The sequence below is a fragment of the Sphingomonas sp. GW821-FHT02B09 genome, assembly GCF_059421875.1.
This window is the reverse complement of sequence record NZ_JBWKVV010000004.1, coordinates 1-113,690: the sequence shown is the minus strand read 5'-3', so window position 1 is coordinate 113,690 and position 113,690 is coordinate 1. Positions and strand designations below refer to the sequence as shown.

The window sequence follows — 113,690 nt, the reverse complement described above, 5'->3', positions numbered from 1 at the left end:
TCATCCGCCTCGTCCGGATCGACGAGCTGCCGCAGACCTGGGCGGTGCTGAAGGGCGAGATGAGTTTCGTCGGGCCGCGGCCCGAACGGCCGCAATTCGTCGACCAGCTCGAACAGCAGCTGCCCTTCTACGCCGAGCGGCACATGGTGAAGCCGGGGATCACCGGCTGGGCGCAGATCAACTATCCCTATGGCGCGTCGATCGAGGATGCCCGCCACAAGCTGGAATACGACCTGTATTACGCGAAGAACTATTCGCCGTTCCTCGACATGCTGATCCTGCTGCAGACGCTGCGGGTGGTGCTGTGGCCGGCGGGGGCGCGCTGAGCCGATGGCGGCACTGATCCTCTGGGGCCATGCGCTGGCGGCACTGGCATTCGGCCTGCTCGCACTCGGCGCGTTGCGCCGGCAGGGCCTGGGGGCTGGCGTGGGGGCGGCGCGCAACGGGCTGACGCTCGCCTGCATCCTGACTGCTCTATGGGCGCTGGCGGTGGCGGGGATCGGTGCGGACGATGTCGCCGCGCGGCTCGGCGAAACGCTGCGCAACCTCGTCTGGCTGGCGGTGCTGCTCGCACTCGTGCGGCGGGGGCGGAGCGGCAGCGTCGCGCTCTACGCCGTCTATCTGGTCGCCGCGACGATCACCGCCGCGGCCGGGCTGCTCGCGATCCTCGACACGCTGCCGCTCGCCCGTGATGCGCTGGCGGCGATCGAGGCGCTGCGGCTGATCGCGGCGATGCTCGCGGCGGTCGCCGGTCTGATGCTCGCGCATCAGGTCGCCGCCGGCAGCGCGTCGCGCGCCACCGCGCCGGCGATACCGGTCGCCATCGCGCTCGGCGGGATGTGGGGTGTCGACCTGCTCGTCGCGATGCTGGGCTACGGCTTCGATGCCGTGCCGCCCGCCGCGCTCGCCCTGCGCGGCTTCGTCGTCACCGGTGTCGCGCTGGTCCTCGTCACCCGCCGCAGCGCGCGCAGCCTCGCGGTGTCGCACGGCATCGTGCTGCGCTTCGTCTCGGTGGCGGCGGTGCTGCTCTATGCGGCCTTCACCATCCTGCTGACCCGGATCGCCGACCATTATGCCGGCAGCACGGTGCGCATCGTGCAGACCGCGATCGTGCTCGGCGCGACCACCGCGCTGATGACATTGCTGTCGACGCCGTGGCTGCGCGCCTGGCTCAAGGTGAAGGTCGCCAAGCATTTCTTCCGCCACCGCTACGATTATCGCGCCGAATGGCAGCGCTTCACCGCGACGCTGGGCACGCCGGGGGCGGGCGCCGATCCGCTCGACCTGCGCATCGTCCGCGCGATCGCCGACCTGACCGGTTCGCCGGCGGGCGTGCTGCTGGAGCCCGACGGCAGCGGCCTCGCCCCCGGCGCCGCATGGCACTGGCGCGAGGCGGGGACCACCGATGCGGCGCTGCGCGACCACCTCGCCGCCAGCGCGCGCATCGTCGAGCTCGATCAGGTCCGTCGCGGCGCGGCGCCGGCCGAAGAGGCGGCGGCGATCCCGCAGTGGATAGGCGACCATGCCGAAGCTTGGGCGCTGGTGCCACTGATCCACGGCACCAGCCTGATCGGCGTCATCCTGCTCGCCCGCCCGCCGTATGAACGGCCGCTCGACTGGGAGGACCTCGACCTGCTCCGCGTCGCCGGGCGGCAGGCGGCAAGCTATCTCGCCGAGGATCGCGCGCATGCCGCGCTCGCCGACGCCGCGCGCTTCGACGAGTTCAACCGCCGCTTCGCCTTCATCATCCACGACATCAAGAATCTGGTCAGCGGCCTCAGCCTCGTCGCGCGCAACGCCGAGCGGCACGCCGACAATCCCGCATTCCGCGCCGACATGGTCGAGACGTTGAAGGACTCCGCCGCCCGCATGAACGCCTTGCTCGCCCGACTGTCGCAACACCATCGCGCGACACCCGAACCGCTCCAGCCGGTCGACCTTGCCGGCCTCGCACTGCGCCTCGCCGCCGGACGCCGCGCCCAGCATCCGGTGCGCGTCGCGGGGCAGGGGACGGCGCTCGCCCAGCCTGGCCGGCTGGAGCAACTGCTCGGCCACCTGCTTCAGAATGCGATCGAGGCGAGCCCGGCCACCGCAACCATCGACCTCGTCGCCGGCACGACCGGCGACGGCGCGTTTATCGACGTGATCGACGCCGGCTGCGGGATGAGCGCCGCCTTCGTCCGCGACCAATTGTTCCGGCCCTTCGCCTCGTCCAAGCCCGCCGGCTTCGGCATCGGTGCCTATGAGGCGCGGCAGCTCGCCGAGGAGATGGGCGGCCGGCTCGACGTGACCAGCCGCGAAGGCGAGGGGAGCCGCTTCCGCCTGACCCTCCCCGCCGCGCCCGCGCTGGAGCATGCCGCATGACCGACAAGCCCGTCCTGCTGATCGTCGAGGACGATCTTGCGCTCCAGCGCCAGCTCCGCTGGGCCTATGAGGGCTATGAGATCGTCGGCGCCGCCACCCGCGCCGAAGCGATCGAGGCACTGCGCAGCCGCGAGCCCGCGGTGGTGACGCTCGACCTCGGCCTGCCGCCCGATCCGGACGGTACCAGCGAAGGGTTCGCGACGCTCGCCGAGATGCTGGCGCTCAAGCCCGCGACCAAGATCATCGTCGCCTCGGGCCACGGCGCCCGCGACAGCGCGTTGCGCGCGATCGCACTCGGCGCCTGGGATTTCTACGCCAAGCCGATCGACATCGACGCGCTGGGCCTGATCGTCGCCCGCGCCTTCCACGTCCATGCGCTGGAGGCGGAGAACCGCCGCCTCGCCGCGCGCGAGACCGCCGCGGCCGGATTCGGCGGATTGATCTACGCCTCGGACGAGATGGCGAAGGTGGTGCGCACGATCGAGCGCGTCGCGCCCGCCGATGTTTCGGTGATGTTGCTCGGTGCGAGCGGGACGGGCAAGGAACTGCTCGCCCGCGGCATCCATGATCATTCGCCGCGCCGCCGTGGCGAGTTCGTCGCGATCAACTGCGCCGCCATTCCCGAGACGTTGCTCGAAAGCGAATTGTTCGGCCACGAAAAGGGCGCGTTCACCGGTGCGGTCAAGACGACGCCGGGCAAGATCGAACAGGCGGCGGGCGGCACCCTGTTCCTTGACGAGATCGGCGACGTGCCGCTGCCGTTGCAGGTCAAGCTGCTGCGCTTCCTGCAGGAGCGCGTCATCGAGCGGATCGGCGGGCGCAAGCCGATCCCGGTCGACACCCGCATCGTCTGCGCGACGCATCAGGACCTCGGCACGATGGTCGCCGACGGACGCTTCCGCGACGATTTGTATTACCGCCTCGCCGAGATCGTCGTGCGTATCCCCGGCCTCGCCGAGCGGCCGGGCGACGCCAGCCTGCTCGCCCGCGCCTTCGTCCGGCGCCACGCCGCGGCGATGAACCCCGCCGTCACCGGCCTCGCGCCCGATGCGCTGGCGGCGATCGACGCCTGGGGCTGGCCGGGCAACGTTCGCGAACTGGAGAACCGGATCAAGCGCGCGGTCATCATGGCCGACGGCAAATCGGTGACCGCCGCCGATCTCGATCTCGATCTCGACGCGACCGCGGCCGATGCGCTGCCGCTCAACCTGCGCAGCGCGCGCGAGACGGCGGACCGCAAGGCGATCCGTCAGGCGCTGGCGCAGGCCGACGGCAATATCTCCGGCGCGTCGCGGCTGCTCGGGGTCAGTCGGCCGACGCTGTACGATCTGCTCAAGAGCTATGATCTGCATGGCTGATCGCCGCTATCCCCTGCTGCCCGGCAAGCGCCGCCGGCGGATCGTCTGGCCGCGCCCGCGCCGTCGGCAGGTGATCGCGCTCGTCGTGCTCGCACTGGTCGCGGCGCTTGTCGCGCTGCTGGTGCTGCGTCCCGCGCCGCGGATCGACCCCGCCGTGGCGCTGCGTGACGCCGGCACCGCTTATCGCATCGGCAATTACAGCGCCGCCCGCAACCATGCGCTCGCCGCGCTCGCCGGCGCGCCCGGATCGCGACCGGCGATGCTGCTGCTCGCCCGCGCCTATCTGCGGCTCGGCGACGGCGTCGCGGCGGAGGGGGCGTTGAGCCGTGCCCGCGCGCTGCGCATCGCGCCCGCCGACATCGCCGGCCTGCGCGCGCAGGCCCGCTTCCTCCAGTCCGACTGGCAAGGGGCGATCGACACCGCCGCGCGCGCGCCGGCCGGCGACGGCGAGGCGATCCGCGCCCGCGCCCGCGCGCTGGCGATGCAGGGCGACAGCGGCACCGCCGCACAGGCGCTCGCCGGTCTGCTCCAACGTACGCCGCGCGACGCCGCCGCCTGGACCGATCTCGGTCGCATCCGCCTCGACGCCGGCGAGATCGTCGCGGCCGCCGATGCCGCGACGCGGGCGCAGCGGCTCGCGCCGGGCGATCCGGTCGCGCTCGCCTTGCAGGCCGAGATCGTCCGCACCCGCTATGGCCCGGTCGCCGCGCTGCCCTGGTTCGAGGCCGCGCTGGAGCGCGACGCTTATTATCACCCGGCGCTGATCGAATATGCCGCGACGCTCGGCGAGGTCGGGCGCAACGCCGATATGCTCGATGCCACCCGCCGCGCGCTCGCCGCGCGGCCGGGCAGTCCGCAGGCCTTCTACCTTCAGGCGGTGCTTGCCGCGCGTGCCGGGCGCGGCGAGCTGGCGCGCGATCTGCTCCAGCGCGCCGGCGACGGCATCGGCGCTTTGCCCGGTGCGGCACTGCTCGGTGGCGGTCTCGATTTCGCGCGCGGCCAGACCGAACGCGCGATCGGCACTTGGCGCCAGCTCGCGGCGGATCAGCCGATGAACGTCGCGGTCCGCCGGTTGCTCGGTGCGGCGCTGCTACGGTCGGGCGATGCGCAGGGCGCCCTCGACCAGTTGCAGCCGATCGCGCTGCGCGACGATGCCGATGGCTATACGCTGACCCTCGTCGCCCGCGCCTTCGAGGCGACCGGGGACCGCGTCGCCGCGGCGCGTTATCTCGACCGTGCCGCGGCCGGTGCGCATGGCGGCCCCGCCGCCTTCGCCAGCGACGACGATCCCGCCGCGCTGCTCGCCGATGCGCGCGAGGACCCGACCGATCCCAATTACCTGCTCGGCGTCATCCGCGCGCAGCTCGGCCGCGGCGATACCGCCGGTGCGATCGCGCGCGCGCGGGGCCTCGCCGCCGCCAGCCCGGGCGCGCCCGCCGCGCAGACCGTCCTGGGCGACGCGCTCGCGATCGGCGGCCGCTTCGCCGAGGCGGCGCAGGTCTATGCGCGCGCCGCCAGCCTCGCCTTCGACGAACCGACGATGCTGCGGCTGGTCGATGCCTGGGGCCGGGCGGGTCGCCCGCGCGAGGCGGCGGCGGCGCTGTCGCTCTACCTCGGCCAGAACCCGCAAAGCCTGTCCGGCCGCCGCATCCTCGGCCATTGGCAGGTCCGCAACGGCGAGACGGACGCGGCGATCGAGACGCTGGAGAGCGTCCGCCGCATGGGCGGCAATCGCGACGCCGCGCTGCTCGCCGATCTCGCTTTGGCCTATGCCGGCGGCGGGGCGGATGCGGACGCGGCGGTGGCGCGCAGCTATGGCCGTGCCGCCTATCGGCTCGCCCCGATGAACGCCGGCGTATGCGACGCTTATGCGGTGGCGCTCGCCGCGGCGGGCGATCTGGCGGCGGCACGGCAGCTCGCCGCCAAGGCGGTCGCGCTCGCCCCCGGCGACCCGGTGATCGCCACGCATGCCCGCCGGATCGCCGCCTGATCGCCCCCTTGATCGCTTGCGCCGACGGAGTGGCGCGGTCATCACCGCGGCATGACCGATCCCCTGGACCGTATCGCCGCGGCGCTCGACCGCCTCGCTCCGCCGCCGCCCGCCAGCGACGATCCGCAGGCGCACCCCGCTTACGTCTGGCGCGACGGCGCGCTGGTCGCCGCGCGTGCCTTCACGCCGCTGCCGCTCGACCTGCTGATCCGCGTCGACCGCCAGCGCGACGCTTTGGTCGAGAATCTGCGCCGCCTCGCCGCCGGTGCCGCGGCGCAGGACGTGCTGCTGTGGGGCGCGCGCGGCACCGGCAAGTCGGCGCTGGTCAAGGCCGCGATCGGCGCGGTGCAGGGCGAGGGCGGCGGGATCGCGCTGGTCGAGGTCGCCGCGCTCGACACGCTGCCGCAGCTGTTCACGCTGCTCGCGCCGATCCCGCGTGCGTTCGCCTTGTTCCTCGACGACCTCGGCATCGACTTGCCCGCCGAGGCGCGCATGTTGCGCTCCCTGCTGGAAGGCGGTGCGGAGGCGCGTCCGGACAACGTGCGGCTGCTGGTCACCGCCAACCGCCGCCATCTCGTGGTGCGTGACATCGCGGAACAAGATGGTGCGATCAACCCGCGCGACAGTATCGACGACCAGCTCGCCCTTGCCGACCGGTTCGGCCTCAGCCTCGGCTTCCACGCGCTCGATCAGGACGATTATTGCGCGATCGTCGCGGCTTATGCGGCGCGATACGAATTGCCGTTCGACGCGGCGGAAGCGATCAACTGGGCGACGCGTCGCGGCAGCCGGTCGGGCCGGGTCGCGTGGCAATATGTTACCGAGCTTGCCGGCCGGGCAGGGCGAAGCTTGCGCGAGATCAGGTAAAAGCTTTGTCAATCATGGGGCAAAGTGCTTGACAGCATAGAGCCGTAACGGCTCAGTCCGCGTGTGTCGCGGCTGAGTGAACTCGATCTGACTATACGCCTCGCGCCTGCGGTGCCGCGGGCCGTGACGCAGGTGTCGGTCGGGCTGTTCACCGCGGCGACCGCGATCTTGTTCTACACCGCGCTCGATCGATTGACCGTCGGGGATGGCGCGCCCTTCGCCTTGTGCTTTCCGGCGATGATGCTCGCGACCTTGTTCGCGCGCTGGCCAGCCGGCGCGCTCTCCGGATTGGTCGGCATCTTCTACGCCTGGGCCTATGCGTTTCCCGCCACCGCGGGGTTCCGCATCCCAGATCGCAATGCCGCGGTGACGCTCGGCTTCATCGTCGTCGCGGCGGTGATCACGGTCGCCACCGCCGAACTGTTCCGCCGTGCGGTTCGGCGCGCGACGATGGAGCGGGATCAGGAGATCGCCGATCGCGACCTGCTGCTGCAGGAGATCGACCATCGCATGAAGAACAATTTCGCGATCGTCACGTCGATCCTCGACATCCAGCGTCGCCGGTCCGACGGCGATGCGGCGGAGGCGCTCGGCGCCGCGCTCAACCGCGTCGAGAGCATCGCACGGGCCCACCGCCACCTGTACCGCGGCGCCGGGCAGGGCGATGCGGTGCAGATGCGCGGCTATCTCGGCGATCTCTGCTCGGCGCTGTCGGACGCGCTGCTGCTGCGCGGCGGCATCTCGCTGGTCTGTTCGAGCGACGAGGTCGAAGTGCCGCGCGACCGCGCGGTGTCGATCGGCCTCGTCGTCAACGAGCTGGTCACCAACGCCGCCAAACATGCCTTCGGCGGCCGGGCCGGCGGCACGATCACCGTCGGCTTCCGGCAGCGGCCCGGCGGCTGCACGCTGATCGTCAGCGACGACGGCGTCGGCATGCCCGCCGCCGCCGCGCCGACCGGCATCGACCACGGCCTGGGCTCGCGCCTCATCCCCGCGTTCGCGCGCCAGGCGGGCGGCACGCTCGCCACCGAGAAAGGCCCGGACGGCACCACGGTGACGATGGACCTGCCGGCCTAGCCGAGCCCCTCGACCTGTTCGGCGAGTTCCAGCCAGCGCATCTCGGCGGCGTCCTTCTCCTCCCGCGCCGCATCGATCGCCGCGGTCAGCGCGGCGAAGCGCTTGGGATCGCGCACGTATAGCGCGGGATCGGCGAGCAGCGCCTCGTCGCGCGCGATCGCCGCATCGATCGCCTCGATCCGCGCCGGCAGTTGGTCGTAGTCGCGCTGGTCCTTGTAGGTCAGCTTGGTCTTCGGCTGCGCCGGGGGAGGGGGGGCGGCCTTGGGTGCGGCGGCTTTCCTCGCCTCGGCGGGCTTCTTGCGCTGCCGCTCCCAATCCTCATAGCCGCCGGCGACGACATCGACCGTCCCGGAACCGTCGAGCCCCAGCGTCACCGTCACCGTCCGGTCGAGGAAGTCGCGATCGTGGCTGACGATCAGCACCGTGCCGCCGTAATCGGCGATCACCTCCTGCAACAGGTCGAGCGTCTCGAGATCAAGGTCGTTGGTCGGCTCGTCGAGCACCAGCAGGTTCGATTCGCGTGCGAACTCGCGCGCCAGCAGCAGCCGCGAGCGCTCGCCGCCCGACAGCGTGCCAACCTTCGCCTCCGCAAGGCTGGGATCGAACAGGAACTCCTTGAGATAGCCGTGGATATGCTTGCGCACGCCCAGCACGTCGATCCAGTCGCCGCCGTCCGCCAGCACCTCGCGCACCGTCTTGGTCGGCGCCATCAGGCTGCGCTGCTGGTCGATGATCACGCCGTCGAGCGTCTTGGCGAGCTTCACCTCGCCGTCGTCGGGCTGCAACTCGCCGGTCAGCAGCTTGAGCAGCGTCGTCTTGCCCGCGCCGTTGCGCCCGACGATGCCGATCCGGTCGCCGCGCGTCACGCGCAGGTTGAGGTCGCGGATGATGGTGCGGTCACCATAGCTCTTGGTGGCGTGCTTGACGTCGATGACCACCTTGGTCTTGCTGTCGTCGGACGCCGTGACGAGGTTCGCCGAGCCCTGCGGCCCCATCATCGCGGCGCGCTCGGCGCGCATGTCCTTGAGCTTGGCGAGCCGCCCCTGATTGCGCCGCCGCCGGCCGGTGACGCCGCGCTGCAACCAATGCTCCTCGATCTTGAGCTTGGCGTCGAGCCGCTGCGCGTTGCGCTCCTCTTCGGCATAGACCTGTTCGGTCCACGCCTCGAACCCGCCGAAGCCGATCTCGGCGCGGCGGATCGAGCCGCGGTCCATCCACAGGGTCTGCTTGGTCAGCCGGGTGAGGAAGGTACGATCGTGGCTGATGACGACGAACGCGCCGCGGAAGCGGCCCAGCCAGTCCTCCAGCCAGTCGATCGCGGCGATGTCGAGATGGTTGGTCGGCTCGTCGAGCAGCAGCACGTCGGGGTCCTGCGCCAGCGCGCGGACGATCGCCGCGCGCCGCCGCTCGCCGCCCGAAGCCGAGGTGGATTCGCGTGACAGGTCGATGCCGAGCTGGTCGGCGATCGCATCGGCCTCGTGCCGCTCGGGCGCATCGGTGCCGCCGAGCACGTAATCGGCGAGCGTTGCGCAGCCGGCGAGGCTCGGCTCCTGTTCGAGCAGCACGACGCGGGTGCCGGGCACGATGACGCGCCGGCCTTCGTCGCTGTCGATCAGCCCGCCGATCAGTTTGAGCAGGGTCGTCTTGCCCGCGCCGTTGCGCCCGATCAGCGCCAGCCGGTCGCGCGCGCCGATGTGGATGTCGAGGTGGCGGAACAGCCAGCCATGGCCCTGGATCACGCCAAGGTCTTCGTACGCAAGGATTGGGGCAGCCATGGCCGGCGCAGGTAGGGGGCCGGAGCGCCCGCGGCAAGCGCGCCCGCGCCCGTCACCGGGAACCAGCATCGCTCCCAATGCTTTGCGACTGCTCCATTCACAGGCTGTTCAATGCCTTCCGCCTATGCCAGTCCTCATGAAGATGGTCGTGCCCCTCATGTTATTCGCGATGGTCGCCGCAATGTCTCCCGCCGTCGCGCAGGCACCGGACCAGCGTCGCAGCGATCAGGCGCGCGCCTATGACGCCCGCCGCAAGGGCGAGGTGCTCTCGCCGCGCGCGATCGAGGCCCGCGTCATCCCGACGATGAAAGGCTATGAATATCTCGGCTTCGACCTCGATTTCAGCACCGCGGTTTACACGCTGAAATTCATGCGCGATGGCGTCGTCGTCTGGGTCGATGTCGATGGCCGCTCGGGCCAGATCATCGGCCGCACCGGAAATTAAGGGGGATCACATGCGCGTTCTGATCGTCGAGGACGAGCCGAATCTCGGCCAGCAGCTCAAGAACACCCTCGAAGGCGCGGGCTATGCCATCGATCTCGCCACCGACGGCGAGGAGGGGCATTTCCTCGGCTCGACCGAAAATTACGACGCGATCGTGCTCGACCTCGGCCTGCCGGAGATCGACGGGCTGACCGTGCTCGACCGCTGGCGCAAGGAGGGCAAGACGATGCCCGTCCTCGTCCTCACCGCGCGCGACAGCTGGTCGGACAAAGTGGCGGGGCTCGACGCCGGCGCCGACGATTACGTCGCCAAGCCGTTCCAGACCGAGGAGCTGATCGCCCGTCTGCGCGCGCTGATCCGCCGCGCCTCGGGTAATGCCTCGTCGGAGCTGACCGCGGGCGACGTCCGCCTCGACACCCGCTCGGGCAAGGTCACCAAGGCCGGCGAGCCGGTCAAGCTGACCGCGCAGGAATACAAGCTGCTCAGCTACCTGCTCCACCACAAGGGCAAGGTGGTCAGCCGCACCGAGCTGATCGAACATATCTACGATCAGGATTTCGATCGCGATTCGAACACGATCGAGGTGTTCGTGACGCGCATCCGCAAGAAGCTTGGACAGGACGTCATCACCACGATCCGCGGTCTCGGCTACAGCCTCGAAGATCCCGACGCCTGATCCGTCGATCGGATCGGGTCTTACCGTCATGGACACGCCACCGCTCGCCGAAGCCCCGCCGCGCCAACGTGCGGCGACGACGGGATCGCTGTCGCGGCGGATGATCCTGATTGCCGCGGCGTGGATCGGGCTGCTGTTGTTCGGAGGGGGTTTCGCGCTCGACCGCGTGCTTAGCAACGCGGTGACGAACAACTTCGATACGCAGATGCAGTACGTGCTGCGCTCGTTGCTGGCCTCTGCGATGATCGACCCGGAAGGCGATGTCTATTTCAGCCGTCAGGCTGCCGCTGATCAACGCTTCATCGAACCCAATTCCGGCCTTTACTGGCAGGTTTCGGCGCCGGGGGTATCGGTCCAGAACGCCTTTACCTCGCGGTCTCTTTGGGACCGCCGACTGGGGTTCGGTGGCAGTCACGATGACCGCAACGTCCACATTTACGACAGCAAGCAATTCCCCGACGAGACTTTGCGGATCGTCGAGCGGGACGCACAGATTCCCGGATCTAAGGTCCATTGGCGGTTCCAGGTCGCGCAGAGCCGCGGTGAACTCGACGCCCAGATCGCCGTTCTCCGCCGCACGCTGATTCGCAGCTTCGCGCTGCTCGGCCTCGGGCTGATCGTGCTCGTCTGGTTGCAGACCTTCTACGGCCTCTGGCCGCTGCGCCGGGTGCGCGACGAGATCGCACGGATGCGCGCCGGCCAGTCGAACCGCATCTCCACCGCGATGCCTGACGAGGTCGCGCCGATGGTCGAGGAATTGAACGCGCTGATCGAGCATAACGAACGCCAGGCGGAGGAGGCGCGGCGCCACGCCGGCAACCTTGCCCACGCGCTCAAGACGCCGCTCACCGTCATCATGAACGCCGCCACCGCGCAATCGGACGATCTCGCCGACACGGTGATCCGCGAGGCGCGGACGATGCGGCGGCAGGTCGACCATCACCTCGCCCGCGCCCGCGCCGTCGGCCGCCGCGGCTCGGCGCACAGCCGCGCCGAGGTGTGGCCGAGTGTCGAATCAGTCGAGCGCGCGGTCGGCCGGCTCTATCGGCACGTCCGCATCGATGTCACCGGACCCCGCGACCTGCAGGTCCATGTCGAGCGGCAGGATCTCGACGAGATGCTCGGCAATTTGATCGAGAATGCCGCCAAATACGGCGGTGGCAGCGTCTTCGTCACCGTTGGCGCCGAGGCCGGTTTCGTCGAACTGCTGATCGAGGACGACGGCTTGGGCATCCCCGAGGAAGACCGGGTGCGCATCTTCGACCGCGGCGTGCGGCTGGACACCGGCAAGCCGGGGACCGGGCTCGGTCTCGCGATCGTCCGCGACGTGGCGGAGATCTACGGCGGCACGGTCAGTCTCGAGGAAAGCGAGGATCTCGGCGGCCTGATGGTCCGCCTGCGCCTGCCCGCGGCGGGGTGAGGGACGCGGTTGATTCGTCCCCCGGACTGGTTCGCGATCGCTTAAAAACCCACCAGTGCCCCTGCTTTCGCAGGAGCACTGCGCTGATTTCCCGACGATGGGGGCTTTCGCATAGGCCCAGACGAGCCGAAGCCAGTCCGAGCCGATTCGGGTTCGTTCTTCCCAAACAGGATAAAGCGTCGGTCTTGCCACGATCGCCGCAGCCGCTACCGCGCGGCGCATGATCTTCCGTCCGATCCTCGCCGGCGCGGTGCTGCGCGACCGGCTGGTCGCCGGCGTCGGGGCGACGTTCGGCATCGCGCTGACCGGCATCCTCGCCGCCGTCCTCGCCGGAGAGGGATCGTTGCCGCTGCTGGTGGCGCCGATCGGGGCAAGTGCCGTGCTGGTCTTCGCCGTACCGGCGAGCCCGCTCGCGCAGCCCTGGCCGGTGATCGGCGGCAATCTGCTGTCGGCGCTATGGGGCCTGCTGGTCGCGCAATGCGTGGCCACGCCCGTCGCCGCGGCGGCCCTCGCGGTCGGCGGCGCGATCGTGGTGATGTCGCTGCTGCGCTGCCTGCATCCGCCGGGCGGCGCGGTCGCGCTCGGTGTCGTGCTCGCCGCCGGCCATCTGCCCGACAGCTGGCTGTACCCCTGGCTGCCGGTCGGGCTGGATTCGGCGCTGCTCATGCTCGCCGGCATGTTCTTCCATCGCCTGTCGCGTCATGCCTATCCGCATCGGCCCGCCGCGCCGGTGCCGACACCATCGCCGTTCGCGGCGGCGGACATCGACGCCGCGCTCGCCGGGATGCACGAGAGCTTCGACATCGCGCGCGAAGACCTCGACGCGCTGCTCGACGCGGCGGCGCGGCACGCCGCGCTCAGGCGGGAACGGTCAGCCCGCTCATCACCTCGGCGGTGATCGCCAGACTGCGCTTGCGCGCCTCGTGATCGTAGATCGCGCTGGCGACCATCACCTCGTCGACCCCGGTTCGTTCGATAAACGCCGCGGTCTGCCGTGCCACCGTCGCCGGCGAGCCCACCGCGGAACATTGCAGCACATGGTCGAGGATCGACGCTCCCTGCGCGCCGAGCCCGGCACGATAGCCGGCGACCGGCGGCGGCAGCTGGCGCGGGTTGCCGGTGCGCAGCGCGACGAACGACTGCTGCTGCGAGCTCGCCAGCAATTCCGCTTCCTCGTCGGTTTCGGCGGCGAAGACGTTGAAGCCCGCCATCGCATGCGGCTTGGCGAGCTGCGCCGAGGGGCGGAAGTCGCGGCGGTAGATCGCCAGCGCCGCATCGAGCGCATCCGGCGCGAAATGCGACGCGAAGGCATAGGGCAGGCCCAGCGCCGCGGCGAGCTGCGCGCCGAAGGTGCTCGATCCCAGGATCCACAGCGGCACGTTCGCGCCCGCGCCCGGCGTCGCGGCGATGCCGGTCCGGCCGTCGTCGGCGAAATAGCTCTGCAGCTCCATCACGTCCTGCGGGAAGGCGTTGGGATCGGTCTCCAGCGTCCGCCGCATCGCGCGCGCGACGCGCTGGTCCGATCCCGGCGCCCGGCCGAGCCCGAGGTCGATCCGGCCGGGGAACAGCGCGTCGAGCGTACCGAACTGCTCGGCGATCACCAGCGGGGCGTGGTTGGGCAGCATGATGCCGCCGGCACCGACGCGGATGCGGCTGGTCGCGGCGGCGATATGGCCGATCACCACCGCGGTGGCGGCGCTGGCGATGCCCCGCATGCCGTGATGCTCGGCCACCCAATAGCGCTGGTAGCCCAGCGTCTCGGCGTGCCGCGCGAGGTCGGCGGCATTGGCCAGCGATTGCGCCACGGTGCCGCCTTCGACGACGGGCACCAGATCGAGCAGGGAGAAGCGTGTCATGCCGCAGCAGATGGGGACGCGCCTCCGTTGCTGCAATCAGAAGCCGATCGTGTAGCGCAGCGCTCCGCCGACGTCCGCGGGCAGGGCGGCGTAATTGCCCGGGTCGCGCCGCCAGAACAGATTGGTCTGGAGATCGCCGCGGCCGAGCAGCACACGATAGCGCGCCTCAACGTCAACTTCGCGGCCCTGCGGCGCCAGGTTGAGCCGCTGCATCGTCCAGTCGGTGACGGTCAGCGTCGCATAATCGTAATTGGTCGGCAGGCGATAATCGATGCCGCCGCGCGCGACGCGCAGCGGCTGCGCGATCCGCAGGCCGAAGCTGTCGCGGCCGAACACGCCGTCCTTGCCGACATCCGCGGCGAAGGCGGCGGTGGTCAGCCGCCCGCTGCCGGCCATGCCGCCGCGCAGCGCCGCGTCGGTCCAGCCGTGCCGCCACGATCCGCCCAGCGTCCAGCCCGCACCCATCGTCCAGCGGGCATCCATATCGACGAACCAGCTCCGTGCCCGCGCCGCGCCGAGCCCGCCGTCGAACCGGGCGCCAAGCAACGTGTCCGCCTCGCGCAGGTTGCTCAGCGACAGCGTCGTCGCCAGCCCGCCCCAGCGTTTGTCCGCCATCACGGTCACCCGGTCGTAGCCGGAGCGGCGATACGGGCTCAGCCCGGCGAGCAGCGCGTCGCGTCGCGCGGTGACGTCGCCGGTCTCGATCGTCGCGGTCAGGCCGACGCCGCCCACCTCCTGGCGCAGCGCGCCGGCGGAGCGGGCGATGCCGTCGAAGCCGAGGCCATTCTGTCCCGCGACGAGGAAGGCGGGCTGCGTCTGCCCGGCGATCTGCGCGCCGATCATGCCGCTGGCCTGTGAAAAGGCGAAGCCGAAGCGCGTCTTCTCGCCAAGCCGCTGCGTCACCGCGCCGGCGATGGCGCGCGCCGTCGTCGCCTGCGTGTCGGTCATCATGCTGCGCTGGAGCGCGATATCGCCGTTCGCCCGCGGCGCCAGCGTCAGCGAGACGGTCATGTCGCCGGTCGCCATCGCGAGGTTGCGCTGGCGGTTCTGCAATACGCCGGCAAGCACCGGCTGCGGCCCGGCGCGGTCGATCGTACCGGCGAGATCGATCGCGAAGGCGCGGTTGTAGCTGTCGAGGATGACGGCGCCGAGAGATCCGACGGTCGCATCGCCCATCGGCGCCGACAGCGTCGCGTTGCTGGCGAGCGATACGCCGATGTGCGAACCGGCGACGCTGGTGGTGCCGACCGGCTGGAACGCCTTAGTGAGGTCGAGCACGCCATTGCCGTAGACGCTGTCGACCCCCGCTGCGCCGACGTCGCGCGCGGTGCGGAACAGCAGGTCGACGATCTGCGCACCGCTGAGGTTCGGAAACGCCTGCGCGAGCAGCGCGATCGCGCCGGAGATCTGCGGCGCGGCGAAGGAGGTGCCCGACCAGAGATAGGCCGCGCCGCTCTGGTTGGGCGCGCGGACCTTCTCGCCGACGGCGGTCAGATAATGCGCGGCGCCCGTCCCGGCCTTGTCGCTGAAGGAGGAGATGACGTCGTTGGTGCCGACCGAGCCGGCGACGATCACCAGATTGCGTGCCGCGGCACTGCTGGCGACCGAGGTGAAGGCGTCGGGATTGTCGCTGCCGTCGTTGCCCGCGGCGATGACGACGATGATGCCGCGTGCGGTGGCGCGGCCGATCGCGTCGATCAGCGATTGCGGCATCGTCGTGCCGCCGAGCGACAAATTGATGACGCGCGCGCCGGCGGCCCGTGCCGCGTCGACGCCCTTGGTGATCGCATCGGTGCCGAACTTGCAGCCGGTATCGCCGCCGGCGTCGCCGCTCGACGCGCAGGAGCCCGGACGATCGGCGCGTAGCACGGTGAGCGTCGCATCGAAGGCGACGCCCTGCGATCCCGTGCCGTTGCGCCGGCCCGCCGCGGCGAAGGCGACCGCGGTCCCATGGCCGCCTTCGTCGGCGATCGACGCATTGCCGGCGACATCCTGCGACGCGCTCGACAGTCGTCCGCTGAATTCCTGGCTTTGCAGGTCGATGCCGCTGTCGATCACCGCAAGGTTGATGCCGGCCCCGGTCGCGCCCTTGTTGTAGGCGGCCAGCGCGTTCATCGACACCGCGCCGACCGCGGCACGATATTCGGGCGTGTCGTTGCTGGTCATCGCGGAGGCGGACGGCGGGGACGACGTGGGCGCCGGAGTCGGTGCCGGGGTCGGCGACGGCGTCGGGGCGGGCGCGGGAGTCGGCGTCACGATCGGCGTCGGTGTCGGCGCCGGCGTCTGCGCGGTCGGCGGTGCCGGAACACTGTTCACCCCGCCGCCACCGCAGGCAGCGAGAAACAGCGGCGCCGCCAGGGCGGCGCCGCCCGTCAACCAAGTCTTTGTCGTCATTACCTGCCCGCCCTGATTCGCTTTGTGTCTATAACGGACATAAGCGGCGAAAGTTAAACGAAAATGTTTGGCTTGCTTGTACCCGTTGCCGCCGCCGCCTAGACGCCGCGGCCATGGACCCCCGGCTCGCCCCGATCGATACGTGGATTTTCGATCTCGACAACACGCTGTATCCGGCGCGCGCCAACCTGTTCGCGCGGATCGATCACCGCATGACCGACTATGTCGCGCGGCTGCTCGATCTGCCGTGGGATGCGGCGCGGGTGGTGCAGAAGGACTATTTCCACCGCCACGGCACGACGCTGACCGGGCTGATGGCGGATCACGACGTCGATCCGCACGACTTCCTCGCCGAGGTCCACGATATCGAGATGGACGTGCTCGAACGGGATGCGCCGCTCGCCGCGGCGATCGCCAGCCTGCCGGGGCGCAAGCTCGTCTTCACCAACGGCGACAAACCCTATGCGCTGAAAGTGCTCGACCGACTCGGCCTCGGCGAGGCGTTCGAGGCGATCCACGACATCCACGCGATGGACCTCGTCCCCAAGCCGCATCCCTCGGCCTATGCGAACCTGTGCGCGCGACTGGCGATCGAGCCGACCCGCGCGGTGTTCTTCGAGGACATGGCGCGCAATCTCGCGCCCGCCAAGGCGATCGGCATGACCACCGTCTGGATCGACAACGGCTCCGAACAGGGACCCGAACAGGGCCGCGATTTCATCGACTTCATCGTCCACGATCTCGCGTCGTGGCTGCAGCATATCATGGAGGCATCATGAGCCAGGATCTGTCCACCGTCATCGACACCGCATGGGAGGATCGCGCGTCGCTCGGCTTCGCCACCACCGGCGAGGTCCGGCTCGCGGTCGATCGCGCGCTGGCGCTGCTCGATGCGGGCGAGGCGCGCGTAGCCGAGCCCGACGGCGCGGGTGGGTGGCGCGTCAATCAGTGGCTCAAGAAGGCGGTGCTGCTCAGCTTCCGCCTCAACGACAATGTGCTGATCGACAACGATCCGGGCGCCGGTCATTGGTTCGACAAGGTGCCGTCCAAGTTCAGCGGCTGGAGCGAGGCCGAATTCCGTGCTGCCGGCTTCCGCGCGGTGCCGGGCAGCGTCGTACGCCGCGGCGCCTATGTCGCCCCCGGCGCGATCCTGATGCCAAGCTTCGTCAACATCGGCGCACACGTCGGCGAGGGGACGATGGTCGACACCTGGGCGACCGTCGGCAGCTGCGCGCAGATCGGCAGGAACGTCCACCTTTCGGGCGGCGCCGGCATCGGCGGCGTGCTCGAGCCGTTGCAGGCCGACCCCGTCATCATCGGCGACGGCGCGTTCATCGGCGCCCGCTCCGAAGTGGCGGAAGGGGTCCGCGTCGGCGAGGGCGCGGTCCTGTCGATGGGCGTCTATCTCGGCGCCTCGACCAAGATCATCGACCGCGCCACCGGCGAAATCTTCAAGGGCGAAGTGCCGCCTTATGCGGTCGTCGTCCCCGGCACGACCGGCGGCAGCGACGGCAAGCCCGGCCTCTATTGTGCGGTGATCGTCAAGCGCGTCGACGCGCAGACCCGCAGCAAGACCAGCATCAACGACCTGCTGCGCGACTGAGGCGGAGCGATCGCCTCCATCCCCGGTCACCCCGGCACAAGGCCGGGGCGACTGAGCGGGGGGCACGCATCGGACGCCAACCCCTTGGAACGGAAGTCGAAGCCCGATCATCGGCACCTATTTTCCTGTTGCGGTGCAACCGACGCGGCTGCGGAACGTTGTCGGTAGGCTTGGGGGTGGATTCGAACGCGAACGCTCTCGCAAAGGGGAACGGGAACGCGTGCGAGTTCTGACCGGACGACAGTATTGGCTGGCCATCGCCTTGGTCGCTGCGGCGCCGACGGCGGCGCAATTCAACCAGCAGCAAGGCACCGCTCCTGCGCGCGGTCCCGATGGCCCGAAGACCGATCCGCAGACCGTCGGTTCCCCGACCGACGCCAATGCGCCGATCGTCCCCGACAGCGAATTCAACGCCAGCCTGCCGCCACTGACCGGCGACATCAACGCCCCGCTTGAACCGATGCCGGCGCAGCAGGCCGGCACGCCGACCGCGAGCACGCCGGCGGTCCCCGCGACGACGCAACCGCTCGTCGCCGCCGACGGCACGTTGCCCCCCGCCGCCGCCGAGAACCCCGAACTCGCGCAGCCGCTCCAGCCGCTCAACACCTTCGATACCGCGCCGTTGCAGACCGCCGCCGACATCAAGGACAAGGACGCGCCCGAGATCCGGTACGATACGGAACTCAAGGGGCTCGAAAAGCTCGATCTCGCCGGCCAGTTCAATAGCCTGTCCGCCCTCAAGGAAGGCAAGGGCAAGGCCGCCAACGCGACGCAGGTGGCCGCCCGCGCCCGCGAGGACGAGGCGCTCGCGGTGCGGCTGATGAAGTCGCTCGGCTATTATGACGCGACCGCGATCTCGCTGATCGAGACGCCGGCCAGCACCGACCCGAACAAGCCCGGCCGTCTGAAGGCGACGGTCACCGGCACGCCCGGTCGCCTCTATCGCCTGTCGTCGGTCAAGGTCGACACGCAGCCGGTCGTCCCGGCGGACCTCGTCACCCGCAACCTGCCGTTGCGCGTCGGCGATCCGATCGAGGCGGCGCGCATCCAGGGCGCCGAGGCGAACGTCAGTCTCGTCCTGCCGCAACAGGGCTATCCCTTCGTCAAGGTCGGCGAGCGCGACATCCTGCTCGACGACCAGGCCGAACAGGCGACCGGTGCCTATACGCTGCCGGTCGATACCGGTCCGCGATCCAGTTTCGGCCAGCTCGTCACCACCGGCGATCCGGTGTTCGGCGTCGATCATCTCAACGTCTTCCCGCGCTTCAAGAGCGGCGACCTCTACGACAGCCGCAAGACCGACGATCTGCGCGACGCGCTGGTCGCCACCGGCCTGTTCCGCAGCGTAGCGGTCGAGCCGCAGCGCACCGGCCGCACCAATGCCGACGGCACCGAGGCGATCGACCTGCTCGTCCGCCAGACCGAAGGGCCGCCGCGCAGCCTCGCCGGCAGCGCCGGTTATTCGACCGGGCAGGGCTTCAAGGCCGAGGGCAGCTGGACGCACCGCAACCTGTTCCCGCCGGAGGGCGCGCTGATCGGCACCGTCGTCGCCGGTACGCAGGAACAGGGCCTGTCGGGCACCTTCCGCCGCTCCAACGCGGGCCAACGCGACAAGACCTTCACCGCGATCGCGAGCGCGGTCCACCAGAGCTACGACGCGTTCGATGCTTTCACGGGTACGCTGTCGGCGCGCTGGAGCCGCGTCTCGACGCCGATCTGGCAGAAGCGCTTCACTTATTACTACGGCGGCGAGCTCGTCGGCACGAACGAGAGTGTCTACGACTTCGCACGCGGCGACACCGTCCGCCGGACCTACGGCATCGTCGCTCTGCCCGGCCAGGTCGAATGGGACACGTCGGACAGCCTGCTCAACCCGACGCGCGGCTATCGCCTGCGCCTCAACCTCAGCCCGGAAGGCTCGGTCAACGGCGGGGTGCGGCCGTATGTGCGCACGATGATCGAAGGCACGGTCTATTATCCGATCTCGTCCAGCCTCGTGATCGCCGGCCGCGCCAAGGCCGGCTCGATTCAGGGCATCGATCGCGACGATCTGGCGCCGTCGCGCCGCTATTATGGCGGCGGCGGCGGTTCGGTGCGCGGTTACGGCTATCAGCGACTCGGGCCGCTCGATCCGCAGGGCAATCCGGTCGGCGGACGTAGCCTCAACGAATTCGCACTGGAAGCGCGCTATCGCTTCGGCAATTTCGGCATCGTGCCGTTCCTCGATGCCGGCAACAGCTATGAATCGAGCCTGCCCAAGGGCTCGGATCTGAAGTTCGGCGCCGGTATCGGCGGCCGCTTCTACACCAATTTCGGGCCGATGCGGATCGACGTGGCGACACCGCTCAATCCGCGGCCGGGCGACGGCAAGGTCGCGCTCTACATCTCGATCGGGCAGGCATTCTGATGGCGCAGCCCGATTACGAAACGACCGACGCCCCGGCCGTGACCAAGCGTCCGCTGTGGCAGAGCGTCCTGAAATGGCTGCTGATCGCCGTGCTCGGCCTCGTCGTGCTCGTCGGCGTGGTGGTGCTCGGCATCAACACCGATCCGGGCCGCCGCTTCGTCGCCAACCGGATCGGCGGCTATACCACCGCCTCGGGCCTCAACATCAAGGTCGGGCGGATCGACGGTTCGCTCTACGGCCAGATGGTGCTGTCCGACGTCCGCGTCGCCGACCCCAAGGGTGTCTTCCTGACCAGTCCGAAGCTCAGCGTCGACTGGCGGCCGTTCGCCTTCGCCAGCAACCATGTCGACGTGCGCAGTCTCTCGATCGACCTCGTCACGCTCGCGCGCAAGCCCGAGCTCAAGCAGACGCCGAGCGACCCCAACGCGCCGCTGCTCCCGGATCTCGACATCGACGTCAACCGGCTGCACGTCGGCCGGCTGGTGATCGCTAAGCCGGTGACCGGTCAGACACATATCGTCCGCCTCGACGGCGCGGTGCATATCGCCGACCGCCGCGCGCAGCTCGTCACCGACGCCGCCGCGCTCAAGGGGGCAGGGGTCGCCGGCGGCGACACGCTGCATCTCAAGCTCGATGCCGTTCCCGACCAGAACAAGCTCGACGTCAATCTGAAGCTCGACGCGCCGGTCGGCGGCGTCGTCGCGACGATGGGCTCGCTCAAGGCGCCGCTGACCGCGACGGTCCACGGCCGTGGCAGCTGGAAGGCGTGGCAGGGCCGTGCGCTCGCCACGCTTGGCGGCGGGCAACTCGCCGATATCAACGTCAACGCGCGCGACGGCCATATCGAGCTGCGCGGCTTCGCCACCCCCGGTCTCTACATGCAGGGCCCGGTCGAGCGACTGACCGCCCCGCGGCTCGATCTGGCGATCGACACCACGCTCAACGATCGCAAGGCCGATACCCGGCTGCGGCTGAAGTCGGCCGCGCTGGCGGTCGACGCCGGCGGCTTGATCGACCTCGCCAACAGCAGGTTCGGCAATTTCGCGGTCGATGCGCGACTGCTCACCCCAGGCGCGATCGCCCCCAACGTCCGCGGCCGCGACGTGATGGCGCGCGTCGTGCTCGACGGCGCTTTCGCGACGCCGACGGTGAACTACAAGATCAACGCCGCCGCTCTGGGCTTCGGCACGACGACGGTCGAGAACGTCTATGCCGAGGGGCTGGCGCGGGTGAACAGCGACCGCATCCTCGTGCCGGTCAATGCCCGCGCGCGCCGCGTCACCGGGCTCAATGCCGCGGTCGGCGGGTTGACGAACAACGTCCGCATCCAGGGCGATTTCGCCATTTCGATGCCCAATATCCTGTCCGACAATCTGCGCATCCGCTCGGACAATATCGACGCCACCGCGATCGTCGTCGCCAATACCGCGACCGGCCGCTACACCGGCGCGCTCAAGGGCCGCGTCAACAATTATCGGCTCCAGAGCATCGGCATCCTCGATCTGTCGACCGATGCCAAGCTCGTCCCCGGCGCGCGCGGCGGCTTCGGCATCACCGGCCGCGTCGTCGCGCAGACCAGGCAGCTGTTCAACAACGGCGTCCGCGACTTCCTTGGCGGCAATGCGGTGGTGCGCAGCGACATCGGCTACAGCCCCGAAGGCATCGTCACCTTCGCCAATCTGCGGATGAACGCGCCGCAATTCCGCATCACCCGCGGCGAGGGCAGGTTCGATCCGGCAAGCGGCGCGGTGGCGGTGTCCGCCGATGCTTATTCGACGCAATATGGTCCGCTCACCGCGCGTGTCACCGGCAGCGCGGATGCGCCCGTCGTCGTGCTGCGCGCATCCAAGCCGGGTGTCGGCGTCGGTCTCGTCGATCTCAACGCCCGCGTCGTCGGCCGCGGCGGCGCCTATGCGGTCACCGCGAGCGGCGGCACCAATTACGGGCCGTTCACCGCCGACGTGCTGGTCCGGCCGAGCCCGCGCCTTACCGTCGACGTCAATCGCCTCGTCTTTGCCGGCATCGTCGGAAGTGGCCGGGTCGCCGCCACGCCGGCGGGCCCGTTTGCCGGCGCGCTGCAATTCGCCGGCCGCGGCATCACCGGCAACGTCCGTCTCGCCGATCAGGGCGGCAGCCAGCGTGCCGACGTCGCCGCACGCGCCTATAACGCCACCATCCCCGGTTATGCCGACTTCACCATCGGCCGCGCGATCGTCAACGCCAGCGTCGTGATGACGCCCAAGGCACCGCAGGTGGTCGCCGACGTCCAGGTCGCCGACACGCGCTACAATGCCTTCGTCATCCAGGCGATGCGCGCCAAGGTGAACTATGTCGGCGGTCGCGGCACCGCGCAGGCGCTGCTCACCGGCTCCAGCGGCGTGCCGCTGCGTGTCGCGCTCAACGCCCGCCTGTCGCCCGACGATTATCTGATCGCCGCGCAGGGGCAGGCGAACAACATCCCGTTCCGCACCGTCAATCCGGCGCACGTCACCAAGGCGGGCGGCAGCTATCGCCTCGCCGCGACGCGGATCGACTTCGGCCAGGGCGCGACCGCCGGCTCGACGCGCATCGCCGGGTCGTTCGGCGGCGGCGTCACCTCGGCGCAGGCGCGGCTCGACCGGCTCAATCTGTCGATGCTGTCGGCGTTCGTCCCCAATCTCGGCGTGTCGGGCGCGGTCACCGGCAGCCTCGACTATCGCCAGCAGGGCGCGTCGATTCCGCAGGCGGACGCCCGCGTCACCATCGCCGGTTTCCAGCGCACCGGCCTCGCCGCGGTATCCGAGCCCGTCGACGTCCAGTTCGTCGGCCGGCTCGTACCCGACGGCGGCGAGGCGCGCGCGCTGGTCAAGCGGGGACCGACCACCGTCGGCCGCTTGCTCGCCACGCTGCGGCCGCTGCCGCCGGGTGCGGGCTCGTGGATGACGCGGCTGATGCAGGCGCCGCTGTCCGGCGGCATCCGCTACAACGGTCCGTCGGGCGTGCTGTTCAGTCTCGCCGCGCTGCCCAACCAGCAGCTTAGCGGACCGATTGCGGTCGCCGCCGATTTCTCCGGCCGGGTCGCCGCGCCGCAGCTCAACGGCCTGATCCGCGCCGACAATCTCACCTACGACAACGAAACCTACGGGACCCGCCTGTCGAAGATGAAGATCGCCGCCCGCTTCACCAACGATCGCCTCGAACTGACCAGCATGTCGGCGCGTGCCGGCAACGGCACCGTCCAGGCACAGGGCAGCGTCGGCCTCGCCGCGGCGAGCGGCTTCCCGATCGACCTGCGTGCCAAGCTCGACAATGCGCAGCTCGCCAAGAGCGATGCCCTGTCGGCGACCACCTCGGGCGACATCCGCTTCACTTACGGACGTGACGGTGGCCTGTTGCAGGGCAACCTCAACATCCCCGAGGCGCGCTACGAGATCATCCGTCAGGGCTCTGCCGAGGTTCCCGAACTCACCGGCATCCGCCGCAAGAGCCAGATCGTGACGCCGCGGCCGACCGACCGGCCCAAGCCGGCGCCGGTCAGCCTGATCAAGCTCGACCTCACCGTCCGCGCCGCCAACCAGTTGTTCGTGTCGGGCATGGGCCTCGAGTCCGAGTGGGAGATGAACCTCAAGGTCGGCGGTACCTCGGTGGCGCCGGTCATCACCGGAGGGCTGGATCTGGTGCGCGGCACCTACTCCTTCGCGGGTAAGCGCTTCGACGTCACGCGCGGCACGATCCGCTTCCGTGGCGGCCAGCTCACCGATCCGGACATCAACATCCAGGCCTCGACGACGGTCAACGGCATCACCGCGGTGATCGCGATCACCGGCACCGGTCAGCGCCCGCAGATCGCCTTCACCTCGACCCCGGCGCTGCCGCAGGACGAAGTGCTCAGCCGCCTGCTGTTCGGCACCAACCCCGAGAACCTCTCGGCGACCGAGGCACTGCAATTGGCCAGCGCGCTCAACTCGCTGCGCGGCTCGGGTGGCGGCGGGCTCAACCCGCTCGGCAAGCTGCGTTCGGCGACCGGGTTCGACCGGCTGCGCGTGCTCGGCGCCGACGAGGCGAGCGGTCGCGGTACCAGCCTGGCGGCGGGCAAATACCTGACCGACAACATCTACGTCGAGATCGTCACCGACGCGCGCGGCTATACCGCGACGCAGCTCGAGATCGCGCTCACCAAGGCGTTGAGCCTGCTCACCTCGACCGGCTCGGCCGGCGGATCGGACGCCCGCCTCAAATATTCGAAGGATTATTGAGGGGGCGATGGCCGAGCATGTCGATGTCCTCGTGGTCGGTGCCGGGATATCCGGCATCGGCCAGGGCTATCACCTGCAACGCCGCTGCCCCGACCGTAGCTATCTGATTCTCGAAGCCCGGCCGACGCTCGGCGGCACCTGGGACCTGTTCCGCTATCCCGGCATCCGCTCGGACAGCGACATGCACACGCTCGGCTTCTCCTTCCATCCCTGGACGGACGACCGGTCGATCGCTGGCGGCGCGACGATCCGCGGCTATGTCGAGGAGGCGGCGCGCACCCATGGTATCGACCGCCACATCCGCTTCGGCCACCGCGTTACCACCGCCGCCTGGTCGACCGACGCGGCACGCTGGACGATCGAGGCGACCGGCCCCGAAGGCGCGCCGCGGGTCTTCACGTGCAATTTTCTATGCATGTGTTCGGGCTATTACGATTACGCCCGCGGCTTCACGCCCGAGTTTGTCGATGCCGAACGGTTCGGCGGAACGATCGTCCACCCGCAATTCTGGCCGGAGGATCTCGATTACGCAGGCAAGCGGATCGTGGTGATCGGCAGCGGCGCGACCGCGATGACGCTGGTGCCCGAACTCGCCCGGCAGGCGGCGCACGTCACCATGCTGCAGCGCTCGCCGACCTATGTGGTGTCGCGGCCGGCGGAGGATCGCCTCGCCAACTGGCTGCGCGCGCGGCTGCCCGGCAAGGCCGCCTATCGCCTCACCCGATGGAAGAACGTGCTGACCAGCATGGTCTATTACCGGCTCGCCAAATCGCGTCCGGCCCAATTCCGCAGCCGTCTGCTGGCGATGGTTCGCGACCATCTCGGCCCCGATTACGATATCGAGCGGCATTTCACGCCGCGGTACGATCCGTGGGACCAGCGGCTCTGCCTCGTACCCGACGCCGATCTGTTCGCCAGCCTCAAACGTGGCGACGCTTCGGTGGTAACCGGGACGATCGACCGTTTCACCGAGACCGGCATCCGCCTGGATTCCGGCGAGGACCTTCCCGCCGACGTGATCGTCACCGCGACCGGCTTGCGGCTGCAATGGCTGAGCGACATCCGCTTCACCCGCGACGGTACGCCGATAGCGTTCAACACGGCCCTTCAATATAAGGGGATGATGTTCTCGGACGTGCCCAATCTCGCGTACACCTTCGGCTATACCAATGCGTCGTGGACGCTGAAGGCGGAGCTGGTGGCGACCTACGTCTGCCGGTTGCTCAATACGATGCGCCAGCGCGGCCTGCGCCAGGCGACGCCGCGGCTGCGCGATCCGGCGATGGCGACCGAGCCCTTCGTCGATTTCACCTCGGGCTATATCCAGCGCGCGGCGCATCTTCTGCCGCAACAGGGCGCGCGCAAGCCGTGGAAGCTCAACCAGAATTATGTGCTGGATGTGGTCGCGCTGCGGTTCGGGTCGGTCGATGACGACATGGTCTTCGACAATCCGGTCCCGGGCCGGCGCGACGCCGCCTGATCGTTCGATGGCGGCATTCGAGGGGAGGGTAATGCCCTCCAAACGGAATGCGGCCCGGACCTGTTCGACCTCACCGACCAGCGGCAGCGATCGTCCCGGCCCGAGCCGAGGCGGCGGTTACCAGGGCTTGATGTTAACCGAAATGGCCGCGAGGACGAGTGCGAAAACTACCGACATGCTAATCTCCCTTATCGTGGCATCTCCAGGATGCTTGATATCCTTAACCTCATGTTAAGCATTTAACAATCCGTTCCGCAGCGGCTTAGATGGCTCATGTGCGATTAATCTTATCTTCAAACCTGATGCTCTACGCCGGGCTCATGACCGTCGCGCATCGCTCGGAAACCGTGGAAATGCTGGCTTCCCGCGTCATGACGGGGGCGCAGCGGACGACCGACCCGGCGTTCCGTTTTCAGCTGATCGCGGAAATCGCCAATTTCACCGAATTGCGCCGACGCCTTGGCTGTGCCCGCGCCGAGCTGCTCGTTGGCCTCGTTGCCGACCGAGTCGCGCGCGTGCTGCCGACCGCTAGCGTCGCCGTGCTGGGCCGGACGCAGATCGCCAGCGGGTTCCGCGACGCAGATCGCGCCGCCGTCGATCGCGCCATCGTCGCGATCGAGAAAGCGTTCGAACAGGCGTTCACCCTCGACGATCAGCAAGTCACCATTCGCCTGACCTTCGGTGCCGCCGCGGCGGCCACCGCCAATCTCGACGAGGTGGCATTGGTCGAGGAGGCGGAAAATGCCCTCGCCGAGGCCCGCACCGCCTACCACACCGTGACCCACGCGGTCGCGCCGCGCGCGACGCTCGACGTGCTGCAGGTGGCGCGCGAGCTCGACCAGGCGATCGATCGCGACGAGCTGGTGCTGCACTATCAGCCCAAGGTGCACGTCCGTCATCAGGAGATCCGCAGCGCCGAAGCGCTGGTGCGCTGGCATCATCCCGAACGTGGGCTGGTGATGCCCAACGATTTCATCTCGGTCGCCGAAGAATGCATGCTGATCGACCGCATGACCTTGTGGACGATCCGCCGCGCGATCGAGGACCAGCGCAACCTCGCCGCCCGCGGTCATGATTTGCGCCTGTTCATCAACATCGCCGGCCAGTTGCTCGCCGACAGCGCTTTCGTCCGCGCCGCATGCGACCTCGTCGGCGGCAGCGATGCCAAGCTCGGGTTCGAGATCACCGAAACCTCGGTGATCCGCGATCCCGCGAGCGCGATCGCCAATCTGCAAATCTTCGCGGACTTCGGCATCACCATCGCGATCGACGATTATGGTGCCGGGCTCTCCTCGCTCGCCTACCTCAAGCAATTGCCGGCGCGTGAGCTCAAGATCGACAAGCTGTTCGTCACCCAGCTCACCAGTTCGAACCGCGACCCGTTGATCGTCCGTTCGACGATCGACCTCGCGCACGCCTTGGAGATGGAAGTGGTCGCCGAGGGGGTGGAGACGCATGCCGCACTGGCGCTGCTCACCGTCATGGGCTGCGACATGGTCCAGGGTTTCCTGATCAGCCGCCCAGTCGTGCTCGAATCGTTGATCCAATATCTCGACGAAGGACGCCACCGCGCGCCCGCACCCAATCCGCTCGCGGGCTTCGGCGGCTTCGCCGCGACCCGACGCGTAGTCTGACGATGCGCCGCTGGCCCTGGCGGTCGTGGCTGGCGGCCGGTCTACTTGCGCTGGCCCCGGTTTCGGCAACGGCGGATGTCTTCGACAGGCTCGTTGCCGACGCCAAGACCGCGATGCTCAGCGATCCGCACCGTACCGCCGACCGCGCGCTTGCCGCGGAACGCGTGGCCGATCAGCAGCCGCCGTCGCGCCAGCGTGCCATTCGGCAGGCAACTGCCAACTGGCTGCGCGGCGAGGCGTTGATGCGGCTCAACGATGTCGGCGCTGCCGAACCGTTGATCGAAAAGGCGGTGGCGCTGTCGTCACGGCTAGCAGCGGGATCGGAATTGCAGGGTGACGCACTGCTCGCCAGCGGCTGGATCCACACCGTTCATGCCGATGTCGCTCGCGCGCTCAGCGACTATCAGCGCGCCCACACCATCTTCCGGACGTTGGGCAATACGCGAAGCCAAGCCAAGGCGTTGCAGTCTATTGGATCGCTCTACGCCGACGCCAACGATCACGCGAACGCGCTTCGCTATTACAGTCAGGCGCTTGCGCTCTACCGTTCGGACCCGATGCTGGCGCTGACGCTTTACAACAACCGCGGCAACTCGCTGAAGTACCTCGGTCGTTACCGCGAGGCGTCGCAGCAGTTCCGCAATGGTCTTGCGCTCACCGAACGGATCAACAGCCCGTTGCTGCGCGTGCTGATCCTCGGCAACATCGCCGAAGCGCGGCTGATGGACAAGGATGTCGTCGGGGCGCAGCGCGCGATCGATCAGGGGCTACGGCTATCGACGCGTGGCGAGGCGGCGGGATTTCGCAAGACGCTGATCGGCCTCGACGCGCAGGCCGCCTATCAGCGCGGCGACATCGCCACGGCGCTGGCGCTGATCGCCGAACGGTTCGACGGCGAGGATATCGACCACACCACGCTGATCGATCGCGAGGCGCATCGTACCGCTTATACCATTTATCGCGCCGCCGGCCGCCCCGAATTGGCCTTGCGCCACCTCGTCGCGTTGAAGCGGCTTGATGACGAATCGACCGCGCTCGCCCGTTCGACCAGCGCGGCGCTGATGGCGGCGCGGTTCGACTTCGCCAATCAGGAACTCAAGATCGCCAGTCTCCAGCGCGACGAAGCCCGCCGCAACGTCGCGTATGAACAGGCACGCACCCGCACGCAGCGCAACATCTTCCTCGGCGTCGTCGCCTCGACGATCCTCGCGATCGGCCTGCTCGGTATGGGGTTGATCACGCTGCGTCGGAGCCGCAACGAAGTCCGCGCCGCCAACGACGACCTCGCCGTCACCAATACCGCGCTCGGCAAGGCACTGGCTGCCAAGACCGAATTCCTCGCCACCACCAGCCACGAAATCCGCACGCCGCTCAACGGCATCCTCGGCATGACGCAGGTGATGCTCGCCGACGCGCGGATCGGCGGCAGCACGCGCGACCGGCTCAGCGTCGTGTATAGCGCGGGCGTGACGATGCGCACCTTGGTCGACGATATCCTCGACGTCGCCAAGATGGAGACCGGCAATCTCACCGTCGAGGCGGCGCCGTTCGACCTGCGCGCGATGGTCACCGAATCGACCCGGTTGTGGCAGGACCAGGCCGAGGCGAAGGGTATTGCGTTCCATCGCGACATCGCGGAATGCCCGGCGATGATCCTGGGCGATGCCGCGCGGGTACGGCAGATCGTGTTCAATCTCATGTCGAACGCGCTCAAATTCACCGCCGAGGGCAGCGTGACGTTGCACGCCGCCGCTTATGGCGACGACCGGCTCCGCATCGTCGTCGCCGATACCGGCATCGGCATCCCGCCCGAGACGTGCGACGCGATCTTCGAATCCTTCCGTCAGGCCGACACCAGCACCACCCGCCGGTTCGGCGGCACCGGGCTCGGCCTGTCGATCTGCCGCAACCTCGCCCGGGCGATGGGTGGCGACGTGACCGTGACCAGCGTCGTGGGGGAGGGGTCGCGGTTCATCGTCGACCTGCCGCTGGTGCGCGCCGAGGCCGCGACGGCGCCGGCCGAAGCCACGCCCGGCACCGCGGGGATGCTGGTGCTCGATCGCAACCCGATCACGCGCAGCATGCTGCGGACGCTGATGACGCCGCACGCCGGCGTGGTGGTGGCCACCGCGACACTGGACGAAGCCGTCGCCGCGCTCGCCACCACGCGATTCGACCGCCTGCTGATCGATGCGGCCGCGTTGGGCGCGGTCGAGGACGCCGCCGACGCGCTGCAAAAGTTGGCCGCCGTCGCGGCTGCGGCGGACGTGACGATCCTGCTGCCGAGCGCCATGGACGCCGATCGTATCGCATCCGCAACGGACGGATCGTTCCGTAGCGTTATCAAACCGGTCAGTGGTTCGGCATTGGTCGCAATACTCTATCCTGCGCGCCATGTGGCGCTTGTGTCGCAGGCGGCATGAAGCGTAGACGCAATAGCATGCCATCGCCGATCCCACCGACCCCGCAGCCCTCCCGATGAACGTCCTGTTCATCGAAGACGATCGGATGAACCGCCGCGTCGTCAGGGACATGCTCGATGTCGCCGGGGTCACGATGATGGAGGCGGAGAGCGCGGAAGACGGGTTACAGGCGATCGACGCGCAGGATTTCGACATGCTGCTGATCGACCTGCGCATGCCCGGCATGGACGGCATCACCGCGATCGGCCACATCCGCGCGCGCGCCGACGGCAAGGCGGCGGTGCCGATCATCGTCATCACCGCCGACACCGCGCTCGACCTGCGCGAGCGGTGCATCGCCGCGGGGGCGGACGAGGTGTTGTTCAAGCCGGTCGCGATGGATGCCCTGTTCGAGGCGATGGGCCGTATCCTCGCGCGCGATGCCGATGGCGGGATGCTCGTCTGACCGATACCGGTTGCGATCGCGCACGACGCGGCCTTCCCATGCCCGTGCCTCTCGTAGTATCGATCTCGTCCCGCCCGCTTTAATTGGTAAGTCCGATGCCCAAGCCGACCATCCGCCGCCCTTCGAAGGTCGATCTCGGCAAGGAGAGCGCCACCAGCGATCGCCTGTACCAGCGCCTTGCCCGCAAGCTGTTCGACCAGCTCGCCTCGGGTGCGTTCGCGATCGGTGACCGCCTGCCCGCCGAACGCGAGCTCGCGATCGAATATGGTGCCAGCCGCCCGGCGGTGCGCGAGGCGCTGATCGCGCTGGAAGTGCAGGGGTTCATCGAGGTTCGCGTCGGCTCCGGGGCCTATGTCTGCCGCCTGCCGGGGCAGGGCGAGGAGCCCGGCTTCGCGATCACCGCCTTCGAACTCACCGAGGTGCGGCTGATGTTCGAAGGCGAGGCGGCGGCACTGGCGGCGCTGCACGTCACCGACGACCAGATCGACCGGCTCGACGCGCTGGTCGCTGCGATGGCGACCGAGAACCTGCTGCCCGAGGTGACCGAGGAGGCCGATCGCGATTTCCACCTGACCATCGCCGCCGCCACCCGCAACGCCGGTGTGCTGCGTACGATCGAGGATCTGTGGCATCTCCGCTCGACCTCGCCCGAATGTGCTTTGCTCCACGCCAAGGCGCGCAATGCCAAGGTCCGGCCGGTGGTCGAGGAACATGCCGCGATTATCGACGCGCTCCGCGCGCGCGACGCCAATGCCGCCCGCGCCGCGATGCGCGCGCATCTGTCGGCAGTGATGGATCATCTGCTGTTCCGTACCGAGGAACTCGCGGTCGAGGAGGTGCGTCGTTCGCTCGCCAGCACCCGCCAGCGCTATGGCGTATCGCCCGTCGCCTGACGCAAAGCGGCAAACCGCTCGCTTCTAGGTTGTCAGACCAATCATTGCGCTGCTAGTCACGCCCTACCAGGAGGGGGATGGCGGCGAGATGATGATGACCCAGACCATGCGGTGGTTTGGCCCGAACGATCCGGTGCCGCTCGCCGCGATCCGGCAGGCCGGCGCGACCGAAGTGGTGACCGCACTGCATGAGATACCGAACGGCGACGCCTGGCCCGACGATGCGATCGCCGCCCGCAAGCGGATGATCGAGGACGCCGGCCTCGCGTGGACGGTGGTCGAGAGCCTGCCCGTCGCCGAGGGGATCAAGACCCGGTCCGCAGACTGGGATCGCCTGATCGAGGCCTATGCGGTCAGCCTTCGCCGCCTCGCTGCGCACGGCATCACCGTCGTGACCTACAATTTCATGCCGCTGCTCGACTGGACGCGGACCGACCTCGCTTGGGAATTGCCCGATGGCGCCCGCGCGTTGCGCTTCGAACTGCATGCGCTCGCCGCCTACGACATCCATCTCCTCCGCCGGCCCCAAGCGGCGGCGGACTATTCCCCCGCCGTCGTCGCTGCGGCGGCGCAGCGTTTCGCCGCGCTCGACGAGGCGGGCCGTCACCGGCTGGAGCGGACGATCATCGCCGGTCTGCCGGGCAGCGAGGAAAGTTTCACCTCGGCCGAATTGTTGCGCCGGATCGGCAGTTACGCCGCGATCGACGCCGACCAGCTGCGCGCCAACCACGTCGCCTTCCTCGCCGCGGTCTGTCCGATCGCCGAGGCCGAGGGGATCCGGCTCGTCGTCCACCCGGACGATCCGCCATTCCCGATCTTCGGCCTGCCCCGCGTCGTCAGCACCGAGGCGGACGTTGCGGCGCTGTTCGCCGCGGTGCCGTCGCCCGCCAATGGCCTGTGCTTCTGCACCGGCTCGCTGGGCGTGCGCGCCGACAACGATTTGCCCGGCATGGTCCGTCGCCTCGGCGAGCGGATCGGCTTCCTCCATCTCCGCTCGGTGCAGCGCGAGGCGGACGGCGCGTTCCACGAGGCCGAGCATCTGCGCGGTGACGCCGACATGGCGGCGATCGTCGCGGCGGTGGTCGATCTGCAACTTCGGACCGGGCGTGCGCTGCCGATGCGCCCCGACCACGGTCACCAGATGGTCGACGACCTGCACAAGCGCACCAACCCCGGCTATTCGCTGATCGGCCGCCTGCGCGGCCTCGCCGAGCTGCGCGGCCTCGAAGCCGGGCTGATCCACGCCCGCGAGGCGGGAGGGGTCTGACAAGCGGCATGTCGGTACAGGCCGTGGAGACTGCCTGCGAACAAGATCGTTAGCTTCCCCAGCGTTGGCCCTGAGCCTGTCGACTCTCACGGTGCTTCGACGACGTTGACACCAAAGGTCGATGACGCCCGCCAGCTAAACGAATGTGAAAGAAAAGATGATGTTCGCGCAGAGGCGCGGAGGCGCGGAGATGCATCGCGTGGGGCTGCATGGCCCTGTCATCGCGTCGCCGATGGGAGGAGCCGCTAGTGCGGCAAGCGCAACATCTCCGCGCCTCCGCGCCTCCGCGTGAACACTGCTCTTCCCTAATCGGCCTTCGGCGGTGGCGAAGACGGTACGCGCAGCGCGGCGGCGAGCGACGAGGTGGCGCTGCCGCGCCGCGCCGGTTTGGGTTGCGAGGCGTCGGGCGCCCAGCCGGTGAGGAACACGATCGAGAAGCGCTCCGTGGTCCGGCCGTCCGGCCCCGCCGCCGCGGGGGACGCCCCGGCGGTTCTGGACNNNACGTCCGCCCCCCCCCCCCCCCCCCCCCCCCCCCCCCCCCCCCCCCCCCGGTCCGGGCCAGCGTGCCGCGCGTCATCGCCGAGCGGCCGATCAGGATGTTGCTCGCCGCCATGCCGCGCAGATCGTCGAGCAGCCGCCCGAAACTCGCATAGCGGACATCGAACGTCTCGATGTCGGCGACCGGCAGCGCGAAGCCGGCGCGCATCAGCAGGTCGCCCGCCGATCGCACGTCGATCTGCGGGTGCAGCCGCGCCGCCGGCCGTTCACCCTCGGCGACGCGCAGCGCCGCGCGCAGCGCGGGCAGGCTGCCGCCGCCGAGGAACGCGCCGAGGAACAGCCCGTCGGGCCGCAACACGCGCCGGATCAGCGTCAGCGCACCGGGCAAATCGTTGACCTGATCGAGGACGCCGGCGCTCAGCACCGCATCGAAACTGCCGTCGGCGAACGGCAGCCGCTCCTCGTCGCCCTGCACGCCGCCCGCGGCCTGCGCGAAGCGGAAGCCGGGATCGACCCGTGCGATCCGGGCGCCGGGCACGACGAGGCTGCGATCGGGCACGCCGATGTCGAGCACGTCGGTGAACGCGCGCTTCACCGCGTCGAGCCGTTCGAGCAGCCCCTCGACCATGACGTCGCGCAGGAAGGCGTGGTCGGGATAGCCGTCGGCGGCGCGGTCGCGGCGCAGGCGGCGGGCAGGGCGGTCGAAGATGGCGTTGGCGTTCACCGCCCGGCTTGTGCCTGTTGCGGCGGTGCGCGACAAGCGGCCATGCGGACGATCGGCGCAAGCGGGCTGGCAGCGATCGCGGCGCACGGTCGCCGTGCGCTGGCGTCGCTGTTCGGCCCGATCGCCGCCGCGGCGCTGCCGCCGCGCTGCCCCGGCTGCGGGACGCCGGTGGCGGCCGATCACCGCTTCTGCGCGCCATGCTGGGGCGGGTTGCGCTGGCTGACCCCGCCGTGGTGCGCCGCGTGCAACCGGCCGTTCGCGCATGACCGCGGCGCCGACGCACGCTGCGCCGCCTGCCTCGCCGATCCGCCGCGCCATGCCGGCATCCGCGCCGCCGTCGCCTACGGACCGGTGGCGCGGCGGCTGGCGCTCAAGCTTAAATATGGCGGCCGGATCGGGATCGCCGCGACGATGGCGGAGCGGATGGCGCCGACGCTGCCACCCGGCATCGACCTGCTCGTGCCGGTGCCGCTGCACCGCTGGCGGCTGTGGAGTCGCGGGTTCAACCAGGCGGCGCTGATCGCCGCCGCGGTCCGCCGTCGTACCGGCATCGCACACGATCCCTTCGCCCTGGTCCGCCGCCGCGCCACCGTGCCGCTGCGCGCGCTCGGTCGCGGCCGGCGACGGCAGGCGGTCGCCGGCGCGTTTGCGGTGCCCGATCCGGCGCGGGTGGCGGGCAGGACGATCGCGCTGGTCGACGACGTCTATACCAGCGGCGCCACCGCCGCCGCCTGTACGCAGGTGCTGCTGCGCGCCGGGGCCGCGGCGGTGGTGGTGCTGTGCTGGGCACGGGTGGTCGGGTCGGGGGCGGCGGGCGATTGACAAGCCGGTCCTCAGCCCACACCTCAAGCCGATGGCAAAGGTCGAAATCTACACCAAGGCATATTGTCCCTATTGCACGCGCGCGATGGCGTTGCTGGCAGCCAAGGGCGTGTCGCCGCAGGAATATGACATCTCGCTCGGCGGGCCGCAGCGGCAGGAGATGATCCAGCGCGCCAACGGCCGCACCACCGTGCCGCAGGTGTTCATCGACGGCACGCATATCGGTGGCTCGGACGATCTTGCCGCGCTCAACGCGCGCGGAGGATTGGACCGGCTGCTCGCGGCATGAGGATCGCGCTGCTGCAGATGACGAGCGGGATCGATCCCGCCGTCAATGCCGCGGACATGCGCCACGGCATCACCGCCGCGGCCGCCAACGGCGCCGGCATGGTGTTCCTGCCCGAGATGGCGGGGCTGATCGATCGCGACCGCGCCCGCGCCGCCGCATCGATCCACGCCGAGGCCGACGATCCGGTGCTCGCCAGCGTCCGCGAGACCGCGGCGGTCGCCGGCCTGTGGGTGCATGTCGGCTCGCTGGCGGTGCGGCGTGCCAATGGCCGCTACGCCAACCGCAGTTTCGTCATCGACGCCGCGGGCGAGATCCGCGCGCGCTACGACAAGCTCCATCTGTTCGACGTCGATCTGCCGACCGGCGAAAGCTGGCGCGAATCCGCGGCGTATGCCCCCGGCGACGCGGCGGTGGTCGTCGATGCGCCGGTCGGGCCGCTCGGCCTGTCGATCTGCTACGACCTGCGCTTTCCCGCGCTCTATGCCGCGCTCGCCGCGGCGGGGGCGGAGGTGCTCGCGATTCCCGCCGCCTTCACCCGCCCGACCGGCGCAGCGCATTGGCATGCGCTGATGCGCGCCCGCGCGATCGAGACCGGCTGTTTCGTCGTCGCCGCCGCGCAGGCCGGCGCGCATGCCGATGGCCGCACCACCTACGGCCATTCGCTGGTCATCGATCCGTGGGGCGACGTGCTGCTCGACATGGGCGAGGCGCGCGGCCTTGGCCTCGCCGAGATCGACCCGGCGCGCGTCGCCGACGTCCGCGCCCGCATCCCGGTGCTCGACCACGCCCGTGCGATCCCGCCGGTCACCCGCGCGTGATCGTCTTCGACCTGCGCTGCGGGCTGGATCATGTCTTCGAGGCGTGGTTCGGGTCGAGCGCGGCCTATGACGCGCAGGCGGCGGCGGGGCTGCTCGCCTGTCCGATGTGCGGCGACACCGCGATCGCCAAGGCGCTGATGGCGCCAAGCATCCCGGCCAAAAGCAATCGCCGCGCCGATCCTCCGCCCGCCGCGGCGATCAAGGCGGCGCTGCGCGAGATCGCCGCCGACCAGGCCAGGACGCTCGCTACCTCGTCCTGGGTCGGCAGCGACTTCGCGACGCGCGCGCGCGCGATGCACGACGGCGACGAGGTCGTCCGCCCGATCCATGGTCAGGCCAGCCTCGCCGAGGCGAAGGCGCTGGTCGCCGACGGCGTGCCGGTGGCGCCGCTGCTCTGCCCGGTGGTGCCGCCCGAAAAGACGAATTGACCCGCTGGACCCGCCCCGCGCCGCCCGGTATCAGGAGCGCAGTGGCCCCGTAGCTCAGCCGGATAGAGCGCCAGATTCCTAATCTGTAGGTCGCGCGTTCGAATCGCGCCGGGGTCACCATCATTGGTCTCACGCCGACCCCGTCGTGTCCCGTGCCATCGGTCCGGATCGGTCCGGCTTGCAACTTTCGGTCGCGCCGCGCATAGCGCGCCTTCAGGGCCGCCGGGGGGCGGTCTGGCGGACTGCAAAATGCCGGCAACAATCCGCTGCTAAACGGGCAGCAGGACCAGCCATTTGGGGGCGACTATGTTCAGCCAGACGATCAGCGCGTCGGTCGACGCCGATTCGCCCGCCCTCGGCGGATCGCGAATCAAGCCGCTCGCCTTCTGGCTCTATGTGCTGGTCGGCGTGGTAATGATCATCGCCTCGGCGATCGCATTGCCGTTCCTGCCGGCTCGCTCACGCTGACCCTGCGCCGCGGCGCACCGCGGCGTATCCCGATCGATCGAGACTATTGACGTCGGGAGCATCGCCGGCCGCAAGTGGCGCGATGCTCCCGATCGAAAGCCGTGTAGGGTTCAGGCCTTCACGTGCTGCGAAATGTACTTGTTCATCTCGAACATTGTGCACTTGTCGCGGCCGAACACCTTCTGCAGTTTGTCGTCTGCAAGGATTTCACGCTTGTTTTCCGGGTTCTGCAGGTTGTTGGACTTGATATATTCCCACACCTTGCTGATCACCTGGCTGCGCGGCAGCTTCTCGTTGCCGACGATCGCGCCGAGCTCCGGGGAGGGCTGCACGGGCGCGTGGATGCCGCCGGTCTTGGTAGTCGTAGCCATCGCATTCCTTCCTGCTCGCACCCGGTCGATCCCGGGTGCTCTAAACGTTACGCTTTCTTCAGCGCGGTCGCCTTGTGCGCTGCCTTTCCACCATTGTCACTCTCTACGATATATTGGGGGTCGTCCTTCGATGCGCGGACGGTATGGCCCTTGATCGCGGTGTCGCTCGTCTGCTTCTTCTCGACCGTGCCGTGCGCGGTGCCGCCGTGGCTCTTCCAGGTCACTTCGTCGCCCTTCTTGAGGTCCGCCATCGTCTCTCTCCGTTCGTTACGCCCACAACAAAGCGCGGATACGGCAAAGGGTTGCACGCGGTGCGGCGGGGCGGTTGGACGCGTTGCCGAAACGAACTTATGACAGGCCGGCACCGCCACCGGCGGCAGGACCAAGGAACGCAGCATGACCGATCAACACCACGCGCCGGACGAGGGCGTCACCGCCGCAACCGGCGACGCGCCGGTCGTCCCCGTTGAGGTCGCCGAGGCGATCCGCACCCTGATCCGCTGGGCCGGCGACGATCCCGGCCGTGAAGGGCTGATCGACACGCCGCGCCGCGTCGCCAAGGCGTGGAAGGAATATTGCGCGGGCTATGCCGACGATCCCGCCCGCCACCTGTCGCGCGTGTTCGAGGAGGTCGGCGGCTATGACGAGATCGTCCTGCTCAAGGACATCCCCTTCCAGTCGCATTGCGAGCATCACATGGCGCCGATCATCGGCAAGGCGCACATCGCCTATCTGCCGCGCGATCACGTCGTCGGGATCAGCAAGCTCGCCCGCGTGCTGCACGGCTTCGCCCGCCGGTTGCAGGTGCAGGAGCGGCTCACCGCCGAGGTCGCCGACTGCATCTGGGACAATCTCAAACCGCAGGGCGTCGCGGTGGTGATCGAGGCGAGCCACGCCTGCATGACCGCGCGCGGCGTCCGCACGCCGGGCGTGTCGATGGTGACCAGCCGGATGATGGGCGTGTTCCGCGAGGACGACCGCAGCCGCAAGGAAGTGCTGGCGCTGATGGGATGTTGACCCGCACCGTCCTCGTCACCGGCGGTGCGAAGCGGCTCGGCGCGACAATCGCGCGTGCCTGCGCGGCCGCCGGCTGGCGCGTAGTGGTGCATTACGGTGCCTCCGCCGACGAAGCGCAGGCGTTGGCGGCGGAACTGGGCGGCGCGGCCGTGCACGGCGATCTCGCCGACCCCGCCGGCGCAGCGGCCTTGTTCGCCCGCGCGCGCGACGCCGCCGGCGGGCCGATCGCCGCGTTGGTCAACAGCGCCTCGCTCTTCGCCTACGACCGGCCCGAGGCGCTCGACCTCGCGCTGGCGGCGCGGCTCCACGCGATCAACGTGGTGACTCCGGCGATTCTCGCCGCCGCGCTTGCCGCGCAGGACGATCTGGCCGACGGCGCGGTGGTCAACCTGCTCGACCAGAAGCTCGCCAACCCCAACCCAGATTTCTTCAGTTATTCGCTGAGCAAATACGCGCTGGCCGGCGCGACCAAGATGCTCGCGCAGGCGCTGGCGCCGAAGGTCCGCGTCAATGCCGTCGCGCCGGGCATCACCTTGCCGAGCGGCGACCAGAGCGAGGCGGAATTCGCCGCCGTCGCCGCCGACAATCTGCTGCGCCGCCCGGTCGGCGCGGCGGCGGTCGCCGAGGCGGTGGTCTATCTGCTCGGCGCGCGCAGCGTCACCGGCCAGTCGCTCTACGTCGACTGCGGCCAGCGCTTCCTGCGCCGCGACGGCGACGTGATGTTCGAGGGACGCGATGGCTGATTATACCACGATCCTCGACGGGCTCGAGGTGGCGATGCGGCTCGGCATCCACCCGCACGAGGCGGCACCGCAGCGCGTCCGCCTGTCGGTGTGGATGACGGTCGATTATGCCGACCCGCCGAGCGCCGACGCGATCGACGAGGTGCTCGACTATGACTTCCTGCGCGACGGCATCCTCGCGATGGCCGCCGGCCCCGGCTTCGCCTTGCAGGAGACGCTGGTCGAGGCGATCGCCGCGCTCTGCCTCGCCGACCCGCGCGTCCGGCAGGTCCGCGTCCGCTCGCTCAAGCCCGACGTCTATCCGGACGCCGCGGTCGGCTGCGAGATCGTCCGCACCCGCTAGGCCCTGCATCTCCCTTGGAAGGAGGGGCAGGGGGGACGGTCCTTCGAGAAACGCCGATGTGCCCGCCGGTGGACGACCGTCGCTCCCGCGACCGCCTTAGTGCCAGACGTCCGCCGCCGCGCTGACGACCGTCTTCGAGCCGAGCGCGTTCAGCGCGATCCGGTGGACGACCTCGATCGGCGCGGTGCAGAGGTCGCCGACCACCTGCACCCGCCATCCGTCGGCCGCCCGCGACAAGGCGGTGAACACGACGCAATTCTGCGTCATCATGCCGCCGACGATCAGCTCGTCGATCCCCGTCAGATGCGCCGCGAGATCGGTGTCCTGAAACGCATCGGCATGCCGCTTCACGACGACCGGCGCGTCCCCCGCGGCGGCGAGGATCGCAGGACGGATCTCGGCCCCGGCGCTGCCCCGCACGAACGGCCCGGCGTCAGCCGGCGACTCGTGCCGGACCAGGATCACGCGATCCCCCTGCGCCTTTGCGCGCCCGATCGCCGCGACGATCCGCGCCTCGACCGCCTCCGCTTCCCACAGCGGCAGGACGCCACCGGGGAAATAGTCGTTCTGGATGTCGATGACGAGAAACGCGCGGGTCATGTGATGCTCCGGACTGTCACGAAAGGAAATTACGGATGAGTAGAACAGGATGAAAGATATCCGGTTGCTGGATATTCCATGATATATCAGCAGTGCTCCTGCGAAAGCAGAAGCCCAGGAGTCCCGAACGCCATGAGGCGTTGTTTTGCTTGGCTCTGGGCTCCTGCGTTCGCAGGAGCACGGCGTTGAGTCACCGGCGACCGAGGTCTTTGCAAAGGTCTCGAACAAGTCCGGGGCGATCCGCCGAGCCTCAAAGCCAGCACCATCGTCATCACGATGCGGTGACGGTCGCGCCACGCCGCTGGAGATACCCGGCACGGATCAGGAACGCCCGCAGCGACTCCGGAAAGTCGCGATATCGCGTCTCATGCCCGGGCTTGCAGGCGTAATGCTGTTCCGCCGAGCCGTGCGAGTCGCAGAATTGCCGAACGTCCTTGCCATGTTCGTAGTGACGCAGCATCGCCGCTCAGGCCGCCGCGAACTGCCCGGCGCGCGCGGCATCCGCGACATAGGCGGCGCAGCTACCGTTGCGATCCGGCTCGTCGGAAAAGCACCTCGGTGCCAATCGCTTCATGTCCGCCGCGAAGACGCTGCGCAGCGCCGGATCGTCGCTCACGTCCGTCGGCACGCCCCCGATCACCGCGAATATCTGCGGCGGGCGCGGCGTGCAGGCGTTGCAGCCGAACGTCGTATCGAACACTGCGTCTTCCAGGATCAGATCGATCCGGCCGTCCCCCGACCGATCAATGGGAAAATCGGCGATCTGCCCTTCCAGAATGCCGCCACCCCGTCGCACCATCGGCACGGTGCGATAGCCATCGCCGACCGGCAGCAACAATTGCACGGTCAACTCGCCGCCGGAGCCTCCAGATTGGCTCTCGACGATCACGCCGGGGCGCGGGTCGTGCGGCTCGAAGCGCACGACTGCGATGCGTGCATATTCACTCTGCCGATCGGTCGTCACCGTCAGCGGGCGGATCCCCGGCGCACTCACCGTTACCGACCCCTGATTGTTAAAGCCGTCCCATCGACATGAGGTATCGCCGACGGGCTTCGCAGGGCAGGGCAAGGGCGCGACGTGCACGGTCACGCCGCCCGAGGTGAAGTCGAGCGACAGCTTCTTGAACGACCGCCACTCGTGGAACTGGCCCACCGGCACGTCGGCCGGTGCGGCGCCCAGCAGAAGAATGGAGAGGATCAGCGGCAGGACGCGCATATCCGCTCTCCCTCAACGCGCGGGCCGGGGCGTGGCTCGCGTCTCCGGCACCTTGTGCGGCCGGCAAATGCGCAGCTTCGGCTGGCAGGCGATGCCGATGTCCGAACACACCGTCTTGCCGTCCTTGGCGGTGCACGCGCGGCAGACCTTCGCCACATCGGTACAGACCTGCGGCGTTGCGAGCGCCAGCGCGACGATCATCAGCATGATGTGTTTCTCCAGCAGCAAGACCTTCGGACCCGCACCAGACTAACGCACCATGCGAGACAAGCAATCTAGGCCTGTCCTACAGGCCGCGCCGCGGCTAATATCCTCCTCGGCTCTTTCTCATCGGCTTGATGTCGAACGATATATTTCGGCGACAGGCGATCCTCCGCCGCAACCGACACGCGACTCGGCGATGCGATGGGTGCAGAAACGGAAACGATCGGGCTGAATCGTTTCCGTTAAGGTGTCCATCTTGTCCATGTCGTCCAACACCGCCCGCGCTGGCTCCACGCGGGCGAGTTCGCGATCAGGCCCGGTTGGCGGCGCTCAGCACCGCACGCACGCTCGCGGTTGCGATGTCGGTGTCCACGCCGACGCCGAACACGGTGCGTCCGTCCGCGGTGCGGCATTCGACATAGGCGGCGGCCTGCGCATCGGCGCCATGGCCGATCGCATGTTCGCTGTAATCGACCACGTCGAGGTCCGGCCCGGTCTCGCCGAGCGCGGCGATCACGCCCGAGATCAGCCCGTTGCCGCGGCCCGAAATCGACCGTTCCTCGCCGTCGACCGCGACGCGGCCGACGAACAGCCGGTCGCCCGCGCTGCCGCTCTCCTCGTAATCGCGCAACACGAACCGGTCGTCGTCGCGCGGCAGATAGGTCGCCTCGAATCGGCCCCAGATGTCGGCGGCACCGAGTTCGCGGCTCGTCTCGTCGGCGAGCGCCTGGACGTGACGGCTGAAATCCGCCTGCAGGCGCTTGGGCAGCTTCAGCCCCTTGTCCTGCTCGATCACCCAGGCGACGCCGCCCTTGCCGCTTTGCGAATTGACGCGGATCACCGCCTCGTAGCTGCGGCCGAGGTCGGCCGGATCGATCGGCAGATAGGGGACTTCCCACAATTCGTCGTTGCGCGCCGATTGCGCCGCGAAGCCCTTCTTGATCGCGTCCTGATGGCTGCCCGAGAAAGCGGTGAACACCAGATCGCCGGCATAGGGCGTGCGCGGATGCACCGGGATATTGGTGCAATAGTTGATCGTGTTGACGATGCCGTCGATGTCCGACAGGTCGAGGCCCGGCGACACGCCCTGCGTGTACATGTTGAGCGCGACGGTCACGAGGTCGCAATTGCCGGTACGCTCGCCATTGCCGAGCAGGCAGCCCTCGACGCGATCGGCGCCCGCCATCAGCCCCAGCTCCGCCGCGGCGACGCCCGTGCCGCGGTCGTTGTGGGTGTGGAGCGAGATCACCACCGCGTCGCGATTGGGGATGTTGCGGCCGAACCATTCGATCTGGTCGGCATAGACGTTGGGCGTCGCGCACTCGACCGTCGCTGGCAGATTGAAGATGATCGGCTTGTCGGCCGTCGGCTGGAGCACGTCCATCACCGCCGCGCAGACTTCGAGCGAGAAATCGAGCTCGGCGGTCGAGAAGGTCTCGGGGCTGTATTCGAACCGCCAGTCGGTGTCGGGGCGTTTCGCCGCCTCGTCGCGCAGCACCTTGACGCCCTCGATCGCGATCCGCTTCACCTCGTTGCGGGTCATGCCGAACACGATCTTGCGCCACGCCGGCGACACCGCATTGTAGAGGTGGACGATCGCCTGTTTTGCGCCGTCGAGGCTGGCGAAACTCGTCTCAATCAGGTCGCGGCGCGACTGGGTGAGCACCTGGACGAACACGTCGTCGGGGATGCGGCCGGTCTTCACCAGCCCGCTGATGAAATCGAACTCCGTCGCCCCCGCCGAGGGAAAGCCGACCTCGATTTCCTTGAGGCCCACCTTGACGAGCAGGTCGAACAACCGCGTCTTCTTCTCGGCGTCCATCGGGTCGATCAGCGCCTGATTGCCGTCGCGCAGGTCGGTCGACAGCCAGCGCGGCGCCTGGGTGATGACGCGCGACGGCCATTGCCGGTCGGGCAGGTCGATGGTCGGGAAAGGGCGGTATTTTGTCGAAGGATCGCGGAGCATGTATCGGTCCCGTCTGTGGCGCCGCGGACGCTGATCGTCGGACGCGGCTGGGTGGCGCTGAAGCGTTATCCGGCCCTTAGGGAGGCGTGCACGAGCAACCGCCGCCCTAAGGGCGGATAAGTCGCAGAAGAGGGGTCGTGCGGTCCATGTCGATGCGGGTCATGGCCGAGGCGGACGGACTTGTCCACCGCCGAGCGGCGCCAAATTGGCGTTGACGCTCCGTTAAGCCTCACCGGTCTAGCCGGCAGAGAGGCGGAAAAGTCTCACATTAACATATGTTTTGAAGGGCTTGGAATGCGTCAGCTCGTCTATATCAGCAGCGTGCGGAAACCGGCGGAGGTCGATCCGGCGGTGATCCTCGCCCAGTCGCGGCGCAACAATGCGCGGGCGCGGGTGACGGGCCTGCTATTCTTCGACGGCAAGCGCTTCCTTCAGGCGCTGGAAGGCGACGACGCCACGGTCGACGCCACGTTCGCGCGTATCCAGGCGGACGGCCGGCATCACGCGCTGGTGGTGCTGTCGAACCGCAGCATCGAGCAGCGCGAGTTCGGCGAATGGGCGATGGCCTATCAGGCGCCGGGCGAGGACGGCGGCGATCCGCTGGAGCGGATTGGCAGGCTCACCGCGAACGCCGACCCGGCGGTGCGGGCGACGTTCGCGGGGTTCGCCAAGGTGCGGCGCGCGGCCTGACCGGTTATTGCGCGGCGAAGGCGGCGTGGATGTGGAGCTTGACCTCGTCCGACACGACCGGGGCATAGGCGCCGACGCCGAAGTCGCTGCGCTTGATCGTCGCGGTGCCGTTGAAGCCGAAGTTGAGCTTCTTGCTCATCGGGTTGGCGCCTGCACCGACGAAGGTCGCGTCGATCGTCACCGGCTTGGTCTGGTCCTTGATCGTCAGATTGCCGGTGATCGTCGCCTTGTTGCCACCGCGCGGGGTCACGCCGGTCGAGACGAAGCGCGCGGTCGGATATTTGGCGGCGTCGAAGAAGTCGGGCGACTGGAGGTGCTTGGCGAACGGCGCGGCGGTGACGGCGAGCTCGGCGATCTGGAAGGTCACGTCGACCTTGGCGGCGGCGGGCTTGGCGGGATCGATCGTGATCGAGCCGGTCGAGGCGCCGAACATGCCCTGGAGCATCGAGAAGCCCATGTGGTTGACCTCCCACGACACCTGCGTGTGGGCGGGATCGACCTGATAGGTGCCGGCGGAGACCTTTGCGCTCGGCTGGCCGGGCTGGCCCGGCGCGGTCGGGATGATCTGGGCGACGGCGGGGACGGCGGCCGTTGCGAGCACGGCGGCGAGGATGAGACGCATGGGGGAAGCTCCGAAGGTTGTTTCGGAGGTTAAACCATGGGTTTGTGACAATCGGAAGAGGCAAAGCCGAAACGGATCGTTGGTGATCTGATCGACACAAACTTTCGTCATCCCGGCGAAAGCCGGGACCCATGGTTGCGGCGCGGTCGAGGTTTCGCACAACGCCGACACCATCGTGACCATGGGTCCCGGCCTCCGCCGGGATGACGATCATGGGTCAGTTCTTGTCCTTGTCGACCAGCTTGTTGGCGCCGATCCACGGCATCATCGCGCGCAGTTCGGTGCCGACCTTCTCGATCGGATGCGCCGCGGCCTGCTTGCGCGCCGCCTTCAGCTCGGGCTGGCCGGCGCGGTTGTCGAGGACGAAGTTCTTGACGAAGCGGCCCGACTGGATGTCAGCGAGCACGCGCTTCATCTCCTTCTTGGTCTCGTCGGTGATGATCCGCGGGCCGGTGGTGATGTCGCCATATTCGGCGGTGTTGCTGATCGAATAGCGCATGTTGGCGATGCCGCCCTCATACAGCAGGTCGACGATCAGCTTGGTCTCGTGCAGGCACTCGAAATAGGCCATCTCGGGCGCGTAGCCCGCCTCGGTGAGCGTCTCGAAGCCCGCCTGGATCAGATGGGTGATGCCGCCGCACAGCACCGCCTGCTCGCCGAACAGGTCGGTCTCGCATTCCTCGCGGAAGTTGGTCTCGATGATCCCCGAACGGCCGCCGCCGACGCCGCTGGCATAAGCGAGCGCGACGTCATGCGCGTTGCCGCTGGCGTCCTGATGGATTGCGATCAGGCAGGGCACGCCGCCGCCGCGGACATATTCGCTGCGGACGGTGTGGCCCGGGCCCTTGGGCGCGATCATGATGACGTCGATGTCCGCGGGCGGTTCGATCAGGCCGAAATGCACGTTGAGGCCGTGCGCGAAGGCGAGCGCCGCACCGGGCTTCATATTGCCCTTCAGGTCCGCATCCCAGATCGCCGCCTGATGCTCGTCGGGGGCGAGGATCATGACGATGTCCGCCCATTGCGCCGCTTCCTTGTTCGACTTCACCGCGAAGCCGGCGTCGATCGCCTTCTTGGCGGTCGCCGAGCCCTCGCGTAGCGCGATGGCTACGTCCTTGACGCCGCTGTCGCGCAGGTTCTGAGCATGCGCATGGCCCTGCGAGCCATAGCCGATGATGGCGATCTTCTTGTCGGTGATCAGGTTCAGATCGGCGTCGCGATCGTAATAGACTTTCATGCTTCTTCCTTTCGTCACCGTGGGTGACGGGTGGGGGGTAAAACTCAGGCCGCCTCGCGGCCGCGGGCGATGGCGACGATGCCGGTGCGGGCGACCTCGATCAGGCCGACCTCGCCCATCAGTTCGACGAACTTGTCGATCTTCTCGATCGCGCCGGTCACCTCGAAGACGAAGCTGGTCGTCGTCGCATCGACCACGCGGGCGCGATAGACATCGGCGAGGCGCAGCGCCTCGATCCGGTGGTCGCCGGTGCCGGCAACCTTGACCAGCGCCAGCTCGCGTTCGACGTGCGCGCCCTGCGCGGTGAGGTCGGTGACCTTGTGGACGGGCACTAGCCGGTCGAGCTGCGCGATGATCTGTTCCATCGTCGCCGGCGAGGCGCTGGTGACGATCGTGATGCGGCTGACCGTCTTGTCGGCGGTGATCTCGCTGACGGTCAGGCTCTCGATATTATAGCCGCGCGCGGTGAACAGGCCGGCGATCCGGGCGAGGATGCCCGGCTCGTTGTCGACGATCACCGCCAGCGTGTGGCGTTCGGCAGCTTCGGTCTTGATGTGCATCCGCATCGTCACCCCAGCGAACGCTGGGGTCTCCCTATGTTATGAGCGCGCGCTTGCAGCGCGAGACCCCGGTTTTCGCCAGGGTGACGGTCTGGTCGGGTCAGACCAGCGCCTTGGCCTCGTCGTCCATGGTGCCGGAGACCTCGTTGGCCTGCAGGATCATGTCGGTATGCGCGGCACCCGACGGGATCATCGGGAAGCAGTTCGCCAGCTTGGCGACGCGGCAGTCGACGATCACCGGCCCGTCATGGTCGAGCATCGCCTGGATGCCGTCGTCCAGTTCGCCCATCGTCTCAATGCGGATGCCCTTCCAGCCATAGGCCTCGCCGAGCCTGACGAAATCGGGCAGCGAATCCGAATAGCTTTCGGCATAGCGGCTCTCGTAGGTCAGCTCCTGCCACTGACGCACCATCCCCATATATTCGTTGTTGAGGATGAAGATCTTGACCGGAAGCCGGTATTGCGAGGCGGTGGCGAGCTCCTGGATGTTCATCTGGATCGAGGCTTCGCCGGCGATGTCGATGACCAGCGCGTTGGGATTGCCGAGCTGCGCGCCGATCGCCGCGGGCAGGCCGTAGCCCATCGTGCCGAGACCGCCGCTGGTCAGCCATTTGTTGGGCTTTTCGAAGCCGAAATGCTGCGCGGCCCACATCTGGTGCTGGCCGACCTCGGTGGTGATGATCGGGTCGCGGCGATGCGTCGCCTCCCACAAGGCGCGGACGGCGCGCTGCGGCATGATCGCCTCGCCCGTCTCGGGGTAGCTCAGGCTCTTCACCGCACGCCAGCCGGCGATCCGGTTCCACCATTCGCGCGTGTCCGGCTTGGGATGCTGGCGCGCCTTCCAGATGCGGACCATGTCCTCCATCGCATGGCCGGCATCGGCGATGATCGCGAGATCGACGCGGACGTTCTTGTTCACGCTCGACCGGTCGATATCGATATGGACCTTGCGGCTGTTCGGGCTGAACGCGTCGAGCCGGCCGGTGACGCGATCGTCGAAGCGGCTGCCGATCGCGACGATCAGGTCGGCCTGGTTCATCGCCATGTTCGCCTCATAGGTCCCGTGCATGCCGAGCATGCCGAGGAACTGGTCGGACGAGGCGGGGAAGCAGCCGAGGCCCATCAGCGTCGAGGTCACCGGCGCACCGGTGATCCGCGCCAGCTCGCGCAGCAATTGCGACGCCGCCGGACCCGAATTGATGATCCCGCCGCCGGTGTAGAGGATCGGCCGCTCCGCGGCGGCCAGCATGTCGACGAGCTGCTCGATCTGCGGCTGCGATGCCTTCACCTGCGGGCGATAGGTCTTGTGCTGGATCGGGCCGGGCTTGCTGTAGCGCGCAGTCGCGACCTGGACGTCCTTGGGAATGTCGACGACGACCGGGCCGGGGCGGCCCGAGGTCGCGATATGGAACGCCTCGTGGATCGTCGCGCCGAGCGTCGCCGGGTCCTTCACCAGATAATTGTGCTTGGAACAGTGGCGCGTGATGCCGACCGTGTCCGCCTCCTGGAAGGCGTCGGTGCCGATCAGCGCGGTCGGCACCTGCCCGGTGATGACGACCATCGGGATCGAGTCGAGCAACGCGTCGGTGATGCCGGTGACCGCATTGGTCGCGCCCGGCCCCGAGGTGACAAGCACGACGCCGGGCTTGCCCGTCGAGCGCGCATAACCCTCCGCGGCATGCGTCGCCGCCTGCTCGTGGCGGACGAGGATGTGCTTGAGCCGCGCGCCGTTCGCATTGGCGCGGAACATCGCGTCGTAGATCGGCAAGACCGCCCCACCGGGGTAGCCGAACACGACCTCCACGCCGAGATCGCACAGCGCCTCGACCAGGATGTCTGCTCCGCTCTTTTCGCCCACGGTCTGTCTCCAAATGTTGGTATACGGAAAATGTTGCGGTGCGGTTAGCGGTGCGGCAGGATGGGGTCAACCCTCTTTGCGCAACAAACTTGCTATCGAATCAATCAAACCGTTAGAAAGTGTCTCGCGTAACCACTCGTCCGGCGGTTGATTACGGAACCAGGTATATTGCCGCTTGGCATAGCGCCGGGTGTCGAGCTGTATGCGGGCAAGCGCCGTATCGCGGTCGGCGGTTCCCGCCAGCAGCGCCGATATCGGCGGCACCCCGATCGCACGGCGGATCGGCGCATCGTCGGGCAGGTCCGCGCGGGCGAGCAGCGTGGCGACCTCGTCGATGGCGCCCTGATCGAACATCGCAACACAACGCGCGTCGATCCGGGCGAACAGCGTCTCGCGATCGGGCAGCAGAATGGCCGCGGCAAGGTCGATCGCATTGCCGATCCCGCCCGCGCGCTCACGCTGCCACGCGGCTAGCGGCCGGCCGGTGGACCGGACCACTTCGAGCGCGCGGGCGACCCGCGTCGTATCGGCAGGGGCGAGGCGCACGGCGGCCTCGGCATCCTCTATCGTCAGCAGCCGATGCGCGTCGGCGACCGGCAGCGCGCGCACGGCGGCGCGGATCGCGGGGTCGATCTCCGGCACCGGCGCGATGCCGTCGAGCAAGGTGCGCAGATACAGGCCCGTGCCGCCGACGAGGATCGGCAATCTGCCCGCGCCATGCGCCGCGGCGATCTCCCTCCGCGCCTCCGCGGCCCAGCGTGCGGCGGAATAGCCGGCGTCGGCGGCGTCGATATGGCCGAACAGGCGATGCGGCGCCGCGGCGGCCTCTTCGACGCTCGGGCGTGCGGTCAGGACGGCGAGATCGGCATAGACCTGGCTCGCATCGGCGTTGATGACGACGCCGTCGTGCGACTGCGCGAGCGCGATCGCGGCGGCGGACTTGCCGCTGGCGGTCGGCCCTGCGATGAGCGCGACCCTTGGTTTGGGGTTGGAGGCTGCGATGTTCACCGCGACGCTCATAGGCGAAACGCTCGGGTCAGGCGACCTGTCGGCGGCGATGGACCGCCTCGCCGCGGCCGGTTGCGCCCCCGGCGACGTCGCATGGCTGGACGAAGGCGTGGCGGCGGACGTGGTCTTCTCGGCCGATCCGGCGGCCGCGCGCACGGCGCTGGAGGGCGCCTTGCCCCGCACCGACGTCATCGTCCAGCCGACCGCGACGCGGCGCAAGGCGCTGATCGTCGCCGACATGGATTCGACGATGATCACCGTCGAGTGCATCGACGAGCTCGCGGATTATGCCGGCATCAAGGCGGACGTCGCCGCGGTGACCGAGGCGGCGATGCGCGGCGAACTGGATTTCGAGGGGGCGCTCGACGCGCGCGTCGCGCTGCTCGCGGGACTGGACGAGGCGGTCATCGCGCAATGTCTCGCCGAGCGGGTGCGGATCATGCCGGGCGCGAAGGCGCTGGTGCGGACGATGCGGGCGAACGGCGCGGTGGCGGTGCTGGTGTCGGGCGGCTTCACCCGCTTCGCCGACCCCGTCGCCGCCGAAATCGGCTTCGATCGCGCGATCGCCAACGTGCTGCTGATCGAGGGCGGCCGGCTGACCGGCATGGTCGCCAAACCGATCGTCGGATCGGCGACCAAGGAGGACACATTGCTCGCCTGGATCGCCGAGCGCGGCATCGATCCCGCGCTGTCGCTCGCGGTGGGCGACGGCGCCAACGACCTTGCGATGATCAAGCGGGCGGGGCTCGGGGTCGCCTATCACGCCAAGCCGATCGTCGCCGCGGCAGCCAGCGCGCGCGTCGATCACGGCGACCTGTCGGCATTGCTTTATGCGCAGGGGTATGCGCGCGCCGACTGGGTCGAGGGATAGCGCCCGCCGCATCGCGCGGGATGCAGGCGGGTCAGGGGGCGACGATTACGCAGGCGACGCCCGTCGCCGCGCATGCTTTCTGTGCCGCTGCCTTCGATGCGAAGCCGCTGGCTTGCAGGCGGATCACATTGCCGGCCTTGGCATAGACCGGCTGCGCGCCGGCGAGCTTGCCGCGCACCCGCGACCATTGCGTCTGCGCGTTCGCCTGCGTGCTGAATGCACCGAGCTGGATCTTCCACGCGCCGCCGGCGGGCGCCGCCGCGGGGCGGGGCGGGGCGGGGCGTTTCTCATGCGCCACGATGCGATCGGCGACCGGGCGGTCGGGCGACAGATCGGCGGGGGCCGGTTTCTGGCGCGGCGGTGCCTTCGACGGGGTGGCGATCGGAACGGTGCCGCGACGCGGGGCGGTCGCCTCTGCCGCCATCATGCCGCCGCGGTCGGCGGCGGGCGGACCGGCGCGCAGGTCGGTCGCGTAGCGCTGCGCCAGCGCCGTGCCGCGCTGACGGTCGGCGGGCGTGATATATTGGTCCATCTGCGCCAGCGTCTCCGAAGCCGACTTCAGCCCCGCCTGTGACGCCATCGTCATCAGCGCATAGGCGCGGGGATAGTCGCGGGGCACGCCGTCGCCGTTGAACAGCATCGTGCCGAGCACCAGCTGGCCGCGCGGCTCGCCGCGCCGCACCGACTTCTCCAGCCACGGCGCGGCCTCCGCCTTGCGACCGGCCTGGAACAGCGCGAAGCCGTAATTGTCCTCGGCCTGCGGATGGCCTTGCAGCGCCGCCTTGCGGAACCAGCTTTCCGCCAGTGCCGGATCGAGCGGCACGCCGCGGCCGAGCTTGTATGCCTGGCCGAGGTTGAACTGCGCATCGGCGTCACCCGCGACCGCCGGGCCGCGCCATTGTGCCACCGCGCCGGCGAAGTCGCCGCGGGTCCAGGCGTCGACGCCGGCCTTGACCACCTGCGCCCCGGCCGGCGCGGCACCGGCGAGGCAGGCCAGCAGCGCGACCGCGATCCAACCGGTATTCCGCATCCTCGTCACCCTCTTCACCATATCGGCCGCATCATGCCCCGGACGCGCGCGCAGGCAAAGCCACATCGCGCAAAGCGCTACATTAACCGCCTGTTAGCGCTGTCCTGTCAGGTTCGCTTACGATTTGGCGGCACAGATTGAAGGGGGCCTATGCGCGTTCTCGCGATGGCATCGCAAAAGGGTGGTTCGGGCAAGACGACATTGTCCGGGCATCTCGCGGTGCAGGCCCAGCTCGCCGGGCACGGCCCGGTGGTCCTCATCGACATCGATCCGCACGGTACGCTGGCCGACTGGTGGGGCGATCGCACCACGGCCTATCCTGCCTTCGCGCAGACCGTCGTCGCGCGGCTTCAGGCGGATCTGGAAATGCTGCGCCAGCAGGGGGTCAAGCTGGTGATGATCGACACGCCGCCGGCGAACATGCTCGCGATCCAGAGCGTCATCGCCGTCGCCGAGCTGGTCGTCGTGCCGACGCGGCCGTCGCCGCACGATCTGCGTGCGGTGGGCGCCACCGTCGACCTGTGCCAGCGCGCGGGCAAGCCGCTGATCTTCGTCCTCAACGCCGCGACGCCCGACGCGCCGATCAACGCCGACGCCGCGGTGGCGCTGGCGCAGCATGGCAGCGTCGCGCCGGTGATCGTCCACCAGCGCCTCGATTACGCCACGGCGATGACCGACGGCCGCACGGTGATGGAAGTCGATCCCGGCGGCCGGTCGGCGGCCGAGATCGCGCAGCTGTGGAGCTACATCTCCGGACGGCTCGAGACCAATTTTCGTCGTACCGTGTTCAGCGTGCCGACGGTGCATGGCGGCGGCTTCGGGCCGCGCCCGGCGACGGGCGGCTTCGGCCGTCGGGTGGTCGGAGCATGAGCGCCGTGATCTCTTCCACCCCGCGGCTGGTCCTGACCTTCGGCCTGTCGGCGCTGGTGCTCGGCGGCTCGGTGGTCGGATGTACCGGCGGCAGCGGGCGGATTGCCGCGGCGAGCGATCGCAACGACCGGATCGTCGCGCGGACCGCGGAGCGGCACGCCGACGGTGCCGCGCGGGCGCTGGCCAAACGCGATCCCGTCAGCGCGATCGAACGCGCCGAGGCGGCGGTGGCGCTGGCGCCGCGCAATGCGGATTATCGGCTGGTGCTGGGGCAGGCGTATCAGCAGGCGGGGCGCTTCGCGTCGGCGCGCGATACCTTCGCCGAGGTGCTGGAACTGACGCCGGGCAACGGCAAGGCGGCGCTGAGCCTCGCGCTGGCCCAGATCGCCACCGGCGACTGGTCGGCGGCGCAGGCGACGCTGGCGCGCAACGCGGCGATCATTCCGGTCGGCGACCTCGGCCTCGCCACCGCGCTCGCCGGCAATCCGGCCGGGGCGATCGCGACGCTCAACGCGGCGGCGCGCGAACCGGGTGCCGACGCCAAGCTGCGGCAGAATCTGGCGCTGAGCTATGCGCTCGCCGGTCAATGGGCGATGGCGCGGGTCGCGGCGGCGGCGGATATGTCGCCTGCCGATGTCGATGCGCGGCTGGAGCAATGGGCGGCCTTCGCGCAGCCGCGCGCGGCGTCGGATCAGGTGGCGAGCCTGCTCGGCGTGACCGCCGGCGCCGACGGCGGGCGACCGGTCGCGCTGGCGCTCAACGCGCCGGTACCGGTGGTGCCGACGCAGGAGGCGCCCGTACGCACCGCCGCGGTCGAGACGCCGGCGCCGGCCTCGCCGTTCACCCGCGTCGTGTTCGCGCCGCCGCAGGAGGTGGCGCAGCCGCTGCCGACGATGCTGCGCGCCGCCGTCGCGCCGGTACGGCAGGCGGTGGCGCTGAAGGTACCCGCAGCGGTTGCAGGCGACTGGTATGTGCAGATCGGCGCGTACAGCAACGTCGCGGTCGCCAAGTCCGGGTGGACCGAGGCGACGCGGCGCTTCGCAACACTGACCGGGCAGCGGCCGACCGGGACGATGGTCGCGGCGGCGCAGGGGTCGCTCTACCGCGTGTCGGTGGGCGGATTCAGCCGCGCCGAGGCGGACCGGCTGTGCGGCCGCTATCGCGCCGAGGGCGGCGCCTGTTTCGTCCGCCGCGAGGCCGGCGACCGGATCGCGCAATGGCTGCGCGCGCCGGTGCAGGTGGCGGCGCGCTGATCAGACCTCGCGGCCGGCCTTCCACAGCCTGAGCACCCGGCCCTGAACGGGCAGGCCGTCGAACGGCGTATTGCCCGCCGAGGCGAAGGCCTCGCCGTCGACCTGCCACGGCGTGTCGGGATCGAACAGCATCAGGTCGGCGGGCTTGCCGACCTCCAGCGTCCCCGTCTCGAGCCCGAGCACCTGCGCCGGATTGACCGCCAGCATCGCCAGCAATCGCTCGAGCGGCAGCACGCCGTCACGCACCAGCAGCAGCCCGAGCGGCAGCAGCGTCTCCGCCCCCGCCATGCCCGCCGCCGAATCGACGAAGGGGAGGCGCTTCGCCTCCGGCCCGTGCGGATCGTGGCCCGAGGACAGGACGTCGATCGTCCCGTCCGCCACCGCGGCGCGCGCCGCCTGCCGGTCGCCCTCGCTGCGCAGCGGCGGCGAGAGATGGGCGTAGGTGCGGAAGTCGCTCATCGCGATGTCCGACAGATGGAGATGCGCGGGGGTGATGCCGCAGGTGACGCGCACGCCGCGGCGCTTGGCGGCGCGGATCAGGTCGAAGGCGGCGGCGGTCGTCGCCTGGCGGATGTGGAGACGCGCGCCGCTCTCCTCGGCGAGCATCAGGTCGCGCGCCACCGCCAACGCCTCGGCCACCGCCGGCGCGGCGGGCAGGCCGTGCCGTGTCGCCGTCTCGCCGTCGGTCGCCACCGCGCCCGCGGTCAGCGCGCCGTCCTCGCCATGCGCGACCACCGCAATGTCGAGGTCGCGGGCATAGGACAGGACGCGCAGCATCACGCCGCTGTCGGCGATCCAGCCGCGCCCGGTGCCCACCGCGCGCGCGCCGGCCGAGATGCAGATCGCCATCTCCGCCATGTCGGTGCCGGCGAGGCCCTGCGTCGCCGCGGCGATCGGGTGGATCCACAGATCGGGCTTGCCGATCAGCGCCGCGCGCTGGACGACGCCGGGATCGTCGAGCACCGGATTGCCGTCGGGCATCAATGCGACGCGGACGATGCCGCCGGCGCGGCAGGCGTCGCGATCGACCTTGAACACGCCGAGATCGACGATCCCCGGCGCCAGCAGCTTGCCGCCGCAGTCGACCGTCACCGCATCGCCGGGCAGCTCAAACGTGCCACGCGCGACGATCACGCCGTCGCGGACCAGCAGCCCGCCCGGCGCGACGCCGGCGACGGGGCAGGCGAGCCGCGCATCGAGGAAGGCGATCACGCTCATGCCCAGCCCTCCACGCCGCGCGCGCGCCGGGTGAGCACGTCGAGACACGCCATCCGCACCGCCACGCCCATCTCCACTTGCTCGGTGATCGCCGATTGCGGCCCGTCCGCCACCACCGAATCGATCTCCACCCCCCGGTTCATCGGCCCCGGATGCATCACCAGCGCGTCCGGCAATCTCGCCAGCCGTTCCGGCGTCAGCCCGTAGCGCAGCCGGTATTCGCGGCTCGACGGGATATAGCCGCCCGCCATCCGCTCGTTCTGGACGCGCAGCATCATCACCACGTCGGCGCCGACCAGCGCCGCGTCGAAATCGGTGAACGGCGTCACCCCCATCCGTTCGATCCCGGCGGGCATCAGCGTCGACGGCGCGCAGACGCGCACCTCGGCGGCGAGCGCGGTGAGCGCGAGGATGTTCGAGCGCGCGACGCGGCTGTGCAGCACGTCGCCGCAGATCACCACGCGCTGGCCGGCGATCGACCCCTTGCGGCGGCGGATGGTGAGCGCGTCGAGCAACGCCTGCGTCGGATGTTCGTGGCGGCCGTCGCCGGCGTTGAGCACCGGGCAATCGACCTTGTCGGCGATCAGCCGCACCGCGCCGCTCGCCATATGGCGGATGACGATGACGTCGGCGCGCATCGCGTTGAGCGTCTGCGCGGTGTCGATCAGCGTCTCGCCCTTCTTCACGCTCGACTGCGCCGCGTGCATGTTGACCACGTCGGCGCCGAGCCGCTTGCCGGCGATCTCGAAGCTCAGCAGCGTGCGCGTGCTGTTTTCGAAGAAGGCGTTGATCTGGGTGAGGCCGGCGAGCCGCTTGTCGGGCGCGGCATGGCTGCGGTTCGCCGCGACCCAGCTTTCCGCCTCGTCGAGCAGAAAGGCGATCTCATGCGGCTGGAGCCCGTCGATGCCGGTGAGGTGCCGGTGCGGGAAGACGGCGCCACCCTGGATCAGGGCAGCGGGGCGGTGGTCCGAACGGTTCATCAAGCGCGCCAGTTAGCGCGCAGGCGGGGTGGGGGCAAGCGGGGAGGGGGTCGCCGTCCAATTGTGGCGGGATTGGGGCAACATGGACAAGATGGACACTTGAACGGAAACGATCCGGCCTGATCGTTTCCGTTTTGGTGATGATGCGGGTCACGATGCGAAAGAGCGTTTAGGGTGTAGCAGAGGGGGTGGGGTGTAGGACAGGGGTGCGGGTCGGCGGCTGTCTCCGGTCAGGCGGCTTGCGCCACCCGCTCGACCTTGATGTCATCCTGATGCTCGCGCACCAGCGCAAGGTCGTAGGCGAGCTGCATACGCAGCAGCGTATCCGCCTTGATGCCGAACGCTTTTTCGAAGCGCAGCGCCATATCAGGGGACAATCCACCGTGGCCGTTGAGCAGATTGCTCAGTCCCTGACGCGACACGCCGAGGTGCTCGGCGAGCGCCTTCACGGTGATGCCGTGCGGCTCGACGACTTCGGTCTTGAGCCAGTCGCCGGTGTGGACCGCGAGCGACGGATGCAGACTAAGTGCCATGATAATCCTCCAGATCCATGTGCGAGAAGCGGATTTCCTCTCCCTTCACGTGCGGCGCCATGATTGTATGGTTGTTCAAGATGCCGTTACAATCGAGCAGAAACAGGAGGCAGTGAAATGATGGGCACATCGAATCAACTGGTGGCACTGCTCACCGCTGCCGTGATCGCATCTCCGGTTCTAGCCAGGCCTTCGCAGTTTCCGGCGCCCGTTGGAGTTACTTTGCTGCTCCGCGATCAAGCCATTGGCTGTTATCGGGGGTACAGCTTCTCGACGTCTTCGACCTTGAAGGACGTCGTCGACCATTATGATCGGCAGGCGAGGAAGTCCGGCTTGAATCGTTCCGCGGTTCAGCAACGTCCCGGGTTTCACTTCTCGACCTATAGCGACGCGTCCGGATTTTCTTTGAGCATAGCCGTAAACGCTCAATCGAAGCCGACCACGGCTACCGTCATGTACCGCGAGGGCAAGAGCCCAATCCGCTGCTGATGTTTCTGCCGATCCGCGGAGAAAGGCCGTCGTCGAGAAGAACCTGCTCTGACAGGCCATTTCGCAAGTCATCAGCGTTCTTGACGTATCACCAGCGCATCGATCGGCGCTTGCAGGATGTGCGCCACAGCGGCGGTCGATAGCGCAGCGGTACCGACATTTGAAGAATGGCCGCATCTTTGGTATATACATGGCATATGCAATGGAGGTTGCGAGATGGCCGAGCCCGCCCCGAGCCGCGACGTTCGCGAAGCGAAGCTGTTCCGCAACAACCGCAGTCAGGCCGTCCGCATTCCGGCGGAGTTCGAATTTTCCGGCAGTCGTGTCCTGATCCACAAGGAGGGTGATCGTCTCATCATCGAGCCGGAACCCCGGCCCAACCTGCTCGACACGCTTCGGTCCCTGTCTCCCCTCGATCCTTCCGATGCTTTTCCGGACGATCTCGACGCGCCGCTGTTGCCGCTCAAGGATATCGATCTATGAGCCGGACCCGCTATATGCTCGACACCAACATCGTGTCCGATCTGGTGCGCAGCCCTCAAGGCCGGGTCTTCGAACGGGTGGCTGCTCACGGGAGCGATGCGATGTGCATTAGCATCATCACCGCGGCCGAGTTGCGCTACGGATGCGCGAAGAAGGGTTCGCCCCGACTGGGCGCGCAGGTGGAGGCCATCCTCGCGAGCATCGACATTCTGGCCCTCGATGTCCCCGCCGACGCGGAGTACGCGGATATCCGTGCCGGACTGGAAGCTGTTGGCAAACCGATCGGTCCGAACGACCTGTTGATTGCGGCGCACGCTTACGCCGTCGGCGCAACGTTGGTCACTGCCAACGTCGGGGAGTTCCAACGTGTTCGAGGTCTCCGCGTAGAAAACTGGATCGGTTGATACAGTCTAGCGGAATTGCCTCCCCGGCATCTGTCCATCTTGGGAAAGACGGTGCCGCGTAATTTTGATTATCGTGATCCGCGCTCAAGTAACGGGACGGCCGGCAACTCACCCCTTACACCATCACCAGCGCGTCGATCGCCGCTTGCAGGATGTGCGCCGCGGCGAGGTTGTCGATCCGCTCGGCGCGTTTGGCGCGGCTCATGTCCTGTTCGATCATCGTGCGTTCCACCGCCACGGTCGACCAGCGTTCGTCCCACAGCAGGATCGGCAGGCCGAGGTCGTCGCAATTCTTCGCGAAGGCGCGGGTCGACTGGCTGCGCGGGCTCTCGCTGCCGTCGAGATTGAGCGGGAGGCCGAGCACCAGCCCCTCCACCTGCTGCGCGGTGGCGAGCGCGACCAGCGCCGCCTTGTCCTTGGTGAACTTGCTGCGGCGGATCAGCTCGGCGGGGCTGGCGAAGCTCCAGCCGGCATCGCACAGCGCGGTGCCGATCGTCTTGCTGCCGAGGTCGAGGCCGAGCAGGCGGCCGCCCGCCGGCAGCGCTTCGCGGAAGACGGCGCGGTCTGGGGTGATCATCGCTTCGCGCCGAAGGCGGCGAGACGGCGGAGCGCATCGGCGCGGACGTTGGCCCAGAACAGGCTGTAGTCGTAGACGTGGTAATTGTTGCCGGGCAGCACGTAGCTGCCGACCTCGGGCGGCTCGCCGATCAGCAGGAAGCCGCGCGGGCCGCAACGCGCGGGCACCTTGCCGGGCGCGATCATCGCGCTGCTGAGATCGGCCGAGGGGTAGAGCGTGCCCTGGTTGGCGGCGGCGGGGGCGACGGCGTCGGCGGTGCCGGTCAGCGGGTTGGTGCAGACGAGCGGCGTGTCGCGGCGCGGGCGGCCGTCGAACCCCTGCGTCTGGTCGTAGACGTCGGTGATCTGTTGCGGGTCGGCGGGCTCGGCGAAACTCTCCCACGACAGCAGGCAGCGCGCCTGATCGGGGCGGGTGCAGGCGGGCAGGCCGAGCGCGGCGAGGTCGGTGGTCTTCGACACCGGCCAGCCGACGACATAGGCGGCGACGATGCGCCTTGCGATCGGCTTGCCGGCGATCTGTTCGCGGAGCAGGCGGGTGAGGTGGAGCGCGCCCTGGCTGTGGCCGGCGAGGATGATCGGCCGCTTGGGATCGACCTGCCTGACGAAGGTGGCGAAGGCGGCGGCGACGTCGCCGTAAGCGAGGTCGAGCGCGCGATTGGCGTCGGCGACGCTGGTCAGGAAGGCGCCGAACGTCGCCTGCCGGTAGCGCGGCGACCAGATCTCGCCGGCGGCGTTGAACGCGCTCGCCTGGCCGCGCAGGAAGATCGCGGCGCGCGCATTGGTCTCGGCGTCGTCGAGCGTCGCGTTCCAATGGTCGCGGCCGATGTACGAGGTCGGGTGGATGAAGAAGACCGCCGCCTTCGGGCTCGGCTCGGGCGTGTAGCCGGCGGGGGTCCAGAGCGCGGGATTGGCCGGGATGTCGGGGCGGGCGATCCACATCGCGCGATCGTCATAGCGCTTCGGGTCGACGCGCGGCTGCGCCCTGAACGCCTCGGACGGGACCAGCGCCATGCGCAGGATCTCGACGCCGTAGAGGCGGTAGGCGAAGGCGCCGGCGATGACGAGCGCGATCAGGAACGCGAAGACGTAGAGGAATTTGCGGGCCAAGCGTGCGGGTTCCGGGCAGGGCAGGGAGGCCGCCTGATGGACGAGCCCCGGCGAACTGGCAACATACGGTTGCGCGCGGCCACGCAAGCGGAGGTTGCATCCGCCGAGCCGCCTCTGATAGGCGCAAGGCCATGTCCGTAGACACCGCCACCGTGAAGAAGGTCGCCGCGCTCGCGCGCATCGCGATCACCGACGAGGATGCCGCGCGCCTCGCCCCCGAACTCAGCAACATCCTCGGCTGGATCGAGCAACTGGAAGGGGTGGATACCGCCGGCGTCGAGCCGATGACCGCGGTCATCCCCAACCAGCTGCGCCTGCGCGAAGACGTGATCAACGCCGATCCGCTGACCGGCGGCGGCATCCGCGATGCGCTGATGGCCAATGCTCCCCAGGCGGAGCATGGCTTCTTTACCGTTCCCAAGGTGATCGAATAATGGCCGAGCTGACCGAATTGGGCGTCGCCGCCCTGCGCGACGGGGTGCGCAGCGGCGCTTTCTCCGCGGTCGAGGTTGCCGACGCCTTCGTGGTGAAGGTGGCGAAGGCCAAGCCCTTGAACGCCTTCCTCGTCGAGACGCCCGATCACGCGCTGGCCGCGGCGCGCGCCGCCGATGCCGCGCGCGCGGCGGGCGAGACGCTGAGGCCGCTCGCCGGCGTGCCGATCGGGATGAAGGACCTGTTCTGCACCAACGGCGTCGCGACCACCGCGGCGAGCCATATCCTCGAAGGCTTCGTGCCGACCTACGAATCGACGATCTCGCGGAAATTGTGGGATGCCGGCGCGGGGATGCTCGGCAAGCTCAACATGGACCAGTTCGCGATGGGCTCGTCGAACGAGACCAGCGCGTTCGGCAACGTGATCTCGCCGTGGCGGCGGCCGGGCAGCGACGCGCCGCTGGCGCCGGGCGGCTCGTCGGGCGGCAGTTCGTCGGCGGTGGCGGCGGGGCTGTGTCCGGGCGCGACGGGCACCGACACCGGCGGTTCGATCCGCCAGCCGGCGGCGTTCACCGGGATCAGCGGCATCAAACCGACCTATGGCCGCTGCTCGCGCTGGGGGACGATCGCTTTCGCCTCGTCGCTCGATCAGGCGGGGCCGATGGCGCGCGACGTGCGCGACTGCGCGATCCTGCTCGAGGCGATGGCCGGGTTCGACGCCAAGGACGCGACCTCGCTCCAGCTCGACGTGCCGCGCTGGGAACAGGGGTTGTCGGGCAATCTCGCGGGCAAGCGCGTCGGTATTCCCAAGGAATATCGCGTCGACGGCATGCCCGAGGAGATCGAGGCGCTGTGGCAGGCGGGGATCGACTGGCTGCGCGATGCGGGCGCCGAGATCGTCGAGGTCTCGCTGCCGCATACGAAGTACGCGCTGCCGGCCTATTACATCATCGCGCCGGCGGAGGCCTCGTCCAACCTCGCGCGCTATGACGGCGTGCGTTACGGCCTGCGCGAGCTGCCCGCCAATGAATCCGGGGGCGGGGCGGGGTTGCAGGACATGTATGCCGCGACCCGCGCCGCCGGCTTCGGGCCGGAGGTGAAGCGCCGCATCATGATCGGCACCTATGTGCTCTCGGCGGGCTTCTACGACGCGTATTACACGCAGGCGCAGAAGGTGCGGGCGCTGATCGCGCGCGATTTCGAGCGGGCGTTCGAACAGTGCGACGTGCTGCTGACGCCGACAGCGCCGTCGGCGGCGTTCGCGCTGGGCGAGAAGTCGGCCGATCCGATCGCCATGTATCTCAACGACGTGTTCACCGTCCCGTCGAGCCTTGCGGGCCTGCCGGCGATGAGCGTGCCGGGCGGGCTGGACAAGCAGGGGCTGCCGCTGGGTCTGCAGATTATCGGCAAACCGCTCGACGAGCAGGGCGTGCTGAACGCCGGGCTGGCGATCGAGCAGCGGGCGGGCTTCACCGCGCGGCCGCAGGCGTGGTGGTGATATCGACAACTCTAGCTGGTATGCGGATCTGATAAGGTAAGAGGCGGTCGATCCAAAGCTGTTGAAGACGGTACGGCGGAAAACAAGAGGAGGCCATTGTGGAACTTCTGTTTGCGGCGAAATCAAAGATTGACGACAAAGGTCGGGTGCAGATCAATCCATTGCTTCGCAAAAAGCTCGGGCTCAAGGCTGGGTGCCGTGTCGAATGGTCCATCAATAATCTTGGTCAGGTTGTCTTTCGCGCCGCCAAGCCGAAATATGTAAAGAAGCGTCCGATATGACTGAAGCCTCTACCTACCGCATCCAGGGCGCCACCGGCGAGTGGGAGGTCGTGATCGGCCTCGAGGTCCATGCGCAGGTCACCTCCAACGCCAAATTGTTCTCGGGCGCGGCGACCGCGTTCGGGGCGGAGCCGAACACGCAGGTCAGCCTCGTCGATGCGGCGATGCCGGGGATGCTGCCGGTGCCGAACATGGAGTGCATCCGCCAAGCGGTGCGCACCGGCATGGCGATCGACGCGCAGATCAATCGCTGGTCGCGGTTCGATCGCAAGAATTACTTCTACGCCGATCTGCCGCAGGGCTATCAGATCAGCCAGCTCTATCATCCGCTGGTCGGCGAGGGCGCGATCGAGATCAGCCCCGACGACAAGAACCCCGACGCGACCAAGACGATCGGCGTCGAGCGCATCCATGTCGAGCAGGACGCCGGCAAGCTGATGCACGACCAGCATCCGACGCGCTCCTATGTCGACCTCAACCGGTCGGGCGTCGCGCTGATGGAGATCGTCAGCCGGCCCGACATGCGCTCGCCGGCGGAGGCGGGGGCGTATCTGCGCAAGCTGCGCGCGATCCTGCGCTACGTCGGCTCGTGCGACGGCAATATGGAAGAGGGCTCGATGCGCGCCGACGTCAACGTCTCCGTGCGCAAGCCCGGCGGCGAGCTCGGCACGCGCACCGAGACGAAGAACGTCAATTCGGTGCGCTTCGTCATGGCGGCGATCGAATATGAGGCGAAGCGTCAGGTCGAGGTGATCGAGGACGGCGGCCGCATCGTCCAGGAGACGCGGTTGTTCAACGTCGAGAGCGGCACCACCCGCTCGATGCGCTCGAAGGAAGACGCGCACGATTACCGTTATTTTCCCGATCCCGATCTGCTGCCGCTCGAACTGGAGGAGGCGTTCCTCGCCGAATGCCGCGCGAGCCTGCCCGAACTGCCCGACGCCAAGCGCAAGCGGTACGAATCGCTCGGCATCTCGGCCTATCAGGCGGACGTGCTGACCGCCGAGGTCGAGGCGGCGCGCTGGTTCGACGCGTTGCTCGATGCCGGGGCCAAGCCGGTCGCGGCGGCGAACTGGACGACGTCGGAGCTGTTCGGCGCGCTCAACCGCACCGGACGCGATATCGCCGACTCGCCAGTGTCGCCGGCGCAGGCCGCCGAGCTGCTGGCGCTGGTCGCCGACGGCACGCTGTCGGGCAGCCTCGCCAAGCAGGTGTTCGAGGTGATGCTGGAGACGGGCGATGCGCCGTCGAAGATCGTCGAGGATCGTGGCCTCAAGCAGACCAGCGATACCGGCGCGATCGAGGCGGTGATCGCCGAGGTGATCGCCAAGAGCCCCAACCAGCTCGCGCAATATCGCGGCGGCAAGGAGACGTTGTTCGGCTTCTTCGTCGGCCAGACGATGAAGGCGATGGGCGGCAAGGCCAATCCGGCGGTGGTCAACGAGCTGCTCAAGAAGGCGCTCGCCTGACCTCCGCGTAGTGACGACGATCGAGCTCGACGGGCGCGGCTGGCGGAGCAGGGCGGACTTCTACGCCGCGCTGCTGCCGCGGCTCGGCGCGGAGCCGTGGGTCGGCGGCAATCTGGATGCATTGTTCGATTGTCTCGGCGGCGGGATCGCCGATCTGGTGCCGCCGTTCGAGGTGATCGTCCATCATGTCGGCGATCTGCCGGCGGACGAGCTTGCCTATGTGCGGCGTGCGGAGCAGGTGTTCGAGGACGCCCGTGCGGAGTTCGGGCGGGACGTGCGGTTGCGGTTCGTCTGAATTTGGGAGAGCAGGGATGATCGGTTTCGTTCGGGTCGCGACGCTTGCCCTGTCCCTCGTCGCGGTGCCGTTGGCGGCGCAACAGGCTGCGCCTGCGGCCGCGCCGGTACCCGCGCCGCAGCCGACGCCGGCGCTGCCGCGCGTCGCGTTGGAGACCAGCGTCGGGCGGTTCGTGATCGAGGCGGATATTGTGCATGCGCCGATCAGCGCAGGCAATTTCCTCAAATATGTCGACGGCAAGCGGCTCGACGGGGTGAACTTCTATCGCGCGGTGAAGATCGGCGACCATTTCGGCTTCGTGCAATTCGGGCCGGATGGCGAGATCAAGCGGCTGCTGCCGCCGATCAAGCATGAGCCGACGACGCAGACCGGCATCCGCCATACCGACTTCACCGTCTCGACCGCGCGGTTCGAACCGGGCAGCGCGCGCGGCGAGTTCACGATCAGCATCGGCGACCAGCCGTCGTTCGATGCGGACCCGAGCAAGCCGGGCGACAATCTCGGCTATGCGGCGTTCGGCCGTGTCGTCGAGGGGCAGGATACCATCCTGAAGGTCTTCGACGCGCCGGTGTCGCCGACCGCAACGCTGCGCGGCGCGTTCAAGGGCGAGGTGCCGGTGACCAAGGTGACGATCCTCACCGCGCGGCGGGTGAAATAGGAGGGGTTTCAATTCCTCCCCCGCCAGGGGGAGGTGGCGCCGCGAAGCGGTGACGGAGGGGGAGGATACGGTCAGCTTGGCCGTATGCAGAAACGCCCCCTCCACCACCCGGCTACGCCGGGCGGTCCCCCTCCCCCGCTGAAGCGAGGGAGGAATTTGGCGGCGTGGTTTCAATCGACCGTTAGACGGCCCCAGTGGCGGGGCTAGTCGAAACGTCCTGCGTCCCAATGCCCTTCGACAGGCTCAGGGCGGACGGGGTGGGGGTGCGGTGAGGCCAATCCGGCGACGGAATGGGGCAAGGCCAACCCGCAAAAAAGACGGCCCCGCAGGGCCGCCTCGTCATTGTTGCGTCAGGTCCTGGTTCTTGACCTCGCCGCCGGTGCCGCTGTTGCCGTCGAAGGCGCCGGTGTCGGTAAAGCGCGAGGGTTCCTCGCCGCCTTCGCCGCGGGCGACCGCGTCGGCGCGGGCTTCGACCGCCTGTTCGATGTCGCTGCGCTCGTCCTCACGGGCGTCCGGATTGCTGTCCGGTGCGTCCTCGGGAAGGGCGTTGGGATCGGTGCTCATGCTCAGATCTCCGCCGGCTGCGATGTGCCGGGATCGGTGGCGGGGATCGTCGGCGAGGGGACGTCGACGTCGGGCGCGGGCGTCTGGATCTCGGGCGGCGGTGAATCGGGCTGGACCGGTTGCGGGGTGGGGGCCGGCGTTTCGGGTGGGGGCTGGGTTGCCATGTCGGTCTCTCCTTCATATGACCCAACGTTCCGGGTGCGCGCCGGTTGCCTCTTCGCTTGCCCCCGGGCGCTACGCTGGTATAGACGCGCGCCCAACGGCGGGTCCTTTGTGCGGGCGTGGCGGAATTGGTAGACGCAGCAGGTTTAGGTCCTGCCATCGCAAGATGTGGGGGTTCGAGTCCCTTCGCCCGCACCAGTCCCGCCGCTTTCGGGCGGGACGGCAGCCTTATTGAATTTCCGTCAGATTTCTCAAGATTGAAGGCCGAACATGCAGACTGTCGAGACGTTGAACGAGGGCCTGAAGCGTGCCTACACGCTGACCATCACCGCCAAGGACATCGATGCCAAGGTCGATGCCGAGGTGAAGCGCATCGCGCCGCAGGTGAAGATGCCCGGCTTCCGCCCCGGCAAGGTCCCGGCCAATCTCGTGCGCAAGATGCATGGTGAATCGCTCGCCGCCGACGCGCTCAACAGCGCGATCCAGCAGGGCGTGCAGCAGCTAATCGCCGACAAGGCGCTGCGTCCCGCGATGCAGCCCTCGGTCGCGCTCAACGACGATTACGCACCCGGCCAGGACGCCGCGGTCACCGTCGAGCTGGAAGTGCTGCCGGCCGTCCCGGCACCGGCGATCGATTCGCTCAAGCTCGAGCGGCTGACCGTGCCCGTCGCCGACGAACTGGTCGACGAGCAGCTGCAGAAGTTCGCCGACCAGTCGAAGAAGTGGGATGACGCCGACGACAAGGCCGCCGAGACCGGCGACCTCGTCACCGTCGATTTCGTCGGCAAGACCGCTGACGGCGTCGCCTTCGACGGCGGCACCGGCACCGACATGGGCGTCGAGCTCGGTTCGGGCCGCCTGATCCCCGGTTTCGAGGAGCAGCTCGTCGGCGTGAAGCTCGGCGAGGAGAAGGTGCTCAACGTGACCTTCCCCGAGGATTACGGCGCCAAGGAGCTCGCCGGCCAGCCCGCGACCTTCGAGATCACCGTCAAGAAGATTCAGGTCGCCGCGGAGAGCAAGATCGACGAGGATCTCGCCAAGAACCTCGGGCTCGAGAGCCTCGAGCAGCTGCGCGGCCTGATCAAGGGTCAGATCGAGCAGGAGCATAACGGCCTCACCCGCACCCACATGAAGCGCAAGCTGCTCGACCAGCTCGCCGAGGGTCACGATTTCGAAGTGCCGCCGTCGATGGTCGAGGCCGAGTTCGCGCAGATCTGGCAGCAGCTGGAGCATGAAGCGACGCACGAGGAAGATCCCGCCGCAGCGCTCGCCGAGATGGAAGCCGAGCGCGACGATTACCGCAAGATCGCCGAGCGCCGCGTGCGTCTGGGTCTGCTGCTGTCCGAAATCGGCCAGGCGAACGGCGTCGAGGTGTCGCAGCAGGAGATGAACCGGTTGATCGCGCAGGCCGCGCAGCAGTATCGCGGCGAGGACCAGCAGCGCTTCATCCAGTATGTCCAGCAGGAGCCGATGGCGGCCGCCCAGCTGCGCGCGCCGCTGTACGAGGACAAGGTCGTCGACTTCCTGTTCGACAAGGCCGAGGTGACCGACCGCGAAGCGACCCGCGAGGAGCTGGAAGCCGCGATCGAGAGCGAGGACGGTTTCGCGACCGGCACGCACACGCACGATCACGACAACCACAAGCCCAAGGCGAAGAAGGCCGCGGGCGAGGCCAAGCCGAAGAAGGCCGCCGCCAAGAAGCCGGTCGCCGAGGGCGACAATGCGGCGACCGAGACCCCGGCCGAGGATGCCGGTGCCGAAGCGCCCGCCAAGAAGCCGCGCGCCAAGAAGGCCGCCGCGCCGGTCGAGGCCGAGACCGCGGTGACCGAATCGTCGCCGGTCGCCGCCGAGGCCGCGGAAGGCACCGAGGCCGCCGACGCCCCGGCGAAGAAGCCGCGTGCGAAGAAGGCCGCCGCGTCGAGCGAGGGCTGAGACTGATGGGGGAGGGGGCCGCGGTCCCCTCCCCACCATCGTCATCCCCGCGTAGGCGGGGATCCATAGACGCTGACGCTGCGGCTCCATTGGAGACCTGCGCGTCTGGATCCCCGCCTGCGCGGGGATGACAAAACGCAGTGTATTATGCCAAACCCGTTGGTGCTGAGCCTGTCGAAGCCTCGTGAGACTCACAGCCCTTCGACAGGCTCAGGGCAAACGGACGGATATCGGGTAGACGCATGCCGAGCGCCGCGATGAGGATTCACCCGTGACGCAACCGACGATCGCAGTCCTGCTGCCCTGCTACAACGAGGCTGCGGCGATCGCGCAGACCGTCGCTGGCTTCCGCGCCGCGCTGCCGGACGCCACCGTCTACGTCTATGACAACAATTCGACCGACGACACCGTCGTGGTCGCGCGCGCAGCCGGCGCCGTGGTCCGGACCGAGCGCATCCAGGGCAAGGGCAATGTCGTCCGCCGGATGTTCGCCGATATCGATGCCGACGTCTATGTGATGGCCGATGGCGATGCGACCTATGACGCCGCCTCCGCCCCCGCCCTGGTCGCGCGGCTGCTCGACGAGCAATGCGACATGGTCGTCGGCAGCCGGATCAGCCAGGTGCAGGAGAGTTATCGCCGCGGCCATCGCTTCGGCAACGCGCTGCTCACCGGCATGCTCGCGCGGCTATTCGGGCGCAGCTTCACCGATATCCTGTCGGGCTATCGCGTCTTCTCGCGCCGCTTCGTCAAGAGCTTCCCGTCGCTGTCCTCGGGCTTCGAGATCGAAACCGAGATCAGCGTCCATGCGCTCGAACTCAAGATGCCCTGCGCCGAGATCGAGACGCCTTATTTCGCGCGGCCGGAGGGGTCTGCTTCGAAGCTAAGCACCTATGGCGACGGCTTCCGCATCCTCAACACCATCCTGACGCTGTACCGGATCGAGCGGCCGCTGCTGTTCTTCGGGGTGATCGGCGCGCTGCTCGCCGGCATCGGGGTGGCGATGAGCGTGCCGCTGGCGATCACCTATATGCACACGCATCTGGTGCCGCGCTTCCCGACCGCGATCCTGATCACCGGGCTGATGATCATCGCCGCGCTGTGCGGCTTCGCCGGTCTGATCCTCGATACCGTGGTGCGCGGCCGGCGCGAGGTGCGCCGGCTCGCCTATCTCACCCATCCCGCTCCGACCGCCGGGGCTTGAACTCCCCCGCGGGAGCGCCGATGTTGGCGATCTTCGGGGCATATAGAGAGATTTTCATGCATAATCCGTTCGAGACCGGCGACTTCATGAGCCCGATGGCCAGTGCCGGCCTTGGTTTGCAGCAGACCCAAGCGGGGCTCGTGCCGATCGTCATCGAACAGTCGAACCGCGGTGAGCGCTCGTTCGATATCTTCAGCCGCCTGCTGCGCGAGCGGATCATCTTCGTCACCGGCGGCGTCGAGGACGGCATGGCCAGCCTCATCACCGCGCAGCTGCTCTTCCTCGAGTCCGAGAACCCGAAGAAGGACATCTTCATGTACATCAACTCGCCGGGCGGCGTCGTCACGGCGGGCATGGCGATCCACGACACGATGCAGTACATCCGTCCGCGCGTCGGCACGGTCTGCATCGGTCAGGCGGCGTCGATGGGCAGCTTCCTGCTCGCCAGCGGCGAGCCGGGCATGCGTGTGGCGCTGACCAACGCGCGGATCATGATCCACCAGCCGTCGGGCGGGGCGCAAGGCATGGCGTCGGACATCGAGATCCAGGCCAAGGAAATCCTGCGTATCCGCGCCCGGATGAACCAGCTGTACGCGCAATATACCGGCCAGCCGATCGAGGAGATCGAGCGCCGGATGGATCGCGACACGTTCCTGGAAGCGCATGAAGCCAAGGAATTCGGATTGGTCGACGAGGTGTTCGACAAGCGTCCGAGCCCCTCGGAAGACGTTGCCCAAGCGGCATAAAGGCGCAGTTCCGCGCCCGGCCGTGCCGTTAGGGACGTTTGGGCGTTGTGGTTTGCGTAACGGCCGGTCTACCATGACCGGCCTCACCAGCGGGGCCTCACCCGCGACAAGGAAGTTTGAATGACGAAACTGAGCGGTGGCGACTCGAAGAGCACCCTCTACTGCTCGTTCTGCGGCAAGTCGCAGCACGAGGTCCGCAAGCTGATTGCCGGACCCACCGTGTTCATCTGCGACGAGTGCGTCGAGCTGTGCAACGACATCATCCGTGAGGAGACGAAGTCGGCGCTGGTGTCCAAGAAGGATGGCGGCGTGCCGACTCCGCAGGAGATCTGCGACGTCCTCGACGATTACGTGATCGGCCAGAAGCGCGCCAAGCGCGTGCTGTCGGTGGCGGTGCACAATCATTACAAGCGGCTCAACCACGGCGCCAAGGGTGCCGACGTCGAGCTGAGCAAGTCGAACATCCTGCTTGTCGGGCCAACCGGCTGCGGCAAGACGCTGCTGGCGCAGACGCTGGCGCGCATCCTCGACGTGCCGTTCACAATGGCGGATGCGACGACGCTGACCGAGGCGGGCTATGTCGGCGAGGATGTCGAGAACATCATTCTCAAGCTGCTTCAGGCGTCCGACTATAACGTCGAGCGCGCGCAGCGCGGCATCGTCTATATCGACGAGATCGACAAGATCAGCCGCAAGGCCGAGAATCCGTCGATCACCCGCGACGTGTCAGGCGAGGGCGTGCAGCAGGCGCTGCTCAAGCTGATGGAAGGCACCACCGCGAGCGTACCGCCGCAAGGCGGGCGCAAGCATCCGCAGCAGGAGTTCCTGCAGGTCGACACGACGAACATCCTGTTCATCTGCGGCGGCGCCTTCTCGGGCCTCGAGAAGATCATCGGCGATCGTTTGCAGGGCAAGTCGATCGGTTTCGGCGCCTATGTGGCGGCGCCCGAGGAGAAGCGCACCGGCGAGCTGCTGCGCCAGACCGAGCCGGAGGATCTGCTCAAGTTCGGTTTGATTCCCGAGTTTGTCGGCCGTCTGCCGGTGATCGCGACGCTGGAGGATCTCGACATCCCGGCGCTGGTCAAGATCCTGTCCGAGCCGAAGAACGCGCTGGTGAAGCAATATCAGAAGCTGTTCGAGATGGAGCAGGTCGAGCTGGACTTCACCGACGATGCGCTGGTGACGGTCGCCAAGAAGGCGATCGAGCGCAAGACCGGTGCGCGCGGGCTGCGTTCGATCCTCGAGGCGATCCTGCTCGACACGATGTTCGACCTGCCCGGCATGGACGGCGTCGACGAGGTGATGATCGACAAGGACGTGATCGAGGGTCGCAAGGAACCGATCCGCGTCTATGCCGAGAAGAAGAAGGATGGGGCGGGCGCTGCGGCCTGATCCATTCCTGTGGAAACGATGAGGAGGGGCGTCGCGCGAGCGGCGCCCCTTTTTCGTGGGGCGGTGGCTGGTCATTGGTAGTTCTGGCATTGCCGCATTGCCACATTGGTCGAGAGGCGCTGGCGCGTCCGCCCCATCTTTAGTGTTCCCGCGAAGGCGGGAACCCAGGGCCAAGCGGAACACCGTCCGGTAGCGTGCGGGACTCCTGGGGCTCCCGCCTGCGCGGGAGCACTGGCGATGTTTTGCGCGGGAGCACTGGCGAGGTTTTGTGCGGGAGCACTGGCGAGGTTTTGCGCGAGCGCACTGGTGAGGTTTTGACGCGTGCTCGTGCCCGCGGGAGCGCGATAGCTAACAAATTCCGCACCTTCGCTAGGTGCATTCGACGTTTTGCAGACGCCCGCCTTTGCCGGGTCGCCGGGAGGATTTGCAAAAACCGTGTGGGCCGGGGTGATGGGTCGGGCGGGCCGCGCTCCGCATTCGAGAGGTCGTAATTGCCGGCGAAAACGATGGCGTGACATCGCCCGCGCGTCGCATCGCCTCATCCGGCGTTAACGTTGCCGGCCCCACGGGGGCGTTCAAACGACGGAGCGACGATGGCAACGACACGGATCGAGACCGCACGCGGCCTCAGCCCCCTATGGCACGAAGGCCGCGGACCGCTCGCGATACTGCCGCCGCTGCTGTTCCGCGACCGGCGGCCGTGGCTGGCGATCCTCGTCGGCTGGCTGCTGACCATCGTCGGCAGCATCGCGCTGAGCACCGCGATCGATCATCTCGTCCCGGGCAATCCCGGGCCGGATCTCGGCGATACCTCGGGACCGGTGAAGCTGTTCCTCGTCGCCGGCTTCAGTCCCGTCGTCGAGACGCTGATCATGGCGGGCGTCCTCAGCCTGTTGCTGCGCTGGCTGAGCGGGTGGCAGGCGGTCCTGGCGAGCAGCGCCTTGTGGGGAATCGCGCACAGCCTCGCCTCGCCGTGGTGGGGGGCGGTGATCTGGTGGCCGTTCCTGATCTTCTCGACGCTCTACGTGACATGGCGGCCGCGCGGCTTCTGGTGGGCAGTCGGCGTCGTGGTGGCGGTGCACGTCCTCCAGAACCTGTTCCCGGCGATCCTGCTCGTCATGGGCGACTGACCGCCGCCGGCGAAACAGGCGTGGCGCCCGCCGCGTCGGCGTCCTAGACCCGGAGCGACGCCAGAAAGACGAGCCGGACCATGACCTTATCGGAACGCTACCATCGCGACGGCCATGTCGGCCTGCCGCATCTGTTCGTGCCCGAGGTGCTGCTCGCTTTCTACCGGATGATGCAGGCCGATCTGCAGGCGGCGGGGCGACCGTTGCAGAGCTTCACCGCTCGCGGGCCGTTGCTGCGCCAGCCGGCGATCGAGGTCTATGCGTTCCAATATGCGCCGATGCTCACCTTCCTGTGGGGGCTGACGCCGCGGGTCGCCGAGGTGGTGGGGTGCGAGCTGCTGCCGACCTATGCCTATTTCCGCGCCTATCAGCAGGGCGACGTCTGCCGGGTCCATTCGGATCGGCAGGCGTGCGAGCACAGCCTGTCGCTGACCATCGCTTACGGCGACGACCGACCATGGGCGCTGTCGGTCGCGACCGAGCGAAGCGAGGTGCCGCAGCCGCAGGTCAGCGACGATTTCGGCACGCAACCCTATGCGTCGGTGGCGATGCAGCCGGGTGACGGGGTATTGTATCAGGGGACGCATCACCGGCACGGCCGGCTCGAGGCCAATCCCAACAGCTGGTCGGCGCACCTCTTCCTGCATTGGGTGGAGAAGGACGGGCGCTATCGCGATCAGGCGTTCGACCGTCCGGCGCAGGCGCGCGCCGCACAGGGGCGCTAAACGGGACCGGTGTATTGCTCTTGATCCGTATCAAAGTGTTAATGGCATTCCGCTGCGGCGATCAATACGGACCTTTTCGCGGCGCAAGAGCATTGGCCTTGCGTAACGATCTGGAGACGAAAGCATGACCGTGACCAAGGGCTGGATGGGGCTGCCGCTATGGGCGATCCTGTTCCCGGCGCTCGGCGTGCCGGTGGTGCTGCTGTCCGTCTATGCGATGGGGACGATCGGCACGATCGTCGCCGCGGTCGTGCTGATCGGCGCGGTCGTGGCGGCGGTGCATCATGCGGAGGTCGTCGCGCATCGCGTCGGCGAGCCGTTCGGAACCTTGGTGCTGGCGATCGCGGTGACCGTAATCGAGGTGTCGCTGATCGTCTCGCTGATGCTGTCGGGATCGGGCGACGTCGCCGCGCTGGCGCGCGACACGGTGTTCGCGGCGATCATGATCATTTTGAACTTCATCATCGGGCTGTGCCTGCTGACCGGCGGGATCACGCATGGCGAACAGCGCTTCACGCTGCGCGGGATCAGTGCCGCGCTGGCGACGCTCGCCGCGCTGGTCGTCCTGTCCCTGATCCTGCCCAATTACACGACCAGCGCGGCAGGGCCGACCTATGCGCCGTCGCAATTGATCTTCGTCGCGATCGTCAGTCTGGTGCTCTACGGCACGTTCGTACTGGTCCAGACGGTGCGGCATCGCGACTATTTCCTGCCCGCGGGCGATATCGCGCCGGAAGAACATGCACCGCCGCCGAGCGACCGCACCGCGTGGATCGCGTTCGGCATCCTGCTGGTCGCGCTGGTCGTGGTGGTGCTGCTCGCCAAGGGACTGTCGGCGCAGGTCGAGGCGGCGATTCTCGCCGCCGGGCTGCCGCTGGCGATCGTCGGCGTGGTGATCGCCGCGCTGGTGCTCGCGCCGGAGAGCCTCGCCGCTTACAATGCTGCGCGGCGCGACCGGTTGCAGACCAGCCTCAACCTCGCGCTGGGATCGGCGCTGGCGACGATCGGACTGACCATCCCGGCGGTGGCGATCGTCAGCCTCGTGCTCGGTCTGCCGCTGGCGCTGGGGATCGGGGCGAAGAGCATGACGCTGCTGGCGCTGTCGCTGTTCGTGACGACGATCTCGCTCGGCACCGGACGGACCACGGTGCTGCAGGGCGTCGTGCATCTGGTGATCTTCGCGGCGTATCTGTTCACCACGGTGGTGCCGTAAAGGCGCGCGTGGCCAAGCGCGGATCGCATATGAGTGTTTATGTGAGCCCACCGCCTTCCAACCCCACCCCGTCACCCCGGACTCGTTCCGGGGTCCACCCTGCGGCGAGGAGAACGGCTTGAAAGGGCACCATTCTCTTGCGGCCCGGTGGACCCGGGAACGAGTCCGGGGTGACGAAGAATATGTGGAAGCGGCTTGATCCTCGTCCCCGCAGTCATATGCGATAGCCTTGCCTTGGCGGGGGAGGAAGTTTCGCCAAGCTTGGAACGTCGACCCGGCCTAGCGCGGGCGCTGGCGGCTGGCGAGCCACAGTCCACCGGCGATCTGCGCGAGCGCATAGAGTTGCCGCCGGCCGGGACGGTCGACGAACGGCGCGACCGTCCTTTCCGCGCCGAGCGCCTCCTCCTTCCACAGATCGACGTGGCGACGCGGCTGGAGGAGGCCGACGAGGCCGTCGCCGACCATGAAGATTGCCGCCATTTCGGCAGCGCGGGCGGTCCAGGGCTGGGTCGTCATCGCAGGCTCCTCGATCACTTGGGTTTGGGCTGCGCGGCCTTCCACGCCTGATAGGCGTCGATCGCGTCGTCCTGCTTGAGCACGCGCGCCATCGGATCGACGACGACGTGCGCGCCCGCCGGCACGGTGATCGTCGCGACGCCGCCGGTCATCGCCACCTTCTGGACGACGTCGTCGACCGACACCTCGACCGGCAGCGGGAAGGGCTTGTTGGTCGGCGAGGTCCATTTCAGCGTGAGCTGCGTCGCATTGCGCGTTGCGGTCAGCTTGGGCAGCGCCGCCTGATAGAGATAGACGTCGAAGAACCACTGCCAATCCTGCCCGGTCACCTGCTTGACGTAGCCGATGAACTCGGGCGTCGTGCGGAACACGGGCTGGAAATTGCCCGGCGCGGGATCGGCGCGGCCGTAGACGGTCCAGCGCAGGATCTCGTCGAATTGCTTGTCGCCGATCGCGTTGCGCAGCGTGTGGAGTACCCACGCGCCCTTGTAATAAATGTCGCCGCCGCGGCCCGGCGCGGTCTTGTAGACGTCGTCGGCGGTCTGCGGCTTGCCGGCGACCAGCGCCGACTGGTTGAGAATCTTCGGCCGCATGTCGAGCATCATCGCCGCATAGCGCGCGTCGCCGTCGCGCCAGCGGCCGTAGAGCGGCTGCATATATTCGGTGAAGCCCTCGTGCATCCAGAAGTCGTCCCAATTGGGCGCGGTCATCTGGTTGGCGAACCATTCGTGGCCGAATTCGTGCTGGAACAGCCAGTCGAAGCCCTCGGGCGCCTTGGCATAGTCGTTGCCGTAGGCGTTGATCGTCTGGTGCTCCATGCCCTTGTGCGGGGTCTCGACCACGCCGACCTTCTCGTTCGCCCAGGGGTAGGGGCCGACGACGCTTTCGTAGAAGTCGAGCGTCGGCGCGAATTCGGCGAACAGCTTCTCCGCTTTCTCCTTCTCGCCGGGCAGATACCAATAATACATCGGTATCTCGTTGCCGTATTTGCTCTTGTAGGTGCCGGTCAGCTCCTCATACGGGCCGACGTTGAGCGCGATCGTATAGGGGTTGGGGTGCGCGACCTCCCAGTTCCAGGTGCTGCGGCCGTCGTCGAGATGATCCACGCCGAGCAACTTGCCGTTCGACGGCGCCTTCAGCCCCTTGGGCACGGTGATGTGCAGCGTCACCGTCTGCGGCTCGTAGGTCGGATAATCGATGCACGGCCAGAACAGGTCGCAGCCCTCGCCCTGCACCGCGGTGGCGATCCACGGACTGCCGTCGGGCGTCTTGGCCCACACGAAGCCGCCGTCCCACGGCGCGCGCACCGCGGTATGCGGGCGGCCGCCATAGGTGATCTTGACGGTGAGCTTGGCGTCCTTGGCGGCCTTCTTGACCAATTTGATCGTCATCCGGCCTTCGGGGTTGCTGAACCCCGCCGAATCGACGCCATCGACGGTCACCGCGGTGACGGTGAAATTCTTGTCGAGATCGACCACCAGCCGGTCGATCCGCTCCTTGGCGGTGAAGACGAGCGTCGCGGTGGCGTTGATCACCTCGCGCTCGGGATCGACCTCGAACTGCAGGTCGGCGGTGTCGAACGTCACCTTCTTCTGCGCGGCGTCGAGCGGCCCGCCCGAGGCGGCGGTCTGTGCGCTGAGCGGCGGCTTGCCCGGCTCGGCGGCATAAGTGCTGGCCGACAGCAGCAATAGGGCGGCGAACGGCAGGCGTAGCGGCATTCTGTACTCCCGGATGGAAGCGGCGGGTTTCGGCGCTCGGCGGAAGGATGACAAGACCTGCCGTGCCGTGAGCGCGACGATTGATGGATACGCCCCGATCCCCATATAGTGTATCAAAGCCACCCCGTTCGAGGTGGCACCGGAGTATCCATGATCACATTCCCCGTTCTGCCGCTGCGCGACATCGTCGTGTTCCCGCACATGATCGTGCCGCTGTTCGTCGGACGCGACAAATCGGTCGCCGCGCTGGAAGCGGCGATGGGCGCGGACAAGGAGATCTTCCTCGTCGCGCAGCTCGACCCCGCCGAGGACGATCCCGGCCGCGAGGACCTGTACGAGGTCGGCGTCACCGCGACCGTGCTGCAATTGCTGAAGCTGCCCGACGGCACCGTGCGCGTGCTGGTCGAGGGCAAGGCGCGCGGTCGCCTGGGCGAGCTGTCGGAGGGCGACGGCTTTCTGCAATCGACCGTCGAGATGCTCGAGGAGCGCGAGGCGGAGGGTATCGAGGTCGAGGCGCTGATGCGCTCGGCGGTCGAGCAGTTCGAAACCTATGCCAAGCTCAACAAGAAGCTGCCGGCCGAGACCGCACAGCAGCTCGGCGAGATCACGAAGGCGTCGAAGCTCGGCGACGCGATCATGGCCAACGTGCAGGTCAAGGTCGCCGACAAGCAGGCGCTGCTGGTCGAGCTAGACCCCGTCAAGCGGCTGGAAATGGCCTATGCGCTGATGGAAGGCGAACTCGGCGTCCTGCATGTCGAGAAGAAGATCAAGAGCCGCGTCAAGCGCCAGATGGAGAAGACGCAGCGCGAATATTATCTCAACGAGCAGCTGAAGGCGATCCAGCGCGAGCTGGGCAATAGCGACGACGAGAGCGACGGCGACGAGATCGCCGAGCTGACGCAGAAGATCGCGACGCTCAAGCTCAGCAAGGAAGCGCGCAGCAAGGCGACGTCGGAGCTGAAGAAGCTCAAGACGATGGCGCCGATGAGCGCCGAGGCGACCGTCGTGCGCAACTACCTCGACGTGCTGCTCGGTCTGCCCTGGGGCAAGAAGTCCAAGATCAAGAAGGACATCGCCGCGGCGCAGGCGGTGCTCGACGAGGACCATTATGCGCTGGAGAAGGTCAAGGACCGGATCGTCGAATATCTCGGCGTGCAGGCGCGCACCAACAAGCTGAAGGGGCCGATCCTCTGCCTCGTCGGCCCGCCGGGCGTCGGCAAGACCAGCCTCGGCAAGTCGATCGCCAAGGCGACCGGGCGCGAGTTCATCCGCCAGTCGCTGGGCGGCGTGCGCGACGAAGCCGAGATCCGCGGCCATCGCCGCACCTATATCGGCTCGCTGCCGGGCAAGATCGTCACCAACCTCAAGAAGGCCGGCACGTCCAACCCGCTGTTCCTGCTCGACGAGATCGACAAGCTCGGTCAGGATTTCCGCGGCGATCCGGCGTCGGCGCTGCTCGAGGTGCTCGACCCCGAGCAGAACGGCAAGTTCAACGATCATTATCTCGAGATCGACATCGATCTGTCCGACGTGATGTTCGTCTGCACCGCCAACACGCTCAACCTGCCGCAGCCGCTGCTCGACCGGATGGAGATCATCCGCCTCGAAGGTTATACCGAGGACGAGAAGGTCGAGATCGCCAAGGGCCATCTGATCGAGAAGCAGATCGAGGCGCACGGCCTGAAGCCGGGCGAGTTCACGCTGACCGAGGACGGCCTGCGCGCGCTGATCCAGAAATACACGCGCGAGGCGGGCGTTCGTACGCTGGAGCGCGAGATCGCGCGGCTGGCGCGCAAGGCGCTGCGCCAGATCCTCGAAGGCAAGGTGACCAGCGTCACGGTGACGCCCGACAATCTCGGCGAGTTCGCGGGCGTGCAGAAGTTCCGCCACGGGCTCGGCGAGACCGAGCATCAGATCGGCGCGGTCACCGGCCTTGCCTGGACCGAGGTGGGCGGCGAATTGCTGACGATCGAAAGCGTCACCGTGCCGGGCAAGGGCGCGGTCAAGACCACGGGCACGCTGGGCGACGTGATGAAGGAATCGGTGCAGGCCGCCTTCAGCTTCGTCCAGGCGCGCAGTCCGAGCTATGGCATCAAGCCGTCGCTGTTCCACCGCAAGGACATCCATATCCACCTGCCCGAGGGAGCGGTGCCCAAGGACGGTCCGTCGGCGGGCATCGGTCTGGTGGTCTCGATCGTCTCGACGCTGACCGGCGTGGCGGTGAAGAAGGATGTCGCGATGACCGGTGAGGTCACCTTGCGTGGCCGCGTGTTGCCGATCGGCGGGCTCAAGGAGAAGCTGCTCGCGGCACTGCGCGGCGGCATCACCACGGTGCTGATCCCGCAGGAGAACGAAAAGGATCTCGCCGACATTCCGCAGAACATCAAGGACGGGCTGACCATCGTGCCGGTCGCGCATGTCGACGAGGTGCTCAAGCTGGCGCTGACCGAGCCGCTGTCGGCGATCGAGTGGACGGATGCCGATGAACTCGCCGCATTGCCCCCGGCGGGGGTTGCGCCTGCGGGCGGTGAGTTGCATCACTGACCCAAGGGCGGCTAGGCCGTCGTTAACGTTTTGAAACCGCTGCGCCTTACAGAGCGCAACGGTATCGATTGACTCTGCCGGTCGGGGCGGCCTTATTGGTCGTTCTGGCTTGGCAATGATTCTTCTTAGGGTTCGAAGGGGGCAGTATTCCATGAACAAGCAAGAGCTGATCGCGACGGTCGCGGACACCTCGGGGCTCGCCAAGGGCGATGCGATCAAGGCGGTGGAAGCGGTCTTCGATGCGATCACCGACAGCTTGAAGAAGGGCGACGAGGTTCGTCTGGTGGGGTTCGGCACCTTCTCCGTGTCCAAGCGCAAGGCGTCGCAGGGCCGCAATCCCCGCACGTTGGAGCCGATGACGATCAAGGCGTCCAACCAGCCCAAGTTCAAGGCCGGCAAGGGCCTGAAAGATTCGGTGAACTGAGACTGGACAGCGGCGGCGGCTGCCCGTAAAGGCCCGCCTCCGACAAGTTTCGGGCGCGTAGCTCAGCGGTAGAGCACACCCTTCACACGGGTGGGGTCACAGGTTCAATCCCTGTCGCGCCCACCATATCAGCCCGTCCGATCGCATGATCGGCGGGCTTTTTGGTTTCTGGCGACGGTGCGTCGCGGCCGGCGCGCCGGGCGTGGGGCAGTCCGGTCCCCCTTTTGGTCGTTGCGGATCGGGAACAATCGCCCGATCTCCGGATTAAGCTCTTCAGTTCAAAGGGAGAGAGATCATGGTAGACTATACGACCGACCGTAACGGCGACCGCGTCATCGTCGAGCGCCGCGGTGGCGCGGGCCGTGTGCTGGCGATCGTGGCCGTGGTGGCGATCATCATCGTCGCTCTGCTGTTCCTGACCGGCTTCTGGAGCGCGGACGTCACCAAGAAGGGCTCGCTGCCGACCGTCGACGTCAGCGCCAAGGGCGGCTCGCTGCCGGCGGTGGATCTCGATTCGAAGAAGGTCGTCGTCGGCACCAAGGAAACCACGGTCGAAGTGCCCAAGGTCAAGACCGAGAAGGAAACCGTCTCGGTTCCCGCGATCGGCGTGACGGAAGGCAAGAAGTAAGCTTCCCGGCTTGATGCGTGGCAGGCGTCCTCCGGAAGGAGGGCGCCCGTCTTGCGTTTGGGGGCAGGGGGGCAACCTGCTTCGTCATGCCGGACCTGATCCGGCATCCCGCTCCGGTCTGCTTGCCGCGGTGGAGCGGCAGAAGAAGGAGCGGGACCCCGGCTCGAGGCCGGGGTGACGGGAATATGGTTTGCCTCGTTACGGGTCGAGTGCGATCCGTTCGCGCTGGCGGGGCGGAAAATTTTAGACCATTCAGTGGCTTGCGTCCCATGCGTCGCGCTGTCCCCCAGCTGCCGCCGTAACAAACCCGTCACATCATCGTCACCAAAACGTCTCCTGAATCTCATTCAGGAGTCATTTACCGCTCGTACCGGGGCTCCAGGGAACGGTCGAAGGGGGAGCCTCGGCCGGCCGTCACAACGACTACGACCGGGAGCTTTCGATCATGGCGAGCCACACGCGCATCGGCGCAATCCTCATGGCCTCAACCGCGTGCCTGGCGCTCGCCGGCTGCGGCGGTGCCGACAGCGTCGCCTCGCCGGGTGCGGGCAGCGTCGTGATCGTCAGCCCGACGCCGACGCCGACCGCGCCCACCCCGACGCCGACCCCCTCGGCGATCACCGCCGCGCAATTCGCCGCCGCCACGACCGTCAACAGCATCACGATCACCGCGGACGAGCAACTCGCGATCGTCAACGCGGGCAGCAACAACAACGTCAACGGCACCGGCTCGACGCTCAACGGCGTCTATCCGACCTCGGCGACCTCGCTGACCACGGCGGCCGATCCGTCGGCGATCAACGCCTTCTTCACCCGGACGAATTACGTCGGTGCGCTGAGCGGGCCGAGCGATACCAGCTTCCAGGGCTGGACCTGCAATTCGACCGCAGCGGAGTTCGGCGGCAGCGGTGCGCGCTGCACGGCGGTGCCGGCGATCGGCACGCTGGCGAGCGGCGCGGCCTGCCCGACCGGTACCACCACCGCGAGCGGTGCGGCGAACACCGCCACCGCGGCGACGATCGGCGGCTTCAAGGTCTGCGACATCCCGCAGGCGATCACCACCAGCCTGACGCTGCCGCGCATCGCCGGCATCGCCTATCGCTTCACCGGCCAGACCGAGGTCGGCACCGATCTCGGCGCGAGCGGCGGCACCGGCGTGACGCTGACCGTCGAGCCGGGCGTCACCGTCTTCGCCAACGCCAACGAATCGACCAACGACCTGCTGCTGATCAACCGCGGATCGAAGCTCAACGCGATCGGCACCGCCAGCGCGCCGATCATCTTCACCTCGCAGCAGAACGTCAGCTCGGCGACCGGCGAATCGGAGACCAGCCAGGGCCATTGGGGCGGCATCATCCTGCTCGGCCGCGCGCCGACCGCGGTCTGCGCCACCGGCAGCGGCGGCAGCAACGCGACGCCGTGCCAGCTCGCGATCGAGGGCGTCACCGGCCGCTTCTACGGCGGCACCGACACCGCCGATTCGAGCGGAACGATGTCCTATGTCCAGATCCGCTATTCGGGCATCGCGATCAGCGATGGCAACGAGCTACAGGGCCTGACGCTCGGCGCGACCGGCTCGGGCACGACGCTGGACCATATCCAGAGCCACAATTCGGCGGATGACGGCATCGAGATCTTCGGCGGCACCAGCAACCTGAAATATATCGCGATCACCGGCGCCGACGACGACGGCTTCGACATCGACAACGGCTATCGCGGCTTCATCCAATTCATGATCGCGGCGCAGCGGACCAGCGGCGCGACCGTCGACAGCTTCTCGACCGAGATCGACTCGAACAACGCCGAGGACCTGCTGCCGCGCACCTTCGCGACCTACGCCAACTTCACCTTCATCCAGACCGCGCTGGCGCCCGCCGCGATCCGCCAGCGTGGCGGCTCCGACATGCGCTTCGTCAACGGCGTGGTGAAGACGGTGAACAACGTCGCCTGCGTCAACATCATCGCGGGCGAACAGACCAGCGGCGGCCGCAGCACGGTCCGTCCCGCCGACTCGGCGTTGCAGGACTTCGGCCCGCCGTCGTTCAACTCGGTCTATTTCGCCTGCCAGGGCCGCTGAGGCCATGGGGTGCCTGACGGCGCCCCATCCCAGCATCGATGCCGCAGGTGGCGATCCCGTCACCTGCGGACACCTGTATCCAGACTCCTGATCCGGGATTGACGGTCATGCCGCAGCGGCTCGCTTTCGCCACCCTTCTACTGATGTCCTCCACCCTCGTGGCGCCGGCGGTTCTCGCGCAGACCGCGGGCGGTACCGCCGCGCCGGCCCCGCCGCCGGCGCAGACCTCGACCCCCGCGACCTCGAGCCCCGGCGGCGCGACCGATCCGCAGACCGCGGCGCCGACCTCCACCGACCAGCAGGAAGCGCCGGTCGAAGTGTCCGCGCCGGGCATGAACGGCGATGTCGAGGACATCGTCGTCGTCGGCCGCAACATCCCCAACGTCGTTCGCTCGACGCCGCAGATCGTCTCGGTGCTGTCGAGCGCCGATATCGCGCGGACGGGCGAGGGCGATATCGCCGGCGCGCTGACCCGCGTCACCGGCCTGTCGGTGGTCGGCGGCGGCTTCGTCTACGTCCGCGGCCTCGGCGATCGGTACTCCTCGTCGCTGCTCAACGGCTCGCCGCTGCCGAGCCCCGAACCGCTGCGCCGTTCGGTGCCGCTCGACATCTTCCCGACGACGATCGTTGGCTCGGCGCTGGTCCAGAAGACCTATTCGGTCAATTATCCCGGCGAGTTCGGCGGCGGCGTCATCAACCTGACGACCAAGGCGATCCCCGACAAGAATTTCGTCTCGTTCGGTGCGACCATCGCCGCCGACGACGCGACGACCAGCGAGCTGGGCTATACCTATGCCGGCGGCGACGCCGACTGGATCGGCTATGACGACGGCACGCGCAAGGTGCCTGCGTTCATCAAGAATGCGCCCAACGGCAGCGGCATCATCCCCGCCGCGCAGGTCGCGCAGCTGTCCAACGCCTCGACCACCCTGCTCCAGCGCAACAACCAGCTGCCGGCCAATTGGTCGGGCGAGATCAGCGGCGGCTCGGTCTACGACATCGGTTCGTCGCGGCTCGGCGTGATCGCCTCGCTGAGCGCCAGCAACACCTTCCGCACGCGTTTCGCCAACCAGCAGGACAGCGTTTCGGCGGACGGCACGCTGCGCAACGATTTCAGCACCTTGCTGACCGACAATCGCATCGTCGCCAATGCGCTGATCGGCGTCGGGCTGGAGTTCGGCGAGAACACGCTGCGCTGGACCAACGTCTACATCCACGACACGCTGAAGCAGGGGCGCGGCTCGGCGGCGACGCTGTACAACAACGCCAGCGGGCTGCGTTTCCAGCAGAACACCAACTGGTTCGAACGCCAGCTGATCGAGACGCAGCTGGTCGGCGAGTTCAAGCTGACCGACGCGCTGAAGCTCGACGTGCGCGGCGCCTATGCCAATTCGAAGCGCAACGCGCCCTACGAGCGGCAGTTCGACTATCTCTGCTCGGCGACCACCACCACCGGTCTGCCGATCACCAGCGACGGCGCGCAACAGGCCGGCGGCTTCCAGTGCAACGGCGCCTATCAGGTGACGCAGCGCTTCACCCCCTTCGCGTCGATCATCTTCAGCGAGCTGAACGAGAATCTTTGGACCGGTCAGGCGGACACGTCGTACAAGATCGACGGCGATCGCCCGATCACGCTGTCGGCGGGTTATTTCTACCAGGGCACCGACCGCACCTCGTCGCGCTTGCAGTTCAACTATCAGACGTCGAACGGCGGCGGCACCGCACCGGGCTATCCCTATAATCTGCTGCGGCCCGATTATCTGCTGAGCCCCGACGTGCTCAACAACGCCTGTCCGTCGACCGCCAATACCGCGCCCTGCACGATCCAATTGCAGTTCAACACCGCGGCGGGCGCCTATCGCTATGACGCCACCCTCGATGTCCATGCGGGCTACGTGCAGGCCGAGGGCGAGGCGTTCGACGGGCTGCGCGCGGTGATCGGCGTGCGCTACGAACGCGGCGACGAGCGGGTCACGCCGTTCGGCGTCACCACTGGCCTCGCGCGGCTGAAGAACGATTACTTCCTGCCGGCATCGACGCTGACCTGGAATTTCGCCGCCGACATGCAGCTGCGCGCCAGCGCCGCCAAGACGATCTCGCGGCCGCAGTTCCGCGAGCTCGCGCCGCAGCAGTTCCGCGATCCCGATTCGGATCGCCTGTTCTTCGGCAATCCATTGCTGCGCGATTCGAAGCTCTACAATCTCGAAGCGCGCTACGAATGGTTCTTCAAGCGCGACCAGCGCTTCACGTTGGCGGGCTTCTACAAGCGGATCGACAATCCGATCGAGCAGGTCGGCTTCTACACCGGCGCCGACGACCGGTTGCAGACCGGCTTCACCTATTTGCCCAAGGCGACGCTGTACGGCGGTGAGGTCGAGCTGCAGAAGTATTTTCCGCTCGCCGACATGTTCGGCAGCGACTTCTTCGCGACGCGGCGTGCGCTGCTCGTCGCCAATTACACCTATACCAAGTCGAAGATCACCGCGGACAGCAATTGCGCGCCGTCGGTCGCCTCGTCGACGCAGGCGGTGGGCAATTGCGCGGTCGGCTTCGCACCGGCCTCGTCGCTGTTCCGCGACGGCGCGCCGCTGACGGGGCAGTCGGACCATCTCGTCAATCTGCAACTTGGCATCGAGGACAGCGCGGCGCTCTCGCAGATCACCTTGCTGTTCAACTATGCGAGCAAGCGCGTGACCAATCGCGGTCCGTCGCTGCTGGGCGGCACCGGTTTCCAGCCCGATATCGTCGAGCATCCCGGCATCCGCCTCGATCTCGTCGCACGGCAAGGCGTCGAGCTGATGGGCGGCAAGTTCGAGATCAAGGCCGAGGCGCGCAACCTGACCCGCACGCGCTATCGCGAGAGCCAGACCTTCGCCAACGGCAACGAGGTGTATATCAATCGGTATAACCTCGGCCGGGTGTTCAGCCTCGGCGTAAGCGCAACGTTCTGATTGAAAATCCTCCCCCGCAAGGGGGAGGGGGACCGCTCGGCGCTAGCCGAGTGGTGGAGGGGGAGGATGGGGCGGAAGGCTCGTAACAGGGCTCCCGCCCCATCCTCCCCCTCCGTCAGTGCTGCGCACTGCCACCTCCCCCTAGCGGGGGAGGAATTGGGATCACGCCCACACCCGTTCGCGATACCATTTGGTGATGACGTATTTCACCCCTTCGCGTACTTTCATCCCCTGATGCAGCGTCGCCGGATTGAGCGAGCCGTCGGGCCGGCGGTTGTTCCAGGCGACCAGCTTGCCGGTTTCCGGCTGGATGATCTTGTCGGCCGCCTTGAAGCGCGTCGCGCCGCCCGCCTCGGGCGTGTTGAGATAGACCATCACCGTCCACGTCCGGTTGCCCGCCACCGAGCAATAGCGGTCGAAGTCGGCGCCCTGCGGCTCGAAATAGTCGGTATGGCCCTTGAACTCCTGCCCGACCGCATAGCGCTGGCCTTGCAACGGCTCGCCGTGCGCGGGGTCGAGGCCGGTGAATGCCGCCAGCCGCGCCTCGACCGCCTGCACCACCGGGTCATCGGCCGACAGGTCGCCGGTCTCGCTGGTACGGAAGGCGGAATCGCCATTGGGGTCGGCGATCGTCGAGGGGCGGCGCACCGCGTCGATCCGCTCGATCAGCGCGTCGCACAATACCGGTCCGATGAAGCCGCGGGCGATGAACAGGTCGAGCTTGGGACTCGGCACCTTCTGCACGCCGGCCTGCGACAGGATGCGGGCGACGATCGGCTCCGGCGTCAGGCCGTTGCCGAGGGAGGGGAGGGTGGTCATGGCACGATCTTACTATAGCGTCAGCCTATGTCGCCAGCCGCCTGTTGCTCCGCGGCGGCGCGCGCCTTAAGGCCGCGGCGATGGAGCGGCTGGACGGTGGCTCGGCGGTGCCGTCGCATCTGGCGGGCGGGATCGTCGCGCTCGGCAATTTCGATGGCTTTCACCTCGGACACCAGGCGGTGGTCGGGCGGGCGGTGGCGCGCGCGCGTGCCGAGGGGCGTCCCGCGCTGGTCGCGACCTTCGATCCGCACCCGGTGCGCCACTTCCGCCCCGATGCCCCGCCGTTCCGGCTGACCACGCTCGACCAGCGCGAACGCCTGTTCGCCGCGGCGGGGGTCGATGCGATGGTCGTCTTCCCGTTCGACGCATCGCTCGCCGCACTGTCGGCGGAGGCGTTCATCGCCAAGCGGCTGCACGCCAATCTCGCCGTCGCCGGCGTCGTGACGGGGGAGGATTTCACCTTCGGTCATCGCAAGAGCGGCGACGTCCGCCTGCTTGCCGAGCGCGGCCGCGCGCACGGCTTCGTCGCGGAGACGGTCGGGGCGGTGACGCTCGACGGCGAGCCGGTGTCGTCGACCCGCATCCGCACCTTGCTGTGCGACGGCGACCCGCGCGGCGCGACGCGGCTGCTCACGCGGCCGTTTGCGATCGAGGGGCTGGTGCAGCATGGCGACAAGCTCGGCCGCACGATCGGCTATCCCACCGCCAACGTCGACATGGGCAAATATCTGCGCCCCGCCTACGGCATCTATGCGGTGACCGCGCGGCTGGCCGACGGGCGCGTGCTCAAGGGCGCGGCGAACCTCGGCATCCGGCCGACCTTCGATCCGCCCAAGGAATTGCTCGAACCCTATTTCTTCGATTTCTCCGGCGACCTGTACGGGCAATCGATCGAGGTGGCGCTGATCGACTATCTGCGGCCCGAGGCGAAATTCGACGGCCTCGATGCGCTGACCGCGCAGATGGAGCGCGATTGCGCGCGGGCCCGGGTGTTGCTCGATGCTTAACCCATCTCGTTTATGCGCTTTGTGCTGACCGACACTCACGATAAGACCGCCAGACATATGACCGACGCCCCCGACACGCCGAAAGATTGGCGCGACACCGTCTTCCTGCCGAAGACCGATTTCCCGATGAAGGCGGGCCTCGCCGCCAAGGAGCCGGCGATTCTCGAACGCTGGGCGCGGATCGGCGTCTACGACCGGTTGCGCGAGCAGCGTAAGGGGCGCGAGCTGTTCATCCTCCACGACGGCCCGCCCTATGCCAATGGCGACATCCATATGGGCCATGCGATGAACAAGGTGCTGAAGGACATCATCGTCCGCAGCCAGTCGCTGATGGGCAAGGACGCGCCCTATGTTCCCGGCTGGGACTGCCACGGCCTGCCGATCGAGTGGAAGGTCGAGGAGGCGTATCGAGCCAAGAAGCAGAACAAGGACGAGGTGCCGGTCGCGCAGTTCCGCGCCGAATGCCGCGCCTATGCCGACCGCTGGGTCGGCGTGCAGCGCGACCAGTTCCAGCGGCTGGGCGTGATGGGCGACTGGGCCGATCCCTATCTGACGATGAATTACGACGCCGAGGCGGCGATCGTCGGCGAGTTGCTCAAATTCGCCGAGAGCGGCCAGCTCTATCGCGGCGCCAAGCCGGTGATGTGGTCGCCGGTCGAGAAGACCGCGCTCGCCGAGGCCGAGGTCGAATATGAGGACGTCGTCTCGACGCAGATCGACGTCGGCTTCGAGATCGCCACCGCGCCCGAGGGCGAGATGCTGGTCGGTGCGACCGCGGTGATCTGGACGACGACGCCGTGGACGATTCCCGTCAACCAGGCGCTCGCCTATAATCCGGCGCTCGACTACGTGTTGTTCGAAAGCGGCGGCCGGCGGTTCCTCGTCGAGGAGAACCTCGTGCCGGCGTTCGGCAAGCGCACCGGCATCGCGCCCGAAACCGTAATCGCTCTGGTCAAGGGCAGTGCCTTGGAGGGCGCCACCGCGCGTCACCCGATGCATGCGCTCGGCGGCTTCTTCGCACGGCCGCGGCCGTTCCTGTCGGGCGATTTCGTCACCAGCGACGCCGGCACCGGCCTCGTCCACATGGCGCCCGATCATGGCGAGGACGACTTCCTGCTGTGCAAGGCGCATGGACTGGAACCGGTCTTCGCCGTGGATGGCGCCGGCTTCTACCGGCCCGACTGGGCGTGGCTCGGCGGGCAGGGCAGCGTCATCAACAAGAAGTTCGTCGGCGCCGACGGGCCGATCTGTTCGGACCTGCGCGCGGTCGGCGCGCTGCTCGCCGCATCGGACGATTTCGCGCACAGCTATCCGCATTCGTGGCGGTCGAAGGCGAAGGTGATCTTCCGCGCGACGCCGCAATGGTTCATCCCGATGGACCGGCCGATCCTCAATGGTGGCGAGGGTGCGTCGAACGGCGCGACGCTGCGCGAGACCGCGCTCGACGCGATCGAGCACACCCGCTGGGTGCCGGCGCGCTCGCAGAACCGCATCCGCTCGATGGTCGAGGGGCGGCCGGACTGGGTCATCAGCCGCCAGCGCGCGTGGGGCGTGCCGATCGCGCTCTACGTGCATCGCGAGACCGGCGACTATCTCAACGATGCCGCGGTCAATGCGCGGATCGTCGCCGCCTTCCGTGACGGTGGTGCCGATGCGTGGTTCACCGCGGATCACCAGACGTTGCTCGGCCCCGACTATGACCTGGCAAATTACGAGCCGCAGAACGACATTCTCGACGTCTGGTTCGACAGCGGCTCGACGCATGTCTTTACCGTCGAGGCGCGCTATGGCGAGGATGTCCGCGCCAATCTGTATCTCGAGGGCAGCGACCAGCATCGCGGCTGGTTCCAGTCGTCGCTGCTCGAAAGCTGCGGCACGCGCGGCCGCGCGCCGTACGATGCGGTGCTGACCCATGGCTTCGCGCTCGACGGGCAGGGGCGCAAGATGTCGAAGAGCCTCGGCAATGTCGTCGATCCGCTCAAGGTGATCGGCGAGAGCGGGGCGGATATCCTGCGTATGTGGGTCGCGTCGACCGATTATTTCGACGACGTGCGGATCGGCAAGGAAGTGCTCGGCACCGCCTCCGACGGCTATCGCAAGCTGCGCAACACCTTCCGCTATCTGCTCGGCGCGCTAGACGGGTTCGACGAGAGCGAGCGGGTCGAGGTGGAGGCGATGCCCGAGCTGGAACGCTACGTGCTCACCTTGTTGGGCCAGCTCGACATGGACCTGCGCGAGGCGGCGAACGGCTATGAGCTCAACCGCTATCTGCGCCGCCTGACCGACTTCGCCAACGAGGATCTGTCGGCCTTCTTCTTCGATATCCGCAAGGACTCGCTCTATTGCGATGCGCCGGGCGATCCGAAGCGGCGTGCCTATCGCACGGTGCTCGACACGTTGTTCCACGCGCTGGTGCGCTATGCCGCGCCGATCCTCTGCTTCACCGCGGAAGAGGTGTGGCAGGCGCGTTTCCCGAGCGAGGACGGTTCGGTGCATTTCCTCGAATGGCCCGAACTGCCGGCGCTGCCCGGCGACCAGCCGCTCGCCACCGACTGGGCCGACGTGCGCCGGCTGCGCACCAGCGTGACCGAGGCGATCGAGCCGCTGCGTCGCGAGAAGACGGTGCGCTCCAGCCTCGAGGCGGAGGTGACCGTACCCGACCTGCCGCTGTCGGCCGAGGCGCTGGCCGAGACGTTCATCGTCGCGAAGGTCGACGCCGGCGAGGAGGTGGCGGTGACGCGCACAGACTATCGCAAATGCGGCCGCTGCTGGCGCCATCTGCCCGAAGTGACCGTGGACGGCGATCTGTGCGCACGCTGCGAGGATGTCGTCGCCCATGCGTAAGGCCCCGATCGCCGGGCTGCTGACCGCGGCATTGCTGTTCGTCGTCGATCAGGTGACGAAGGTGACGATCACCGACGTGTTGCAGCTCGACGAGCTGACCGCGGAGCGGACGATCACGCCGTTCTTCAACCTGCGCTTCGTCGCCAACCACGGCATCTCGCTGGGGCTGCTCCACGCCGACACGAATACGATGCGCTGGGCGCTGGTCGCGATGACCGGCGCGATCGCGGTGGCGGTGGCGGTGTGGATGACGCGCGAGCCGCATCGCGCCGACCAGATGGCGCTCGGCGCGATCCTGGGCGGCGCGCTCGGCAATATCGTCGACCGGGTGCGCTTCGGCTATGTCGTCGACTTCGCCGATCTGCATTTCGGCGACTGGCGGCCGTTCCTCGTGTTCAACGTCGCCGATGCGGCGATCACCCTCGGCGTGCTGGTGCTGCTTGTCCGCGCGCTCCTGATGCGCGACAAGCGCGACATCCCCTCGGAGAATCCCCATGCGTAAGTCAGTTCCGATTCTCGCCGGCCTCGCCTGCGTCGTCCTCCTCTCGGGCTGCGGCAAGCGCGGCTACGACCGCGCCCGGCCGGACGAATTCGCCGTCGCGCGGCAGGCGCCGCTGGTGATCCCGCCCGATTATTCGCTGGTCCCGCCGCAGCCCGGCGCCGCCCGCCCGCAGGACAATGCCTCGCAGGCGCAGACGCTCGACGCCTTGTTCGGCGGCAACACGCAGCGCAGCGCCGCGGAGAATGGCGTCGTCAACCAAGCCGGTGGCGATGCGGCCGACACCGGCATCCGCTCGTCGGTCGGCGACCCCGCGACCAACGTCGTCGACAAGGGCGCGACGACGCGCGACATCGTCGCGGCGCCGGAAGGTGACGGACAGGACGCCAAGGCGTCGGCGCAGTAACCGTTAAATCCTCCCTCGCGTCAGCGGGGGAGGAATTTAGGTTACAATTTGGCCCGGAACGCCGCCAATCCCCGCTCCAGATCGGCGATCAGGTCGGCCGGATCCTCCAGACCGATCTGCAACCGCACCATCGGTCCGGCATAGTCCCGCGGCGCCGCGGTCCTGATCCGCGCCGGGTCGGCGGGGATGGCGAGGCTCTCGAACCCGCCCCAGCTATAGCCGATCCCGAACAGCTCGAGCGTATCGATCAGGGCGGCGCGCGCGGCCTCGCCGCCGCCGCTCAGCACGAACGAGAACAGTCCGCTCGATCCCTTGAAGTCGCGCACCCACAGATCGTGGCCGGGGCAGGAGGGCAGCGCCGGGTGCAGCACCTGCGCCACCTCGGGCCGTTCGGCCAGCCAATGCGCGATCTCCAGCGCGCTGCGCTGATGCTGCGCGAGCCGTACCGCCATCGTCCGCAGGCCGCGGCTGCCGAGCCAGCTGTCGTCGGGCGAGGCGACCTGCCCGAGCTGATAGCTCGTATCGCGCAGCCGCGCATAATGGCCCGGCGCCGCGGTCACCGCGCCGAGCATCGCGTCGGAATGGCCGACGACATATTTGGTCGCGGCGAGAATGGTGAGGTCGATGCCCTTCTCGATCGCCGGGAAGAACAGCGGCGTCGCCCAAGTGTTGTCGAGCAGCGTCGTCAGCCCGTGGGCCTTGGCGACCGCGACGATCGCCGGCACGTCCTGCACCTCGAAGGTCAGGCTGCCCGGGCTTTCGAGGAAGATCGCCTTGGTCGCCGGGCCGATCAGCGCCTCGATCCCCGCGCCGATCAGCGGGTCGTAGAAGCGCGTCGTGATGCCGAAACGCCTGAGCAACTGCATCGCCTGGCCGCGCGTCGGATCATAGGCGCTGTCGACCAGCAGCAGTTCGTCGCCGGGCGACAGCACCGAGAGCAACGCCGCCGCGATCGCCGCGACGCCGGACGGGTAGAGGAAGGTCGCCTCCGCCCCCGGTTCCAGCAAGGTCAGCGCGTCGGCGAGGCTCCATTGCGTCGGCGTGCCGCGCCGGCCGTAATAGAGGCGGTGATGCGTGTCGGGACGGGCATTGGCGCGCAGATCGGCGATGCTGTCGTAGAGGATCGTCGAGGCACGCCAGACCGGCGTGTTGACGATGCCTTGCGTCCATTCGGAGCGCCGGCCGGCCTGGACGACGCGCGTCGCGTCCCCGAAAGGCCGGCCGGTCGTGGTGTCATCCGTCAACGGTTTCCTTGGCTCCCATGGCCTTGGGCGTCGAGCGATCCGCTCCCCATTCCGACCAACTGCCATCGTAGAGCGCGGCGTCCTTGCCGAGCAAGTGCAGACCGAAAGCGAGCGTCGCTGCGGTGATCCCGGAGCCGCAGGTCAATGCGATCGGCCGGTCGAGATCGACCCCCGCCTGCGCGAACGCCGTCGCGAGCGCATCGCCCCGCTTCCACGTGCCGTCGGGGTTGAAGAGACCGGTATACGGCAGGTTCTTCGAGCCGGGGATATGACCGGCGTGCGTCGCCGGACGCGGATCGGGCTCTTCGCCGGTGAAGCGCGCCGCCGAGCGGGCATCGACCACCTGCTCGTCGCCGCTGGCGAGATTGGCCTTCATCTGGTCGAGCGTGCGGACGCCCTTGTGATCCACCCAGACGGTGAAGTGGCGGTGGCGCAGCGTTTCCTTGCCGCTCGCCGTCTCGCGCCCCTCGGCGCGCCATTTGGCGAGGCCGCCGTCGAGGATCGCGACGTCATGTGCGCCGAAGGTGCGCAGCATCCACCACGCCCGCGCCGCGGTATGCCAGGGCGAATCGTCGTAGAGCACGATGCGGCTGCCGTCGCCGAGCCCGAGGCTCTGCATGCGGCTGGCGAACTTTTCCGCGCACGGCAGCATCATCGGCAGCGGATTGTCGGTATCGCGCAGCTCGCCGAGGTTCAGGAACACGGCGCCGGGGATATGCGCCGCCTCATAGTCGGCAGCGACGTCGCGGCCGAGCGCCGCATCGACATAGGTGGCATCGACGATCCTGAGATCGCTCGCACCGAGTTCCCCGGCCAGCCATTCGGTGGTCACCAACGCGTCCATCACTCTCTCCATACGTTCACACGTGTTAGTCGGGCCGACGACTGGGGAGGAGTGCCCGGCATCGTCAATAGCCGTCTTCCCCGGCCGTGTCGAGGGCCTGCAAGAATGTTGCGGCTCGCGCGCGTGTATCCTTTTGAGATTGCGCGGATTGCTTCGCCCACGTACTATATGGCATGCGCAGCCGCATGTTGCTGCCCAGCTTGTCCTCGTGGCGGACGAGGAAATCCCAGTATAGCGCATTGTACGGACAGGCGTTTTCGCCGACGCGCTGCTTCACGTCGTAGCGGCATTTGCCGCAATAGTCGCTCATCCGGTCGATATAGGCGCCCGACGAGATATAGGGCTTCGAGCCGAGCAGCCCGCCGTCGCCGAACTGGCTCATGCCGAGCGTATTGGGCAGCTCGACCCATTCATACGCGTCGATATAGACTTCGAGATACCAGCGATGGACTTCGGCCGGATCGGCGCCGATCAGCAGCGCGAAATTGCCGGTGACCATGAGGCGCTGGATGTGATGCGCATGCGCGGTGGCGAGCGTCTGGCCGATCGCTTCCTTGAGGCAATGCATGTCGGTCTCGCCGGTCCAATACCAGCCGGGCAATTTGCGGTGATGATCGAGGAAGTTCCGTTCGACGTAGTCCGGCCCCTCACGCCAGTAGATGCCGCGCATATATTCGCGCCAGCCGATGATCTGGCGGACATAGCCCTCGACCGAATTGAGCGGCGCGCGGCCGGCGCGATATTCCGCCTCGGCGCGCCGGCATAGGTCGAGCGGGTCGAGCAGCCCGGAATTGATGTAGGGCGACAGGATCGAGTGCCACAGATAGCGCTCGCCGGTCAGCATGGCGTCCTCGTAATCGCCGAATTGCGGCAACGCCTTTTCGAAGAAATAGGCGGCCTGTTTCTCGGCATCCGCCGCGGTCACCGCATAAGCGAAGCCGTCGAGCGTGCCGGGATGATCCGCGAACCGCTCGGCGACCAGCGCCAGCACCTCCTGCGTGACCGCGTCGGCGGCGAAGGCGTGCGGCCGCGGCATGAACAGGTCGTTCTTCGCCGGCTTGCGGTTCTCCTTGTCGAAGTTCCAGCGCTCACCTGCCGGCTGCTTGCCGTCCATCAGCAGCCCGGTCTTGCGGCGCATGACGCGGTAGAAGAATTCCATCGTCAGTTGCTGGCGGTCCTTCGCCCAGGCTTCGAACTCGGCATGGTCGCAGACGAAACGGTCGTCGCTGCGGATCTCGACGGGGATGCCGAAGACCGTCTCCCACGACTCGATCATCGCGACGACGCGCCATTCGCCGGCCTCGGTGACGACGATCCGCTCCGGGGCGTGGCGCTGGACGGCACGCGCGATCTCGCCGGTGAAGCTGCCGCTGTTGTCGGGATCGTCGAGCCGGACGTAATCGACCGTCCAGCCGGCGTCGGTCAGCGCCGCGGCATGGTGGCGCATCGCCGACAGGATATAGGCGATCTTCTGCTTGTGGTGGCGGACATAGGTCGTCTCGTCGCCGACCTCCATCATCAGCACGATCGTTTCGGCCGGATCGGCGTCGCGCAGCGAGGAGAGGGACAGGCTGAGCTGGTCGCCCAGCACCGGAACCAGCGTTTTCATATCGGGATCGACATCCTACATGGCGGGGCATGACCCCAATGCACCTCGGCCAAGCCAGCCAGCTGCCCGCCTCTCCCGACGAAGCGGTGCTCGATTATGTTCCCAACCCGCGTGCCGGGACGACCTATCTCGTCCGGTTCGCCGTGCCGGAATTCACCTCGCTGTGTCCGGTGACCGGCCAGCCCGACTTCGCGCATCTGGTCATCGACTATGCGCCCGGCGAGACGATCGTTGAATCCAAGTCGCTCAAGCTGTTCCTCGGCTCGTTCCGCAACCACGCCGGCTTCCACGAGGATTGCACCGTCGGAATCGGCCAGCGCCTGTTCGACGAGATGAAGCCGCAATGGCTGCGGATCGGCGGCTATTGGTATCCGCGCGGCGGCATCCCGATCGACGTCTTCTGGCAGTCCGGACCGCCCCCGTCCGACCTGTGGCTGCCCGACCAGGGCGTGCAGCCGTATCGCGGCAGGGGTTGATCAAAATTAACCCAATATCCGGGTTGCGGTGCAACATCACTGCAACCTTTGCCGCCCGAGCGTGTTCATCTGCAGGCAAGGTTTGCGGTACAGCCGTAATGTTGCAACAGCGAAGGAACAGGCATGGGACCGACTGCGGCTAACGGAGAGACAATCCGGCATCTGGCGATGATCGGCAATTTCCTGCCCCGCCAGTGCGGTTTGGCCACCTTCACGACGGACGTCTATCAGGCGATGCGCGACCGGTTCCCGGACGTGCACGTCGACGTCTATGCGATGGACGATCATCCCGGGCGCTACGACTATCCGCCCGCGGTGACCGGCACGATCCCGCAGACCGATCTGTCCGCCTATCTGTCGACCGCACGCACGATCGAGGCGAGCGGCGCGCAGGCGATCTGGGTGCAGCACGAATATGGCATCTACGGCGGTCCCGCCGGCGAATATCTGCTCGCGCTGCTCGACCGGACGACGCTGCCGGTGATCGTCACGCTCCATACCGTGCTCGAGAAGCCCAATGCCGACGAGCGTCGCGTGCTCGAAGGTCTGTTGCGCCGCGCCGCCAAGGTGGTGGTGATGGCCGAGCGTGGCCGCGACATCCTGCGCCGCGTCTACGGTGCGGCGCCGCGACAGATCGCGATGATCCCGCATGGCGTGCCCGATCGCCTCTTCGTCGATCCCGAGACGCTGAAGCCGCGCTTCGGCTGGCAGGGTCGTGACGTGGTGCTGACCTTCGGACTGCTCGCGCCCAACAAGGGGATCGAGACGATCATCGATGCGCTGCCCGCCGTTACGGCGCGGCACCCGAATCTGCTGTATGTCGTGCTCGGCGCGACCCATCCCAATCTCGTCGCGCATGAGGGCGAGGCCTATCGCGATCGCCTGAAGGCGCTGGCGGAAGAGCATGGCGTCGGCGACAATGTCGCGTTCATCGACGCGTTCGTCGAACATGACGAGTTGATCGATTATCTCCAGGCCGCCGACATTTATGCGACGCCTTATCTGAACCCGGCGCAGATTACCTCCGGGACGCTGTCCTATGCGGTCGGCGTCGGCAAGGCGGTGATCTCCACCCCTTACGTTCATGCGACCGAGATCCTTGCCGACGGCCATGGCGTGCTCGTCGACTTCCGCGATGTCGCTGCCTTCGCGCGCGAGATCGACCGGTTGCTGTCGAGCGCGCGTGATCGCACGCGGCTGGCGCAGCGGGCCTATGATCGCGGCCGGACGATGATCTGGCCGCGCCTCGCCGAAGCGACGCTGCACGAGACCGAGGTGGCGGTCGCCGCACGCCCCCGGCGTCTGGCGCAGGTCCAGCAGGGCGTGCGCGCCTTGAAGCCCAATTTCGCCGCGGTCGAGCGGATGAGCGACGCGACCGGCATGTTGCAGCATTCGATCTATTCGGTGCCCGATCGTCGTCACGGCTATTGCATCGACGACAATGCCCGCGCGCTGATGCTGATGAGCGCGATGGACGACATCGATCCCGTCGAGCGCGACAAATGGACGACGATCTACGCGTCGTTCGTGCAATATGCCTGGAACCCCGACGAGCGCCGGTTCCGCAACTTCATGAATTTCGACCGGACGTGGTGCGAAGACGTGGGGTCCGAGGATTCGAACGGCCGCGCCATCTGGGCGCTCGGCGTCACCGCGCGCGACGGCAAGGACGCCAAGCACCGCGACTGGGCGCGCAACATGTTCGACGCGACCGCCAGTCTGGCGCTCGATCTGGGTTCGCTGCGCGCGCAGTCGTTCGCGATGCTGGGCGCGGCGGCGATGCTCGAGGCGTCGCCCGGCCATGATCTGGCGCGCTCGATCCTCGAACGCTTTCCGGACGATCATCTCGCCCTGCTGGCCGAGGCACGCCGGCCGGAATGGAAATGGTTCGAGATCGTCCTTGCGTACGACAACGCCCGTCTGCCGCAGGCGCTGATCGTCGCCGGGCAGGCGCTGGAACGGCAGGACCTAATCGATTGCGGGCTGGAGACGCTCGACTGGATCGTCGGCAGGCAGACCTCTCCCGAGGGGCGTTTCCGTGCCGTCGGCACCGAGAGCTTCGGCCGGCCCTATGCCGAGCCGCTGCAATTCGACCAGCAGCCGCTGGAAGCGCAGGCGACGGTGGATGCCTGTCTGGCAGCCTGGCATGCGACCGGGGATACGCGCTGGGTAGCGGAGGCGGAGCGGGCCTATGCCTGGTATCTCGGCCAGAACGATCTCGACCTGCCGCTCGCCAGTCCGGCGGACGGTGGCTGTTTCGACGGGTTGATGCCGACCGGTCTCAACCGCAATCAGGGTGCCGAGTCGATTTTGGCGCTCCAACTGGCGAGTTGCGCGATTTCGGGGCTTTCAAAGTCGGTCCAAGGCGTGGCAGGGACGACCCGCGTCGCCTGATCGGTTCGGGCGGCGGCTCAGTCAACGACCCGACCGGCGAGGCTTAACAATCGCGATGGACCTGTTCACCCACCGCTTGCGGCTTCATGCCGATCCGTCCCGTGTCGTCGTCCGGCCGTTCCACATCGCGTGGGGCGGCAAGGGCGGCCCACCCAACCGGACCGAGCGTCTGGTCGGTGAAGTGCTCGAAATGTCGCCGGAAGAGGCGCGCGAGCAGCTCGAGACCGTGCTCAAGGATTTCGAGGCGCGCCATTGGCAGACGCGCCGCGTCTTCATGACGCGCTACGACGAGATCGAGGATCTGCTCGGCCTCGACGGTGCCGAGATCAGCGACGAGAAGCGTCAGCTGATCGGCGCCTATTTCTGCCACGAATACAGCTATGCCGCGGCGGCGCTGATGAATCCCAGCGCGGTGCCGCATTTCGACCAGACGGGCATGCCCGAGGGATCGATGCGCATCCTGATGAGCCTGCGCTCGGTGGGCGAGGGGCATATCTCCTCGGTCGCCTTCCGCGAGGGGATCATCACCAGCGGCAACGAGCTGAAATTGGCGCCCGAGCCGCCCTTCGCCACCGCGACCGACGTCGTCGGGGCCGGCGAGGACGAGATTCCCGAGGGGCCGGTCACGGTCTGGCGGCATCGCGATTCGACGCTGTCGGGCACGGTCATCTTCCCGATCACCCAGGCGCAGTCCAAGGGGCTCGAGGACCTGCGCATCGTGCATTTCCAGCACGAGGACGGCAGCTACGAATGGATCGGCACCTACACCGCCTATAACGGCTCGGTGATCCAGTCCGAGCTGTTGCGCACGCGCGACTTCCGCGCCTTCGACCTCGTGCCGATGTCGGGGCCGGCGGCGCGCAACAAGGGCATGGCGCTGTTCCCGCGCAAGGTCGCCGGCCAATATATGATGATCGGCCGCCAGGACGGAGAGAATCTGTTCCTGCTCAAGTCGGACAGTCTGGAGCATTGGGACGAGGGCGAGAAGATCCTGACCCCCGTCTTCCCCTGGGAGCTGGTGCAGATCGGCAATTGCGGTCCGCCGATCGAGCTTGACGAGGGCTGGCTGCTGCTGACCCACGGCGTCGGCGCGATGCGCAAATATTCGATCGGCGCGGCGCTGCTCGACAAGAACGATCCGTCGAAGGTGCTCGGCCGCACGCGCGAGCCGATCCTCGCCGCGAAGGATCAGGACCGCGAGGGCTATGTGCCCAACGTCGTCTATAGCTGCGGTGCGATCAAGCACGGCGACACGCTGTTCCTGCCTTATGGCATCGCCGACAGTTCGGTCGGCTTCGCCTTCGTCAAGATCAAGGACATGCTCGCCGCGATGGTGTGAGGGATGGCCCTCTACTGTGGGGGGCATCCCAAATCTTGGTCATCCCCGCGAAGGCGGGGATCCAGACGCGCAGGGTTGCGATTGATCCGCTACGTCAGCGTCTATGGATCCCCGCCTTCGCGGGGATGACATTTGAGCTGTGGGACGTGGCGTTCAGTCCGCGCCGTCGCTGCGCTTCTCGCCCCGCTTGGCCGGGATCTGCGAGAGCTTGGTCAGCAGCAGCGGAATATCGTCAGTGATGAAGGTATCGGTCGGCACGGCGACGCTGGAATTGAGCGCCTCGCTTACCCTCGCCAGTCGGTCGCGCTTCTCTTGTGCTGACGATGTCACGACGAACCCCATGATACGCTAACGGAAAACCCGGCAATCACCGGCCGGGGGGGATGGCAGGGTGATCACCGGGTTCGCCGTGTTCAACGGCCGATCCTGCGCCGCGTTCCAACGCTTGGCCGCATTTAGGCGGCGACGGATCGCCGCGTGTAACGGTACAGGCCGGCGATCAGCGCGAGGAAGGCGATCGTCCCGCCGATCAGCGCCACCGTCTCGAACCCTGCCGGCGCGATCGCCAGCGGCGCGTCGGAATTGGTGGCGTAGACGATGACCGCGAAGCCGACGCCCCACAGGCTCTCGCCGACGATCATGCCGGTGGCGGTCAGTACGCCCATGCGCTTGGCGAGCTCGACGTCCGGCGTCCGCTCCGCCCAGCGATCGTAGAAGGCGCCGATCACCGCACCGATCACCACCGGTAGCGTCACCGCCATCGGCAGATAGACGCCGAGGCCGATGCCGAGCGGCGGCAGCCGCAGCTTGCCGAGCCGCCCAAGCGTCTCGTCGAGCAGGATGACGGCGACGCCGACCAGCGCGCCATAGCCGATCATCGCCCAGTTGAGATCGCCGCCGAGCACGCCCTTGGCGAGTGCGGAGATCAGCGCCGCCTGCGGTGCGGCGAGTGCGTTGGGACCGGCGCCGGGCGCCCCCTGGAAGCCGAGCGTCGTCGCCAGCAGTTCGAGCACCGGCGGCACGACGAGGCTGCCGAAGATGACGCCGAAGATCAGCGCGACCTGCTGCTTCCACGGCGTCGCGCCGACGAGCTGGCCGGTCTTGAGGTCCTGAAGATTGTCGTTGGAGATCGTCGCGACGCCGAAGACGATGCCGGTGACGATCAGCGCATAGGCGACCAGCGCCTGCGTCGTATCCGGCCCGGCAGCGCGGCCGAACAGGCCGACGAGCATCAGGCTGGCGGCGAGCACCGAGAGAATGCCGATCCCCGATACCGGGCTGTTCGACGCGCCGATCAGGCCCGCCATATAGCCGCACACCGCGGCGATGACGAGGCCGAGCACCAGGACGAACACCAGCGCGCCGGCGATCAGCACCAGCGCCGACCCCTGCAACGGCCCGCCCGCGATCACCGACCACAACAGCCCGGCGATCGGCACCAGCGTCGCCAGCGTCACCGCGACGACGATACCGATCGACAGGTCGCGCTCGCCCAGTTCGAGCACGGCACCGCCGCGCTTCGCCTTGCTCGCCGCGATCGACGAGCGGATGCCGCCGAGCACCGGCCCGATGATCTTGAGCAGCGTCCAGATCGCGGCGACGCCGATCACGCCCGCGCCGAGAAAGCGCACGTCGGTGCGGAACACGCCGCCGACCCACGCCTCGATCCCGACGCCGGTCGCGGCGGGCGACAGGCCGGTGAGGATCGGCAGCGCGATCCACCAGCCGATGATGACGCCGGCGAACATCGCGAGGCCGACCGACAGGCCGACGAGATGGCCCGCGCCGATCAGTGCGAACGACAGGCCGCCCGATATCGCGGTCGCGCCGGCACCGACGCGGAAGAAATGCGCCGCCTCGGCGACGACCAATTTGGTCTGGGTCAGCACGGCGAAGCCGGCCGAGACCAGCGCGTTGACGACGATCAGCCGCAGCCCGCGGCCGCTCTCCGCCTCGCCGGCGCGGCTGCCCGCGCCGACCATCAGCACCTCGGCCGCGGCACGGCCTTCGGGATAGGGCAGGTCGGTATCGACGACGAGCGCGCGGCGCAGCGGCACCGAGAACATCACGCCGAGGATGCCGCCGGTCATCGTGATCCCGGCGGTGAGCAGATAGGGAAAGCCCTGCCACCAGCCGATCATCACCAGCCCGGGCAGCACGAAGATGATCGCCGCGAGCGTCCCCGCCGCCGAGGCGACGGTCTGGACGATATTGTTCTCGAGGATCGTCGCGCCGGGCAGATAGCGCAGGATCGCCATCGAGATCACCGCGGCGGGGATCGAGGTGGCGAAGGTCAGCCCCACCTTCAGCCCGAGATAGACGTTGGCGGCGGTGAACAGCAGGGTGATGAGCCCGCCGAGCAGGATGCCGCGAACGGTCAGTTCGGCAACGGGCCGGGTGGTGGGGCTGGGGGCGGTGGCCATCAGGGAAATGCGCTCGCTGGCAAAATGGAAGTGCGGCGGGTTGTGGCACGGTACGCGGCGGTCGGGCAATGGCGGCGCGGTACACGACATAAAGCTGCGCCGTCTCGACAGGCGACGCGCCTTTCCGCTAGGCGGCGGCCATGGATAGCAACACACCCTTGCGCGTCGCCCTTGCCGGGCTCGGTACGGTCGGCGGCGGCGTCGTCCGCCTGCTCGATGCCAACCGCGATCTGATCACCCGCCGCGCCGGCCGCCCGATCGAAATCGTCGCCATCTCGGCACGTGACCGCAACAAGGATCGCGGCATCGATCTGGCCCGTTTCGCCTGGATCGACGACATGCGCGATCTCGCCGGCCATGACGCGGCGGATGTCGTCGTCGAGCTGATCGGCGGGTCGGACGGCCCGGCGCTGACGCTGGCGCGGCAGACGATCGCGGCGGGCAAGGGCTTCGTCACCGCCAACAAGGCGATGATCGCGCATCACGGCCTCGAACTCGCACAGGCGGCCGAAACGGCAACGGTGCCGCTCAAGTTCGAGGCGGCGGTGGCGGGCGGCGTGCCGGTGATCAAGGGGCTGCGCGAGGGCGCCGCGGCCAACCGGATCAGCCGTGTCTATGGCATCCTCAACGGCACCTGCAATTTCATCCTGTCGAAGATGGAGGCCGAGGGGCGCGACTTCGCCGAGGTGCTCGCCGAGGCGCAGGCGCTCGGCTATGCCGAATCGGACCCCAGTTTCGACATCGACGGCGTCGATGCCGCGCACAAATTGTCGATCCTCGCGAGCCTCGCCTTCGGGACGCGCCCGGCGTTCGGCGACGTGTCAGCGACGGGGGTGCGCCACGTCATCGCCGCCGACATCGCCGAGGCGGCGGCGCTCGGTTATCGCGTGCGGCTGGTCGGGGTGGCCGAGGCGGATGCGCACGGGCTGTTCCAGCGCGTGCATCCGCATCTCGTGCCGGTCGACCATCCGCTCGCGCACGTCACCGGCTCGCTCAACGCGGTGGTGGCGGAGGGCAATTACGTCGGCCGCCTGTTCTTCCAGGGCGCCGGCGCGGGCGAGGGACCGACCGCGAGCGCGGTGGTCGCCGACCTGATCGACATCGCACGCGGCGAATATGGCTCGCCCTATGCGATGCCGGCGGCGGCGCTGACCGTCGAGCCGGCCGCGGACACCGGCGAACGGCGCGCGCGATCCTATTTGCGGTTCACCGTTCAGGACCGGGTCGGCGTGCTTGCCGAGATCGCCGCGGCGATGCGCGATGCCGGCGTGTCGATCGAGAGCCTGATCCAGCGTGGCGTCGCGGCGGACGGCAGCGCGATCGTCGCGATCGTCACGCATGAAGGTCCGGAACGCGCGGTGGTCCATGCCTTGGAGAAGCTGCGCGGATCGCAGAGCCTGTCCGGCCAGCCGCTCTGGATGCCGATCCTGGGGTAATCCCATGTTCCTCTCCCGCCAGGGGGAGGGCTATCGCATACGGCTACGGTGATGAGGCTCGATCGGCTTCCTCGTCAGATCCGTCACCCCGGACTCGTTCCGGGGTCCACCGGGCCGCGAGAGAACGGTCCTGCATCGGGCCTTTCACCTCGCCGCAGGGTGGACCCCGGAACAAGTCCGGGGTGACGAGGTGGGTTTGGAAGACGGCGGACTCGCACAATTCCTCATGGGCGATAACCCTGCAGGGTGACCGTTCGACGTCAGCCGCATGTGGTGGAATCAAGGTTCGCTGAGGTCGATCGCCACGCGGCCGCGCTTGTCCGGTTTCCTGGCGAAGGCGGATTTGGCGACCTTCGCCAGCGCGCTCACGATCGGCACGATCGGTGGCCCGAAGCCGACGGTGCAGCCGCCGAGCGACGCCGCGCAGGGCGGGGCTTCCAGCGCCAGCGCCGTTGCCGCCTTCAGGTCGCGGTTGGCGCCGCGACCGGGGGCCGGGCCCGCTTCGTCGGGGAGCGGCAGCGTCTGCGACGATTTGCCGTCGGCGCAGACGACGATGTCGCTCTTGTCGGCCTGCGGCGGACACGGCTGCGGGGTGAGGATCGACCAGCGTTGTGGAGCCTCCGGCGCCGGCGCGCCAGCGGTCTGGAGAGCGATTGCGAGCCAGATCATGGCGCGAGCGGCCGGTTGGTGACGCCGCTGACGCCGGTCGCACTGCTCACCGTCACGCCCGACATGCCGCCACCGACGAGGAATGGGCTGTGCTCCTGCACCGGATTGGTGCGGTTGAGCAGCCGGTCGCGTTCGACGCGCACCGCCTCATGCTTGGGATCGCCCGCGTCGTGGACGACGAACGGCACGCGGAAGCGATCGGCGCGGCGCCGGCCGCAGACGGTGATGTCGGTCTTGTCAGGATCGGTGGTGCAGCGATCGCCGGCGATCAAGGACGACGATCGCGCGATGACCTTCGCGGGGTCTTCGGTCGGGGCGGCAAACAGCAACAGCAGCGCAAGCATCCAGGCCTACTCCCACAGCGAGCGGTGCCGCCATCCTCGCCGAGCCGGGCTATCGAATCAAGCCTCGATCGGGGCGACGCCGAGCCGCGGGATCTCGATCGCCGGGCAGCGGTCCATGACCACCTGCAGCCCGGCCGCCTCCGCCCGTGCCGCGGCCGCCTCGTTGATCACGCCGAGCTGCAGCCAGACCGCCTTCGCACCGATTGCGATCGCCTCGTCGACCGCTTCGCCGGCGGCGTCGGGACGGCGGAAGATGTCGACGATGTCGATGGGGTCACCGAGCTGGTGCAGGTCACGGAAGACGAATTCGCCGAGGACGTGCTCGCCGGTGATCTGCGGATTGACCGGGATGACGCGATAGCCGTGCTGCTGCAACCGCGCCATCACGCCATGAGACGGCCGATTTGGCCGGTCGGAGGCGCCGACCAGCGCGATCGTCCGTGCGCCTTCCAGCAGTGCCTTGATCGCGGCATCGTCGGTCAGCGGCATGATCGTCTCCTTAATGGGTGCGCAGCCAGTCGTCGACCTGACCCGCTATCGCATGGAACGCGGTCGCATCGGCGCCGTTCCCCGCCGCCGGCGGCTGACCGGCATCGGAGGCGGTGCGGATGCCGATCGCCAGCGGCACCCGGCCCAGGAAGGGCAGGCCGAGCCGCTCCGCGGTCGCCTGCGCGCCGCCGTTGCCGAACGGATCGGACAGCTCACCGCAATGCGGGCAGACATAGCCCGCCATATTCTCGACGATACCGATGATCGGAATGCCCGCCTTGTCGAACAGGTCGATCGCACGCGTCGCGTCGATCAGCGCCAGATCCTGCGGCGTCGAGACGATGATCGCGCCCGCCGGCTTGTGCTTCTGCACCATGGTGAGCTGCACGTCGCCGGTGCCGGGCGGCAGGTCGAGCACCAGCGTGTCGGTCGCGCCCCAATCGGCATCGACCAGCTGGGTGAGCGCGCCCGCCGCCATCGGCCCGCGCCACGCGATCGCCTTGCCCGGCTGGATGAGCTGGCCCATCGACAGCATCGGCACGCCATAAGGGGTGGGGACGGGGTCGAGCACCTTGTCCTTCGCGGTCGGCCGCTGGTCTTCCGCCGCCATCAGCCGCGGCTGCGACGGGCCGTAGATGTCGGCGTCGACCAGACCGACGCGCCGCCCGCGCGCTTTCAGCGCGATGGCGAGATTGGCGGCGAGCGTCGATTTGCCGACGCCGCCCTTGCCGCTCGCCACCGCAAGCAGGCGACGATGGATGCGCTCGGCGGTGACCACCAGCCGCACCTCGCCCGCCCAGGCCGCGCTCGCCGCGGCGCGGACCGCGGCTTCCAGCGCATCGCGCTCGGCGCCGCCGAGCCCGGTCGCGTCCAGCACGATGCCGGCGCGCGTGCCCTCGAAGCGGACCGTCGCCCGCTCGCCCGCGGCGGCGCGGACCGCGGCAATCGTTACGTCTTGTGTCATGCGGCACCAGATAGGCCCGCGCCGGCGGCTTGCCACTGTTTTTCCGCGTCCGCCTTCTTATAAGGAAAGGATGAATATCCTGCCGGGCCGCAAAAGCCGCCCTCCCATTCTCGCTGCCGAGACGCCCAAGGGTCCCTGGGGACAGGGCGATGACGCCAATGGCGGCGCCAACGGCGGTCCGCGCAACCCGTGGTCGCTGCCGCCCGGCGCCCGGAAGACCGGCGCCAAGCCGACCGCGCTCGACGACTTCCTGCGCAAGGCGCGCGGCGGCGGCGGGGGCGGCAATGGCGGCGGCATGGGTGGCCTGCCCGGCGCGCCCAACGCGCGGGCGCTGTGGCTGATCGGCGCGGGGATCATCCTGCTGGTCTGGATCCTCTACACCTCGATCCACCCGATCGCGCCGCAGGAACGCGGCGTCGTCACCTATCTCGGCCGCTATTCGGGTACGCTCGATCCCGGCATCGCGATGACGATGCCGGCGCCGATCGCACGGGTCGTCAAGGTCGACGTGCAGAATATCCGGATCGAGAACTTCCCGGAGAGCGGCACCGAGAATCTGATGTTGACCCGCGACCAGAACATCATCGATCTGGCCTATGCGGTACGCTGGAAGATATCGAGCCCGCAGAACTATGTGTTCCAGATCGACCGCCCGCGCGACACGGTGCGGGCCACCGCGGAAAGCGCGATGCGCGAGGTCGTGGCGAACGTCAGCCTCGATTCGGCGCTCGGGCCGGGCCGCGCGCTGATCGAGAACCAGGTGCAGGAGCGGATGCAGAAGGTGCTCGACGATTATAAGTCGGGCATCGTCGTCGTCGGCGTCGGCATCAAGCAGGCCGATCCGCCCGCGCGCGTCAACGACGCGTTTAAGGACGTCACCGCCGCGCAGCAGGATGCGCAGGGCGTGCGCAACCAGGCGCAATCCTATGCCAAGCAGGTCGTCGCCCGCGCCGAAGGCGAAGCGTCGCAGTTCGACAAGGTGTACGAACAGTATCGCCTCGCTCCCGAGGTGACGCGCCGCCGAATGTATTACGAGACCATGGAGGCCGTGCTGGCCAAGTCCGACAAGACGATCGTCGAAGCCAATGGCGTCGTGCCCTATCTGCCGCTCGACCGCGCGCGGCGACTGCCCGATGCCGCGCCGGCGCAGGCGACCCAGGTGCAGCCCGCACCCGCGACGGGAGGCGGCCAGTGAACGGCCTTTGGCGTCACCCGATCGCGCTCGGCCTCGCCGCGCTGGTCCTCGTCATCCTGTTCTCGGCGACGATCACCATCGTGCCGGAGACGCAGCAGGCGGTCATCCTGCGCTTCGAGCAGCCGGTGCGCACCGTCAACGCGTGGAAACCGAACGAGCAGTTCGGCCGTACCGGTGCCGGCCCGATCCTGCGCATCCCGTTCATCGACCGGCTGGTCTGGCTCAACAAGCGCGTGCTCGACGTCGATTACGACAACCAGCAGGTGCTCTCGTCCGACCAGCTCCGGCTCGAGGTCGATGCCTATGCGCGCTTCCGGATCATCGATCCGCTCAAGGCGGTGAACGCCACCGGCAGCACCTCGCAGACCGAGGCGGCGATCACCGAGGCGCTGCGCCCGCTGCTCGGCAGCTCGATCCGCAACGAGCTCGGCAACCAGCCGTTCGCGACGCTGCTCAGCCCCGAGCGTGACCAGGTGATGGACAATATCCAGACCCGCATGCAGCGGCTCGCCAGCCAATATGGCGTGCAGATCGTCGACGTGCGGATCAAGCATGCCGATCTGCCCGACGGCAGCCCGCTCGACCGCGCGCTCGCCCGGATGGCGACCGCCCGCCAGCAGCAGGCGACGACGATCCGCGCGCAGGGTCAGAAGGAAGCGCAGATCATCCGCGGCGAGGCGGATGCGGCGGCGGCGCGCATCTATGCGCAAAGCTTCACCAAGGATGCCGACTTCTACGACTTCTACCGCGCCATGCAGTCCTACCGCCACACCTTCGGGGCGGATGGCGGGCCGGCGCCGAGCGGTTCGACGTCCATCATCTTGTCACCCGGAAACAGTTACTTGCGTGAGTTCGAGGGCCGGGGGCGTTGATCCGCGAGGATTGAGCCCCCAGCTTTCGGGCGTATGAACATTCAAGCGGCGTTCAGGCGTTTGGGTCCACTAAGGCACCAATTCCGATCGCCCTTCATGAAGAGGATTTTCTCCTAGTGCGCTACGCCTACGCCATTACCAGTGCGCTTCTCCTCGGTGGCGCGACCGCCACGCTGGCGCTGCAGCCGAGCACCGCGCAACAGGCCCAGAACGAGCCCGGTGCGATCCAGGCGGCGGCGCCCAAGGCCGGCGCGCCGATGAGCTTCGCCGACATGGTCGCCAAGCTGCAGCCCGCGGTGGTCAACATCTCGACCAAGCAGACGATCGTCCAGCGCCAGCCGGCCAATCCCTTCTCGGGCACGCCGTTCGGCGATCTGTTCGGCGGCATGGGCGGTGGCCAGGGTGGCGCCCCGGTGAAGCGCGAGGGCGCGTCGCTTGGCTCGGGCTTCCTGATCTCGCCGGACGGCTATGTCGTGACCAACAATCACGTCATCGCGCCGGGTGCGGAGGGCGCGACGGTCAATTCGATCACCGTGACGCTGAGCAACAACAAGGAATATACCGCACGCGTCATCGGCAAGGACCAGGATTCGGATCTCGCGCTGCTCAAGATCGACGCCGCCGGCCTGCCGTTCGTGAAGTGGGGCGATTCGAGCCGTGCCCGCGTCGGCGACTGGGTGCTGGCGATCGGCGAGCCCTTCGGCCTCGGCGGCACGGTGACCGCGGGCATCATCTCGGCGATCAACCGCGTCACCGGTCAGGGTGGCGCCTATGACCAGTTCATTCAGACCGACGCCTCGATCAACCAGGGCAATTCGGGCGGCCCGATGTTCGACCTCAACGGCAATGTGATCGGCGTCAATTCGCAGATCTTCAGCCAGTCGGGCGGCAATATCGGCATCGGCTTCGCCATTCCCGCGGCGACCGCCAAGCCGATCATCGAGACGTTCATGAAGGGCGGCAAGATCACCCGCGGCTATATCGGCGTGTCGATCGGCGGTGCGGTGAACGACGATGCCGCCGCGGCGCTCGGCATTCCGAAGAACCAGGGCGAGCTGATCGCCAGGGTCGAGCCGGCGGGTCCGGCGGCCAAGGGCGGTCTGCGCGCGGGCGACGTGGTCACCAAGATCAACGGCCAGCAGGTCACGCCCGACCAGACGCTGACGCGTCTCGTCTCGAACCTCCAGCCGGGCACGACCGCCCGGTTCGAGGTGCTGCGCGCCGGTCAGCCGACGTCGCTCAACATCCAGGTCGCGACGCGTCCGTCGAACGACCAGCTGAAGGCGCTGGCCAATGGCGGCGAGGATTCCGGCGGGTTCGGGCCGAATGATTCGCAGACGGACGGCAATGACGATGACGACGCCGGCACGACCCAGGGCGGCTCGGCGCCGCTCGGGCTCAACGTCCAGCCGCTGACCCCGGGTATCGCCCGCGCGGTCGGCGTCGATCCCACCGTACAGGGCGTCGTCGTCGCCTCGGTCGACGCATCGAGCGACGCCAACGGCAAGATCAAGCGCGGCGACGTGATCCAGGCGGTCAACAGCACGCCGGTCCGCACCGCGGCCGACGTCGCCCGTCTCGTCGCGCAGGCGAAGGCGGCGGGTCGTCCGCAGGTCCTGCTGCTGGTCCAGCGTGGCCGGATCCCGGGCTTCATCCCGGTGAAGATCAAGTAAGCCCGGCCATACCGGTGCAGGTGAAGGGTCGTCGCTCTCCGGAGCGGCGGCCCTTTCCTTTTGCCCGCACGCCGGGGTAGGTCTCCGGCACCAGCACAGGAGCGGGACATGAGCGACGGCATCTTCATCGGCCTTGGCGGCGGCAAGCCGCAGCTGCTCGACCTCAAGCGCGCTAACCGCCACGGCCTGATCGCCGGTGCGACCGGCACCGGCAAGACGGTGACCCTGCAGGGGATCATCGAGGGATTCGCGAAGGTCGGGGTGCCGAGCTTCGTTGCGGACGTGAAGGGCGACCTGTCCGGCCTCGCGATGGCGGGTTCGCCGCAGGCCAAGACGCATGCCGCCTTCGCCGCGCGTGCCGCCGAGATCGGCGAGACCGACTGGGCCTATGCCGATACGCCGGTACAATTCTGGGACCTGTACGGCGAACAGGGCCATCCGATCCGCACCACGGTCAGCGAAATGGGGCCGCTGCTGCTCAGCCGGCTGATGGATCTCAACGACGTGCAGGAAGGGGTGATGACGATCGCCTTCCACGTCGCCGACAAGGAGGGGCTGCTGCTCCTCGATCTCGACGACCTCCAGGCGATGCTGGCGCATTGCGCAAGCCGTGCCGACGAACTCACCACCACCTACGGCAACGTCTCCAAGCAATCGATCGGCGCCATCCAGCGCGCGCTGCTCCAGTTGCGCACGCAGGGCGGCGATCATTTCTTCGGCGAACCCGCGCTGGAGATGGACGACTTCCTCCGTACCGACGACAAGGGCAGGGGGATCGTCAACATCCTCGCCGCCGACAAGCTCATGGCCGCGCCGAAGCTCTACAGCACCTTCCTCCTGTGGTTGATGAGCGAATTGTTCGAGCATCTCCCCGAGGTCGGCGATCCCGACAAGCCCAAGCTCGTCTTCTTCTTCGACGAGGCGCATCTGCTGTTCGACGACGCGCCCAAGGCGCTGCTCGACAAGATCGAACAGGTCGTTCGCCTGATCCGCTCCAAGGGGGTGGGCATCTATTTCATCACGCAGAACCCGATCGATATCCCCGACACGGTCGCCGGCCAGCTCGGCAACCGCGTCCAGCATGCGCTACGCGCCTTCACGCCGCGCGATCAGGCGGCGGTGCGTTCGGCGGCGGAGACGTTCCGCGCCAATCCGGGCGTCGACGTCGCCACCGCGATCACCGAATTGAAGGTCGGCGAGGCGCTGGTGTCGTTGTTGCAGGCGGACGGGTCGCCGGCGCCGGTGGAACGCACGCTGATCAAGCCGCCTGCCAGCCGCGTCGGCCCGGTGACGCCGCAGGAACGCGCCGTGATGATCCAGACCGACGCGGTCGGCGACAAATACGATACCGCGATCGATCGCGAATCGGCGGAGGAGATTCTCGCCGCCAAGACGCAGGAGGCCGCGGCTTCCGCGGCGGCGGCGCGGGCGCAGGACGATGCCGCCAAGGCGGCGGCGGTGCAGGCCAAGGCCGAAGCGCAGGCCGCCAAGGAAGCGGCGCGCGCGCAGGCGGCGCAGACCAAGGCGGACGCGGCGGCAGCGCGCGAGGCGGCCAACTCGCCCTGGTCGAAGGCGATGACCTCGGCCACGCGCGCGGCGAGTTCGTCGATCGGGCGGCAGGTCGCCAACGAGATCGGCAAGCAGGTGTTCGGGTCGGGCTCGCGGCGCTCGTCGGCGGGCGGCGGTCTCGTCGGAACGGTGCTGCGTAGCGTGCTGGGCAATCTGATGCGGTGAAGGGGGGTCGTTTGTCCCCATCTTCGTCATCCCGGCGAACGCCGGGAACCACGGTCACGGCGCATTTGCGGTTTCGCGCCACTATCGACGTTCCGCATCAATGGGTCCCGGCTTCCGCCGGGATGACGGGTTACGTGGAGCACACCCCAAAGCTCGACAACAACCCCGCTCCGGCGCAAACTGGCGCCCGAAACGGAGCCTCATCATGTCCCTCGACGACCCCATTCTCAGCGACTGGACCGCGGCCGGCGAAGCCGAGCTCGCCGACATCGTCACCCTGCGCCGCGCAATCCATGCCGAGCCGGAGATCGGCCTCGACTGCCGCCGCACCACCGACAAGATCAAGGCGGCGCTCGCCGGCCTGCCGCTCGAATATCACGAGGGCAAAGCGACCAGCGGCCTAATCGCGATCCTGCGCGGGCAGAAGGGCGACAACGGCCGCACCGTGCTGCTGCGCGGCGACATGGACGCGCTGGCGATGGATGAGGAGACGGGCCTGCCCTTCGCCAGCACCATCCCCGGCCGCATGCACGCCTGCGGCCATGATTCGCACACCGCGATGCTGGTCGGCGCCGCCCGTGCGCTCTCCGCGCGCCGCGATCAGCTCCCCGGCACCGTCGTCTTCATGTTCCAGCCGGGCGAGGAGGGCCATCACGGCGCGCGTTTCATGATCGACGACGGCCTGCTCGACGTCGCGGCGCCCGACGCCGCCTTCGCGCTGCACATCACCCCCAATGCCCCCGCCGGCGTCGTCATCACCCGCGCCGGATCGATCATGGCATCGGCGGATACGGTGCACGTCGTCGTGCGTGGTGCGGGCGGCCACGCCGCCATGCCGCACGATTGCATCGATCCGGTGCCGGTCGCCTGCGAGATCGTCACCGCTTTCCAGACCTATGTCGCGCGTGCGATCGCGGTCACCGACCCCGCGGTGCTGTCGATCACCAAGATCGAGGCGGGCTCGGCACACAATATCATCCCGGGCGAGGTCCGTATGCTCGGCACCTTGCGCACCTTGTCGGAGGCGACGCGCACGACGATGCGTGCCGCCATCAAGCGGATCGCCGAGAATATCGCCGCGGCGCATGGCGCCACCGCAGAGGCGTGGATCGACGAAGGCTATCCGGTGACGGTCAACGACCCGCGTGGCGCGGCGCTGATCGAGACGGTGGCGGGCGAGCTCGGCCGGCCCTTCGCACCGATGCCGCAGCCGATGATGGGCGCGGAGGATTTCTCCTACGTGCTGCGCAAATTCCCCGGCGCCTTCGCTTTCCTCGGCGTCGCCCCCGCCGGCAGCGATCCGGCGACCAACCCGCCGCTCCACAATACGCGGATGACGATCGAGGAATCAGTCATGGCGAAGGGCATCGCGATGCATTGCGCGGTCGCGACACGCTATCTCGAACGCGGGTTCGACTGACGAAAACCGCGATGAACCGATGGGGGCGGAAGTCTCCGACCCCATCGCTCCGATCCCGCCGCCGCCGCGCCTACCCCTTGATCAGCCCAATCTCCACCAGCCGCTGGTGCAAATAGTCGTGCGCCGTGATCGGCTGCGGATAGCGGTTCGGATTCTCCGCGCTGATCGTCTGCGGCAGCGTCTCGATCAGGAAATCGGGCGCGGGGTGCAGGAAGAAGGGCATCGAATAGCGCGAATGGCCGCGGCGCTCGACCGGCGGATTGACGACGCGATGCGTCGTCGACGGCAGCACGTGGTTGGTGAGCCGCTGCAGCATGTCGCCGACGTTGACCACCATCGCGCCCTCTGGCGGCTTGATCGCCAGCCACTGGCCGGTCGCGCGGTCGAGCAGTTCCAGCCCCGCTTCCTCGGCGCCGAGCAACAGCGTGATGAGGTTGATGTCCTCATGCGCGCCGGCGCGCACGCCCTCGGCATCCGCGGGGATCGGCGGATAATGGAGCAGGCGCAGCACCGAATTGCCGTCCTTCACCGCGGGATCGAACCAGTCGGGCGCAAGGCCGAGATGCCGCGCGATCGCCGACAGCAACCGGTCGCCCGCACGGTCGAAGGCGGTGAACAGTTCGAGGAACGTGTCCCTGAAGCCCTCGGGGCGCGTCGGCCAGATATTGCGCGCCATCGTGTCGGCGTAGCGATGCCCCTCCGGCAGCTCGCGACCAATGTGCCAGAATTCCTTGAGATCGACGTGCTTGGCGTCCTTGGCGATCTCGGTCTTGAACGGCGTATAGCCGCGCGCGCCACCCCCGCCCGCGACGAAATAGTCGCGCTTCTCCGCTTCGGGCAGGGCGAACAGCGCCTCCGTCTCGTGCCAGGCGCGGGTGATCAGATCCTGCGGCACGCCGTGATCGGCGACGATGGCAAAACCGAACCGCTCGAACGATTCGCCGAAGGCTGCGGCGAAGCCATCGGGGTCGCCGGCCTGATCGGCGAGGCTGAGCGTGGGAACCTGGGCGGAAGTGGAGTCGAGCATGCAAGCCATCCATTTGATGAAGCGCGCGTTATAGGCCGCCCGATCGGGCGCGTCATGCCCCCCGGCGTGCCGTCCCGGCCACCCGGCCGACGGCCGTCAACCCGGACCGAACCGCCGGCTCCGTTCCCCGTCTTCTAACCCGCGCGATCCAGGCGATGTGACGGTGTCGCATCGACTCGGCGCAGCCCCAAGCCGCTTGATCGCGGCGACCGGGCAGCGGCTCTTGTGGTTACCCGCGAAATGCGGGCACACATCGACCGTCAGGGACGCGGTGGGGCTGCGGTTTCGAGACGAGGGAATAGGTCGCACCCGTCATCACGGGCGCGGCGCATCATATTGGGGTCCGATGAGCATTTTCGCCCGTACAGCCACGATCGTCGCCACACTCGGTGCGATGACCCTCGGTTTTGGCGCAGCACAGGCGGAAGACGGCACCCCGCGGGCCACGGTCGCGGCGCAGGGCAAGGGCGGCCCGATGCTCGATGCCAACGGCGCCGAGGCACAGGCCGACCTCAAGGCCGACGCGCAGTTCCGCACCCTGTTCCAGAGCTGGAAGAAGCTCGATACGCGGCCGCAGGGCGCGATCGCCATCCCCTCGGTCCAGCCGGTCCAGCATCTCCAGTTCACCAGCAACTTCGGCATCCGCTCCGACCCGTTCCGCGGCACCGCGGCGATGCACGCCGGCGTCGACATCCCCGGTCCGGTCGGCACGCCGATCTACGCTACCGCCGACGGCATCATCGATCACGCTTCGCGGCTCGGCGGCTACGGCAATATGGTCGAGATCAACCACGGCAAGGGCATCGCCACCCGCTACGGCCATCTGTCCAAGATCCTCGTCGAGGACGGCGCCCGCGTCACCCGCGGCCAGTTGATCGCGCTGATGGGCTCGACCGGTCGCTCGACCGGTCCGCATCTCCATTATGAGGTCCGCATCGACGGCCATGCGGTCAACCCGATCCCGTTCCTGACCACCGCCGACTATCTGCTCGCGTCGCAGGATCGCGCCGTGCACGCCATCCCGGTTTCGACCGACGGCCCCGCCGCGCAGGATTGATCGTCTAGAGCGCCTGCGCCGCGGCCCAGCCGCTCGCCCAGGCCCATTGGAAATTATAGCCGCCGAGCCAGCCGGTCACGTCGACCGCCTCGCCGATCGCATGCAGGCCGGGGACGCGGCGCGCTTCCAGCGTCTGGGACGACAAATCGGCGGTGCTGATCCCGCCGACGGTCACTTCGGCCTTGGCGAATCCCTCGCTGCCGTTGGGCGTGAATCGCCAATCCGACAAGCGTCGCCCCGCCTCGTCGAGCCGGCGGTCGGGAACGTTGCCCAGTTCGACCGACAGGTCGAGCCGTTCGGCGAGCGCCTCGGCGAGACGGTCCGGCAGCGTCGCGGCCAGTGTCCGCCGCAGCGTCGCACGGGGTTGCATACGCTTGGCGGTCAGCAGCCAGTCGCGATCCGCATCCGGCATGAAGTCGATGCCGATCGGCTCGCGCGGTCGCCAATAGCTCGACACCTGCAGGATCGCAGGACCCGATAGGCCGCGATGCGTGAACAACGCCGCCTCGCGGAACCGCGCCTTGCCGGCGCTGGCCACGACATCGGCGGCAACGCCCGACAAGGTCCGAAACAACGCCTCGTCGCCGCCGAGCGTCAGGGGCACCAGTGCGGGCCGCGGCTCGACCACCTTGAGGCCGAATCGTCGGGCGAGATCGTAAGCGGCACCGGTGGCGCCGAGCTTGGGGATCGAGGGCCCACCGGTGGCGATCACCAGCCGCGGCGCGCGGACGACGCGGTCCGGCAAAGCGACGGTGAACGCGGCGCCGTCATGCCCGACTTCGCCGAAGGGCGCGGACAGAGCGACGTCGACGCGTCCCGCGTCGCATTCGTCGAGGAGCATCGCGACGATCTGCCGGGCCGAGCCGTCGCAGAACAATTGCCCCAGCGTCTTCTCATGCCAGGCGATCCGGTGGCGCTCGACCAGCGCAATGAAATCGCTCGCGGTATATCGCCCGAGCGCCGATTTGGCGAAATGCGGATTGGCGGAGACGTAGCGGTCCGGCGCGGTGTGGAGGTTGGTGAAATTGCACCGCCCGCCGCCCGAGATCAGGATCTTCTTGCCGGCCGCATCGGCATGATCGACGAGCAGAACGGACCGGCCGCGCTGGCCGGCGACCGCGGCGCACATGAGTCCGGCCGCGCCGGCGCCGAGGATGATCGCGTCATAAGGGGAAGGCATGCGGTCAACTACCGCGAACCGCAGGCTTTGTCGCGTGGGCTAGGGGAGGGGTTCGGAACCCGTCTAGAACCGCGCAGGACGCCTGCTGAGGAACTTTTCCCCCACAAATGTCGTAAAAGTGCAATTTGGTGTTGACGGGCTGGGGCGGCCCGCCTAGATGGGTGTCACCGCAGCGGTGGCCGACATGGTCGCCGAGGCAGTCACAACAGACCTGGCGCGCTGACCGCCCCGAGAAAAAGGGGTAAGGGAGCTGTGCCGGTGT

104 protein-coding genes, 3 tRNA genes and 1 pseudogene (1 of these 108 running past the window's edge) are annotated in these 113,690 nt (G+C 68.0%); 70 read left to right on the top strand and 38 right to left on the bottom strand.

From position 1 onward, the window contains the following. The 6 genes from AC07U4_RS17165 to AC07U4_RS17140 all read left to right on the top strand — a co-directional run. Positions 1-326: the 3' end of a TIGR03013 family XrtA/PEP-CTERM system glycosyltransferase gene (locus AC07U4_RS17165; RefSeq protein ID WP_038661982.1), read on the top strand. The gene continues 1,063 nt to the left of window position 1, outside the view; only the last 326 of its 1,389 coding nucleotides appear in the window; the start codon falls outside the window, past its left edge; it ends in the stop codon at positions 324-326. 4 nt (positions 327-330) lie between these two features. After that, entirely contained in the window at positions 331-2,364 is a 2,034-nt protein-coding gene (prsK, locus tag AC07U4_RS17160) for an XrtA/PEP-CTERM system histidine kinase PrsK (protein ID WP_038661979.1), read from the top strand. Next, positions 2,361-3,722: a PEP-CTERM-box response regulator transcription factor gene (prsR, locus tag AC07U4_RS17155; protein WP_495196256.1), complete on the top strand. Its 1,362-nt coding sequence runs from the start codon at positions 2,361-2,363 to the stop codon at positions 3,720-3,722. The genes prsK and prsR overlap by 4 nt, the downstream gene beginning before the upstream one ends. Beyond that, positions 3,715-5,712: a tetratricopeptide repeat protein gene (locus AC07U4_RS17150; protein ID WP_495196255.1), complete on the top strand. Its 1,998-nt coding sequence runs from the start codon at positions 3,715-3,717 to the stop codon at positions 5,710-5,712. The genes prsR and AC07U4_RS17150 overlap by 8 nt, the downstream gene beginning before the upstream one ends. Positions 5,713-5,763: 51 nt before the next feature. After that, positions 5,764-6,579 carry a DUF815 domain-containing protein gene (locus AC07U4_RS17145; protein WP_038661971.1) on the top strand — a complete coding sequence of 272 codons (816 nt, stop codon included), beginning with the start codon at positions 5,764-5,766 and terminating at the stop codon, positions 6,577-6,579. A gap of 63 nt (positions 6,580-6,642) precedes the next feature. Then, entirely contained in the window at positions 6,643-7,656 is a 1,014-nt protein-coding gene (locus AC07U4_RS17140; protein ID WP_495196254.1) for a sensor histidine kinase, read from the top strand. Here the strand turns inward: AC07U4_RS17140 and AC07U4_RS17135 are convergent. Then, complete coding sequence (locus AC07U4_RS17135; protein ID WP_495196253.1) at positions 7,653-9,431, bottom strand: ABC-F family ATP-binding cassette domain-containing protein; 1,779 nt, start codon at positions 9,429-9,431, stop codon at positions 7,653-7,655. The genes AC07U4_RS17140 and AC07U4_RS17135 overlap by 4 nt on opposite strands. Positions 9,432-9,573: 142 nt before the next feature. Between AC07U4_RS17135 and AC07U4_RS17130 the strand changes: the two genes are divergently transcribed. The 4 genes from AC07U4_RS17130 to AC07U4_RS17115 all read left to right on the top strand — a co-directional run bounded on the left by AC07U4_RS17130 (position 9,574) and on the right by AC07U4_RS17115 (position 12,870). Further along, positions 9,574-9,876 (top strand): hypothetical protein, encoded by a 303-nt coding sequence (locus AC07U4_RS17130; protein WP_495189881.1) that lies wholly within the window; start codon positions 9,574-9,576, stop codon positions 9,874-9,876. 10 nt (positions 9,877-9,886) lie between these two features. Next, positions 9,887-10,552, top strand: coding sequence for a response regulator transcription factor (locus tag AC07U4_RS17125; RefSeq protein ID WP_037533025.1), 666 nt, complete (start codon positions 9,887-9,889; stop codon positions 10,550-10,552). 28 nt (positions 10,553-10,580) lie between these two features. Next, positions 10,581-11,972: a sensor histidine kinase gene (locus AC07U4_RS17120; protein ID WP_495196252.1), complete on the top strand. Its 1,392-nt coding sequence runs from the start codon at positions 10,581-10,583 to the stop codon at positions 11,970-11,972. A gap of 220 nt (positions 11,973-12,192) precedes the next feature. Next, the gene (locus AC07U4_RS17115) at positions 12,193-12,870 is read left to right on the top strand and encodes an HPP family protein (protein ID WP_495196251.1); all 678 of its coding nucleotides are present in this window, start codon (positions 12,193-12,195) and stop codon (positions 12,868-12,870) included. Here the strand turns inward: AC07U4_RS17115 and AC07U4_RS17110 are convergent. Continuing rightward, on the bottom strand, positions 12,830-13,828 hold the full coding sequence (locus AC07U4_RS17110) for an LLM class flavin-dependent oxidoreductase (RefSeq protein WP_495196250.1): 999 nt from the start codon (positions 13,826-13,828) through the stop codon (positions 12,830-12,832). The genes AC07U4_RS17115 and AC07U4_RS17110 overlap by 41 nt on opposite strands. A 36-nt stretch (positions 13,829-13,864) precedes the next feature. Next, entirely contained in the window at positions 13,865-16,222 is a 2,358-nt protein-coding gene (locus AC07U4_RS17105) for a S8 family peptidase (RefSeq protein ID WP_495196249.1), read from the bottom strand. A 113-nt stretch (positions 16,223-16,335) separates the two neighbouring features. Between AC07U4_RS17105 and AC07U4_RS17100 the strand changes: the two genes are divergently transcribed. From AC07U4_RS17100 to uxuA, 10 genes are all read left to right on the top strand, one after another. Continuing rightward, entirely contained in the window at positions 16,336-17,001 is a 666-nt protein-coding gene (locus AC07U4_RS17100) for a pyrimidine 5'-nucleotidase (RefSeq protein WP_495196248.1), read from the top strand. Then, complete coding sequence (dapD, locus tag AC07U4_RS17095) at positions 16,998-17,825, top strand: 2,3,4,5-tetrahydropyridine-2,6-dicarboxylate N-succinyltransferase (RefSeq protein ID WP_495196247.1); 828 nt, start codon at positions 16,998-17,000, stop codon at positions 17,823-17,825. Before AC07U4_RS17100 ends, dapD begins: the two co-directional genes overlap by 4 nt. A gap of 229 nt (positions 17,826-18,054) precedes the next feature. Further along, positions 18,055-20,232 carry an autotransporter assembly complex protein TamA gene (locus AC07U4_RS17090; protein WP_495196371.1) on the top strand — a complete coding sequence of 726 codons (2,178 nt, stop codon included), beginning with the start codon at positions 18,055-18,057 and terminating at the stop codon, positions 20,230-20,232. Further along, positions 20,232-24,467, top strand: a complete 4,236-nt coding sequence (locus AC07U4_RS17085; protein WP_495196246.1) for a translocation/assembly module TamB domain-containing protein — start codon at positions 20,232-20,234, stop codon at positions 24,465-24,467. Before AC07U4_RS17090 ends, AC07U4_RS17085 begins: the two co-directional genes overlap by 1 nt. Positions 24,468-24,474: 7 nt before the next feature. Further along, positions 24,475-25,947 carry a flavin-containing monooxygenase gene (locus AC07U4_RS17080; RefSeq protein WP_495196245.1) on the top strand — a complete coding sequence of 491 codons (1,473 nt, stop codon included), beginning with the start codon at positions 24,475-24,477 and terminating at the stop codon, positions 25,945-25,947. A gap of 353 nt (positions 25,948-26,300) precedes the next feature. Further along, positions 26,301-27,581, top strand: coding sequence for an EAL domain-containing protein (locus AC07U4_RS17075; RefSeq protein WP_495196244.1), 1,281 nt, complete (start codon positions 26,301-26,303; stop codon positions 27,579-27,581). A 2-nt stretch (positions 27,582-27,583) separates the two neighbouring features. Next, positions 27,584-30,004: an ATP-binding protein gene (locus AC07U4_RS17070; RefSeq protein WP_495196243.1), complete on the top strand. Its 2,421-nt coding sequence runs from the start codon at positions 27,584-27,586 to the stop codon at positions 30,002-30,004. A 55-nt stretch (positions 30,005-30,059) separates the two neighbouring features. Beyond that, complete coding sequence (locus AC07U4_RS17065) at positions 30,060-30,449, top strand: response regulator (RefSeq protein WP_495180842.1); 390 nt, start codon at positions 30,060-30,062, stop codon at positions 30,447-30,449. Positions 30,450-30,544: 95 nt separating this feature from the next. Continuing rightward, entirely contained in the window at positions 30,545-31,342 is a 798-nt protein-coding gene (locus AC07U4_RS17060) for a FadR/GntR family transcriptional regulator (protein ID WP_052075584.1), read from the top strand. 94 nt (positions 31,343-31,436) lie between these two features. Further along, positions 31,437-32,609 carry a mannonate dehydratase gene (uxuA, locus tag AC07U4_RS17055; protein ID WP_495196242.1) on the top strand — a complete coding sequence of 391 codons (1,173 nt, stop codon included), beginning with the start codon at positions 31,437-31,439 and terminating at the stop codon, positions 32,607-32,609. Positions 32,610-32,914: 305 nt separating this feature from the next. Here the strand turns inward: uxuA and AC07U4_RS17050 are convergent. Further along, positions 32,915-33,867: pseudogene (locus tag AC07U4_RS17050) on the bottom strand (class I SAM-dependent methyltransferase). Positions 33,868-33,873: 6 nt separating this feature from the next. Here AC07U4_RS17050 and AC07U4_RS17045 point away from each other — a divergent pair. The 6 genes from AC07U4_RS17045 to AC07U4_RS17020 all read left to right on the top strand — a co-directional run bounded on the left by AC07U4_RS17045 (position 33,874) and on the right by AC07U4_RS17020 (position 36,656). Beyond that, entirely contained in the window at positions 33,874-34,653 is a 780-nt protein-coding gene (locus tag AC07U4_RS17045; protein ID WP_495196241.1) for a ComF family protein, read from the top strand. Positions 34,654-34,684: 31 nt separating this feature from the next. Continuing rightward, positions 34,685-34,942: a glutaredoxin 3 gene (gene grxC / locus AC07U4_RS17040; RefSeq protein WP_495196240.1), complete on the top strand. Its 258-nt coding sequence runs from the start codon at positions 34,685-34,687 to the stop codon at positions 34,940-34,942. Beyond that, positions 34,939-35,760, top strand: coding sequence for a carbon-nitrogen hydrolase family protein (locus AC07U4_RS17035; RefSeq protein ID WP_495196239.1), 822 nt, complete (start codon positions 34,939-34,941; stop codon positions 35,758-35,760). The genes grxC and AC07U4_RS17035 overlap by 4 nt, the downstream gene beginning before the upstream one ends. Continuing rightward, positions 35,757-36,188, top strand: a complete 432-nt coding sequence (locus AC07U4_RS17030) for a DUF1178 family protein (RefSeq protein ID WP_495196238.1) — start codon at positions 35,757-35,759, stop codon at positions 36,186-36,188. Before AC07U4_RS17035 ends, AC07U4_RS17030 begins: the two co-directional genes overlap by 4 nt. Before the next feature lie 43 nt (positions 36,189-36,231). Continuing rightward, positions 36,232-36,308, top strand: a tRNA-Arg gene (locus AC07U4_RS17025). A gap of 174 nt (positions 36,309-36,482) precedes the next feature. Then, on the top strand, positions 36,483-36,656 hold the full coding sequence (locus AC07U4_RS17020; protein WP_495196237.1) for a hypothetical protein: 174 nt from the start codon (positions 36,483-36,485) through the stop codon (positions 36,654-36,656). A 110-nt stretch (positions 36,657-36,766) separates the two neighbouring features. Here the strand turns inward: AC07U4_RS17020 and AC07U4_RS17015 are convergent, their stop codons facing one another. Together AC07U4_RS17015 and AC07U4_RS17010 are read right to left on the bottom strand one after the other, a co-directional pair. Next, positions 36,767-37,027 (bottom strand): SWIB/MDM2 domain-containing protein, encoded by a 261-nt coding sequence (locus tag AC07U4_RS17015; protein ID WP_038661921.1) that lies wholly within the window; start codon positions 37,025-37,027, stop codon positions 36,767-36,769. A 47-nt stretch (positions 37,028-37,074) separates the two neighbouring features. Continuing rightward, positions 37,075-37,278, bottom strand: coding sequence for a hypervirulence associated TUDOR domain-containing protein (locus AC07U4_RS17010; protein ID WP_038661918.1), 204 nt, complete (start codon positions 37,276-37,278; stop codon positions 37,075-37,077). Between the two features lie 145 nt (positions 37,279-37,423). On the opposite strand from AC07U4_RS17010, the gene folE reads away from it, so the two are divergent. The 3 genes from folE to AC07U4_RS16995 are packed head-to-tail and all read left to right on the top strand — an operon-like array spanning position 37,424 to position 39,130. Further along, the gene (gene folE, locus AC07U4_RS17005; protein ID WP_495196236.1) at positions 37,424-38,044 is read left to right on the top strand and encodes a GTP cyclohydrolase I FolE; all 621 of its coding nucleotides are present in this window, start codon (positions 37,424-37,426) and stop codon (positions 38,042-38,044) included. Next, positions 38,038-38,787 carry an SDR family oxidoreductase gene (locus tag AC07U4_RS17000; RefSeq protein ID WP_495196235.1) on the top strand — a complete coding sequence of 250 codons (750 nt, stop codon included), beginning with the start codon at positions 38,038-38,040 and terminating at the stop codon, positions 38,785-38,787. Before folE ends, AC07U4_RS17000 begins: the two co-directional genes overlap by 7 nt. Beyond that, positions 38,780-39,130, top strand: coding sequence for a dihydroneopterin aldolase (locus tag AC07U4_RS16995; protein ID WP_038661911.1), 351 nt, complete (start codon positions 38,780-38,782; stop codon positions 39,128-39,130). Before AC07U4_RS17000 ends, AC07U4_RS16995 begins: the two co-directional genes overlap by 8 nt. 96 nt (positions 39,131-39,226) lie before the next feature. Here the strand turns inward: AC07U4_RS16995 and AC07U4_RS16990 are convergent, their stop codons facing one another. The 5 genes from AC07U4_RS16990 to leuA form a co-directional block, all read right to left on the bottom strand. Beyond that, positions 39,227-39,730: a cysteine hydrolase family protein gene (locus AC07U4_RS16990; RefSeq protein ID WP_495196234.1), complete on the bottom strand. Its 504-nt coding sequence runs from the start codon at positions 39,728-39,730 to the stop codon at positions 39,227-39,229. A gap of 271 nt (positions 39,731-40,001) precedes the next feature. Further along, positions 40,002-40,190 carry a hypothetical protein gene (locus AC07U4_RS16985; RefSeq protein ID WP_495196233.1) on the bottom strand — a complete coding sequence of 63 codons (189 nt, stop codon included), beginning with the start codon at positions 40,188-40,190 and terminating at the stop codon, positions 40,002-40,004. A 6-nt stretch (positions 40,191-40,196) separates the two neighbouring features. Then, positions 40,197-40,946 carry a hypothetical protein gene (locus AC07U4_RS16980; RefSeq protein WP_495196232.1) on the bottom strand — a complete coding sequence of 250 codons (750 nt, stop codon included), beginning with the start codon at positions 40,944-40,946 and terminating at the stop codon, positions 40,197-40,199. Between the two features lie 12 nt (positions 40,947-40,958). Next, positions 40,959-41,153, bottom strand: a complete 195-nt coding sequence (locus tag AC07U4_RS16975) for a hypothetical protein (RefSeq protein WP_495180832.1) — start codon at positions 41,151-41,153, stop codon at positions 40,959-40,961. A 307-nt stretch (positions 41,154-41,460) separates the two neighbouring features. Next, complete coding sequence (gene leuA, locus AC07U4_RS16970; protein WP_495196231.1) at positions 41,461-43,116, bottom strand: 2-isopropylmalate synthase; 1,656 nt, start codon at positions 43,114-43,116, stop codon at positions 41,461-41,463. Between the two features lie 294 nt (positions 43,117-43,410). Here leuA and AC07U4_RS16965 point away from each other — a divergent pair, with 294 nt between their 5' ends. After that, on the top strand, positions 43,411-43,806 hold the full coding sequence (locus AC07U4_RS16965; RefSeq protein WP_038661894.1) for a BLUF domain-containing protein: 396 nt from the start codon (positions 43,411-43,413) through the stop codon (positions 43,804-43,806). 4 nt (positions 43,807-43,810) lie between these two features. On the opposite strand, the gene AC07U4_RS16960 is transcribed toward AC07U4_RS16965, so the two are convergent. From AC07U4_RS16960 to miaA, 5 genes are all read right to left on the bottom strand, one after another. Beyond that, the gene (locus tag AC07U4_RS16960) at positions 43,811-44,428 is read right to left on the bottom strand and encodes a YceI family protein (RefSeq protein WP_495196230.1); all 618 of its coding nucleotides are present in this window, start codon (positions 44,426-44,428) and stop codon (positions 43,811-43,813) included. 217 nt (positions 44,429-44,645) lie between these two features. Then, on the bottom strand, positions 44,646-45,665 hold the full coding sequence (ilvC, locus tag AC07U4_RS16955) for a ketol-acid reductoisomerase (protein WP_137897661.1): 1,020 nt from the start codon (positions 45,663-45,665) through the stop codon (positions 44,646-44,648). 44 nt (positions 45,666-45,709) lie between these two features. After that, positions 45,710-46,225 carry an acetolactate synthase small subunit gene (ilvN, locus tag AC07U4_RS16950; RefSeq protein ID WP_038666951.1) on the bottom strand — a complete coding sequence of 172 codons (516 nt, stop codon included), beginning with the start codon at positions 46,223-46,225 and terminating at the stop codon, positions 45,710-45,712. Positions 46,226-46,325: 100 nt separating this feature from the next. Beyond that, positions 46,326-48,083 carry a biosynthetic-type acetolactate synthase large subunit gene (ilvB, locus tag AC07U4_RS16945; RefSeq protein ID WP_495196229.1) on the bottom strand — a complete coding sequence of 586 codons (1,758 nt, stop codon included), beginning with the start codon at positions 48,081-48,083 and terminating at the stop codon, positions 46,326-46,328. A gap of 66 nt (positions 48,084-48,149) precedes the next feature. After that, on the bottom strand, positions 48,150-49,085 hold the full coding sequence (gene miaA, locus AC07U4_RS16940; RefSeq protein ID WP_495196370.1) for a tRNA (adenosine(37)-N6)-dimethylallyltransferase MiaA: 936 nt from the start codon (positions 49,083-49,085) through the stop codon (positions 48,150-48,152). On the opposite strand from miaA, the gene serB reads away from it, so the two are divergent. Further along, positions 49,084-49,962, top strand: coding sequence for a phosphoserine phosphatase SerB (gene serB, locus AC07U4_RS16935; protein ID WP_038661881.1), 879 nt, complete (start codon positions 49,084-49,086; stop codon positions 49,960-49,962). The two genes, miaA and serB, sit on opposite strands and share 2 nt — an antisense overlap. A gap of 31 nt (positions 49,963-49,993) precedes the next feature. On the opposite strand, the gene AC07U4_RS16930 is transcribed toward serB, so the two are convergent. Beyond that, a complete protein-coding gene (locus AC07U4_RS16930; RefSeq protein WP_495196228.1) occupies positions 49,994-50,992 on the bottom strand; it encodes an SPOR domain-containing protein in 999 nt (332 codons plus the stop codon). Between the two features lie 150 nt (positions 50,993-51,142). On the opposite strand from AC07U4_RS16930, the gene AC07U4_RS16925 reads away from it, so the two are divergent. Further along, positions 51,143-51,862 carry an AAA family ATPase gene (locus AC07U4_RS16925; protein ID WP_038661875.1) on the top strand — a complete coding sequence of 240 codons (720 nt, stop codon included), beginning with the start codon at positions 51,143-51,145 and terminating at the stop codon, positions 51,860-51,862. A gap of 5 nt (positions 51,863-51,867) precedes the next feature. Further along, positions 51,868-53,115, top strand: a complete 1,248-nt coding sequence (locus AC07U4_RS16920; protein ID WP_495196227.1) for an SPOR domain-containing protein — start codon at positions 51,868-51,870, stop codon at positions 53,113-53,115. Here AC07U4_RS16920 and AC07U4_RS16915 read toward each other — a convergent pair whose 3' ends face one another. The 3 genes from AC07U4_RS16915 to AC07U4_RS16905 form a co-directional block, all read right to left on the bottom strand. Then, a complete protein-coding gene (locus AC07U4_RS16915) occupies positions 53,116-54,333 on the bottom strand; it encodes a dihydroorotase (RefSeq protein ID WP_495196226.1) in 1,218 nt (405 codons plus the stop codon). Next, positions 54,330-55,313, bottom strand: coding sequence for an aspartate carbamoyltransferase catalytic subunit (locus AC07U4_RS16910; RefSeq protein WP_495196225.1), 984 nt, complete (start codon positions 55,311-55,313; stop codon positions 54,330-54,332). The genes AC07U4_RS16915 and AC07U4_RS16910 overlap by 4 nt, the downstream gene beginning before the upstream one ends. Before the next feature lie 230 nt (positions 55,314-55,543). After that, complete coding sequence (locus AC07U4_RS16905) at positions 55,544-55,846, bottom strand: HigA family addiction module antitoxin (RefSeq protein WP_495196224.1); 303 nt, start codon at positions 55,844-55,846, stop codon at positions 55,544-55,546. A 117-nt stretch (positions 55,847-55,963) separates the two neighbouring features. Between AC07U4_RS16905 and AC07U4_RS16900 the strand changes: the two genes are divergently transcribed. From AC07U4_RS16900 to AC07U4_RS16890, 3 genes are all read left to right on the top strand, one after another. After that, positions 55,964-56,335 (top strand): hypothetical protein, encoded by a 372-nt coding sequence (locus AC07U4_RS16900; RefSeq protein ID WP_495196223.1) that lies wholly within the window; start codon positions 55,964-55,966, stop codon positions 56,333-56,335. Positions 56,336-56,551: 216 nt separating this feature from the next. Beyond that, complete coding sequence (locus tag AC07U4_RS16895) at positions 56,552-56,818, top strand: antitoxin (protein ID WP_495196222.1); 267 nt, start codon at positions 56,552-56,554, stop codon at positions 56,816-56,818. Beyond that, positions 56,815-57,222: a type II toxin-antitoxin system VapC family toxin gene (locus tag AC07U4_RS16890; protein WP_495196221.1), complete on the top strand. Its 408-nt coding sequence runs from the start codon at positions 56,815-56,817 to the stop codon at positions 57,220-57,222. Before AC07U4_RS16895 ends, AC07U4_RS16890 begins: the two co-directional genes overlap by 4 nt. 115 nt (positions 57,223-57,337) lie before the next feature. On the opposite strand, the gene ruvX is transcribed toward AC07U4_RS16890, so the two are convergent. Next, positions 57,338-57,799 (bottom strand): Holliday junction resolvase RuvX, encoded by a 462-nt coding sequence (gene ruvX, locus AC07U4_RS16885; RefSeq protein ID WP_495196220.1) that lies wholly within the window; start codon positions 57,797-57,799, stop codon positions 57,338-57,340. Beyond that, complete coding sequence (locus tag AC07U4_RS16880; protein ID WP_495196219.1) at positions 57,796-58,905, bottom strand: DUF3089 domain-containing protein; 1,110 nt, start codon at positions 58,903-58,905, stop codon at positions 57,796-57,798. Before AC07U4_RS16880 ends, ruvX begins: the two co-directional genes overlap by 4 nt. A 131-nt stretch (positions 58,906-59,036) precedes the next feature. Here AC07U4_RS16880 and gatC point away from each other — a divergent pair, with 131 nt between their 5' ends. The 6 genes from gatC to AC07U4_RS16850 all read left to right on the top strand — a co-directional run bounded on the left by gatC (position 59,037) and on the right by AC07U4_RS16850 (position 63,538). Continuing rightward, positions 59,037-59,339 (top strand): Asp-tRNA(Asn)/Glu-tRNA(Gln) amidotransferase subunit GatC, encoded by a 303-nt coding sequence (gatC, locus tag AC07U4_RS16875; protein WP_495196218.1) that lies wholly within the window; start codon positions 59,037-59,039, stop codon positions 59,337-59,339. Further along, positions 59,339-60,835, top strand: coding sequence for an Asp-tRNA(Asn)/Glu-tRNA(Gln) amidotransferase subunit GatA (gatA, locus tag AC07U4_RS16870; RefSeq protein ID WP_495196217.1), 1,497 nt, complete (start codon positions 59,339-59,341; stop codon positions 60,833-60,835). Before gatC ends, gatA begins: the two co-directional genes overlap by 1 nt. A gap of 98 nt (positions 60,836-60,933) precedes the next feature. Next, on the top strand, positions 60,934-61,116 hold the full coding sequence (locus tag AC07U4_RS16865) for an AbrB/MazE/SpoVT family DNA-binding domain-containing protein (protein ID WP_495196216.1): 183 nt from the start codon (positions 60,934-60,936) through the stop codon (positions 61,114-61,116). Beyond that, complete coding sequence (gene gatB / locus AC07U4_RS16860; RefSeq protein WP_495196215.1) at positions 61,113-62,585, top strand: Asp-tRNA(Asn)/Glu-tRNA(Gln) amidotransferase subunit GatB; 1,473 nt, start codon at positions 61,113-61,115, stop codon at positions 62,583-62,585. Before AC07U4_RS16865 ends, gatB begins: the two co-directional genes overlap by 4 nt. A 10-nt stretch (positions 62,586-62,595) precedes the next feature. After that, positions 62,596-62,880 carry a barstar family protein gene (locus tag AC07U4_RS16855; protein ID WP_495196214.1) on the top strand — a complete coding sequence of 95 codons (285 nt, stop codon included), beginning with the start codon at positions 62,596-62,598 and terminating at the stop codon, positions 62,878-62,880. A 16-nt stretch (positions 62,881-62,896) separates the two neighbouring features. Then, positions 62,897-63,538: a peptidylprolyl isomerase gene (locus tag AC07U4_RS16850; RefSeq protein ID WP_495196213.1), complete on the top strand. Its 642-nt coding sequence runs from the start codon at positions 62,897-62,899 to the stop codon at positions 63,536-63,538. A 339-nt stretch (positions 63,539-63,877) separates the two neighbouring features. On the opposite strand, the gene AC07U4_RS16845 is transcribed toward AC07U4_RS16850, so the two are convergent. Together AC07U4_RS16845 and AC07U4_RS16840 are read right to left on the bottom strand one after the other, a co-directional pair. Then, positions 63,878-64,102 carry a hypothetical protein gene (locus tag AC07U4_RS16845; RefSeq protein WP_038661840.1) on the bottom strand — a complete coding sequence of 75 codons (225 nt, stop codon included), beginning with the start codon at positions 64,100-64,102 and terminating at the stop codon, positions 63,878-63,880. Between the two features lie 2 nt (positions 64,103-64,104). Continuing rightward, complete coding sequence (locus AC07U4_RS16840) at positions 64,105-64,266, bottom strand: hypothetical protein (protein ID WP_169742536.1); 162 nt, start codon at positions 64,264-64,266, stop codon at positions 64,105-64,107. Between the two features lie 111 nt (positions 64,267-64,377). Here AC07U4_RS16840 and AC07U4_RS16835 point away from each other — a divergent pair. The 8 genes from AC07U4_RS16835 to AC07U4_RS16800 all read left to right on the top strand — a co-directional run bounded on the left by AC07U4_RS16835 (position 64,378) and on the right by AC07U4_RS16800 (position 72,606). Next, a tRNA-Leu gene (locus AC07U4_RS16835) sits at positions 64,378-64,462 on the top strand. A gap of 72 nt (positions 64,463-64,534) precedes the next feature. Next, entirely contained in the window at positions 64,535-66,196 is a 1,662-nt protein-coding gene (tig, locus tag AC07U4_RS16830; protein ID WP_038661838.1) for a trigger factor, read from the top strand. Positions 66,197-66,467: 271 nt separating this feature from the next. After that, complete coding sequence (locus AC07U4_RS16825) at positions 66,468-67,400, top strand: glycosyltransferase family 2 protein (RefSeq protein WP_495196212.1); 933 nt, start codon at positions 66,468-66,470, stop codon at positions 67,398-67,400. 56 nt (positions 67,401-67,456) lie between these two features. Then, the gene (locus AC07U4_RS16820) at positions 67,457-68,146 is read left to right on the top strand and encodes an ATP-dependent Clp protease proteolytic subunit (protein ID WP_038661833.1); all 690 of its coding nucleotides are present in this window, start codon (positions 67,457-67,459) and stop codon (positions 68,144-68,146) included. Positions 68,147-68,266: 120 nt separating this feature from the next. After that, positions 68,267-69,538 carry an ATP-dependent Clp protease ATP-binding subunit ClpX gene (gene clpX / locus AC07U4_RS16815; protein WP_037533125.1) on the top strand — a complete coding sequence of 424 codons (1,272 nt, stop codon included), beginning with the start codon at positions 68,267-68,269 and terminating at the stop codon, positions 69,536-69,538. Positions 69,539-70,131: 593 nt separating this feature from the next. Then, positions 70,132-70,668, top strand: coding sequence for a hypothetical protein (locus AC07U4_RS16810; RefSeq protein WP_495196211.1), 537 nt, complete (start codon positions 70,132-70,134; stop codon positions 70,666-70,668). Positions 70,669-70,748: 80 nt separating this feature from the next. Beyond that, entirely contained in the window at positions 70,749-71,393 is a 645-nt protein-coding gene (locus tag AC07U4_RS16805; RefSeq protein WP_038661828.1) for a hypothetical protein, read from the top strand. Positions 71,394-71,517: 124 nt separating this feature from the next. Further along, positions 71,518-72,606 (top strand): calcium:cation antiporter, encoded by a 1,089-nt coding sequence (locus AC07U4_RS16800; RefSeq protein ID WP_038661825.1) that lies wholly within the window; start codon positions 71,518-71,520, stop codon positions 72,604-72,606. Positions 72,607-72,885: 279 nt separating this feature from the next. Here the strand turns inward: AC07U4_RS16800 and AC07U4_RS16795 are convergent, their stop codons facing one another. Both AC07U4_RS16795 and AC07U4_RS16790 read right to left on the bottom strand, forming a co-directional pair. After that, positions 72,886-73,122 (bottom strand): hypothetical protein, encoded by a 237-nt coding sequence (locus tag AC07U4_RS16795; protein WP_038666939.1) that lies wholly within the window; start codon positions 73,120-73,122, stop codon positions 72,886-72,888. A gap of 14 nt (positions 73,123-73,136) precedes the next feature. After that, positions 73,137-74,840, bottom strand: a complete 1,704-nt coding sequence (locus tag AC07U4_RS16790; RefSeq protein WP_495196210.1) for a M1 family metallopeptidase — start codon at positions 74,838-74,840, stop codon at positions 73,137-73,139. Between the two features lie 150 nt (positions 74,841-74,990). Here AC07U4_RS16790 and lon point away from each other — a divergent pair, with 150 nt between their 5' ends. The 6 genes from lon to AC07U4_RS16760 all read left to right on the top strand — a co-directional run bounded on the left by lon (position 74,991) and on the right by AC07U4_RS16760 (position 83,464). Further along, the gene (lon, locus tag AC07U4_RS16785) at positions 74,991-77,384 is read left to right on the top strand and encodes an endopeptidase La (protein WP_495196209.1); all 2,394 of its coding nucleotides are present in this window, start codon (positions 74,991-74,993) and stop codon (positions 77,382-77,384) included. Between the two features lie 151 nt (positions 77,385-77,535). Then, a complete protein-coding gene (locus AC07U4_RS16780; protein ID WP_038661816.1) occupies positions 77,536-77,808 on the top strand; it encodes an HU family DNA-binding protein in 273 nt (90 codons plus the stop codon). A gap of 51 nt (positions 77,809-77,859) precedes the next feature. After that, positions 77,860-77,934: transfer RNA gene (locus tag AC07U4_RS16775), tRNA-Val, on the top strand. A 169-nt stretch (positions 77,935-78,103) separates the two neighbouring features. Then, a complete protein-coding gene (locus AC07U4_RS16770; RefSeq protein ID WP_137899658.1) occupies positions 78,104-78,436 on the top strand; it encodes a hypothetical protein in 333 nt (110 codons plus the stop codon). A gap of 445 nt (positions 78,437-78,881) precedes the next feature. Further along, positions 78,882-80,513: a beta-helix domain-containing protein gene (locus AC07U4_RS16765; protein ID WP_495180801.1), complete on the top strand. Its 1,632-nt coding sequence runs from the start codon at positions 78,882-78,884 to the stop codon at positions 80,511-80,513. 107 nt (positions 80,514-80,620) lie between these two features. Continuing rightward, positions 80,621-83,464 carry a TonB-dependent receptor domain-containing protein gene (locus AC07U4_RS16760; protein ID WP_495196208.1) on the top strand — a complete coding sequence of 948 codons (2,844 nt, stop codon included), beginning with the start codon at positions 80,621-80,623 and terminating at the stop codon, positions 83,462-83,464. 162 nt (positions 83,465-83,626) lie between these two features. Here the strand turns inward: AC07U4_RS16760 and AC07U4_RS16755 are convergent, their stop codons facing one another. Then, positions 83,627-84,283, bottom strand: a complete 657-nt coding sequence (locus tag AC07U4_RS16755; RefSeq protein WP_495180800.1) for a prolyl hydroxylase family protein — start codon at positions 84,281-84,283, stop codon at positions 83,627-83,629. Between the two features lie 80 nt (positions 84,284-84,363). On the opposite strand from AC07U4_RS16755, the gene AC07U4_RS16750 reads away from it, so the two are divergent. Genes AC07U4_RS16750 through AC07U4_RS16735 form a run of 4 tightly spaced genes read left to right on the top strand, consistent with a single transcriptional unit; the run spans position 84,364 to position 89,039 of the window. Beyond that, positions 84,364-85,290: a bifunctional riboflavin kinase/FAD synthetase gene (locus tag AC07U4_RS16750; protein WP_495196207.1), complete on the top strand. Its 927-nt coding sequence runs from the start codon at positions 84,364-84,366 to the stop codon at positions 85,288-85,290. Positions 85,291-85,347: 57 nt separating this feature from the next. Further along, a complete protein-coding gene (gene ileS, locus AC07U4_RS16745; RefSeq protein WP_495196206.1) occupies positions 85,348-88,134 on the top strand; it encodes an isoleucine--tRNA ligase in 2,787 nt (928 codons plus the stop codon). Next, positions 88,127-88,636 carry a signal peptidase II gene (gene lspA, locus AC07U4_RS16740; protein WP_038666936.1) on the top strand — a complete coding sequence of 170 codons (510 nt, stop codon included), beginning with the start codon at positions 88,127-88,129 and terminating at the stop codon, positions 88,634-88,636. The genes ileS and lspA overlap by 8 nt, the downstream gene beginning before the upstream one ends. Continuing rightward, on the top strand, positions 88,629-89,039 hold the full coding sequence (locus AC07U4_RS16735) for a DUF3035 domain-containing protein (RefSeq protein ID WP_137899769.1): 411 nt from the start codon (positions 88,629-88,631) through the stop codon (positions 89,037-89,039). The genes lspA and AC07U4_RS16735 overlap by 8 nt, the downstream gene beginning before the upstream one ends. 41 nt (positions 89,040-89,080) lie before the next feature. Here the strand turns inward: AC07U4_RS16735 and metC are convergent, their stop codons facing one another. The 3 genes from metC to AC07U4_RS16720 form a co-directional block, all read right to left on the bottom strand. Continuing rightward, positions 89,081-90,283, bottom strand: a complete 1,203-nt coding sequence (gene metC, locus AC07U4_RS16730) for a cystathionine beta-lyase (RefSeq protein WP_495196205.1) — start codon at positions 90,281-90,283, stop codon at positions 89,081-89,083. Continuing rightward, positions 90,273-91,127 (bottom strand): 3-mercaptopyruvate sulfurtransferase, encoded by an 855-nt coding sequence (gene sseA, locus AC07U4_RS16725; RefSeq protein ID WP_495196204.1) that lies wholly within the window; start codon positions 91,125-91,127, stop codon positions 90,273-90,275. Before sseA ends, metC begins: the two co-directional genes overlap by 11 nt. Positions 91,128-91,191: 64 nt before the next feature. Beyond that, positions 91,192-92,736 carry a cryptochrome/photolyase family protein gene (locus AC07U4_RS16720; RefSeq protein WP_495196203.1) on the bottom strand — a complete coding sequence of 515 codons (1,545 nt, stop codon included), beginning with the start codon at positions 92,734-92,736 and terminating at the stop codon, positions 91,192-91,194. A gap of 29 nt (positions 92,737-92,765) precedes the next feature. Between AC07U4_RS16720 and queF the strand changes: the two genes are divergently transcribed. The 3 genes from queF to AC07U4_RS16705 all read left to right on the top strand — a co-directional run bounded on the left by queF (position 92,766) and on the right by AC07U4_RS16705 (position 96,945). After that, positions 92,766-93,212: a preQ(1) synthase gene (gene queF / locus AC07U4_RS16715; RefSeq protein WP_495180794.1), complete on the top strand. Its 447-nt coding sequence runs from the start codon at positions 92,766-92,768 to the stop codon at positions 93,210-93,212. A gap of 123 nt (positions 93,213-93,335) precedes the next feature. Beyond that, positions 93,336-95,606 (top strand): glycosyltransferase family 4 protein, encoded by a 2,271-nt coding sequence (locus tag AC07U4_RS16710; protein WP_495196202.1) that lies wholly within the window; start codon positions 93,336-93,338, stop codon positions 95,604-95,606. A gap of 55 nt (positions 95,607-95,661) precedes the next feature. Beyond that, positions 95,662-96,945 carry a glycoside hydrolase family 130 protein gene (locus AC07U4_RS16705; RefSeq protein ID WP_495180792.1) on the top strand — a complete coding sequence of 428 codons (1,284 nt, stop codon included), beginning with the start codon at positions 95,662-95,664 and terminating at the stop codon, positions 96,943-96,945. Positions 96,946-97,098: 153 nt separating this feature from the next. On the opposite strand, the gene AC07U4_RS16700 is transcribed toward AC07U4_RS16705, so the two are convergent. Then, positions 97,099-97,275 (bottom strand): hypothetical protein, encoded by a 177-nt coding sequence (locus AC07U4_RS16700; RefSeq protein ID WP_156143806.1) that lies wholly within the window; start codon positions 97,273-97,275, stop codon positions 97,099-97,101. A gap of 125 nt (positions 97,276-97,400) precedes the next feature. Beyond that, entirely contained in the window at positions 97,401-99,368 is a 1,968-nt protein-coding gene (locus AC07U4_RS16695; RefSeq protein ID WP_495196201.1) for an OPT family oligopeptide transporter, read from the bottom strand. A 140-nt stretch (positions 99,369-99,508) separates the two neighbouring features. On the opposite strand from AC07U4_RS16695, the gene AC07U4_RS16690 reads away from it, so the two are divergent. Continuing rightward, complete coding sequence (locus AC07U4_RS16690) at positions 99,509-100,804, top strand: homoserine dehydrogenase (protein WP_495196200.1); 1,296 nt, start codon at positions 99,509-99,511, stop codon at positions 100,802-100,804. 279 nt (positions 100,805-101,083) lie between these two features. Here the strand turns inward: AC07U4_RS16690 and AC07U4_RS16685 are convergent, their stop codons facing one another. From AC07U4_RS16685 to AC07U4_RS16670, 4 genes are read right to left on the bottom strand one after another with little or no spacing between them, the layout of a single operon-like run. Then, complete coding sequence (locus AC07U4_RS16685; protein WP_495196199.1) at positions 101,084-101,473, bottom strand: hypothetical protein; 390 nt, start codon at positions 101,471-101,473, stop codon at positions 101,084-101,086. Further along, positions 101,470-101,817: a hypothetical protein gene (locus tag AC07U4_RS16680; RefSeq protein ID WP_495196198.1), complete on the bottom strand. Its 348-nt coding sequence runs from the start codon at positions 101,815-101,817 to the stop codon at positions 101,470-101,472. The genes AC07U4_RS16685 and AC07U4_RS16680 overlap by 4 nt, the downstream gene beginning before the upstream one ends. A 57-nt stretch (positions 101,818-101,874) precedes the next feature. After that, on the bottom strand, positions 101,875-102,306 hold the full coding sequence (locus AC07U4_RS16675; RefSeq protein ID WP_495196197.1) for a CoA-binding protein: 432 nt from the start codon (positions 102,304-102,306) through the stop codon (positions 101,875-101,877). 10 nt (positions 102,307-102,316) lie between these two features. Next, on the bottom strand, positions 102,317-103,270 hold the full coding sequence (locus AC07U4_RS16670) for an Mrp/NBP35 family ATP-binding protein (RefSeq protein ID WP_038661758.1): 954 nt from the start codon (positions 103,268-103,270) through the stop codon (positions 102,317-102,319). 70 nt (positions 103,271-103,340) lie between these two features. On the opposite strand from AC07U4_RS16670, the gene hflK reads away from it, so the two are divergent. From hflK to AC07U4_RS16645, 5 genes are all read left to right on the top strand, one after another. Then, positions 103,341-104,465, top strand: a complete 1,125-nt coding sequence (gene hflK / locus AC07U4_RS16665; RefSeq protein ID WP_038661755.1) for an FtsH protease activity modulator HflK — start codon at positions 103,341-103,343, stop codon at positions 104,463-104,465. Continuing rightward, entirely contained in the window at positions 104,462-105,337 is an 876-nt protein-coding gene (gene hflC, locus AC07U4_RS16660; RefSeq protein WP_038661752.1) for a protease modulator HflC, read from the top strand. Before hflK ends, hflC begins: the two co-directional genes overlap by 4 nt. Positions 105,338-105,453: 116 nt before the next feature. After that, complete coding sequence (locus AC07U4_RS16655; protein WP_038661750.1) at positions 105,454-107,010, top strand: Do family serine endopeptidase; 1,557 nt, start codon at positions 105,454-105,456, stop codon at positions 107,008-107,010. 108 nt (positions 107,011-107,118) lie between these two features. Further along, positions 107,119-108,744, top strand: coding sequence for a helicase HerA-like domain-containing protein (locus tag AC07U4_RS16650; RefSeq protein ID WP_495196196.1), 1,626 nt, complete (start codon positions 107,119-107,121; stop codon positions 108,742-108,744). Between the two features lie 205 nt (positions 108,745-108,949). Then, positions 108,950-110,164, top strand: a complete 1,215-nt coding sequence (locus AC07U4_RS16645; RefSeq protein ID WP_495196195.1) for a M20 metallopeptidase family protein — start codon at positions 108,950-108,952, stop codon at positions 110,162-110,164. A gap of 70 nt (positions 110,165-110,234) precedes the next feature. Here the strand turns inward: AC07U4_RS16645 and AC07U4_RS16640 are convergent, their stop codons facing one another. Further along, positions 110,235-111,191 (bottom strand): isopenicillin N synthase family dioxygenase, encoded by a 957-nt coding sequence (locus AC07U4_RS16640; RefSeq protein ID WP_495196194.1) that lies wholly within the window; start codon positions 111,189-111,191, stop codon positions 110,235-110,237. Between the two features lie 346 nt (positions 111,192-111,537). Here AC07U4_RS16640 and AC07U4_RS16635 point away from each other — a divergent pair, with 346 nt between their 5' ends. Next, on the top strand, positions 111,538-112,248 hold the full coding sequence (locus AC07U4_RS16635; protein ID WP_081974387.1) for a M23 family metallopeptidase: 711 nt from the start codon (positions 111,538-111,540) through the stop codon (positions 112,246-112,248). Between the two features lie 4 nt (positions 112,249-112,252). On the opposite strand, the gene AC07U4_RS16630 is transcribed toward AC07U4_RS16635, so the two are convergent. Continuing rightward, positions 112,253-113,428 carry a BaiN/RdsA family NAD(P)/FAD-dependent oxidoreductase gene (locus AC07U4_RS16630; protein ID WP_495196193.1) on the bottom strand — a complete coding sequence of 392 codons (1,176 nt, stop codon included), beginning with the start codon at positions 113,426-113,428 and terminating at the stop codon, positions 112,253-112,255. Positions 113,429-113,690 lie beyond the last annotated feature (262 nt).

Coding starts and splice junctions, on each gene's coding strand:
- AC07U4_RS16710 (WP_495196202.1), top strand. CDS start 93,336: ATGGGACCGACTGCGGCTAACGGAGAGACAATCCGGCATCTGGCGATG.
- AC07U4_RS16905 (WP_495196224.1), bottom strand. CDS start 55,846: ATGGCACTTAGTCTGCATCCGTCGCTCGCGGTCCACACCGGCGACTGG.
- ilvC (WP_137897661.1), bottom strand. CDS start 45,665: ATGAAAGTCTATTACGATCGCGACGCCGATCTGAACCTGATCACCGAC.
- AC07U4_RS16690 (WP_495196200.1), top strand. CDS start 99,509: ATGGATAGCAACACACCCTTGCGCGTCGCCCTTGCCGGGCTCGGTACG.
- AC07U4_RS16705 (WP_495180792.1), top strand. CDS start 95,662: ATGGACCTGTTCACCCACCGCTTGCGGCTTCATGCCGATCCGTCCCGT.
- AC07U4_RS17000 (WP_495196235.1), top strand. CDS start 38,038: ATGTTGACCCGCACCGTCCTCGTCACCGGCGGTGCGAAGCGGCTCGGC.
- AC07U4_RS16990 (WP_495196234.1), bottom strand. CDS start 39,730: ATGACCCGCGCGTTTCTCGTCATCGACATCCAGAACGACTATTTCCCC.
- AC07U4_RS16795 (WP_038666939.1), bottom strand. CDS start 73,122: ATGACGACCCAGCCCTGGACCGCCCGCGCTGCCGAAATGGCGGCAATC.
- AC07U4_RS16960 (WP_495196230.1), bottom strand. CDS start 44,428: ATGCGTCTCATCCTCGCCGCCGTGCTCGCAACGGCCGCCGTCCCCGCC.
- AC07U4_RS16630 (WP_495196193.1), bottom strand. CDS start 113,428: ATGCCTTCCCCTTATGACGCGATCATCCTCGGCGCCGGCGCGGCCGGA.
- gatA (WP_495196217.1), top strand. CDS start 59,339: ATGGCCGAGCTGACCGAATTGGGCGTCGCCGCCCTGCGCGACGGGGTG.
- AC07U4_RS16770 (WP_137899658.1), top strand. CDS start 78,104: ATGGTAGACTATACGACCGACCGTAACGGCGACCGCGTCATCGTCGAG.
- AC07U4_RS16840 (WP_169742536.1), bottom strand. CDS start 64,266: ATGGCAACCCAGCCCCCACCCGAAACGCCGGCCCCCACCCCGCAACCG.
- AC07U4_RS17045 (WP_495196241.1), top strand. CDS start 33,874: ATGCGGACGATCGGCGCAAGCGGGCTGGCAGCGATCGCGGCGCACGGT.
- AC07U4_RS17080 (WP_495196245.1), top strand. CDS start 24,475: ATGGCCGAGCATGTCGATGTCCTCGTGGTCGGTGCCGGGATATCCGGC.
- AC07U4_RS17015 (WP_038661921.1), bottom strand. CDS start 37,027: ATGGCTACGACTACCAAGACCGGCGGCATCCACGCGCCCGTGCAGCCC.
- AC07U4_RS16780 (WP_038661816.1), top strand. CDS start 77,536: ATGAACAAGCAAGAGCTGATCGCGACGGTCGCGGACACCTCGGGGCTC.
- AC07U4_RS16995 (WP_038661911.1), top strand. CDS start 38,780: ATGGCTGATTATACCACGATCCTCGACGGGCTCGAGGTGGCGATGCGG.
- AC07U4_RS17075 (WP_495196244.1), top strand. CDS start 26,301: ATGCTGGCTTCCCGCGTCATGACGGGGGCGCAGCGGACGACCGACCCG.
- tig (WP_038661838.1), top strand. CDS start 64,535: ATGCAGACTGTCGAGACGTTGAACGAGGGCCTGAAGCGTGCCTACACG.
- uxuA (WP_495196242.1), top strand. CDS start 31,437: ATGACCCAGACCATGCGGTGGTTTGGCCCGAACGATCCGGTGCCGCTC.
- AC07U4_RS17035 (WP_495196239.1), top strand. CDS start 34,939: ATGAGGATCGCGCTGCTGCAGATGACGAGCGGGATCGATCCCGCCGTC.
- dapD (WP_495196247.1), top strand. CDS start 16,998: ATGAGCCAGGATCTGTCCACCGTCATCGACACCGCATGGGAGGATCGC.
- AC07U4_RS16765 (WP_495180801.1), top strand. CDS start 78,882: ATGGCGAGCCACACGCGCATCGGCGCAATCCTCATGGCCTCAACCGCG.
- ileS (WP_495196206.1), top strand. CDS start 85,348: ATGACCGACGCCCCCGACACGCCGAAAGATTGGCGCGACACCGTCTTC.
- AC07U4_RS16965 (WP_038661894.1), top strand. CDS start 43,411: ATGCGTCAGCTCGTCTATATCAGCAGCGTGCGGAAACCGGCGGAGGTC.
- AC07U4_RS17135 (WP_495196253.1), bottom strand. CDS start 9,431: ATGGCTGCCCCAATCCTTGCGTACGAAGACCTTGGCGTGATCCAGGGC.
- AC07U4_RS16900 (WP_495196223.1), top strand. CDS start 55,964: ATGATGGGCACATCGAATCAACTGGTGGCACTGCTCACCGCTGCCGTG.
- AC07U4_RS17120 (WP_495196252.1), top strand. CDS start 10,581: ATGGACACGCCACCGCTCGCCGAAGCCCCGCCGCGCCAACGTGCGGCG.
- AC07U4_RS17010 (WP_038661918.1), bottom strand. CDS start 37,278: ATGGCGGACCTCAAGAAGGGCGACGAAGTGACCTGGAAGAGCCACGGC.
- AC07U4_RS16675 (WP_495196197.1), bottom strand. CDS start 102,306: ATGCCGCTGACCGACGATGCCGCGATCAAGGCACTGCTGGAAGGCGCA.
- AC07U4_RS17065 (WP_495180842.1), top strand. CDS start 30,060: ATGAACGTCCTGTTCATCGAAGACGATCGGATGAACCGCCGCGTCGTC.
- leuA (WP_495196231.1), bottom strand. CDS start 43,116: ATGCTCCGCGATCCTTCGACAAAATACCGCCCTTTCCCGACCATCGAC.
- lspA (WP_038666936.1), top strand. CDS start 88,127: ATGCGTAAGGCCCCGATCGCCGGGCTGCTGACCGCGGCATTGCTGTTC.
- AC07U4_RS17125 (WP_037533025.1), top strand. CDS start 9,887: ATGCGCGTTCTGATCGTCGAGGACGAGCCGAATCTCGGCCAGCAGCTC.
- AC07U4_RS16635 (WP_081974387.1), top strand. CDS start 111,538: ATGAGCATTTTCGCCCGTACAGCCACGATCGTCGCCACACTCGGTGCG.
- gatC (WP_495196218.1), top strand. CDS start 59,037: ATGTCCGTAGACACCGCCACCGTGAAGAAGGTCGCCGCGCTCGCGCGC.
- prsR (WP_495196256.1), top strand. CDS start 2,361: ATGACCGACAAGCCCGTCCTGCTGATCGTCGAGGACGATCTTGCGCTC.
- folE (WP_495196236.1), top strand. CDS start 37,424: ATGACCGATCAACACCACGCGCCGGACGAGGGCGTCACCGCCGCAACC.
- AC07U4_RS16975 (WP_495180832.1), bottom strand. CDS start 41,153: ATGCTGATGATCGTCGCGCTGGCGCTCGCAACGCCGCAGGTCTGTACC.
- ruvX (WP_495196220.1), bottom strand. CDS start 57,799: ATGATCACCCCAGACCGCGCCGTCTTCCGCGAAGCGCTGCCGGCGGGC.
- AC07U4_RS16820 (WP_038661833.1), top strand. CDS start 67,457: ATGCATAATCCGTTCGAGACCGGCGACTTCATGAGCCCGATGGCCAGT.
- queF (WP_495180794.1), top strand. CDS start 92,766: ATGACCCCAATGCACCTCGGCCAAGCCAGCCAGCTGCCCGCCTCTCCC.
- AC07U4_RS16760 (WP_495196208.1), top strand. CDS start 80,621: ATGCCGCAGCGGCTCGCTTTCGCCACCCTTCTACTGATGTCCTCCACC.
- AC07U4_RS16750 (WP_495196207.1), top strand. CDS start 84,364: ATGGAGCGGCTGGACGGTGGCTCGGCGGTGCCGTCGCATCTGGCGGGC.
- ilvN (WP_038666951.1), bottom strand. CDS start 46,225: ATGCACATCAAGACCGAAGCTGCCGAACGCCACACGCTGGCGGTGATC.
- serB (WP_038661881.1), top strand. CDS start 49,084: ATGTTCACCGCGACGCTCATAGGCGAAACGCTCGGGTCAGGCGACCTG.
- AC07U4_RS17130 (WP_495189881.1), top strand. CDS start 9,574: ATGGTCGTGCCCCTCATGTTATTCGCGATGGTCGCCGCAATGTCTCCC.
- clpX (WP_037533125.1), top strand. CDS start 68,267: ATGACGAAACTGAGCGGTGGCGACTCGAAGAGCACCCTCTACTGCTCG.
- AC07U4_RS17085 (WP_495196246.1), top strand. CDS start 20,232: ATGGCGCAGCCCGATTACGAAACGACCGACGCCCCGGCCGTGACCAAG.
- AC07U4_RS16930 (WP_495196228.1), bottom strand. CDS start 50,992: ATGCGGAATACCGGTTGGATCGCGGTCGCGCTGCTGGCCTGCCTCGCC.
- AC07U4_RS16895 (WP_495196222.1), top strand. CDS start 56,552: ATGGCCGAGCCCGCCCCGAGCCGCGACGTTCGCGAAGCGAAGCTGTTC.
- lon (WP_495196209.1), top strand. CDS start 74,991: ATGATCACATTCCCCGTTCTGCCGCTGCGCGACATCGTCGTGTTCCCG.
- AC07U4_RS16800 (WP_038661825.1), top strand. CDS start 71,518: ATGACCGTGACCAAGGGCTGGATGGGGCTGCCGCTATGGGCGATCCTG.
- AC07U4_RS16685 (WP_495196199.1), bottom strand. CDS start 101,473: ATGATCTGGCTCGCAATCGCTCTCCAGACCGCTGGCGCGCCGGCGCCG.
- AC07U4_RS16805 (WP_038661828.1), top strand. CDS start 70,749: ATGACCTTATCGGAACGCTACCATCGCGACGGCCATGTCGGCCTGCCG.
- AC07U4_RS17145 (WP_038661971.1), top strand. CDS start 5,764: ATGACCGATCCCCTGGACCGTATCGCCGCGGCGCTCGACCGCCTCGCT.
- AC07U4_RS17070 (WP_495196243.1), top strand. CDS start 27,584: ATGCGCCGCTGGCCCTGGCGGTCGTGGCTGGCGGCCGGTCTACTTGCG.
- AC07U4_RS16650 (WP_495196196.1), top strand. CDS start 107,119: ATGAGCGACGGCATCTTCATCGGCCTTGGCGGCGGCAAGCCGCAGCTG.
- AC07U4_RS16845 (WP_038661840.1), bottom strand. CDS start 64,102: ATGAGCACCGATCCCAACGCCCTTCCCGAGGACGCACCGGACAGCAAT.
- AC07U4_RS17150 (WP_495196255.1), top strand. CDS start 3,715: ATGGCTGATCGCCGCTATCCCCTGCTGCCCGGCAAGCGCCGCCGGCGG.
- AC07U4_RS16980 (WP_495196232.1), bottom strand. CDS start 40,946: ATGCGCGTCCTGCCGCTGATCCTCTCCATTCTTCTGCTGGGCGCCGCA.
- AC07U4_RS17060 (WP_052075584.1), top strand. CDS start 30,545: ATGCCCAAGCCGACCATCCGCCGCCCTTCGAAGGTCGATCTCGGCAAG.
- AC07U4_RS16755 (WP_495180800.1), bottom strand. CDS start 84,283: ATGACCACCCTCCCCTCCCTCGGCAACGGCCTGACGCCGGAGCCGATC.
- AC07U4_RS17105 (WP_495196249.1), bottom strand. CDS start 16,222: ATGACGACAAAGACTTGGTTGACGGGCGGCGCCGCCCTGGCGGCGCCG.
- AC07U4_RS16810 (WP_495196211.1), top strand. CDS start 70,132: ATGGCAACGACACGGATCGAGACCGCACGCGGCCTCAGCCCCCTATGG.
- hflK (WP_038661755.1), top strand. CDS start 103,341: ATGAATATCCTGCCGGGCCGCAAAAGCCGCCCTCCCATTCTCGCTGCC.
- AC07U4_RS16735 (WP_137899769.1), top strand. CDS start 88,629: ATGCGTAAGTCAGTTCCGATTCTCGCCGGCCTCGCCTGCGTCGTCCTC.
- AC07U4_RS16670 (WP_038661758.1), bottom strand. CDS start 103,270: ATGACACAAGACGTAACGATTGCCGCGGTCCGCGCCGCCGCGGGCGAG.
- AC07U4_RS16890 (WP_495196221.1), top strand. CDS start 56,815: ATGAGCCGGACCCGCTATATGCTCGACACCAACATCGTGTCCGATCTG.
- AC07U4_RS16925 (WP_038661875.1), top strand. CDS start 51,143: ATGCGCGTTCTCGCGATGGCATCGCAAAAGGGTGGTTCGGGCAAGACG.
- AC07U4_RS16985 (WP_495196233.1), bottom strand. CDS start 40,190: ATGCTGCGTCACTACGAACATGGCAAGGACGTTCGGCAATTCTGCGAC.
- AC07U4_RS16720 (WP_495196203.1), bottom strand. CDS start 92,736: ATGAAAACGCTGGTTCCGGTGCTGGGCGACCAGCTCAGCCTGTCCCTC.
- AC07U4_RS16695 (WP_495196201.1), bottom strand. CDS start 99,368: ATGGCCACCGCCCCCAGCCCCACCACCCGGCCCGTTGCCGAACTGACC.
- AC07U4_RS16910 (WP_495196225.1), bottom strand. CDS start 55,313: ATGAACCGTTCGGACCACCGCCCCGCTGCCCTGATCCAGGGTGGCGCC.
- AC07U4_RS16850 (WP_495196213.1), top strand. CDS start 62,897: ATGATCGGTTTCGTTCGGGTCGCGACGCTTGCCCTGTCCCTCGTCGCG.
- AC07U4_RS16680 (WP_495196198.1), bottom strand. CDS start 101,817: ATGCTTGCGCTGCTGTTGCTGTTTGCCGCCCCGACCGAAGACCCCGCG.
- prsK (WP_038661979.1), top strand. CDS start 331: ATGGCGGCACTGATCCTCTGGGGCCATGCGCTGGCGGCACTGGCATTC.
- gatB (WP_495196215.1), top strand. CDS start 61,113: ATGACTGAAGCCTCTACCTACCGCATCCAGGGCGCCACCGGCGAGTGG.
- AC07U4_RS17115 (WP_495196251.1), top strand. CDS start 12,193: ATGATCTTCCGTCCGATCCTCGCCGGCGCGGTGCTGCGCGACCGGCTG.
- AC07U4_RS16790 (WP_495196210.1), bottom strand. CDS start 74,840: ATGCCGCTACGCCTGCCGTTCGCCGCCCTATTGCTGCTGTCGGCCAGC.
- AC07U4_RS16640 (WP_495196194.1), bottom strand. CDS start 111,191: ATGCTCGACTCCACTTCCGCCCAGGTTCCCACGCTCAGCCTCGCCGAT.
- grxC (WP_495196240.1), top strand. CDS start 34,685: ATGGCAAAGGTCGAAATCTACACCAAGGCATATTGTCCCTATTGCACG.
- AC07U4_RS16645 (WP_495196195.1), top strand. CDS start 108,950: ATGTCCCTCGACGACCCCATTCTCAGCGACTGGACCGCGGCCGGCGAA.
- AC07U4_RS16915 (WP_495196226.1), bottom strand. CDS start 54,333: ATGAGCGTGATCGCCTTCCTCGATGCGCGGCTCGCCTGCCCCGTCGCC.
- sseA (WP_495196204.1), bottom strand. CDS start 91,127: ATGGACGCGTTGGTGACCACCGAATGGCTGGCCGGGGAACTCGGTGCG.
- AC07U4_RS17100 (WP_495196248.1), top strand. CDS start 16,336: ATGGACCCCCGGCTCGCCCCGATCGATACGTGGATTTTCGATCTCGAC.
- AC07U4_RS17110 (WP_495196250.1), bottom strand. CDS start 13,828: ATGACACGCTTCTCCCTGCTCGATCTGGTGCCCGTCGTCGAAGGCGGC.